This window comes from Simplicispira piscis, assembly GCF_054783455.1.
The window spans coordinates 1-86,220 of sequence record NZ_BAAGQN010000001.1 but is presented as its reverse complement, the minus strand read 5'-3'; the positions used below and the strand labels follow the sequence as shown (position 1 = coordinate 86,220).

At 63.8% G+C, this 86,220-nt stretch carries 73 protein-coding genes and 1 pseudogene; 42 read left to right on the top strand and 32 right to left on the bottom strand.

The genetic code is table 11. The features are described 5' to 3' along the window. From ACYVOC_RS00370 to ACYVOC_RS00360, 3 genes are all read right to left on the bottom strand, one after another. The coding region (locus ACYVOC_RS00370; protein ID WP_461160503.1) for a ferric reductase-like transmembrane domain-containing protein at nucleotides 1-833 on the bottom strand (833 nt) is incomplete at its 3' end. A gap of 126 nt (nucleotides 834-959) precedes the next feature. Further along, nucleotides 960-1,370 carry a DUF4431 domain-containing protein gene (locus ACYVOC_RS00365; RefSeq protein ID WP_461160502.1) on the bottom strand — a complete coding sequence of 137 codons (411 nt, stop codon included), beginning with the start codon at nucleotides 1,368-1,370 and terminating at the stop codon, nucleotides 960-962. A 170-nt stretch (nucleotides 1,371-1,540) separates the two neighbouring features. Continuing rightward, nucleotides 1,541-1,672: a hypothetical protein gene (locus ACYVOC_RS00360; protein WP_461160501.1), complete on the bottom strand. Its 132-nt coding sequence runs from the start codon at nucleotides 1,670-1,672 to the stop codon at nucleotides 1,541-1,543. A 35-nt stretch (nucleotides 1,673-1,707) separates the two neighbouring features. On the opposite strand from ACYVOC_RS00360, the gene ACYVOC_RS00355 reads away from it, so the two are divergent. From ACYVOC_RS00355 to ACYVOC_RS00345, 3 genes are read left to right on the top strand one after another with little or no spacing between them, the layout of a single operon-like run. After that, nucleotides 1,708-2,079, top strand: coding sequence for a PepSY domain-containing protein (locus tag ACYVOC_RS00355; protein ID WP_461160500.1), 372 nt, complete (start codon nucleotides 1,708-1,710; stop codon nucleotides 2,077-2,079). After that, nucleotides 2,060-2,731, top strand: coding sequence for a response regulator transcription factor (locus ACYVOC_RS00350; RefSeq protein ID WP_116005441.1), 672 nt, complete (start codon nucleotides 2,060-2,062; stop codon nucleotides 2,729-2,731). Before ACYVOC_RS00355 ends, ACYVOC_RS00350 begins: the two co-directional genes overlap by 20 nt. Before the next feature lie 47 nt (nucleotides 2,732-2,778). Beyond that, on the top strand, nucleotides 2,779-4,122 hold the full coding sequence (locus tag ACYVOC_RS00345; protein ID WP_461160566.1) for a sensor histidine kinase: 1,344 nt from the start codon (nucleotides 2,779-2,781) through the stop codon (nucleotides 4,120-4,122). 199 nt (nucleotides 4,123-4,321) lie between these two features. On the opposite strand, the gene ACYVOC_RS00340 is transcribed toward ACYVOC_RS00345, so the two are convergent. Next, nucleotides 4,322-5,215 (bottom strand): alpha/beta hydrolase fold domain-containing protein, encoded by an 894-nt coding sequence (locus ACYVOC_RS00340; protein WP_461160499.1) that lies wholly within the window; start codon nucleotides 5,213-5,215, stop codon nucleotides 4,322-4,324. A gap of 100 nt (nucleotides 5,216-5,315) precedes the next feature. Here ACYVOC_RS00340 and ACYVOC_RS00335 point away from each other — a divergent pair, with 100 nt between their 5' ends. Next, nucleotides 5,316-5,819 (top strand): GNAT family N-acetyltransferase, encoded by a 504-nt coding sequence (locus ACYVOC_RS00335; RefSeq protein WP_116005443.1) that lies wholly within the window; start codon nucleotides 5,316-5,318, stop codon nucleotides 5,817-5,819. On the opposite strand, the gene ACYVOC_RS00330 is transcribed toward ACYVOC_RS00335, so the two are convergent. Then, entirely contained in the window at nucleotides 5,820-6,431 is a 612-nt protein-coding gene (locus ACYVOC_RS00330) for a LysE family translocator (RefSeq protein ID WP_116005444.1), read from the bottom strand. It abuts the gene before it with no gap. Between the two features lie 69 nt (nucleotides 6,432-6,500). Here ACYVOC_RS00330 and ACYVOC_RS00325 point away from each other — a divergent pair, with 69 nt between their 5' ends. Continuing rightward, nucleotides 6,501-6,986 (top strand): NUDIX hydrolase, encoded by a 486-nt coding sequence (locus ACYVOC_RS00325; RefSeq protein WP_461160498.1) that lies wholly within the window; start codon nucleotides 6,501-6,503, stop codon nucleotides 6,984-6,986. A gap of 102 nt (nucleotides 6,987-7,088) precedes the next feature. Here ACYVOC_RS00325 and ACYVOC_RS00320 read toward each other — a convergent pair whose 3' ends face one another. Next, nucleotides 7,089-10,268, bottom strand: a complete 3,180-nt coding sequence (locus ACYVOC_RS00320; protein WP_461160497.1) for a DUF3427 domain-containing protein — start codon at nucleotides 10,266-10,268, stop codon at nucleotides 7,089-7,091. Between the two features lie 261 nt (nucleotides 10,269-10,529). Between ACYVOC_RS00320 and ACYVOC_RS00315 the strand changes: the two genes are divergently transcribed. Both ACYVOC_RS00315 and mnmA read left to right on the top strand, forming a co-directional pair. Beyond that, nucleotides 10,530-11,699 (top strand): IS4 family transposase, encoded by a 1,170-nt coding sequence (locus tag ACYVOC_RS00315; protein ID WP_461160496.1) that lies wholly within the window; start codon nucleotides 10,530-10,532, stop codon nucleotides 11,697-11,699. 150 nt (nucleotides 11,700-11,849) lie between these two features. Further along, complete coding sequence (gene mnmA, locus ACYVOC_RS00310; protein ID WP_199563007.1) at nucleotides 11,850-12,968, top strand: tRNA 2-thiouridine(34) synthase MnmA; 1,119 nt, start codon at nucleotides 11,850-11,852, stop codon at nucleotides 12,966-12,968. A gap of 254 nt (nucleotides 12,969-13,222) precedes the next feature. On the opposite strand, the gene ssb is transcribed toward mnmA, so the two are convergent. From ssb to ACYVOC_RS00295, 3 genes are all read right to left on the bottom strand, one after another. Next, entirely contained in the window at nucleotides 13,223-13,786 is a 564-nt protein-coding gene (gene ssb, locus ACYVOC_RS00305; RefSeq protein WP_116701320.1) for a single-stranded DNA-binding protein, read from the bottom strand. A gap of 139 nt (nucleotides 13,787-13,925) precedes the next feature. Beyond that, nucleotides 13,926-15,113, bottom strand: a complete 1,188-nt coding sequence (locus ACYVOC_RS00300; RefSeq protein ID WP_461160495.1) for an MFS transporter — start codon at nucleotides 15,111-15,113, stop codon at nucleotides 13,926-13,928. 357 nt (nucleotides 15,114-15,470) lie between these two features. Next, a complete protein-coding gene (locus ACYVOC_RS00295; RefSeq protein ID WP_461160494.1) occupies nucleotides 15,471-18,707 on the bottom strand; it encodes a fibronectin type III domain-containing protein in 3,237 nt (1,078 codons plus the stop codon). Between the two features lie 156 nt (nucleotides 18,708-18,863). On the opposite strand from ACYVOC_RS00295, the gene ACYVOC_RS00290 reads away from it, so the two are divergent. After that, entirely contained in the window at nucleotides 18,864-19,052 is a 189-nt protein-coding gene (locus ACYVOC_RS00290; protein WP_461160493.1) for a hypothetical protein, read from the top strand. Between the two features lie 346 nt (nucleotides 19,053-19,398). Beyond that, nucleotides 19,399-19,650, top strand: a pseudogene (locus ACYVOC_RS00285) (hypothetical protein); the annotation flags it as partial. A 163-nt stretch (nucleotides 19,651-19,813) separates the two neighbouring features. Here the strand turns inward: ACYVOC_RS00285 and ACYVOC_RS00280 are convergent. Next, the gene (locus ACYVOC_RS00280; protein WP_461160492.1) at nucleotides 19,814-22,252 is read right to left on the bottom strand and encodes an IPTL-CTERM sorting domain-containing protein; all 2,439 of its coding nucleotides are present in this window, start codon (nucleotides 22,250-22,252) and stop codon (nucleotides 19,814-19,816) included. A gap of 576 nt (nucleotides 22,253-22,828) precedes the next feature. Here ACYVOC_RS00280 and uvrA point away from each other — a divergent pair. The 5 genes from uvrA (at nucleotide 22,829) to ACYVOC_RS00255 (ending at nucleotide 29,932) form a co-directional block, all read left to right on the top strand. Next, the gene (gene uvrA, locus ACYVOC_RS00275) at nucleotides 22,829-25,879 is read left to right on the top strand and encodes an excinuclease ABC subunit UvrA (RefSeq protein WP_461160491.1); all 3,051 of its coding nucleotides are present in this window, start codon (nucleotides 22,829-22,831) and stop codon (nucleotides 25,877-25,879) included. 124 nt (nucleotides 25,880-26,003) lie between these two features. Further along, a complete protein-coding gene (locus tag ACYVOC_RS00270; protein WP_116005453.1) occupies nucleotides 26,004-26,444 on the top strand; it encodes an acyl-CoA thioesterase in 441 nt (146 codons plus the stop codon). Between the two features lie 9 nt (nucleotides 26,445-26,453). Next, nucleotides 26,454-27,383, top strand: a complete 930-nt coding sequence (locus ACYVOC_RS00265; RefSeq protein ID WP_233521185.1) for an EamA family transporter — start codon at nucleotides 26,454-26,456, stop codon at nucleotides 27,381-27,383. A gap of 52 nt (nucleotides 27,384-27,435) precedes the next feature. Beyond that, a complete protein-coding gene (locus tag ACYVOC_RS00260; protein ID WP_461160490.1) occupies nucleotides 27,436-28,818 on the top strand; it encodes a D-serine ammonia-lyase in 1,383 nt (460 codons plus the stop codon). Continuing rightward, nucleotides 28,805-29,932 (top strand): NAD(P)/FAD-dependent oxidoreductase, encoded by a 1,128-nt coding sequence (locus ACYVOC_RS00255; RefSeq protein ID WP_461160489.1) that lies wholly within the window; start codon nucleotides 28,805-28,807, stop codon nucleotides 29,930-29,932. Before ACYVOC_RS00260 ends, ACYVOC_RS00255 begins: the two co-directional genes overlap by 14 nt. Before the next feature lie 100 nt (nucleotides 29,933-30,032). On the opposite strand, the gene pyrF is transcribed toward ACYVOC_RS00255, so the two are convergent. Genes pyrF through metX form a run of 3 tightly spaced genes read right to left on the bottom strand, consistent with a single transcriptional unit; the run spans nucleotide 30,033 to nucleotide 32,635 of the window. Continuing rightward, nucleotides 30,033-30,863, bottom strand: coding sequence for an orotidine-5'-phosphate decarboxylase (gene pyrF / locus ACYVOC_RS00250; RefSeq protein WP_461160488.1), 831 nt, complete (start codon nucleotides 30,861-30,863; stop codon nucleotides 30,033-30,035). 9 nt (nucleotides 30,864-30,872) lie between these two features. After that, nucleotides 30,873-31,460, bottom strand: a complete 588-nt coding sequence (gene metW / locus ACYVOC_RS00245) for a methionine biosynthesis protein MetW (RefSeq protein WP_116005458.1) — start codon at nucleotides 31,458-31,460, stop codon at nucleotides 30,873-30,875. After that, entirely contained in the window at nucleotides 31,457-32,635 is a 1,179-nt protein-coding gene (gene metX, locus ACYVOC_RS00240) for a homoserine O-succinyltransferase MetX (protein ID WP_461160487.1), read from the bottom strand. Before metX ends, metW begins: the two co-directional genes overlap by 4 nt. A 381-nt stretch (nucleotides 32,636-33,016) precedes the next feature. Here metX and ACYVOC_RS00235 point away from each other — a divergent pair, with 381 nt between their 5' ends. Continuing rightward, complete coding sequence (locus tag ACYVOC_RS00235) at nucleotides 33,017-33,409, top strand: RNA recognition motif domain-containing protein (RefSeq protein WP_461160486.1); 393 nt, start codon at nucleotides 33,017-33,019, stop codon at nucleotides 33,407-33,409. Between the two features lie 257 nt (nucleotides 33,410-33,666). Further along, nucleotides 33,667-34,197, top strand: coding sequence for an RNA recognition motif domain-containing protein (locus ACYVOC_RS00230; protein ID WP_461160485.1), 531 nt, complete (start codon nucleotides 33,667-33,669; stop codon nucleotides 34,195-34,197). Nucleotides 34,198-34,251: 54 nt separating this feature from the next. Here ACYVOC_RS00230 and ACYVOC_RS00225 read toward each other — a convergent pair whose 3' ends face one another. From ACYVOC_RS00225 to ACYVOC_RS00210, 4 genes are read right to left on the bottom strand one after another with little or no spacing between them, the layout of a single operon-like run. After that, the gene (locus ACYVOC_RS00225; RefSeq protein WP_461160484.1) at nucleotides 34,252-35,034 is read right to left on the bottom strand and encodes an SDR family oxidoreductase; all 783 of its coding nucleotides are present in this window, start codon (nucleotides 35,032-35,034) and stop codon (nucleotides 34,252-34,254) included. Nucleotides 35,035-35,054: 20 nt separating this feature from the next. Beyond that, nucleotides 35,055-35,666, bottom strand: a complete 612-nt coding sequence (gene lptC, locus ACYVOC_RS00220) for an LPS export ABC transporter periplasmic protein LptC (protein WP_116005463.1) — start codon at nucleotides 35,664-35,666, stop codon at nucleotides 35,055-35,057. Continuing rightward, a complete protein-coding gene (locus ACYVOC_RS00215) occupies nucleotides 35,663-36,211 on the bottom strand; it encodes a KdsC family phosphatase (protein WP_461160483.1) in 549 nt (182 codons plus the stop codon). Before ACYVOC_RS00215 ends, lptC begins: the two co-directional genes overlap by 4 nt. After that, nucleotides 36,208-37,209 (bottom strand): KpsF/GutQ family sugar-phosphate isomerase, encoded by a 1,002-nt coding sequence (locus ACYVOC_RS00210; RefSeq protein WP_461160482.1) that lies wholly within the window; start codon nucleotides 37,207-37,209, stop codon nucleotides 36,208-36,210. Before ACYVOC_RS00210 ends, ACYVOC_RS00215 begins: the two co-directional genes overlap by 4 nt. A gap of 50 nt (nucleotides 37,210-37,259) precedes the next feature. Here ACYVOC_RS00210 and ACYVOC_RS00205 point away from each other — a divergent pair, with 50 nt between their 5' ends. After that, entirely contained in the window at nucleotides 37,260-39,245 is a 1,986-nt protein-coding gene (locus ACYVOC_RS00205) for a monovalent cation:proton antiporter family protein (RefSeq protein ID WP_116005466.1), read from the top strand. Nucleotides 39,246-39,265: 20 nt separating this feature from the next. Here the strand turns inward: ACYVOC_RS00205 and ACYVOC_RS00200 are convergent, their stop codons facing one another. Then, nucleotides 39,266-42,322 carry an EAL domain-containing protein gene (locus ACYVOC_RS00200; protein ID WP_461160481.1) on the bottom strand — a complete coding sequence of 1,019 codons (3,057 nt, stop codon included), beginning with the start codon at nucleotides 42,320-42,322 and terminating at the stop codon, nucleotides 39,266-39,268. A gap of 228 nt (nucleotides 42,323-42,550) precedes the next feature. On the opposite strand from ACYVOC_RS00200, the gene ACYVOC_RS00195 reads away from it, so the two are divergent. Beyond that, on the top strand, nucleotides 42,551-43,105 hold the full coding sequence (locus tag ACYVOC_RS00195) for an adenine phosphoribosyltransferase (protein WP_461160480.1): 555 nt from the start codon (nucleotides 42,551-42,553) through the stop codon (nucleotides 43,103-43,105). Between the two features lie 21 nt (nucleotides 43,106-43,126). Here the strand turns inward: ACYVOC_RS00195 and ACYVOC_RS00190 are convergent, their stop codons facing one another. From ACYVOC_RS00190 to rpmH, 7 genes are all read right to left on the bottom strand, one after another. Continuing rightward, nucleotides 43,127-43,954, bottom strand: coding sequence for a hypothetical protein (locus ACYVOC_RS00190; RefSeq protein ID WP_461160479.1), 828 nt, complete (start codon nucleotides 43,952-43,954; stop codon nucleotides 43,127-43,129). A 108-nt stretch (nucleotides 43,955-44,062) separates the two neighbouring features. After that, nucleotides 44,063-44,554, bottom strand: a complete 492-nt coding sequence (locus ACYVOC_RS00185) for a Crp/Fnr family transcriptional regulator (RefSeq protein WP_116005470.1) — start codon at nucleotides 44,552-44,554, stop codon at nucleotides 44,063-44,065. An 84-nt stretch (nucleotides 44,555-44,638) separates the two neighbouring features. Continuing rightward, nucleotides 44,639-46,045: a tRNA uridine-5-carboxymethylaminomethyl(34) synthesis GTPase MnmE gene (mnmE, locus tag ACYVOC_RS00180; RefSeq protein ID WP_116005471.1), complete on the bottom strand. Its 1,407-nt coding sequence runs from the start codon at nucleotides 46,043-46,045 to the stop codon at nucleotides 44,639-44,641. 147 nt (nucleotides 46,046-46,192) lie between these two features. Continuing rightward, a complete protein-coding gene (gene yidC / locus ACYVOC_RS00175; protein ID WP_461160478.1) occupies nucleotides 46,193-47,896 on the bottom strand; it encodes a membrane protein insertase YidC in 1,704 nt (567 codons plus the stop codon). After that, nucleotides 47,893-48,186, bottom strand: coding sequence for a membrane protein insertion efficiency factor YidD (gene yidD, locus ACYVOC_RS00170; protein ID WP_116005473.1), 294 nt, complete (start codon nucleotides 48,184-48,186; stop codon nucleotides 47,893-47,895). Before yidD ends, yidC begins: the two co-directional genes overlap by 4 nt. Further along, the gene (locus ACYVOC_RS00165) at nucleotides 48,183-48,608 is read right to left on the bottom strand and encodes a ribonuclease P protein component (RefSeq protein WP_461160477.1); all 426 of its coding nucleotides are present in this window, start codon (nucleotides 48,606-48,608) and stop codon (nucleotides 48,183-48,185) included. The genes yidD and ACYVOC_RS00165 overlap by 4 nt, the downstream gene beginning before the upstream one ends. A gap of 62 nt (nucleotides 48,609-48,670) precedes the next feature. After that, complete coding sequence (rpmH, locus tag ACYVOC_RS00160; protein ID WP_005798102.1) at nucleotides 48,671-48,805, bottom strand: 50S ribosomal protein L34; 135 nt, start codon at nucleotides 48,803-48,805, stop codon at nucleotides 48,671-48,673. Nucleotides 48,806-49,064: 259 nt separating this feature from the next. Here rpmH and dnaA point away from each other — a divergent pair, with 259 nt between their 5' ends. The 11 genes from dnaA to yedF all read left to right on the top strand — a co-directional run bounded on the left by dnaA (nucleotide 49,065) and on the right by yedF (nucleotide 65,240). Beyond that, nucleotides 49,065-50,486, top strand: coding sequence for a chromosomal replication initiator protein DnaA (dnaA, locus tag ACYVOC_RS00155; RefSeq protein WP_461160476.1), 1,422 nt, complete (start codon nucleotides 49,065-49,067; stop codon nucleotides 50,484-50,486). 131 nt (nucleotides 50,487-50,617) lie between these two features. Then, nucleotides 50,618-51,724: a DNA polymerase III subunit beta gene (gene dnaN / locus ACYVOC_RS00150; RefSeq protein ID WP_116005476.1), complete on the top strand. Its 1,107-nt coding sequence runs from the start codon at nucleotides 50,618-50,620 to the stop codon at nucleotides 51,722-51,724. A gap of 150 nt (nucleotides 51,725-51,874) precedes the next feature. Next, nucleotides 51,875-54,445, top strand: a complete 2,571-nt coding sequence (gyrB, locus tag ACYVOC_RS00145) for a DNA topoisomerase (ATP-hydrolyzing) subunit B (protein ID WP_461160565.1) — start codon at nucleotides 51,875-51,877, stop codon at nucleotides 54,443-54,445. 293 nt (nucleotides 54,446-54,738) lie between these two features. Further along, nucleotides 54,739-55,761, top strand: coding sequence for a type IV toxin-antitoxin system AbiEi family antitoxin (locus ACYVOC_RS00140; protein WP_158550316.1), 1,023 nt, complete (start codon nucleotides 54,739-54,741; stop codon nucleotides 55,759-55,761). Then, the gene (locus tag ACYVOC_RS00135) at nucleotides 55,742-56,614 is read left to right on the top strand and encodes a nucleotidyl transferase AbiEii/AbiGii toxin family protein (RefSeq protein WP_116005479.1); all 873 of its coding nucleotides are present in this window, start codon (nucleotides 55,742-55,744) and stop codon (nucleotides 56,612-56,614) included. The genes ACYVOC_RS00140 and ACYVOC_RS00135 overlap by 20 nt, the downstream gene beginning before the upstream one ends. A gap of 112 nt (nucleotides 56,615-56,726) precedes the next feature. After that, nucleotides 56,727-58,223, top strand: coding sequence for a DUF3375 domain-containing protein (locus ACYVOC_RS00130; RefSeq protein ID WP_116005480.1), 1,497 nt, complete (start codon nucleotides 56,727-56,729; stop codon nucleotides 58,221-58,223). Beyond that, nucleotides 58,223-58,972, top strand: a complete 750-nt coding sequence (locus ACYVOC_RS00125; protein ID WP_199563009.1) for a DUF4194 domain-containing protein — start codon at nucleotides 58,223-58,225, stop codon at nucleotides 58,970-58,972. Before ACYVOC_RS00130 ends, ACYVOC_RS00125 begins: the two co-directional genes overlap by 1 nt. Further along, on the top strand, nucleotides 58,969-62,325 hold the full coding sequence (locus tag ACYVOC_RS00120) for an ATP-binding protein (RefSeq protein ID WP_461160475.1): 3,357 nt from the start codon (nucleotides 58,969-58,971) through the stop codon (nucleotides 62,323-62,325). Before ACYVOC_RS00125 ends, ACYVOC_RS00120 begins: the two co-directional genes overlap by 4 nt. Continuing rightward, nucleotides 62,322-63,512, top strand: coding sequence for a Wadjet anti-phage system protein JetD domain-containing protein (locus ACYVOC_RS00115; protein WP_461160474.1), 1,191 nt, complete (start codon nucleotides 62,322-62,324; stop codon nucleotides 63,510-63,512). The genes ACYVOC_RS00120 and ACYVOC_RS00115 overlap by 4 nt, the downstream gene beginning before the upstream one ends. A gap of 258 nt (nucleotides 63,513-63,770) precedes the next feature. Next, the gene (yedE, locus tag ACYVOC_RS00110) at nucleotides 63,771-64,991 is read left to right on the top strand and encodes a selenium metabolism membrane protein YedE/FdhT (RefSeq protein ID WP_461160473.1); all 1,221 of its coding nucleotides are present in this window, start codon (nucleotides 63,771-63,773) and stop codon (nucleotides 64,989-64,991) included. 9 nt (nucleotides 64,992-65,000) lie between these two features. Beyond that, on the top strand, nucleotides 65,001-65,240 hold the full coding sequence (gene yedF, locus ACYVOC_RS00105) for a sulfurtransferase-like selenium metabolism protein YedF (RefSeq protein ID WP_461160472.1): 240 nt from the start codon (nucleotides 65,001-65,003) through the stop codon (nucleotides 65,238-65,240). A gap of 165 nt (nucleotides 65,241-65,405) precedes the next feature. On the opposite strand, the gene ACYVOC_RS00100 is transcribed toward yedF, so the two are convergent. The 3 genes from ACYVOC_RS00100 to ACYVOC_RS00090 form a co-directional block, all read right to left on the bottom strand. After that, on the bottom strand, nucleotides 65,406-66,350 hold the full coding sequence (locus tag ACYVOC_RS00100; protein WP_461160471.1) for an HDOD domain-containing protein: 945 nt from the start codon (nucleotides 66,348-66,350) through the stop codon (nucleotides 65,406-65,408). 197 nt (nucleotides 66,351-66,547) lie between these two features. Next, nucleotides 66,548-66,856, bottom strand: coding sequence for an acylphosphatase (locus ACYVOC_RS00095; RefSeq protein WP_116005487.1), 309 nt, complete (start codon nucleotides 66,854-66,856; stop codon nucleotides 66,548-66,550). Then, on the bottom strand, nucleotides 66,853-67,068 hold the full coding sequence (locus tag ACYVOC_RS00090; RefSeq protein WP_116005488.1) for a heavy-metal-associated domain-containing protein: 216 nt from the start codon (nucleotides 67,066-67,068) through the stop codon (nucleotides 66,853-66,855). Before ACYVOC_RS00090 ends, ACYVOC_RS00095 begins: the two co-directional genes overlap by 4 nt. A 50-nt stretch (nucleotides 67,069-67,118) precedes the next feature. Between ACYVOC_RS00090 and ACYVOC_RS00085 the strand changes: the two genes are divergently transcribed. From ACYVOC_RS00085 to ACYVOC_RS00070, 4 genes are all read left to right on the top strand, one after another. Next, complete coding sequence (locus ACYVOC_RS00085) at nucleotides 67,119-67,511, top strand: nucleotide pyrophosphohydrolase (protein WP_370453678.1); 393 nt, start codon at nucleotides 67,119-67,121, stop codon at nucleotides 67,509-67,511. A gap of 279 nt (nucleotides 67,512-67,790) precedes the next feature. Further along, on the top strand, nucleotides 67,791-69,167 hold the full coding sequence (locus tag ACYVOC_RS00080) for a homoserine dehydrogenase (RefSeq protein WP_116005490.1): 1,377 nt from the start codon (nucleotides 67,791-67,793) through the stop codon (nucleotides 69,165-69,167). 174 nt (nucleotides 69,168-69,341) lie between these two features. Beyond that, entirely contained in the window at nucleotides 69,342-71,252 is a 1,911-nt protein-coding gene (locus tag ACYVOC_RS00075; RefSeq protein ID WP_461160470.1) for a B12-binding domain-containing radical SAM protein, read from the top strand. A 64-nt stretch (nucleotides 71,253-71,316) separates the two neighbouring features. After that, complete coding sequence (locus ACYVOC_RS00070; protein ID WP_461160469.1) at nucleotides 71,317-72,585, top strand: lytic murein transglycosylase; 1,269 nt, start codon at nucleotides 71,317-71,319, stop codon at nucleotides 72,583-72,585. 28 nt (nucleotides 72,586-72,613) lie between these two features. Here the strand turns inward: ACYVOC_RS00070 and ACYVOC_RS00065 are convergent, their stop codons facing one another. Genes ACYVOC_RS00065 through ACYVOC_RS00055 form a run of 3 tightly spaced genes read right to left on the bottom strand, consistent with a single transcriptional unit; the run spans nucleotide 72,614 to nucleotide 73,498 of the window. Further along, nucleotides 72,614-72,931 carry a hypothetical protein gene (locus tag ACYVOC_RS00065; RefSeq protein ID WP_461160468.1) on the bottom strand — a complete coding sequence of 106 codons (318 nt, stop codon included), beginning with the start codon at nucleotides 72,929-72,931 and terminating at the stop codon, nucleotides 72,614-72,616. Between the two features lie 30 nt (nucleotides 72,932-72,961). Then, on the bottom strand, nucleotides 72,962-73,153 hold the full coding sequence (locus ACYVOC_RS00060; RefSeq protein ID WP_461160467.1) for a hypothetical protein: 192 nt from the start codon (nucleotides 73,151-73,153) through the stop codon (nucleotides 72,962-72,964). Nucleotides 73,154-73,159: 6 nt separating this feature from the next. Then, the gene (locus ACYVOC_RS00055) at nucleotides 73,160-73,498 is read right to left on the bottom strand and encodes a BRO family protein (RefSeq protein WP_461160466.1); all 339 of its coding nucleotides are present in this window, start codon (nucleotides 73,496-73,498) and stop codon (nucleotides 73,160-73,162) included. A 311-nt stretch (nucleotides 73,499-73,809) separates the two neighbouring features. On the opposite strand from ACYVOC_RS00055, the gene dinG reads away from it, so the two are divergent. Continuing rightward, the gene (gene dinG, locus ACYVOC_RS00050) at nucleotides 73,810-75,999 is read left to right on the top strand and encodes an ATP-dependent DNA helicase DinG (protein WP_461160465.1); all 2,190 of its coding nucleotides are present in this window, start codon (nucleotides 73,810-73,812) and stop codon (nucleotides 75,997-75,999) included. A 101-nt stretch (nucleotides 76,000-76,100) separates the two neighbouring features. On the opposite strand, the gene ACYVOC_RS00045 is transcribed toward dinG, so the two are convergent. Continuing rightward, nucleotides 76,101-76,784, bottom strand: coding sequence for a TetR family transcriptional regulator (locus ACYVOC_RS00045; protein ID WP_461160464.1), 684 nt, complete (start codon nucleotides 76,782-76,784; stop codon nucleotides 76,101-76,103). A 149-nt stretch (nucleotides 76,785-76,933) separates the two neighbouring features. Here ACYVOC_RS00045 and ACYVOC_RS00040 point away from each other — a divergent pair, with 149 nt between their 5' ends. The 8 genes from ACYVOC_RS00040 to ACYVOC_RS00005 all read left to right on the top strand — a co-directional run bounded on the left by ACYVOC_RS00040 (nucleotide 76,934) and on the right by ACYVOC_RS00005 (nucleotide 86,135). Next, nucleotides 76,934-78,175 carry a branched-chain amino acid ABC transporter substrate-binding protein gene (locus tag ACYVOC_RS00040; RefSeq protein WP_461160463.1) on the top strand — a complete coding sequence of 414 codons (1,242 nt, stop codon included), beginning with the start codon at nucleotides 76,934-76,936 and terminating at the stop codon, nucleotides 78,173-78,175. A 2-nt stretch (nucleotides 78,176-78,177) separates the two neighbouring features. Beyond that, nucleotides 78,178-78,972, top strand: a complete 795-nt coding sequence (locus ACYVOC_RS00035) for an SDR family NAD(P)-dependent oxidoreductase (protein WP_461160462.1) — start codon at nucleotides 78,178-78,180, stop codon at nucleotides 78,970-78,972. A 15-nt stretch (nucleotides 78,973-78,987) separates the two neighbouring features. Then, the gene (locus ACYVOC_RS00030; protein WP_461160461.1) at nucleotides 78,988-79,788 is read left to right on the top strand and encodes an SDR family NAD(P)-dependent oxidoreductase; all 801 of its coding nucleotides are present in this window, start codon (nucleotides 78,988-78,990) and stop codon (nucleotides 79,786-79,788) included. Nucleotides 79,789-79,830: 42 nt separating this feature from the next. Beyond that, nucleotides 79,831-81,510: a class I adenylate-forming enzyme family protein gene (locus ACYVOC_RS00025; RefSeq protein WP_461160460.1), complete on the top strand. Its 1,680-nt coding sequence runs from the start codon at nucleotides 79,831-79,833 to the stop codon at nucleotides 81,508-81,510. A gap of 4 nt (nucleotides 81,511-81,514) precedes the next feature. After that, the gene (locus tag ACYVOC_RS00020) at nucleotides 81,515-82,759 is read left to right on the top strand and encodes an acetyl-CoA acetyltransferase (protein ID WP_461160459.1); all 1,245 of its coding nucleotides are present in this window, start codon (nucleotides 81,515-81,517) and stop codon (nucleotides 82,757-82,759) included. A gap of 66 nt (nucleotides 82,760-82,825) precedes the next feature. Then, complete coding sequence (locus tag ACYVOC_RS00015) at nucleotides 82,826-83,182, top strand: zinc ribbon domain-containing protein YjdM (protein WP_116005500.1); 357 nt, start codon at nucleotides 82,826-82,828, stop codon at nucleotides 83,180-83,182. Nucleotides 83,183-83,371: 189 nt separating this feature from the next. Next, nucleotides 83,372-84,349: a LysR family transcriptional regulator gene (locus tag ACYVOC_RS00010; protein WP_116005501.1), complete on the top strand. Its 978-nt coding sequence runs from the start codon at nucleotides 83,372-83,374 to the stop codon at nucleotides 84,347-84,349. 112 nt (nucleotides 84,350-84,461) lie between these two features. Continuing rightward, the gene (locus ACYVOC_RS00005; protein WP_116005502.1) at nucleotides 84,462-86,135 is read left to right on the top strand and encodes an OFA family MFS transporter; all 1,674 of its coding nucleotides are present in this window, start codon (nucleotides 84,462-84,464) and stop codon (nucleotides 86,133-86,135) included. Nucleotides 86,136-86,220 lie beyond the last annotated feature (85 nt).

Sequence of the window (86,220 nt, the reverse complement as noted above, 5' to 3'; positions counted from 1 at the left end):
GTGAAAGGGTGGGCACCTTCGGCAGCATCAAAACGCACGAAGACGAACTGCCCCGCGCGGTGCCCGCGCCAGCTGGGCGGCATGGCGCAAATGACCTCGACCGGCGCACCCGTGGGCGTATCGCCCAGCACGGTGACTGCCTGGATGCGCGCCGCATGGTTGCGCGAGCGCCCCACCCAGCCCGCCAGCGACCACACGGCGGCCAGGCTGCCCAGTGCCAGCAGCGAGCCCATCAGCAAGCCCAGCGGCAGCGCCCAGAACGTGAGCGGCATCAGCGCCACGGCATGGAACACCAGCGCGAGGAACAGCACCGGCATGGCACGGTGCAGGAGGCGCCAGTGTTTATAGGGCAGCAGGCGTGCAATCAGCGTGAGCGCCACCATGGCCAGCAACAGGTAGAAGGCCCACTCGCCCAGGTCCTTGGCAAAACCGCGGGTATCCGTCAACCAGGGCAGCACGGCCTCGCGCGCGGGCCTGCCGGCACGGCCCCACAAGGCCTTGATCCAGCCACTCGACTCCTTGGCGCCCCAGTGGGCGATGGCGGTGAGGGCGGCGGCGATACCCGTCCATTTGTGCAGGCGGTAGACCTGGTCCATGCCGCCCATCACCCGGTCCAGCAGCGGCAGGCGCAGGGCGAGCAGCATGACCAGCGCCATCAGGCTGATGCTCCACAGCCCACTCAGGTACATCGCGTGCTGGCGCAACTGCCACCAGCCCAGGGCGACGCCTTGCGCATCGACCAGGGGCGAGACACCCAGGTCGGCCGGTGCGACGGCCATCCATGCCAGGGTAATGCCCAGCAACCAGATTCCCAGTACAACTTTGATACGCATGAGGAAGTCCTTTTTTCTCGTTCAGAGCCATTGTGAAAAATCTGCCTTGAACGAATGCTGAAAGGCGCATTCATCTTCCGTTCATCGTCCAAAAATGAAACTCCACACGCTGAGAGTCGGTAATTTCTAATTCGATATTTCAGCGATTTTTTTTACCGAAAACTGAAGGGCCGTGTGCGCATCGGAAACAAATGAATGCATTAGAACACCATTGACAGCGACACGCTTACCGTTGTATTGATTAAAATCAACACCATTCAAAGAGAAGAGTGTCATTTCCACCTGATTCTCCTCTGCATCTTCATAAGAATTTTTTCCAGCCGCCATGCAAATAGGCCGGTCCAATTTCAAGAATGCATGCTTTTCTTGTGGGTTGCGGTGAGTACCCGCCCCTTTTGGAAGATCCGCTGGCGCCTTGAGTAAAATTTCTCCTTGCAGATGAATTTCTGCATAATCATAATTATTACAGCTACCGAAAGCACTCATAGAAAATGTAAAAATAAAAGCAAATGATAATTTCGGCAGTGGATTTTTCATCTTTAATCAATATCAATTCATACACAAAGAAAAACATCAATACCAATGCGCTTGCATGCGCGAACGGGGCATAAACAGCTATTGATAATATAAAACATTACTTTTAATTGATTTTGTTGTGTAAACAGAAATTCGCCAGACACCGCCCCATACATACTCATGCCACAACGTCAACCGCGACGGGTGATGCCCAGCAGCCAGATTCCCAGTACAACTTTGATACGCATGAGGAAGCCCTTCTTTTCTCGCTCAAAACCATTGTGGAGAATTGCGCTTGAACGAATACTGAAAGGCATATTCATCTTCCGTTCATCGCCTCCGGGGTAAAAAACCACCTATGTCCTCGTGCACTGCGCTCACCCTTCGTCGGCTCGCCCTGCCCTGCGTAGCGCTGTGCCTGCTCGGCGCGAGCCCCTTGCTGCGCGCCGATGACCACGACCATGGCTCCCACGAGCTGGCACGCCAGGCGCTGGAACAAGGCCGGGTGCTGCCCCTGCGCACCGTGCTCGAAAAAATCGAACGCGACTACCAAGGACAGGCACTGAAGGTGGAATTCGAGCAGGACGACGGTCGCTTCCTCTATAAAATTCGCCTGCTGCAAAGCGATGGCCGCATGGTCAAGCTCAAGGTCGATGCCGTCGATGGCAAGGTGCTCGACAGCAAGCGCAAGGAACACGAAAAGGACAGGAATGCGCATCCTCGTCGTTGAAGATGAACCCACGCTGTGCCACCAACTGGTGCAGGCCGTCGCCGCGGCAGGGCACACGGTCGAGAGCGCCAGCGACGGTGTCACCGCGCACTATTTGGGCGACGTGGAAGACTTCGACGCCGTGGTGCTAGACCTGGGCCTGCCCGCGCTCGACGGCCTGTCGGTGCTGCGCCGCTGGCGTGCGGCGGGACGCACCATGCCGGTGCTCATCCTCACCGCGCGCAGCGCCTGGCATGAAAAAGTGGCGGGCATGGATGCGGGCGCGGACGACTACCTGGCCAAGCCCTTTCACATGGAGGAGCTGCTAGCGCGCCTGCGCGCCCTGCTGCGCCGCCTGGGCGAACACACCAGCGCGCAATGGCAATGCGGGGCCATCCTGCTCGACACGCGCCAGGCCCGCGTGCTGGTCGACGGCCTGCCCCTGCAACTGACCAGCCATGAGTTCAAGCTGCTGTCGCTGCTCATGCAGCGCAAGGGCGAAGTGCTCTCGCGCACCGAATTGTCCGAACACATCTACCCGCACGACAGCGACCGCGACTCCAACACCATTGAAGTCTTCGTCGGCCGCCTGCGCAAGAAGCTGCCCGCCGGCAGCATCGAAACCGTGCGTGGCCTGGGCTACCGGTTGATCGACGCGGGCCACGCGGCGTGAGAACGGGGTCGCTGCGCCTGCGCCTGCTGGCGGGCACGCTGGCCTGGATGCTGCTGGCCATTGCCCTGGTGGGCTGGGGCCTGCGCACCTTGTTCCAGGACCATGTCACACAACAATTGCAGGCCCAACTGGTGATGCAGCTCGACCATTTGAGTGCTTCGGTCGATTGGGAGCCACCCGGCCGCGTCAGCGTGAGCACCATGGCTGCCGATCCGCGCCTGGCGCAGCCCTTGTCGGGCCTGTACTGGCAGATTGACCGGCAGGGCACTGCGCCCCAGGCGGGCGTAGCACGCTCGCGCTCGCTGTGGGACCAGGTGCTGCGTTTGCCCGACGCACCAAAGTCCTATCCTGCCAGTGGCTACAGCGTCTTGCCGCTACGTGACGCCCAGGGCCACGCCTTGCTGGCCGTGGCGCGCACCCTGCAACTGCCCGAGGACGATGCGCCCCCGCTGCGCCTGGTGGTGGCGGGCGACAAGGCACTATTGGCCGAGCCCTTGCAGCGCTTCACCCAGATGCTGCTGATGGCGCTGGGCATGCTGGCGCTGGGCCTGGCCTTGGCCATCGCCATGCAATTGCAGCTGGCGCTGCGGCCGCTCAAGCTTTTGCGCGCGCGCCTGGCGAGCGTGCGCAGCGGCGCCGCCGGGCAGCTGGAAGGCAGTTTTCCGAACGAACTACAACCGCTGGTCAACGAGTTCAACCACGTACTGCGCGAGAACGCAGACATGGTGCAGCGCGCCCGCACCCAGGCCGGCAACCTGGCCCACGCGGTGCACACGCCGCTGTCCATCCTGGCCAATGCCGCTGACCGAGAAAGCAGCCCGCTGGCACTGCTCGTGCAGGAGCAGGTGGCGACGGCGCGCCGCCAGGTGGACTACCACCTGGCCCGTGCACGCGCTGCCGCTGCCGTGCGCGCCACAGGGCTGCGCACACCCGTATTGCCGCCGCTGCAGGCACTGCTGCGCACCATGCAGCGCCTGCATGCCGAGCGCCATCTGTCGTTTGAACTTGCACCCGAGGCGCAGGACGGCGCCTTTCGCGGAGAAGAGCAGGACCTGTACGAACTGCTGGGCAATTTGATCGACAACGCCGGCAAGTCGGCGCACCAGCGCGTGGTGGTCGATGTGCAGTTGTCGCAGGGCCAGTTGTGCTTCACCGTTGATGACGACGGCCCCGGCATTCCCGAGGCGCAGCGCGAGCACATGTTCCAGCGCGGCGTGCAGCTCGACGAGCAGCGCCCTGGCTCCGGCCTGGGTCTGGACATCGTGCGCGCGCTGGCCGAGACCTACGGCGGCAGCGTGCAGGCCCAGGCATCGCCCCTGGGTGGCGCACGCCTGCGCCTGTGCCTGCCCCTGGCCGATGGAGAGGAAGGCAGCCAACGCCGATCCGTCTAGATATTTGGATAAAAATAGGCTCCAAGGCAATACTGGAAAGCGCTGCAAGCTATTTATTAAATAGCACTTCTCCGCCAGCGCCAGACCTAGGAGTCTGTCGGACTTGGAGCGTCGAAAGCGAGAATTGGCCCCGGCGAGGACAGTTTTTGCCGGATTTGCAGCCGACGATTTTCAAGTCCGACAGGCTCCTAGAAAGCGCTTACTGTGCCAGCCGCCGCGCAATGGCCGCACGGGCGGCGCGCGCTTCAGGTACCGGCAGCAGCGGCCAGACATGGACCAGGCCCTCGCCGCGGTGCAGTTCCAGCGCGCCACCGGCCTGCTGCACCCGCTCTGCAAAGGAGAGCGCGTCATGGCCCAGCAGGTCGCGCGTGGCGACGAACACAGTCATGGGCGGCAGGCCCGCCACATCGCCCCAGGCGGGGCTCACGGCGGGGTGATCCAGCGGCAACGCGCCCGCATAAAGGCGACCCGCCTCGCGCACGCCCGCCAACGCCAGCATGGGGTCACGCCGTGCCGTGTGCACCGCTGCCGGGTGGGGCACAGCCACGTCCACCCAGGGCGTGATCAGCACCATTTGCGCTGCGGGCGGCTGCCTCGCGTCCCGCAGGTTTTGGGCCAGCGCCAAGGCCAGACCGCCGCCCGCCGAATCGCCCATGAGGTGGATCGCCTCCGGGGCATGCTGCGTGGCCAGTTGCGCATGCACCGCATGCACCCAGGCCAAGGTATCGGTGCAGGTGGACTCGGGCGCCAGCGGGTACAGCGGCACGGTGACCTCGCAACCCGTCGTGCGCACCAGCCACGCCAGAAATCCCCAGTGCTGCGGCGTGATGGGCCGCACATAGCCACCGCCATGCAGGTAGAGCACCGGGCGCGGCGCCTGCACCGGCCGGGCAGGTGCCAGCGTGAACACCGGATGGCCCGCCAGCTCTTGCCGCCCGACGCTCAGCGCAGCGCCGGGCGCGGGTGGCGCGGCAGGCCCGGTGCGGCGCACCTGTGCAATGCCCCGCTGCAGGCTCTTGGCCGAGGCATAGATACGACGGCGGCGCATGGCGCGCAGCAGCAGAACGAGGGCGTGGTGGCCAAGGCTGGGCATGAATCACAGGGCAAGTCACGGGAGCAAGGCCCGCATGCAGACAGCGTAAGCACAATCGGGGAAGATGTCACCCGCCGAAACCCGCGCAGCCACACCAAGAATGACCGCCGTCCCCCGCCCCCTCACCGCTCAAGACCTGCCAGGCCTGCTGGCAGTACAGCGCGCCTGCTACGGCGATGCTTACATCGAAAGCGCTGCGGTTTACGCACGCCGCCTGGCGAGCCCGGCCCAATGCTCGTTGGTGATCGAGCACGCGGGCTGCATCGGTGCCTATCTTGCCGCCTACGACTCACTTGAGGGCAAGGTCACACCGCTGCACGGCGACTTCGAGGCCGCAGACCCACCCGACACGCTGTACCTGCACGACATGGCCGTGCTGCCCGCGCTGGCCGGGCAGGGCTTGGCAAGGGCGCTGCTGGCGCCGTTGTGGCGCGGCGCGGTCACGCGGGGCCTCACACGCTCGGCGCTGGTGGCAGTGCAGGGATCACGAGGTTATTGGGAACGCCACGGCTATGCCGTGCACGCTCTGCGCAACGCACTGCAGCGCCAGCACCTGGCCGCCTATGGCGAAGGTGCGGTGTACATGCTGCGCACGCTGGCTTGATCAGCGCGTCATCGGCAACGCCACACCCATGGCCGCAAAGGCGCCGCCGCAGACGCGGTTGAAGCGCTTGCCATAGCGCTCCAGCTTGGGGCGAATGCGGTGCGCCATGCGGGCGAGCAAATACTCCACCACGCACTCAATGGCGGCAAACGTGCCCGCCATCACCGCAAACTGCAGCCACAGGCTGCGCGCCGGGTCGAGAAACTGGGGCAAGAAAGCGCCATAGAACAGCAGCGCCTTGGGGTTGGACACCGCTGCAAACAGCCCCTGGCGAAACAGCTGGCTGCGGCGCGGAAACGGCGCGTCTGCGCTGGGCTTGAGTTGCAACGGTGGCGCGCGCCACAGCTGGATACCCAGCCATACCAGGTAGGCGCCACCCACCCACTTGAGCACCAGCAGTGCGCTGGCCGAGGTCTGCAACAGCGCCCCGATCCCCAGCATTGACAACGCAATCACCGCCACAAAACCCAGGGCGCCGCCTGCCACCGTCCAGAGCGTGCGGCGATGGCCGTGCAACGCGCCATTGGTCAGCGCCAGCAAACTGTTGGGGCCGGGCGTGAGCGAAAGACCCACGGCCGCCACGAGATAGATCAACCAGGTATGCCAGGCCATGGAACCCCCTTGCGGTTAAAAAAATGCGGGCCACGGGGCCGCGAACGATGGTTCACGATAATACGCGCCATGCCAAACCGCTGGAAACCCAACGTCACCGTGGCGGCCCTCATCGAACACGAAGGGCGATTCCTTCTTGTGGAAGAGGAAACCACCGATGGCCTCAAGCTGAACAACCCCGCAGGCCATCTGGACCCGGGCGAATCCCCCATGCAGGCCTGCGCCCGCGAGGTGCTGGAAGAAACTGCCCACGACTTTGTGCCTACGGCGCTGGTCGGTGTCTACCTCAACCGGTTCACCAAAACCCGTACCGGCGACGACCTGACCTACATGCGCTTTGCCTTTGCCGGCACGCTGGGCACGCACCACGACTGGCGTGCGCTGGACTCGGGCATCGTGCGCACATTGTGGATGACACCCGAAGAAATCCGCGCCTGCCCCGAACGCCACCGCAGCCCGCTGGTGCTGCACTGCCTGGACGACTACCTGGCAGGCCAGCGCTTTCCGCTGGGCCTGGTGCACACGGATGCCAGCGTGACCAGCCCGGCCGACTGATGACCATGCGGACTGAGGCGCCAGCATCGCCTCCTGCGGAATAGAAGCGAAGACATCCAGGCAATTCGCCAAACCCAGAAGCTCATTGGTGTCGTGCAAGCGCTAGATCCCGCGCAACACACTGAACTCTCGGAACAGTCGCGCCGGCAAGGGTATTTGAAGTTTCCAGACGATACTCATGGGGCGGTTGCCTTCGGTCGACTCCAGCGTCACAGGGCCGCAGGCGCGGTAGGCTTTGCCCTTGCGCGGCCTCACAAAGAGTTGGAACTGCCACCCATTGATCGCGCTTTCGAGGTAGCGCCTGCCGCCCGGCGTATCAGGGCCGACGCTGTTCTGGCTTTGCCAATGAAAGCGCTCGGCACTGATCGCATAGTCGTGGTACGCGATGCGGTCGTGGTATCCCTCGCTCTTGTCGAGCGTGACAAACAGCAGCTCGGTTTTACGGCTGAGCAACGACAAGACACCGGCTTGGAATGGTACGCGGCGCGATGCCGTCAACCACTCCACCGCCGTGAGGATTTCGCGCACACCATAGGCGGCGTGCAGGCACAAAGGTGTGTCTTCAAGACCAGGCACCGGATGCGCGCCCAAGGTGCTGCGGGCCTGCAGCAGCGCAGACAATTCCACCAACTCGGCAGCAATGGAAGGGTGCCGTACCACGCGCGCCATAAACGCCTCGTGCCCGGCGGCCTGGTCATGCCGCCCGTCAATCTGGTAGGCCAGCATCTGCACACCCAAGGCGTCCTCTGTCTGGAGCGCCTGTGAGTTCTTCTGGGCCGCACCCACTGCGGCCATCACGTCGAGTCGATGTGGATCGTCTACATGCAGCAGGTCGCCAAAGCGGCGGCTGAAGTAGTCCTCTTCAGGACCTGGCTCTGCAACCATCAATCCAGCATCGCGTTTCAGTGCCGTCCAGCCGCTACGACCTTGGCCTGTACTGGCGCGATAGACATCCTCCAGCTCCAGGGCCTGGTCGTGAAGGAAGTCTTTCAACTGCACAACCGATCGGCCTCGCAGTGCCGCATAGGTTTGTAGCTCGGTTTTCAGGCGTCGCCAGTTCTGCGAAATCAAGGCCCGCAAGCCTTGCAACACCTGCTCCCGCGTTTGGCGTTGCAAGTGGATATGACAGCCGGGCGGCAAACTGCCAAAGCCGTTCTCCACACCGTCCGTCAGTTCGCGACGCGACAAGCCGGTCAGGCTTGACAAAAGGCGGTCGAACCGAAACTCGGCGCGGTGCTGCCCCACAAAGTCGAGCACCAGGCAGCTTTCCTTGCCGGGCGACAGACGCAGACCACGACCGATTTGCTGCTGGAACAACACGGGGCTTTGCGTGGGCCGCAGCAACAACAGGGTGTCCACCATCGGCAGATCAATGCCTTCGTTGTAAAGATCGACCGTTACCAGCGCGCACAACTCGCCTTGCGCCAAGCGTTGTGGCGCTCTGCGTCGCTCTTCGCTTGGGGTCGTGCCGACCACACAGGCAGCGGGTAAACCGGCGCGGTTGAGCCAATCGGTCATGAATTCAGCGTGCGCCACCGACACACAGAAAACAATGGCCCGCGAATGCTTGACATCAGACACCAGGCGGCGCCATTCGTTGATGACCAACCGGGCACGCACATCGTTTCCCGTGACCAAGTTGTCCACGGCATCGCGTTCCCCCGGTCGATCCCAGGGCACCTCAGAGAAGTCCGTGGCGTCGTCGCAGGCGTAGTACTCAAACGGCGCCAGCAATTGCAGGTCCAGCGCGTGCCACAGCCGCAGTTCAACCGCCGGACTGCCATCCGGCCGCGCGTCGAAATACTGTGCGATGGGTTGGCCGTCGCTGCGCTCGGGCGTAGCCGTCAGCCCAAGCAACACGCTAGGTCGAACGGCTTTGGTGAAAGCGTCAAACCGATCAGCCGCCAGACGGTGGCATTCATCCACCACCACCGTGTGCCAGTGGTCGGCACCGACGGTGGCCACCAGGTCGCGGCTGGTCAGGCTGTCGATGGTGGCAAACAGATGGTCCCAGCGTTCGGGTTGGTGGCCGCCGGTGAGCAAATCACCAAACTCAGGGTCGCGCAGCACCTCGCGGTAGGTGCGCAGGGCCTGGCGCAGGATTTCCTCGCGGTGTGCCACAAACAAAAGGCGCGGGCGCCCACCTTTGCTGCGGCAAGTATTGCGGTAGTCGAACGCGGCCACCACCGTCTTGCCGGTGCCAGTGGCCGCCACCAAGAGGTTTCGAGCGCGGCCGTGGGCGCGCTCGGTGGTCAACTGCTCCAGCATCTCCTGCTGATAGGTTTTGGGCTGGAGATCAAAGAAGCTGATCGTGGTTGCGGGCTCTCCGCCAAACGACTCACGGCCGAGCGCAGCTGCCAGGGCCTGCCGGTGTTCAACGTTATCCGGGTCGTAGCGCTGGAACTCGCTGTCGGCCCACAGCGTCTCGAAGTGGGCCACGGCGCGGGCAAACAGCGCCTCTTGGGCGCGCTGGGTCAGTTTGACGGTCCACTCCAGCCCGCCCGTCAGTGCGGCGCCCGACAGGTTCGCACTGCCAACATACGCCGAACCGAAGCCGGTCTTGCGCTGAAACAGCCAGGCCTTGGCATGCAAACGAGTGCGTCGGCCATCCAGCGACACGCGCACTTCGCAGCCCGGCAGGCGCGCGAGCTCGTCCAGCGCACGCGCCTCCGTCGCCCCCGTATAGGTGGTGGTGAGGATGCGCAGCCGCGTCTTTGCTCGCCCCTGTCCTTGGTGCTGAGCTCCCACGGCCGTAACTTGCTGCAAAACATCCTGCAGCTTGCGTACGCCAGACACAGTGATGAAACTGACCAGAATGTCCACCTGGTCGCTGGATGCCAGCTCACGGCGAATTTCCTGCAGCAACGAAGGCGAACCCTTGCCCGCGGTAAAGAGCCAAGGCACCGCCAGACCAATCTCCGGCGACGCAGGAAACTGTTGATCGCGCTGAACCGCTCGGAGAACCCGCATTGGAGACACCACCAAATCAATGACATCCGCTGAGGGGCCGGTGCCCACCGCGCCATCGCCCTCGGCCAGCCGCTGGCGCAGCATCACCAGCAGCCCGTTGACCAGCTCCAGTTGCGCCTTGACTTTGTCGGCGCCATCGCCGGACACGCCATCGAGCAGGGCTGCGAGCTGCCGCGTGATGGCGTCAGTCAGAAACTCGGCCGCTCCACCCTTCAACGCCGACACATCTGCCCGCGACGGATCAAGCTCCGCGAGAGATCGGGCCAGACCCTCGGTTAACAACAAGTCGTACAGACCATCGGGCAATGCCATCGTCGTCCTTGGTATGAATTCGGTGGCCTCGATTGTCCTGGCAAGACGCCCATTGCGAGCTGATGGGGAGGATTTCAGCCCGTACGATCTGCCGTCGCTGAACTGTCGGTGAACATCACTGCTGTCCGGTTAAATCATATGCGCCGAGCCGAAGATCAAGCATTGGCGCGGCTTGCAGGCCGATTTTGTTTGGTGCCGACTTGAACTTCGCTGGACTAAAACCGCGTACTTTCCCGGGATTGGCTTTCCCGAGGAGTGCGCATGTATGTTGGCAAGACCCTGTTCGCCCAGGTCATGGAGTTCGTGCCCTGGATCAGTTTTTCCCGCATCGTCCATCGCTACCAAGGCAATGCCGGGGTTCGCACGCTGTCGTGCGCCGAGCAGTTTCGTGCCATGGCGTTCGCGCAACTGACCTGGCGCGAGAGCCTGCGCGACATCGAAGTCAGCCTCTCGGCCAACGCCACCAAGCTGTATGCGATGGGTTTTCGTTCGGCCGTCAAGCGCTCTACGCTGGCCGATGCCAACGAGTCGCGCGACTGGCGCATTTGGGCCGATCTGGCGGCGCTGCTCATCCGGCGGGCACGCAAACTCTATGTCGATCAAGCGCTTGCCCTCGATCTGGACAGCACCGTCTATGCGCTCGATTCGAGCACCATCGATTTGTGCCTGAGTCTGTTCGACTGGGCGCCATTTCGCTCGACCAAGGCCGCCATCAAGTTGCATACCCTGCTGGATTTGCGGGGCGCTATCCCCGCGTTCATCCACATCAGCGATGGCAAGCTGCACGACGTGAACGTGCTGGATATGCTGACTTTCGAGGCGGGCGCGTTCTACGTGATGGATCGGGGTTATCTGGACTTCGCAAGGCTGTATCGCCTGCATCAGGCCGGGGCGTTCTTTGTCACTCGGGCCAAATCGAATTTCAACGCCCGGCGCGTGTACTCGGCACCTTGCGATCGCTCCGAAGGGGTGATCTGCGATCAACGTGTTGCGCTGGGTGGCTTTTATGCCGCGCACGACTACCCCGAGCATATGCGCCGCATCCGTTTCAAAGACCCCGACTCGGGCAAGACGCTGGTCTTCTTGACCAACAACACCGCTCTGCCAGCCCTGACGATCTGCGCCTTGTACAAGCAACGCTGGCAGGTCGAGCTGTTCTTCAAGTGGATCAAGCAGCACCTGCGCATCAAGAAATTCATCGGCACCAGCGAGAACGCCGTCAAAACACAGATCTGGTGCGCTGTGGCCACCTACGTGCTGATCGCCATCGTCAAGAAGGAGCTTCACCTGGATGCCTCGCTCTACACATGTCTACAGATTTTGTCGGTCTCGGTTTTCGAGAAAACCGAGATTTCATGCGCCTTGCAGCTCGGTGAGCTACCGATCAAGTCTGATGGCGATGCTAACCAATTGATTTTGTTTGATTTTTAACCGGACAGTAGTGGGTGAACATGAGAAAAGGTCTACCGGGAGAAATTTACATAAAAACAACCTCTAAGCCATTACCAGAAAGCGCCAACAGCTATATTTACGATAGCACACTAAACACTGCGGTGCGGCGATAGCCGGATAATCAGCCCCATGAGCAAGCACAGAATCGTGGTAGGTCTGAGCGGAGGCGTCGATTCGGCCGTCACTGCCCATCTTTTGAAGCAACAGGGCCACGAAGTGGTCGGCATCTTCATGAAGAACTGGGAAGATGACGACGACAGCGAGTACTGCTCGTCCAACGTCGATTTCGTCGATGCGGCCGCCGTGGCCGATGTGATCGGCATCGAGATCGAGCACGTCAACTTCGCCGCCGAGTACAAAGACCGCGTGTTTGCCGAGTTCCTGCGCGAATACCAGGCCGGGCGCACGCCCAACCCCGATGTGCTGTGCAACGCCGAGATCAAGTTCAAGGCTTTCCTGGACCATGCCATGCGCCTGGGGGCCGAGAAGATCGCCACGGGCCACTACGCGCGCGTGCGCCAAAACACACAGTCCGGCCTGTTTGAATTGCTCAAGGGCCTGGACCCGGGCAAGGACCAGAGCTACTTTCTGCACCGCTTGACGCAGGCGCAGCTGGCAAAAACGCTGTTCCCCGTTGGCGAGTTGCACAAGACCGAGGTGCGCCGCATCGCGGCCGAGATCCACTTGCCGAATGCCAAAAAGAAGGACTCCACCGGCATCTGCTTCATTGGCGAGCGGCCGTTCCGCGAGTTCTTGAACCGCTATATCAGCCACGCGCCCGGCCCCATCCAGGACGAGCGGGGCCGCACGCTGGGCCGGCATGTGGGCCTGTCGTTCTACACCCTGGGCCAGCGCCAGGGACTGGGCATTGGCGGTGTGAAGGAAAAGGGCGCACAGCGCGGGGCGGGCGACCACGCGCCCTGGTTCGTGGCGCGCAAGGAGCTAGCGAGCAATACTTTGCGCGTGGTGCAGGGGCACGACCACCCCTGGCTACTGTCGCACCAGTTGGTGGCACAGGACGTGAGCTGGTGCGCAGGCCACGCGCCCGCGCCGGGCCCGTATGCCGCCAAGACGCGCTACCGCCAGCACGATGCCGCCTGCACGCTGACAGCGGTGCCCGACGGTTTCGCGCTCAGCTTCCCTGAAGCTCAATGGGCGGTGACACCGGGGCAGAGCGCTGTGCTGTACGACGGCGATGTGTGCCTGGGCGGCGGGGTGATCCAGACCGTTACCGTGCTGGCGCCCTGAACGCGGCCACGGATTTCCACCTCCACGATGGGCGTGGGTTTCTTGAAATCCACATGCAGTGAGCCGGTCACGAAGCGGCGGCGGCGGCGGCCGTGCTGTGGCAATCGATCAGCGAGGCCATCGACTCACCGTTTCAATTTAATAGTTTGCTTCTTCTTTCCGTGCATCACAAAAATGTTTGTTGCTAACGAAAAAGGCCCGCGCCTCCTTTGAAGCGCGGGCCTTCTATCCACAGAAAATTCTGTTTTTCTAACTCAGAACGGAATATCGTCATCCATATCGTCAAAACCTGAGGCGGCTCGCGGTGCCTGGGCAACGGGGGCAGGCGCAGGACGCTGCGGCGCAGGGGCTGCCGGACGCTGGGGTGGGGGAGGTGCAGCGCGGCGGGGAGCCTGTTCAAAGCCACCGCTCGGGTCGCCGCCGTAGCCACCATCATCGTAGCCACCCCCTTGCTGGCCACCGCCGCCTTGTCCGCCCATGCCCTGGCGGCTGCCCAGCATTTGCATCTGGTCTGCGCGAATTTCGGTGCTGAACTTTTCCACACCGGCCTGGTCGGTCCACTTGCGGGTGCGCAGGCTTCCTTCCACATACACCTGCGAGCCCTTGCGCAGGTATTGGCCCACGATTTCGGCGAGGCGGCCGTTGAACACCACGCGGTGCCACTCGGTCGCTTCGCGCATTTCGCCGCTCTGCTTGTCCTTCCACTTGTCGGTGGTGGCAATGGTGACGTTGGCCACCTGGTCGCCACTGGGGAAGGTACGGATTTCAGGATCGCGGCCCAGGTTGCCGACGATGATGACTTTGTTCACGGATGCCATGGTGTGGGGCCTGTAGAGAATGAAGAAAAAGAAACGGCACTACGGCCAGTGCGAAAACGAGGGTTCAAGCGCGCAATTGTGCCCCATCCGGCCTCGGCCAGGGTTGCTGACAGCGCGCATTACCGTGTTGAAAAAGCGATCAATGTCCGCCGTTGCCCTGCCGGGGGACGGGATGCAGCCCCCAACCGAGCACCAGCCACAAAACGCACAGTCCCGCTGTCACCGCAAACAACGTGGGCACACCAGACCACTTGACCAGTGCGCCGCCCAAGGCACCGCCCGCAAACAGGCCCAGTGACTGCAAGGTGTTGTAGGTGCCCAGGGCCGCGCCACGTACCTGGGGCGGCGCCATGCGCGAGACCAGGCTGGGCTGGCTGGCCTCCAGCGCATTGAAGCCGCAAAAGAAGACGAACAGCAGCAGCGCCAGCAGCCACAACGTGGGTGTGCCGCCGCTGGCCGACAGCAACCACAGCCCGCCTTGCACCACCAGGATGAGCGCCATGGCGCCCAGCAGCGCGGCGCGCAGGTGGCCGCGCCGCTCCAGCGCAAACAGCCCGCCCATGGCGACGAAGGACAACACCACCGCCGGCAGATACACCTGCCAGTGGTCGGCGCGACCCAGGCCCGCCTGTACCAGCATGGCGGGCACGGCCACCCACATCGAGAGCTGCACCGTGTGCAGGGTAAAAACGCCCAGGTTCAAGCGCAGCAAGTCGGGGTTCCTGAAGACCTCGGCCAGGCTGCCGCGCGGCCCCTGTCCGGCGTGGCCTGTCTCGGGCGGCACCCACCACACCACCACGGCAATACCGGCCAGCGCCAGCGCACAGGTCAGGCCAAACAGGCCCGCCAGGCCGACCTTCGCCGTCAGCAAGGGCGCGGCCACCAGGGCCACGGCAAACATCAGGCCGATGCTGCCGCCCACCAGCGCCATGGCCTTGGTGCGCACACCGTCGCGTGTCTGGTCCGCCAGCAAGGCGGTGACGGCGGCCGAGACCGCGCCAGCCCCTTGTATCGCCCGGCCTGCAAGCAGGCCGGTGACGCTATCGGCCAAGGCCGCCAGCAGACTGCCCGCGGCAAAAACCAGCAAACCGGCCACGATGATGCGTTTACGCCCAAACCGGTCGGACGCCATGCCCAACGGCAGCTGCAGCACCGCCTGCGTAAGGCCGTAAATGCCCATGGCCAAGCCCACCAGCGCCGGGTCATCCCCACCGGGGTATTTGCGCGCCTCAAGAGCGAACACGGGGAGCACCAGAAACAGGCCCAGCATGCGCAGCGCAAAGATCAGCGCCAGGCTGATGCTGGAGCGGCGCTCCAGCGCGGTCATGCGTGTGCTGGGGGGTGTGGGCCGCGTTGCAGTAGCGGCTGACTGGGAAGAATAATCTGGCACGGTGTGCGCTGAGGTCCGATGAAGCAAAACCGGGATTTTCGCCCATTGGCCGTCGAGGTGCCGACATGGCTGCAAACTTGGCGCCAGCCTGTGCCCCGCTCCAAGCGCTGGGCTATGCACACCATCCGGCGCACGCCCCGGGTCTGCACCAAGCACGAGGAAACTCGCGATGCTCCGCAGCGCGAGACGTCCCACCCGTTACATTTAAGGCAAAAACTGCTTCTAACGCCTTCTGGATAAGCGCCAGCAGCTATTGTTTTAGGAGTTTTGTGGTCATCACACAGGGGCCACCCCTCATCCCTTCATGAGGCCCCGCTGTCTGCGCCAGCCCAAGAACCCCAGCATGGCCGACAGCAGCCCCAGCGCCCACGGCGCATCCACGGGAATGGCCACCGCGCCGCCCCCGACAGGGCCCGCTGCCAACGCAAAGGGGTCGCTGATACGGCCCGGGGTTGCATCAGAGTCCCCCGCGCCGTTGTCCGTGATGGTGTAGGTCACCGTCAGGCGATCAGCGCTGAGCGTGGCGCTACCCAGTTGGAACCAGGTGGATGCCGCCACCACGCCACCAACGGCAGGGGTGGCGGGGCCGTACTTCCAGAACTGGATGCCTGCAGGCAGCGGTTGGGAATAGGTGATCGTCATCGTCACCGAACCGGTGCAGCCCGTGGACTGGAAGGCGTACTCCCCATACGGCATGGTCACGCCTGCTGGGGCGGGATTGGACAATCCGGAAAAACCGCTGGTGGCGGCCAGCGTGCAAGCGGGCCCAACACCAGAAAGATTTGCCGTCGCAGCACCCGCCATGCCCGGAGGCGTACCCGTCACCGTGAGCAGGCGGGGCGTTACCGCGTTGGATGCGGCCGATGGCGCGCCCGTACCGACAGCGTTTTTCGCCTTCACTGTAAACGTATACGTCGTGCCGTTGGTGAGGCCCGTAAAGGTAACCGGCGAGGCGGTGCCCGTGGCCGTCGCGCCCCCAGGGCTGGCGGTAACGGTGTATCCGGTGATCGCGCTTCCACCCGTGAAGGCCGGAGGGGTGAATGCCACAGTGGCCTGCGCATTCGCAGCGCTCGCCGTGCCGATGGTCGGCGCGCCCGGCGCCACGGCATTCACGGTGAAAGTGCGGGTCACCTGGGTCGCAGGCAAATAGGAGCCATTGCCGGCTTGGTCGGCGTTGATGGTGCAACTGCCCGCCGTCACAAAGCTCAGCAGGCCGCCGCTGGTGATGGTGCACACGCTGGTGGTGGACGAGGTGAAGGTCGGCGTCAACCCTGAATCGGAGGTGGCGGTCAGCGTGGGCGTCGTACCGAAGTTCTGCGCGCTGGGGTTGGCGAAGGTGATGGTCTGCGTGGCCTTGGGCGTGATGCTGTTCGAGGCCGCCGAGGCGCCACCGGTGAGGGGCACAGCATTGGTCGCTGTCACCGTGAAGGTGTATGCCTGCCCATTGGTCAGCCCCGTCACGACAATCGGGGAGCTAGCCCCGTGCACAGGGGGTACATCGGGCGGGTTGACCGTCACGGTATAGCTGGTAATCGCTGAGCCACCGTTATTCGATGGGGCCACAAACGCAATGCTTGCCTGGGTGTCGCCTGCGATCGCCGTGCCGATAGTCGGCGCGCCCGGCGCCACGGGATTCACGGTGAAAGTGTGGCTCACCTGAGGGGCAGGCAGAAAGGAGGTATCGCCCGCCTGGTCCGCATTGATGGTGCAGTTGCCCGCGGCAACAAAGGTCAGGGTAATTCCACTGACAGTACACACTCCGGTCGTTGAAGAGGTGAAGGTCACAACATACCCAGCCCCTGCCGACGAACTGGCGGCCAGTGTGGGCGAAGTCCCAAAGTTCTGCGCCCCGGGATTGCCGAAGGTGATGGTCTGCGGCGCCGCAGGTATCACCGAGTTGGAGGCAGCCGATGCTGCGCCTGCGCCCGCACTGTTGGTTGCAGTGACGGTGAATGTGTAGGAAGTGCCGTTGGACAGACCTGTCACGGTAATGGGTGAACCCGAACCGGTGCCGGTAGCCCCCAACGGGTTCGAGGTCACGGTGTAACCGCCAGCAAGGATCGGAGTGCCGCCAGTGGAGGTCGGCGCGGTGAAGGTGACTGTGGCCTGGGTATCGCCCGCAGTTGCTGTGCCTATGGTGGGTGCGCCGGGCACGACGGCGTTCACGGTGAAGGTTTGGGTCACCGTGGTGGCCGCATTCCATACGGTGTTGCCGACCTGGTCGGCATCAATCGTGCAGCTGCCTGCAGTCACAAAGGTCAGTGCGCCGCCGCTGGTGATGGTGCAAACGCCGGGGGTAGACGATGTGAAGGTGGGCGCCAGGCTGGAGGTGGCCGAGGCCGTGGACGAGAAGTTGGGCGTGGTGCCGAAGTTCTGCGCGCCCGGGTTTGGGAAAGTGATGGTCTGGTTGCCCTTGGGCGTGGCGGCATTGGATGCCCCGGACGCCCCGCTGGTACCGACGGCATTGGAGGCCGTCACCGTGAAGGTGTAGGACGTGCCGTTGGTCAACCCGGTCACGGTCGCGGTGCAGGCCGTCGGCCCCGCGCAACTGCCGAAGGCCCCGCCCGGGTTGGCCGTGGCGGTGTAGGCGCTGATAGCCGAGCCACCATTGCTGCCCGGTGCGGTAAAGGTCACGCTCACTTGTCCATCGCCTGCAGTGGCCGTGCCTATGGTGGGGGCGCTGGGCGCCGTGGGCATCGCTACGGTGTGGGCCGTGCCGCTGGTGTAGGCGGCTGGGCCTGCATTACCCACGCCGTCCGCGATATTGGTCCCTGCTTTTAAGTCAAGGCGCAAAGTGCCATTGCCGGTAATGCCGCTTACCGTCACATTCACGCTGGTCCCCGATGAAGCGGAAACGTTGGAGATAGTGCCCGCCGCTGACCCGGTAGCCGTTAATTGAAAATCATCGGGAGAGATGTTGTTGACCGAAGTGTTGAAGGCAACAACAAAATCTATGCTGGTGGCTGTGTTGGCCGGCGAGCCGCTTAAGGTTATCGACGTAACTGCCGGGGGTAAATCGTCGACCAAGGTAATGGTGAATGCCTCTTCATAAAATGCAGCGCTGTTGTCGGTGGTGCGAATACGAACGCTATAGAGGCCGGCAGCCAGATTCGATGCATTGTTTGCGCGAAGTGACGATCCGCTGATATTGAAACTGGCGTTATCGACACTGCCTGCTCCAGCCACCAGGGTGTAGGTGTGCGTGTTTCCCACATCGGCATCGGTGGAACTCAGCGCCCCCACCACGGCGTTGACGCCGCCGCTCTGGTTGACGCTGGTGTTGGTCAGTGCAATGTCGGTTGGCGGGGTGTTGGCGACCGTGGACGTGAAAGTGAAAATGACGGTGCCGTTATCGTTTTGGGGACTGGGCGGTAAGAGAAAGGTGATTGTCTTGCCGCTTGCCGATGCTGAGTAGTTCGCTGCATTCGCGGCTGTTCCACCAGTTAGTGTGACGCTGGTGATCTGGCCGAGGTTTCCGCCACTGAAAACGGCCTCGAACTGGGGAACAGACCACTCATTGCCGAAATTCATAGTGAGTGTGACCGTCGAGGCTACCGGGTCAACATCAAACAACTTGATCCCGTCGCCACCGCTCAGGTCATGCTCTACGCCTGAGCCTACCGCTACAGGAGATATGACAGGCGAGCCGCTCACCGTGATTTCAACCTGAGTACCCACTGTGCTTGCGTGCAGACCAAAGCTCGCCAAGCTGGCAAGGCAACCCAGGAAAAGCGTAACGGCCCAGCGGCGCATGAAGGTGAGCAAGTGTTTGATCTGATGCACTTGCATTGGGCTGGGCGTAGGCTGCATGAGGAAGTCCATTTCAAAAACGAAAGCTTTCAGCGCTTTTTGCAAAAGGGGCTGAGAAAAATCTGATGCATAACGACGACCAAGCGTGGCTATGCATGTACGGGGTTGAACATCGGTAGGTCATGCAGCCGCTCGCGTTGTGCGCGGGTGACGGAAAACGGTTGTGCGTGTAGGTTCGCGGCAACAGGGGGCAGGCTTTGCGACATGGATGGGAGGCCAATTGTTACGGCGTAGCTTTTTTGCTATAAAAATAGTAGCTGCCAACGCTTTTCTGGTCTTGGTTTTTTGCCATAAATTGCCATGATCGACCGCGCATCCTAGAGGAATTGGGATAATTTGTGAATTACTGAAATTGGTGAATTTGACGCGCGGTCAAAGCGCCCAAAGGCAAGAAAGCGGGGACTCACCTGTCATCTTTTTGCGCCCCGCCGAAGGCGCCTACCTCGCCCGCGCCCTGCGCGAGCAACGCATCAGCATCCGGGGCGCGCGCACGCACAACCTCAAGAACATCGACCTCGACATCCCGCGCAACCAGCTGGTGGTAATCACCGGGCTGCTGGGCTCGGGCAAGTCGAGCATGGCGTTCGACGCCCTGTATGCCGAGGGCCAGCGGCGCTATGCCGAGAGCCTGCCGGCCTATGCGCGGCAGTGTGTGGCGCCGCTCTGTCATGTGGTGCGCGATGGCCCGCCTGCCTTTGCCCTGGGGCACAGGAGGCGCAGCTTTGTTTTCAAACGGCTGGAGTTCTAATGGAAAAATGCCACCAGCGGTTACTAAAAAAGCGCTGGTAGCTATTAAAATCATAGTATTCTTACCTGAAATACTGCACTTACCCCTGCACCGCACGCTGCCTGCGCCAAGCCAGCCCCCCCATCAGGGCCGACAGCAGAGCCAAGGCCCAGGGGGCGTCCACAGGGATGGACGTGACCGGGCCGCCCGGCCCGGCGGCGAAGATGACCGGGGCAATCGGGTCGGCAATGCGCCCCGGGGCGGGGTCCGAATCGCCTACGCCGCCGTCGGCCACGGTGTAGCTCACGGTCTGGCGGTTGTTGCTCAGGACCAATGGACCCGTCCATTCAAACCATTCGCGGGTGCTGGCGCCCGCTGTCTTGGGGCCATATTTCATGAATTTCACGTTCAACGGCAGGGGCTGTGGGTAGTTCAGTGTGATGGTCACGGCGGTGCTGCAACCCGTGGCCAGGTACTCGAACGTGCCATAGCTCAACAGTGCGCCGGGCGGCAGCTTTGAGGTGAACTGGGCACTTGCGAGCCTGCAGTTGGGGTCGGCTACCGGGTCTGTGGTTGCCGCCGTGGCCGAGGCATTGCCACCGGTCACCGTGCCGGTGACGGTGGTGGCTGGTGTAATGCTGTTGGAGGCAAGCGACGGCAAGCCCGGGCCCGCTGCGTTGGTCGCGGTAACGGTGAAGGTGTAGGCCGTCCCGTTGGTCAGGCCGGACACGATGACTGGTGAGCCGGCCCCAGTGCCGGTCAACCCCCCTGGACTGGAGGTGACGGTATAGCCGGTGATGGGCGCGCCGCCGGTGAAGGGTGGGGCCGCAAAGGCAATGGTGGCCTGGGTGTCGCCAGCGATGGCGGTGACAGCCGTGGGAGCGGCAAGCCCGCCTGCAGGACCCACCTTGACCGCGATGGACGAGATTGCGCTGGTGTTGGCGCCGTCCGACACGGTGAACGTGATGGTTCTGGTGGAGAAGCCCCCCACAGGAACCGAGGGATCAGCGCCTGAACGAAAACTGAGCGTGCGAAGCACGGCCTGGTAGTCCGCTAATGATGCGGTACCCGTCAGCGTAAGGACTCCGGTGCCCGCGTTGTAAGACGCCGTGATGCCGGGTGCCGTCTGGACAGTCAGCAGATCGGTGCTGACAAAGCCCTGGCTGATCGACACCGTTGCCGAGGTCAAATTGGTGCTATCGGCATCAAACACCTGCAATTGCGGGTCGAGAATACTGGCGCCGCCGTTGAAGGCCGCCGTTGTCTGGGCCACAGACAACCGAACCACAGGAGTGGGCAAGGCAAACGCCACCAGCGAATTCGCCACTTGCCCGGCCACGTATAGATGGCTGCTGGAGGGATCTGTGGCCATGCCTGATGGCGAAGACATATTCGTCAGGCCATTCACTCCGTTGATGGCAACGGCGTTGAATGTCAGCAGCCCTGTCGCTGGATCGCGGTCAAACGCCGTGACAGAGCTTGAACTGATCGCACTGGCGTAAACATACTTACCATCTGGGCTGATGGCCAAACTGCGTACTCCCTGCAAATTAGAAACTCCACCCACTCCATGGGTCACTTTGTCGATGTAAGTTAATCTGCCGTCAGTGCGATCCACTCTGAATATGGCAATGGACGATTCGCCTTGACCGCTCACATAAAGATAATCGCCATCCGGGGTAATTTTGACTGACGAAGCAGCCTGCAAGCCATCGACGCCTGCCACGTTATCGACATAAACAGCCTGCTGCGTCAGTGCCCCTGTTGCCGTATCGCGACTGAATAAGGAAATTGCATTGTCTATTGTCGACGTGACATAGACAAACTGCCCATTCGCACTGAATGCGATGTTTTTGATCGGACTGCCTGTCGGACTGAACACCTGCCCCAAGGCATGCCCATTCGTGTTGTCAGCATAATCTGCCACACGTGCAATTGCGCCGGTATTCATGTCCCGACTGAATGCCACCAAGCCACTGGGACTGCCTCCCACGCCATAAACAGTTTTGCTGTCAGGGCTCACACTCACAGAAACAAACCCCCCGGTTGGGGAGCCCGACGCGGAGCCGACCGAGGTCAATGCACCTGTTGCAATATCTCGTGAAAACGCGTATACCACGCTCCCTGTAGGTGAGGCGGCATATACGCTTTTGTTGTCCGGGCTGACATCTACGGAAAAAGCAGCGGAAACTCCCGTGTTAGTTGACCTGTATGTCAATCTTCCAGTTGCCGGGTCGCGCTCAAAAACACTCAGCGCAGACGCTTGATAAGAGGCGGTATAAACAAATTTACCATCGGCACTTACTGCGACATCGCTGATGCCCAACAGACCTGTCACGCCATTGACATTGTTTGTATACGTTTCAACATGATTGATTGCACTGGCAGAAACCGATGTCGCAAGCATGGAACATATCGCCAACACCAGGCAGGAAACGATCTGAGATAGGTGAGCGCACATAAATTTGTGCCATTTTTCGAAATAAAACCATGTCATCTCATTACTCCCGTTCGATATTTTTTTGTGTTGCAGCGGCATGACTCATGAAAGGTTTGGGCAGTTCTTCAAAAATCTTTCATGACCGCCGTCATCTTGCCGCCGCCAGGACGAAGTAGTGCTCAGCACTCCAGCGCGGGTATGGTCTTGGCGCCATGCGCCAAGACAGTGCTTTGCCGGTAGGTGCGGCGTTTCAGGGAATGCAAGACATGCTTCCAGCGCATTGGTCTGCCTGGGTTTCTGGCATCAGCCAGGCTGGTCAGGTCCCCAACAGGCCCAGCATGGCCATGCAGTTGCTCGCGTTGTGCGCGCGTGACACAGAGCGGCTGTGCATGGAAATGGGGGGCAACAGGGGAAGGGCTTTGCGGCATGTGGTGGAGGCAAAATTTTTACGGCACTGCTTCTGCCGCTATAAAAACAGAAGCGATATGCGCCCTGTCAACATTGATTTTGGTCAAGAAAACACTCGATAAGTGTGCATACTAAGGGAATTGAAAATATTTGTGTACCAAGTAACTGCGGTGTACTCGGGTTTGTGCTCAGTGCAGAGTGCGCAAGGTCTCAGTGAGCGTTGGCGTTGACCTATCATGGTGGGTTCGACTTTTTCAAGCTTGGCCGATGCCGTCTTCCGACAACTCTCCCGAAAAACCTCCCTCGGAGCACGAAGGCCGCAATTTGGCCCGCGCCCTGCGCGAGCAGCGCATCAGCATCCGGGGCGCGCGCACGCACAACCTCAAAAACATTGACCTCGACATCCCGCGCAACCAGCTCGTCGTCATCACCGGGCTGTCGGGCTCGGGCAAATCCAGCCTGGCGTTCGACACGCTGTATGCCGAAGGCCAACGCCGCTATGTGGAAAGCCTGTCGGTCTATGCGCGGCAGTTTCTCGGGCGGCTCGATAAGCCCGATGTGGACCTGATTGAAGGCCTGTCACCGGCGATTTCCATCGAGCAAAAGGCCACCAGCCACAACCCACGCTCCACCGTCGGTACGGTCACCGAGATCCACGACTACCTGCGCCTGCTGTTCGCCCGTGCAGGCACGCCCTACTGCCCTGACCACGACCTTGCGCTGGCCTCGCAGACGGTGAGCCAGATGGTGGACGCCGTGCTGGCCCTGCCCGAGGACACAAAGCTGATGATCCTGGGCCCGCTGGCCCGCGAGAAGAAGGGCGAGTTCACCGAACTGTTCGCCGAGATGCAGGCCAAGGGGTATGTGCGTTTTCGGGTCGATGGCCAGATTTACGAGCACAGCAACCTGCCCGCGCTCAAAAAGACCGAAAAACACAACATCGATGTGGTGATCGACCGTGTCAAGGTGCGGCCCGACCTGCAGCAGCGCCTGGCCGAGAGTTTTGAAGCGGCCCTGCGCGCGGGCGGCCAGGACGCCGGTGGCCGCGTGCTGGCGCTGGAGATGGACACCGGCGTGGAACACCTGTTCAGCGCCAAATTTACCTGCCCGGTGTGCAGCTATGCCCTGGGCGAGCTCGAACCCCGCCTGTTCTCCTTCAACTCGCCCATGGGCGCCTGCCCGTCTTGCGACGGGCTGGGCCAGCGCGAGGTGTTCGATGCGGCGCGCGTGGTAGCCTTCCCCAGCCTGAGTTTGGCCAGCGGCGCCATCAAGGGCTGGGACCGGCGCAACGGCTACTACTTCGCCATGCTCGAAAGCCTGGCGCGGCACTACGACTTCGATGTCGAAGCGCCCTTTGAATCACTCCCCGCCCCGGTGCAGCATGCCGTGCTGCACGGCTCGGGCGAGGAAGACATCGCCTTTAACTACATCCTCGACAGCGGTGCCTCCAAGGGCAAGTCCGTGGTCAAGAAGCACCCCTTCGAAGGCATCCTGCCCAACATGACGCGGCGCTACCGCGAGACCGACTCGACCGTGGTGCGCGAAGACCTGGCCCGCTACCGCAGCACCCAGCCCTGCCTTGATTGCCAGGGCGCCCGCCTGCGCCGCGAAGCGCGCCATGTGCGCGTAGGCGAAGGCGCCCAGTCCCGTGCGCTTTACGAGGTCAGCCACGCCACGTTGAACGAGGCGCACGCCTGGTTCGCCAGCCTGCAGCTCACCGGCGCCAAGGCCGGGATTGCCGACAAAGTGGTGCGCGAGATCGCCACGCGCCTGCAGTTTTTGAACGACGTGGGCCTGAATTATTTGAGCCTGGACCGCAGTGCCGAAACGCTCTCGGGGGGCGAGGCGCAGCGCATTCGTCTTGCGTCGCAAATCGGCTCTGGCCTGACGGGCGTGATGTATGTGCTGGACGAGCCCAGCATCGGCCTGCACCAGCGCGACAACGACCGCCTGATCGGCACGCTCAAACACCTGCGCGACATTGGCAACAGCGTGATCGTGGTCGAGCACGACGAAGACATGATGCGCGCGGCCGACCAGATCATCGACATGGGTCCCGGCGCCGGGGTGCATGGTGGGCGCGTGATGGCGCAGGGCGATTTTGATGCCGTGCGCAACCACCCCGACTCCCTCACCGGCCAGTACCTTGCGGGCACGCGCAGCATTCCGGTGCCACGCCGGCGCACCGCCTGGCTGCCGGTGGTGGCCGCCACCGCGCCGGTCGCCCGGGCAGAAGGCAAGTCGCGCTTTCCGGTCACCGAAGCCAGCCGCAAGCGCGCCGAACGCATGGCCGCACACGAGGCGCGCCAGGGCGACCTGCAGGCGCTGCGCGTGGTGGGCGCCACGGGCCACAGCCTGCAAAACGTGAGCGTGGACTTCCCCGTGGGGCTGCTCACCTGCGTGACGGGCGTTTCCGGCTCGGGCAAGAGCACGCTGGTCAACGACACGCTGTACGCCGCCGTGGCGCGCCAGCTGTACCGCGCGCATGACGAACCCGCCGCGCACGAAGCCATCGAGGGCATCGAGTATTTCGACAAGGTCATCAACGTCGATCAGAGCCCCATTGGCCGCACGCCGCGCAGCAACCCCGCCACCTACACCGGCCTGTTCACGCCGATCCGCGAGCTGATGGCCGAGGTGAACACCGCCAAGGAACGCGGTTACGGCCCCGGGCGTTTCAGTTTCAACGTCGCCGGTGGACGCTGCGAGGCCTGCCAGGGCGACGGCGTGGTGAAGGTGGAGATGCACTTCCTGCCCGACGTGTATGTGCCCTGCGACATCTGCCACGGCCAGCGCTACAACCGCGAAACGCTCGAAGTGCAGTGGAAGGGCAAGAACATTGCGCAGATTCTGGAGCTGACGGTGGAAGACGCGCACGCCTTCTTCAAGGACGTGCCGACGATTGCGCGCAAGCTGCAGACGCTGCTCGATGTGGGCCTGAGCTATATCCGCCTGGGCCAGAGCGCCACGACCCTCTCGGGCGGCGAGGCGCAGCGCGTCAAATTGGCGCAAGAGCTTTCCAAGCGCGATACCGGCCGCACCCTCTACATCCTGGACGAGCCCACCACCGGCCTGCACTTTGCCGACATCGACCTGCTGCTCAAGGTGCTGCACCAGCTGCGCGATGCGGGCAACACCATCGTCGTCATCGAGCACAACCTGGACGTTATCAAGACCGCCGACTGGATCATCGACATGGGCCCCGAAGGCGGCGCCGGGGGCGGCACCGTGGTGGCCCAGGGCACGCCGGAGGATGTGGCGGCGAATCCGGCCAGCCACACCGGCCAGTATTTGCGGCGGTATTTGAGTTTGGATTGAAAATGGGCTCTAGCGCTTGTGGAACAAGCGCTAGTTGCTCTCTTTTTCATACAAACAACGTACGCTTATGATTGCCCCCCATAATGGGGCCAACGCCGCTTTTCGGCCCACCCGAGGACAGCCCATGCACTCCATCACACTGCGCTTCATGGCATCACACAACGACGGCATCCATGCCTCGGGCAAGGTCAGCGGGGGCACCGTGCTGCGCTGGGTGGACGATGCCGGCCTGGCCTGCGCCATGGGCTGGGCCAAGGGCCCTTGCGTGACGGCCCTGGTCAGCGGAGCACAGTTTGCCCACCCCGTGCTGGTGGGCGACCTGGTGGAGGTGCTGGCCAAGGTGGCCTACACAGGCACCACCAGCATGGGCATTGCAGTGGAGGTGTACCGTTGCGCGCTGCCGGGCAGCCCGATGCAGCAAGTGTTGCGCTGCTCCACCGTCTACGTGGCGGTGGATGCCGAAGACCGCCCGCGCCCCGTGGACAGCTGGAGCCCGGAAACCCCCGGTGACATGGCGCTGGCCGAGCATGTGCGCGCCCACATCAACACCGTGCGCACGAGTTAACCCGCGCCCATGCCGCAATCGACCCGCCCCATGGGCGCCATGGACCTTTTCAGCGCCCTGGCCGTGGTGGTGATCTGGGGACTGAACTTCATCGCCATGAAGTGGGGCTTGCTCCACTTCACGCCGTTCCAGCTGGGCGCCGTGCGCTATGCGTTTGCCGCGCTGCCCATGGTGCTGCTGGTGCGTGCGCCGCGCCTGCACTGGCGCTGGGTGTTGCTGTTCGGGCTGTTCCAGGGGGTAGGGCAGTTCAGCTTTGGGTTCTTTGCCCTCAAGCTGGGCATGACGGCGGCGCTGGCCAGCGTACTGATGCAGACGCAGGTGTTCTTCACCGCCCTGTTCGCCTTTGCCGCGCTGCGCGAAACCCCCAACCGCCCGCTGCTGCTGGGCATGGGGCTGGCCGCCATCGGCTTGGCGTGCTTCGGCATGAACTTCGTGGGCCCGCAGACCGGCGGCGCGGGCGGTGCCACGCTGATCGGCATCGTGCTCACCTTGTGCGCGGCGGCGTCGTGGTCGGTGTCCAACATCATTTCGCGCCTGGCGCTCAAGGCCGCGCCGGGGTATGACCCGCTGTCCTTCGTTGTCTGGAGCAGCCTGGTGCCCATACTGCCGTTTGCAGCCCTCTCGGCCCTGACGGACGCTAACGCCAGCCAGTGGCTGCACCTGCAGACCTGGGCCGCACTGCCCGCGGTGGCCTGGGGCTCGGTCGCTTACCTGGGCTGGGCCGCCACCATCGTCGGCTACGGCCTGTGGACCCGGCTGCTCACGCGCTACCCGGCCAACCGCGTGGCGCCGTTCAGCCTGGGGGTGCCGGTGGTCGGCCTGGCCTCGGGTCTGCTGGTACTGGGCGAGGTGGTGACGGCCTGGCAATGGGCGGGCACGGCCTGCGTAGTGGCTGCGCTGGGCTGCGTGGCACTGGGGCCGCGGTTTGGTATGAAATAGCGTTGTAACGCTTATAAGTATTACGCAAACAGCTATCAAAAATAAAGCACACATGACCTCACTTCTTCCACCCGTTGCCTCCAGCCTGCAAGACCGCCTGCGCGCCGCGCAGCCTTGCCTGTGGACCCATTCGGGCCGCAGCGCCGCAGTGGAGGCGCAACTATCGGTGGGCACGGCGATGGTGGGCGTACAAGACATACAGGCCGCCAGCCAACGCTTTGCACGTTGCGCCGGACTTTTGGCCACACTGTTCCCCGAGCTGCAAGCCAGCGGCGGCGTGATCGAGTCGCCCTTGGTTCCCACACCCGCCCTGGGCCGCGCCCTGGGGTTGGCCCCGCAGGCCGGTGCCCTGTGGGTCAAGTGCGACCACAGCCTGCCGGTGGCCGGCTCCATCAAGGCGCGCGGCGGCATCCACGAGGTGCTGGAGTTTGCCGAAGGGTTGGCACTGCAGCACGGCCTGCTGGCGCCGGGGGACGATTGCAACGCCCTGGCAACGCCCGCCGCACGCGCCCTTTTTGCCCGCTACCAGGTGGCCGTGGGCTCCACGGGCAACCTGGGGCTGTCCATCGGCGTGGCGGCGTCCAGCCTGGGCTTTCGCGCGGCAGTGCACATGTCTGCCGACGCCAAGGAATGGAAAAAGGAGCGCCTGCGCCGGCGCGGCGTCGAAGTGGTGGAGCACACGGGTGACTACGAAAAAGCCGTGGCCGCAGGACGCGCCCAGGCCGCAACCGACCCGTTCTGCCACTTTGTGGACGACGAGCGCTCGCTCTCGTTGCTGCGCGGCTACAGCGCTGCGGCCCCGGCGCTGCAGGCACAACTGGCCCAGGCCGGTGTGCGGGTGGATGCCACGCACCCGCTGTTCGTCTACCTGCCCTGCGGCGTGGGCGGCGCACCGGCGGGCATTACCATGGGCCTGCGCCAGCTGTTCGGGCCGCATGTGCACTGCTTCTTTGCCGAGCCGGTGCAGTCGCCCTGTTTTCTGGTGCAAATGCTGACCGGGCCGCACGACCACCCCTCGGTTTACGACTGGGGCCTGACCAACCAGACCGAAGCCGATGGCCTGGCCGTGCCCCGGGCCTCGCTGCTGGCCGCGCTGCTGATGCAGCCGCTGCTCTCGGGCATCTACACCGTGCAGGACGCCACCTTGTTCCAGCACCTGGCGCTGGCGCACGACACCGCCGGGCTGCGCATCGAACCCTCGGCGGCCGCAGGGTTCTCGGGCCCCGGCATGCTGACCGGCACTGCCGAAGGCCGCGCCTGGCTGCAGGCACAAAACCTTGCACCCCACATGGCGCAGGCCACCCACCTCGCGTGGACCACGGGCGGGCTGTTGGTGCCCGATTCGGAATACGCTTTGTTTCTGCAACGCGGGCGCGCGCCGTCACCAGCGGCCAGCATCCCACCACCCCAGGAGGCTCCCCATGGAAACGCTTGACTTCGCCATCATCGGCGCCGGCATGGCCGGGGCCAGCGTCGCCTGGCAGCTGGCTGGCCAGGCCAGCGTGCTGCTGCTGGAACGCGAGTCGCAACCCGGTTACCACACCACGGGCCGATCGGCTGCGCTGTTCATGGAGACCTATGGCACACCGCAGATACGGGCGCTGACCCGCGCCAGCCGCACCTTTTTTGAACAGCCTCCCCCCGGCTTTTGCGACAGCCCCATCCTCTCGCCGCGCGGTGTACTGTTTGTGGCGGCGCCCGATCAGCTGGACCAGTTGGAGAACACCTGGCGGGAACTGCACGAGCACTCCCCCAGCCTGCAGCGCCTGAGCCCCGCCGAACTGGTGGAGCGCGCACCCTGCCTGCGCCTGGAGGCGCTGGGCGGTGGCCTCGCCGAATCCGGCGCGGCCGACATGGATGTACACGGCCTGCACCAGGGCTACCTGCGCGGCCTGCGCCAGCGGGGCGGCACGGTGCGCACCAACGCCGAAGTGGTGGCGTTGTCGCGCGCGGACGGGCTGTGGACAGTCACCCTGGCCGACGGCAGCCGCGTGCAGGCGCGCACCGTGGTCAACGCCGCCGGAGCCTGGGCCGACGTGGTGGGCCAGATGGCGGGGGCCGCACCCATTGGCCTCACGCCCTGCCGCCGCACGGCCTTCACCTTTCCCGCACCCGACGGCCTGGATCTGCCCTCGCTGCCCGCCATCATTGCCGTGGACGAGAGCTTCTACATCAAGCCCGACGCGCGCCAGCTGCTGGGCTCTCCGGCCAACGCCGACCCCATGCACCCGCACGATGTGGCGCCTGAGGAAATTGACGTGGCCACGGGCATCTGGCACATCGAGCAGATGACCACGTTCCAGATCCGCAGGCCGTCGCACACCTGGGCGGGGCTGCGCTCCTTCGTGCCCGACGGCGACATGGTGATCGGCTGGGACGGCCAGGTCGAAGGCCTGTTCTGGCTGGCAGCGCAGGGGGGCTACGGCATCCAGAGCGCGCCGGGCTACGCGCTGCTGGCGCGCAATCTGGCCCTGGGCGAGCCCCTGGACGCCGCGCTCACCGCGCAGGGCGTGGAAGCAGCGGCGCTATCGCCCCGGCGTTTGCGCTAGAAAAACGAGAGCTGCTTGCGCTGGATGGCATTGGGTTTCAGCATCAAATCACCCTGAAATCCAACCACTGCGAACGCTGGCCGCTCCTTTTTTTGAAGATTCAAGGCAGAGGAATCGCGGCCTGCAGCAGATTGCGCGTGCGCTGCGCCTCGTGCCGCGCGGCGCTGGCGAAGTCCGCGCCACTGCTGGCGTAGAGGATGGCACGCGAGGAGTTGACGATGATCGGACCATCCTGCCGCCAGCCCGCACGCACCGTGGCGGCGGCGTCGCCCCCCTGGGCGCCCACGCCGGGAATGAGCAGCGGCACCTGCGGCGCGATGGCGCGCACGCGCTCGATTTCGGCCGGGTAAGTGGCGCCCACCACCAGGCCCAGCTGGCCGTTCTTGTTCCACGGGCCTTGCGCCAGGCGCGCGATGTGCTCGTACAGCAGCGGCTGGCCGTCCACGCTGGCCAGGCGCTGGTTCTGGAAGTCGTCGCCGCCGGGGTTGGAGGTGCGGCACAGCAGGAAGGCGCCCTTGCCGGGGTAGCGCAGGTAGGGCTCGACCGAATCAAATCCCATGAAGGGCGAGAGCGTGACCGCATCAGCGCCATAGCGCTCGAACGCCTCGCGTGCGTACTGCTCGGCGGTCGAGCCGATGTCGCCGCGCTTGGCATCCAGGATCACGGGCACATGCGGCGCGTTGGCGCGCAGGTGCTGCATCAGGCGCTCGAGCTGGTCCTCGGCGCCGTGCGCGGCAAAGTAGGCAATCTGCGGCTTGAAGGCGCACACCAGGTCGGCCGTGGCGTCCACGATGGCGGCGCAGAAGTCGTAAATTTTGCGTGCGTCGCCCTGCATGCCTGCGGGAAAGCGCGTGGGTTCGGGGTCCAGCCCCACGCAGAGCATGGACTGGTTGCGTGCGGCCGCACCGCGCAGCATGTCAAGGAAGGTCATGGGGGGATTTTATGCAGAGCGCTCGAAGTGGAACACGGCCGTGCCCGCCCGCGCATTGGGCAGCCAGCGCACGGTTTCGCCTTCGTGCAGGCCGAAGGAGTCCAGGATGCGCAGCGCATTCTTGCTGGCCAGCACTTCAAAATCTTTGTACGTGCCGACGCGGATGTTGGGCGTGTCGTACCACTGGTAAGGCAGGCGGCGCGTGACCGGCATGCGCCCGCGCAGCACCGACAGGCGGTTGGGCCAGTGCGCAAAATTGGGGAACGCGACGATACCCGCGCGCCCCACGCGGGCGGTTTCGCGCAGCATGACCTCGGCGTTGCGCAGGTGGGGCAGGGTGTCGATCTGCAGCACCACGTCAAACGAGTTGTCCTCAAAAATGGCCAAACCTTCGTCCAGGTTGAGCTGGATGACGTTCACGCCCCGGCGTACGCAGGCGAGCACGTTGGCGTCGGCAATCTCCACGCCGTAGCCGCTGCAACTGCGCGTGCGCTGCAGGTAGTCGAGCATGGCGCCATCGCCGCAGCCCAGGTCGAGCACGCGGCTGCCTTCGGGCACCAGGCGCGCCAGCGCCTCCATGGTGGCTTTCTCGGTCATGCCAGCTCCTTTGCAATGCGGTCGAAATAGGCGCCAACGACGCCCAGGTAGCGCGCATCGTCGAGCAGAAAGGCGTCGTGTCCGTGGGGCGCGTCGATCTCGGCATAAGTCACGCTGCGCCGGTTGTCGAGCAGGGCCTTGACGATCTCGCGCGAGCGTTGGGGCGAGAAGCGCCAATCGGTGCTGAAGCTCACCAGCAGAAAATGGGCCGTGGCGCGCGCCAGCGCCTGGGTGAGGTCGCCACCAAAACCGCGGGCCGGGTCAAAGTAGTCGAGCGCGCGCGTGATCAGCAGATAGGTGTTGGCGTCGAAGTAGTCGCTGAACTTGTCGCCCTGGTAGCGCAGGTAGCTCTCAATTTGGAATTCAATATCCTGGGTGCTGTAGTGGTAGTCGCGCAGCAGCGTGGCCGGGTCGTCGGACGGCGCTGCCTGGCCTGCCAGCAGCTCGGGCGGCCTGAGGCTGCGGCCAAACTTTTCGTTCATCACGTCGTCGCTCAGGTAGGTGATGTGGCCGATCATGCGGGCAATGCGCAGGCCGCGTTTGGGAATGGCGCCGTGGCGGTAATAGTGGCCGCCATGGAAATCGGGGTCGGTCACGATGGCGCGGCGTGCCACCTCGTTGAAGGCAATGTTCTCGGCTGTGAGGTTGGGCGCGCTGGCCACCACCACCGCGTGGCGCACCCGCTCGGGGTACTGCAGCGTCCAGGACAACGCCTGCATGCCGCCCAGGCTACCGCCCAGCACAGCGGCCAGTTGCACGATGCCCAGCCGATCGAGCAGCCGCGCCTGGGCATCCACCCAGTCTTCCACCGTGACGACCGGAAAGTCGGCGCCATACACCTGGCCGGTATCCGGGTTCTCGTGCATGGGGCCGGTGGAGCCAAAACACGAGCCCAGGTTGTTTACACCGATGACGAAGAAGCGGTGGGTGTCCACCGGCTTGCCCGGGCCGATCATGTTGTCCCACCAGCCTTCACTTTTTTCCTGGCCTTCGTACACACCAGCCACATGGTGCGAGGCATTGAGCGCATGGCACACCAGCACGGCGTTCGAGCGCTGGGCATTGAGCGTGCCGTAAGTTTCAAAAGCGAGCGTGTAGCCCCGGATCGACGCACCGCTTTGCAGCGCCAGTGCGTCGGGGAAATGCATGAATTGGGGGACGGCAATCATTGGCATAAAAAAACCCGGTAACGCTAAAAACGGTACCGGGCGGCATGTCGGACGGTCTTTAGCTGAATTTATAAAGCGCCCGCAAGCTGTGGCAAATCGGCGCGTCGGGCAACTATAGCAAAGCTGGGGTGATCCCCACAGCGGCTGTGGGCACCTCCTGGGATGCGCGTGTTCTGCAACGCCCGGGGCCTGGGCTGAAGATTTTTGAAAATAAATATGCGGCCGCCAGGGGAATTGATTGATAATGGAACGGTTTTCTCGCCGGTAAATCCGGTTGGGACAACAGTGAGTCAGCGGTGAATGGTCAGTTTCGCGTCTTTGAAGTCGTCACAGGTTTGTTGATTGCGTCGGACTCCATCGCGTTTTTTGTTTTTTCAGGAGTCCTTCATGGGCAACAAACTTTACGTGGGCAACCTGCCCTACACTTTCCGCGACAACGATCTGGAGCAAACCTTCAGCCAATACGGCTCGGTTTCCAGCGCCAAGGTCATGATGGAGCGCGACACCGGCCGCTCCAAGGGCTTCGGTTTTGTCGAAATGGGCAGCGATGCTGAAGCCCAGGCCGCCATTGCTGGCGTGCATGGTCAAAACTTCGGCGGCCGTGACCTCGTGGTCAACGAAGCCCGTCCCATGGAGCCACGCGCTCCCCGCAGCGGCGGCTTCGGCGGCGGTGGTGGTGGCGGCTACGGTGGTGGTGGCGGCGGTGGCGGCTACGGTGGCGGTGGCCGCAGTGGTGGCGGCGGCGGTGGTGGCTACGGCGGTGGCCGTAGCAGCTACTAAGCACAGCCATTGGGGGCTCTATGCCTCCATGCTGAACAAAGGAGCCTCCGGGCTCCTTTTTTTGTGTCTTGTTGTGACACAGATCGTAAAAACCCTTGCTATGTGCCCAATACCAGGGGCCATAATGCGCCAGCGGGAATGGCCCGAATCTGGTTTGCGGTGATCCTTCTGTTGTACGCATAGAGCGTCGTCGAGATAAGCTGGTTGCGTTTCCGGGACTCCATCGCTTTTTCTTTGTGTTTTTGAGGAGTCCCTCGATGGGCAACAAACTGTATGTAGGCAATCTGCCATACGGCGTACGCGACAACGACCTGGAACAGGCCTTCAGCGCCTTTGGCCGCGTCACCAGCGCCAAGGTCATGATGGAGCGCGACACCGGCCGTTCCAAGGGTTTTGGTTTTGTCGAAATGGGCAGCGATGCCGAGGCCCAGGCAGCCATCAACGGCATGAATGGCCAGCCGCTTGGCGGCCGTGCCATCGTGGTGAATGAGGCCCGTCCCATGGAGCCCCGCCCACCCCGTTCAGGCGGTTTCGGTGGCGGCGGTGGTTATGGCGGCGGCGGTGGCTACGGTGGTGGTGGTCGCAGTGGCGGCGGGGGTTACGGCGGTGGCGGCCGTGAAGGCGGCGGTGGCTACGGTGGTGGTGGCCGCGAAAACGACGGTGGTTATGGCGGCGGCGGCCGCAGCGAAGGCGGATTTCGCAGCCCTTACGGTTCTGGCCCCCGTGGCGGCAGCGGTGGTGGCCGAGGCAATGGCGGCGGTTACGGCGGTGGCGGAAACAGCTACTGAGCCAGCGCTTTGCGCCACAGCAGAAAAGCTCCTTTTCGGGAGCTTTTTTCGTATTCAGCCGCCTTCCGCCTCCCGGTGCTTGCGTGGCCGACCGCTCAACAAGCGATCAAACAGCGGATTGGGCAGCAAGCGCAGTACTTTGGCAACCACACCCATCTGCCAGGGTATGACGCGGTAACTCGCACCTGCCTGGATGGCTGCAAAGGCCTTTTCGGCAAAGTCTTCGGGGCGCATGAGAAACGGCATGGCGTAGCGGTTCTTGCGCGTCAGCGGGGTATCGATATAGCCGGGGCAGATCGTGGAGACGCCTACACCGGCACCGCGCAGTTCTCCGCGCAGGCTTTCGCAGTAACTAATGATCGCAGCCTTGCTGGCGCAATAGGCGCCATGACCAGGCAGGCCCCGGATACCTGCCACGCTGCCCACCCCCACCAGCCGGCCACTGCCGCGCTGCACCATGGCGTGGATGAAGGGCTGGAACGTGGCGGCAGCGCCCACGGTATTCGTGGCAAATACGCGCGCCATGGCGTCCAGGTCAGCGCGCTCGGCGGTGTCCACACCCACGCTGATGCCGGCATTGGCGATCACCACATCGGGCACGCCCTGGCGCTGCATGCAGGCTTCGCCGGCGGCCACGATGCTATCGATATGCGAGACGTCTGCGCTGTAAATTTGATAGCTGCTTGCGCTTATTCCACAAGCCTCAGCCCATGATTTGATCTCTTGGGTACGGCGTGCCACCAGGGCCAGGCGCCAACCCGCACGGTGGTATCTGGCCGCGAGCGCCTGGCCAATACCGCTGGATGCACCGGTGATGAAAACAAGCGGTGGGGTCATGGGGGCTCCGGGCAGGACGCTCATCGCACGGCAGAATATTCCCCCCGAACACGGCCGCGCAATTGCAGCACCTGTTCGAGGTTGTCGTATTCCATGCTGTCGGCAGTAAAGCGGTTGTTGCCGCGCGTGAGGATGACCGGCTGGTCCGAGCGTACGCGCTCGAGCTGCGGCCAGGCATGCAGAAAATTGCCTCTGAACTCCAGACGCGGCTGGGCGGCGCCCCGGGTGGGCTGCAACGGTTCACGAACCACGATGGCATTGCCGCGAAGCTGGACTTCAGAGCCGTCCGCATTGCTCAAAGCGTGGTCGGCAGTGCCATTGATCAGATGCCCGGCCGCCGTTACCGAACGCAGGCGCACGGCGTCAATTTCCAGCGTGTCGGTATCGGGGTAATGGCGCGCCACAGCACCTCGGACTTCATTTTGCAGGCGACCGTCGGCCGCGAAGCTCTTGACCGAGAAGTCCTTCATCAGGTAGTCGGGCTCGTGCCGCTCCACCTTGTCAACGCGGGGCAGGGACACCGGGGGCGCGTTGCGTACCAGCCACCAGGTACCCAGCGCCAGCAGGCCCATCAGCAGCACTGGCAGGTAGATCGACATCCGGTCCCAAGCGTGGCGCAGACCTCCCATCATGTGCAATACGACTCCAGCAAAGCGGCATAGCGGCCGCTGGCCATGAGCAACAGGTCGCAGAACTCGCGCGCTGCGCCGTCCCCGCCCCGCGCTTGCGTGACATGGTGGACACTGGCCAGCACCTCGGCCTGGGCGTTGGCGGGAGCGCAGGCGAAGGCGCAGCGGCGCATCATGGGCAGGTCGGGCCAGTCGTCGCCCATGGCGGCGGCTTGCCTCCAGTCCAACCCCAACGCGGCCAAGATATGCTCGGCAGCGGGGCGTTTGTCTTCCGTGCCGAAAACAGCGTGCTCCACGCCCAGCGCACGCAGCCGCACACGCAGAGGCTCGGAGTCCCGGCCCGTGATCACCGCTGGCACGATACCCGCCTTTTGCAAGAGCTTGAGGCCATGGCCGTCCAGGGTGTTGAAGCGTTTGAGGGTTTCGCCCGATTCGCTGAAATACAGCCCGCCATCGGTAAGCACACCATCGACATCGAAGAAGGCCACGCGCACATCCTGCGCAGCCAGCAGCAGTTCTGGGGGAAATTGCAGTACGGGCAAGGTCATATCACCTTCGCACGCATCAAATCGCCAATGTGCACGATGCCCTGAAGCCTGCTCTCGGCATCAATGACCAGCACGCTGGTGATGCCATGGGTTTCCATCAACTCGGCGGCCTCCACCGCCAGCGCGCCAGGGACGATGCTGCGCGGGCTGGGGTGCATGACCTGCTGCGCGGTGGCGCTGCGCAGGTCGGCGCCGGCCTCGATGCGGCGGCGCAGATCACCGTCGGTGAAGATGCCCAGCACCCTGCCTTGTGCATCGACCACGGCCGAAGCGCCCAGACCCTTGGCGCTCATCTCGCGCATCAAAACACTAAAAACCGCCTCGGGCGGCACTTGCGGCACCTGGGTACCGGTACGCATCACATCGCTGACGTGGGTCAGCAGCTTGCGGCCCAGCGCACCGCCAGGGTGCGAACGGGCGAAGTCTTCGGCACGAAAACCGCGCGCATCCAGCAAAGCCACGGCCAGTGCATCGCCCAGGGCCAGTTGCGCCGTGGTACTGGTCGTCGGCGCCAGGTTCAGGGGGCAGGCCTCGCGCTCGACACTGCAGTCCAGCACCTGGTTGGCATGCTGCGCCAGCGAGGACTCCAGGTTGCCAGTGATGGCAATCAGGGGCACGCCCAGGCGGTGCAGCACGGGCAGGATGGCGGTGAGCTCAGCACTCTCGCCGCTGTTGGAGATGGCCAACACAAGATCCTGCGCCGTGACCATGCCCAGATCGCCGTGGCTGGCTTCGGCAGGGTGCACAAACAAGGCCGGGGTACCGGTCGAGGCCAGTGTGGCGGCGATCTTGCGCCCCACATGACCGCTCTTGCCCATGCCCATGACGACCACACGGCCCTGGAGGCGCAGCATGGTCTCCACTGCACGCGCAAAACGGTAATCCACGCGCTGGCCCAGCGCACGCAAGGCAGCCGCCTCAATGTCAAAGGTTTCCCGGGCCAGGCGCAGGGCCTGGTCGGCATCAAATGGGCGGGGGACGCCGGTGGCAGCGAGCATGGGCCTGATTCTATCGGTCGGCGCCGAAAAACCTCGGATAGCATCGGTACATGTCTTCTCTTGCCCTGACCTTGCTGTACCTGCTGGCCGCAGTGCTGGGCGTGGTCGTCTGCCGCAGCCTCAAGCTGCCGCCGATGCTGGGCTACCTCGCAGCGGGCGTGCTCATCGGGCCGAATGCGCTGGCGCTGGCACAAAATTCTGAAAGCGTGCGCCACCTGGGCGAGTTCGGCGTGGTGTTCCTGATGTTCGCCATCGGACTGGAATTCAGCCTGCCCAAGCTGCGCGCCATGCGGCAGCAGGTTTTTGGCCTGGGCCTGCTGCAGGTGGTACTGACCATGGCCGTGGCCTTTGGCGGCACGCTGGCCCTGGCGGCCTTGCTGGGCGGCGTCTGGGACGTGGGCTGGCAGACAGCCCTGGCACTGGCGGGCACGATGGCCATGAGCAGCACGGCCATCGTAGGCAAGCTCATGGCCGAACGCGCCGAGATCGAGAGCGACCATGGACGGCAGATCATGGGCATTTTGCTGTTCCAGGACCTGGCCGTGGTGCCGCTGCTGGTGCTGGTCCCTGCCCTGGGGTCGTCTCCCGACCGGCTATTGGAGGCCTTGGGTTTGGCACTGATCAAGGCAACCGTTCTGGTGGGCCTGCTGCTGACGGGCGGACAAAAACTGATGCGCTGGTGGCTCACCCTGGTGGCGCGGCGCAAAAGCGATGAACTGTTCATGCTCAACCTGCTGCTCATCACCCTGGGCCTTGCCTGGCTGACCGAGATGGCGGGGCTGAGCCTGGCCTTGGGCGCCTTCATCGCCGGGGTGCTGGTATCGGAAACCGAATACCGCCACCAGGTGGGCACAGACATCCGGCCCTTCCACGATGTGCTCTTGGGGCTGTTCTTCATCACCATCGGGATGCTGCTGGACTGGCATATTCTTTTGGAGCAGTGGGCGCTGGTGCTGGGCCTGCTGGTGGTGCCCTTGCTGCTCAAACTGGGCATCATTTTGCTGCTGGCACGCGCCATGGGGGCTACCACCGGCGTCGCCCTGCGCACGGGGCTGTACCTGGCGCAGGCAGGTGAATTCGGTTTTGTGCTGCTGTCGCTCACACAGCAAAACGGTCTGGTGCGTCCTGCGCTGATGAACCCCATTCTGGCGGCCATGGTGCTGTCCATGCTGGCCACGCCCTTCCTCATCCTCTACAGCAACCGCATCGTGATGAAGCTGGTGGCCAGCGACTGGCTGCAGCAGTCGCTGCAGATGACCACCATTGCCCGCAAGTCCATCGACACCAGCAGCCACATCATCATTTGCGGTTTTGGCCGTTGCGGCCAGAACCTGGCCCGCATGCTGGAAAAAGAAGGCATTGCCTACATGGCGCTGGACCTGGACCCCGACCGCGTGCGCCAGGCCGCAGCAGCAGGGCACTCGGTGGTGTATGGCGACGCCTCGCGCCTGCAAGCGCTGATGGCCGCGGGCCTGGTGCGGGCCAGCGCCGTCGCGATCACTTACCTCGACATCCAGTCTTCCTTGAAAGTACTGGCCAACACCCGCGCCCATGCTCCCCAGGTGCCGGTGGTGGTGCGCACGCAGGATGACAGGCATCTGGACAAGCTGCGCACGGCCGGCGCCACCGAAGTAGTGCCCGAAGCCATCGAAGGCTCGCTCATGCTGGCCAGCCATGCACTGGCCCTGGTGGGTGTGCCCATGCGCCGTGTGCTGCGCCTCGTGCGGGACCAGCGCGATGAGCGCTACAACCTGTTGCGCGGCTACTTCCATGGTGCCGACGACGACACCGTGGCCGAACGCGACCAAGAGCGCATGGCCACGCTCACTCTGCCGCCCGGTGCGCAGACACTGGGCAAACCCTTGGGGGATTTGGCTTTGCACGCCATGGGTGTGAGCGTGGTGAATTTGCGCCATGGCAACGGCCGCATGTCGGCCATCCAGGATGACACCGTGCTGGCCGAAGGCGACACACTGGTGTTATCCGGGCGCCCTGCCGCATTGGTACTGGCCGAAGACCGCCTGTTGCGCGGGTAAAGGACCGCAGCAGGACCATATCAGCCTGGCACCATGTCCTGCGCCGGGCCGGGTCGACCGAACAGATAGCCCTGGAACCGCTGGCAGCCGTTGCGCAGCAGAAACTTGCGTTGGCACTGGGTTTCCACGCCTTCGGCCACCACTTCCAGACCCAGGCTGTGCGCCAGTGCAATCACCGTACAGGCGATGGCTGCATCGTTGGGGTCGGTCAACACGTCGCGGATAAAGCTCTGGTCGATCTTGATCTGGTCCAGCGGCAGGCGTTTGAGGTAGCTGAGAGACGAATACCCCGTCCCAAAATCGTCCAGCGAGAAGCCCACCCCCTGATTGCGCAGCTGGTCCATTTTGGTGATGCTGTCTTCCACGTCGTTCAGCAGCAGGCTTTCCGTCAACTCCAGCTTGAGCAGGCCCGGGTCGGCGCCCGTCTGCCGCAGAATGCCCAGCACCTGTTGGACATAGTCGGGATGGCGAAACTCACGCACACTCGCATTCACCGAAACACTCCACTGGCTGGTGGCCGGATGGGTGCTCCAGTGCGCCAGTTGCTCGCAGGCAGACTGCAGCACCTGGCGTCCGAGGGGCAGGATCAGCCCGGTGTTTTCTGCCAATGCGATGAACTCACTGGGGAACACCATGCCCCGCTGCGGATGCATCCAGCGCACGAGCGCCTCGGCCCCCAGCACCTTTCCGTGCGCATCCACGAGTGGCTGGTAATGCAGCAGGAATTCTCCGCGCTGCAAACCCTGGCGCACATCGGCTTCCAATGCAGAACGCGCCGCAGCTGACGACTGCATGGCTGGGTCAAAAAAGCACATCGTGTTACGCCCCTGCGCCTTGGCTTGGTACATAGCCAGGTCAGCGCGCTGAAGCAGTTCTTGCGCGGAGTGCTGGGTGCTGTGGAACATGGCGATACCGATACTGGGCGTACTGTGCATCTCACCACCCCGGAGGTCATAGGCCTGGTTGAGTGCCACCAGAATCTGCTGCGCCACGGTTTCCGCTTCGACTGCAGCATCGCCTTCCTTGCCGTGCAGGCCTTGCAGCACCACCACGAATTCATCGCCTCCCAGCCGGGCCACGGTGTCCGTCGTGCGCACGCAGCGGGCCAGGCGCTCGCCTGCCTGCGCGAGCAGCCGGTCGCCCCAGTCGTGGCCCAGGGTGTCATTGACACTCTTGAAGTTGTCCAGATCAAGAAACAGCAGCGCTCCGTGGGCCGCACTGCGTTCACATGCCGCCGCAGCACGCTGCAGGCGTTCGAGCAGCAGGCGCCGGTTGGGCAGGCCGGTCAACTCATCATAGAACGCCAGCCGCTCAATTTCGGCCTCGGTGCGTTTGCGTTCGGTGATGTCACGGGCCAGGCCACGGTAGCCCGCGAATCGGCCTTCACGATCAAAGATAGGCTCCCCGCTGATCGACAGCCACTGCGGGTTATCGTCGTCATCGAGACGCTGCATCTCGAAGTCGTGGAACACTTCCCGCGCCTCCAGCTGGGCGCGGTGGATGCGCCACTGCGCTTCACTGACGTGGGCATGGGGAAGCTCCCAGCGGGTCAAGCCCAGGTGCTTCTGGTCTGGCATACCGCCCTGCACACGCCCTTGCAGCCGGACAAAGCGCAGTTCGGCATCCTGCTCCCAGTACCAGTCGGAGGACAGCTGGGTCAGACTGCGCCAACGCGCCTCGCTCTGGCGCACAGTCTCCTGGGCTGCCATGTAATCTGATACGTCGGTAAACGTGCGCACCAAACCGCCGTCGGGCAACATGTGTGTGCGTACTTCGAGGTAGCGGCCGGCCGGGGTGCGCCGTACATACATGGCACACAAGCCACGCTGCGTTTCACGCGGCGTCTCTGCCGCAAGATCGAAGGGGGCCCTGGCTGCAGCCAGGCCGTCGATTTCAAAAAAACTCTCTTGAAAATCACCCCGGTCCCGCTGCAGGCGTGCCAAGTCGTCGAGGTGCGGCTTGCCCTGGAGGAGTTCATCGGGCAAATTGAGCAATTCCAGGAAGCGTTCGTTGTAGATACAGACGCGGCCCTCCGGGTCCACATGGCAAATACCCTGCGCCACGCTGGCCAAGGTCAGCTCGAGCAGATGTGTCTTTTCTTCTAACGCGGCACTGGCTTGGGCCAACCGCGCCTCGACGTCTTTACGGGCTCTGTCGGCGCGTCGGGCCATTTCGAGTTGGCCTACGCTGCTGAGCAAGGGCTGCAGGAAGTCGATATCGTCGCTGCAATAGCCCCCGACCCGGTTGGCCACACCCACCATGGCGACCAACTGACCCCCAGCATGGATCGGCAGGCCCATGAAGGCCGTCAAAGGGGGATGCCCGGCGGGCAAGCCGCCGGAGCGCGGATCGGACTCCGGATGGTTGCTGATCAGGGGTTCGCCGCTGATCAGCGCAGTCCCAATGAGCGAATGCGGTTGATCAAACACCATCCCCTGCTCGGCCACTTGCGCGTAGCGCTGGCGCGAAAAATCATCCCAGCTGATGTCGCTGATAGCATGCACCCGAAGGCACGGAGTGCTGCCCGGCCGACTCTCGACCTGCCCCACCATGCCAAAAGCACTGTCGGTCAGCGCCAGCACTTCCTGCAACAAAACTTCAAAGGTGCTCCGGGGCGGGGCGCTGGCAATGAAAAGCTCCTGCGCTCGCGCAATCGCTTGCAAAAGCCGGTGCTGGCGGGCCTGCCCAGCCGACAACGCATGGCGGTCGGCGCTGCGCGCCAAGGCTTTGTCCATCTGGGCAGACAAAGTGAGAAGGTATTGCTGCGCTGCATCCTGCACCACGAAATCAGCAAATCCATGCCGCAAGGCCAGCGCCGCATGCGCCTCCTCGCCCTCGGGGATGAGGATTAAGGCCGGCGTGTCCTGCACGACGGCCAGGACATCGTAGGCCGACCCATCGGCCAGGCGCCGCGCCGTCAGCAACACATCAATGGGTTCGTGCAGAAGCAAGGCCCGGGCTTGCACCACCGTCCTGGCCCGCACCAGATGCCAGTTTTGCAAAGGTGCCCCCAACGCCAGAACCATAGCCTGGGCGCGGGCATCATTGCTTTCGATCAGCAGAACTGTGACGGGCATGGTCTGCTTTCAAGCGCGGTGCGTGCAGTCTGGCTGCGCCGCTGAGGGAAAGAGGGTGGCTTGATTATGCGAGCCCGGCTCCGTTCCTGCACGATTTTTCACATTGGCAGGACGGGTCGGTACTGTGTCCGGCACGGTGCCGACACAGAATCGGGATGATTACACTTGCCCGGTGCCCTAGCGCTCGTTCTTTCGCAGTGCAGCGCCCGCAGCCTCTACAGGATTCCTATGCAAGCCCTCAGCGTTAACGATTTTCTTCGCCAGCATATTCGAACTGTTCCCGACTGGCCCGCTCCAGGCGTGCAGTTCCGCGACATCACTCCCCTGTTGCAGGATCCCAAGGTGTTCCGCGTGCTGATTGATGCTTTCGTACACCGCTATATGGACAAGGCGGTTCGCCCCGATGTCGTTGCCGGGCTGGATGCGCGTGGTTTTATTCTTGGCGCGGTGGTGGCGTATGAACTCAACGTCGGCTTTATACCGATTCGCAAAAAGGGCAAGTTGCCATTCACCACAGTCGCTGAGACTTACGAACTGGAATACGGCAGCGCGACGGTCGAACTGCACACCGATGCCGTACGCAAGGGCGACCGCGTGCTGCTCATCGACGATTTGATCGCCACCGGGGGGACCATGATGGCGGGCAAGAAGTTGCTGGAGAAACTAGGCGCCGAGGTCATGGAAGGTGCCGCCATTGTCGATTTGCCCGAACTGGGCGGCTCCGCACGCCTGCGTGACAGCGGTTTATCGCTGTTCACGTTGGTCGATTTCGCTGGCCACTGAGTCGCGCCGGAGCGCGATCGCTTATAGATCGCCGTACTGGGTTCCGCTGAGATCCTGTTGCCGGGAATCACTTTCGGGCATTTCAGTATCGGCAAAATCATTGTGCAGCAGAGGTGAAGAGCGCATGGGGCCCGAACGCACGGGCACACCTGGAGCCGCCGTTGCTGCGGGCCGCCCGGCGGAAGCCAGTGCCTGCTTGAAGGCAGCCACTTCATCGGCCTCGATCGGGTCAAAGCGCGCTGGCTCTGCGCGAGGCGTTGGAACAACCGCCGCAGGCGCCGCGGGTATCGCGGCACGCGCCACTGGCGCGGCTGGAGCCACCGCTGGGCTGCGGGCCGGGACCGCTGCCGGTGGTCTGGGTTGTGCGGCAACCGGCGCGCGGGCCGACGCCACGCCTTGCATAGGCACCCCCACTGCTACGTGGTCGTTCAAACGCCAATAGACGGCGTTGACTGCGATGTCGTATCGCGTCTTGGCCGTCTGTGCGATCAAGGCCTCGATCTCGCTCAATCGGGCGGTATCACCACCGTATTCGCGTGTCAGATCCATCATCACCAGGAACTGGCGGCCCCGCTGATCCAGAGAAAGCACCTTGAATTTATAGCTGGCCGAAAGAACGGCTGCGCGTACCATGGCATCACGCACCACCGCATACAACAGTTCGCGCCGCTCCATGCGCTCGTTCTTGCGGTTGGCGGCATGTTCGGCGGGCACCGCTTGCGCGACAGGCCTGCCGTCACGCCCCGGCACCATCGGCACCGTGGCATCGGCGTTAAGCAGACCCGATGGCTCGGCCATGCGGGACTGGGCCGATGCGGGCTTGCGCGTGAACCAACTGAACAAGGACATGGTTTTCTTTCTTCGGTGAGCGCGGGAAATTTGCAAACGAGTGTAACTTGCGTCCTTGGTCCTGTGAGTTCGCTACCGCACTCGATTGGTTACGTCACCCTCCGTATGTCAGGTTGCTGCAACGCGGCGACGGCGATTCGCCAGGCGTTTGGCCATCACCCCCCCCACAGCCATCACCAAACTGAGGGCAATGGCGGGCTGGCGGTTGCTCAGTTCGCTAAACCGCAAGGCCGTCAGCGCCCACAACTTGCAGGCTGTGGCAGCCTGGACCGTGGCGCTGCGCGGACGCATCGAAAAGAAGGCCCCCTCGCCCACGACCGAACCGGCGGGCACGATGGCCATGCGCACCCGGGATTTTTCGTCCTCAAAGTGCACGCTCAGACTGCCGCTTTCGACCAGGTAGAGGGTTCGGTCCGCAGCACCCTGGTTGAACAATAGCTGGCCCGCAGCCAAACTGTGGGGCTGCAGGTAAGGCGACAGGGCCTCCCATTGTTCGCTTTTGAGGGGGTTGGTCAGGCTGTCTTCGGCACTGGCCTGCGCAATGGCATTGACGAGTCCTTGAAGGTCTAATCTGGTCGGAGTAGGGATAGCTGCATTCATGATTCTGATGAAGCTATCCGTATTACGGGCCGCACACAAGCATTGTTTACCCCTGCTTACACAATCAGCAGAGGAACAACCGCCCTATTTGCCGATACAGAAACTGGAGAAGATGACCCCGAGCAAATCATCGGACGTGAACTCGCCCGTGATCTCGCCCAGGGAATTTTGCGCCAGGCGCAGTTCCTCGGCCAGCAGATCGAGCGCGGGTTCTCGTGCGTCCAGCTGCCCGGCTGCCGTTTCGAGATGCGCCTGCACGGCCTGCAGGGCTTGCACATGGCGAGCACGGGCGATGTAGACCCCCTCGGCCGACGACTGCCAACCTGCCACGGCCAGCAGGGCCTGTCGCAAGTCCTCCAGCCCCGTCCCCGTGCGCGCAGACACGCGAACACCCGATGCATCGGTGGCAACGCCGCTGCAATCGGTCTTGTTCCAGACATTGATGACGGGTACCGAGCCGGGCAACCTCGCGGCCATGGCCCGGGCAATGGCATCGTCGGCCAACTGGTAGTCGGGCAGGTTGCAGCGCGTAAGGTCGTGCAGAAAAAGCACCGCATCGGCACCTGCGATTTCGTTCCAGGCACGGGCGATACCGATGCGCTCCACCTCGTCCTGGCTTTCGCGCAGTCCAGCGGTGTCGATCACATGCAGCGGCACACCCTCGATCTGGATGGTTTGCTGCACCGTGTCGCGGGTCGTGCCGGCAATCGGGGTGACGATCGCCAGCTCGGCCCCGGCCAGCGCATTGAGCAGCGAGCTTTTGCCGGCGTTGGGCTGGCCCGCGATCACCACCTTGATACCTTCGCGGAGCAAAGCTCCTTGCCGGGCACGCTGCTGAATCTGCTGCAAGATATGCTCTAATTTTGAGAGCTGCCCGCGCGCGTCTGCCTTGCGCAAGAAGTCGATTTCTTCTTCAGGAAAATCCAGTGTGGCCTCGACCAGCATGCGCAGGTGAATCAGTGCATCGCGCAGCGCATGGATTTCCTGCGAGAAGGCCCCCGAGAGCGAGCGGCTGGCACTGCGGGCTGCGGCAGACGTCGAGGCATCGATCAGGTCGGCGATGGCCTCGGCCTGCGCCAGATCGATCTTGTCGTTGAGAAAGGCCCGTTCGGTGAACTCGCCCGGCTGGGCCACGCGCAGGCCAGGCAGAAGGGGCTGACCCGTAACGGGGTGCGCCTGGGCCGCGGCTTCCAGACAGCGGGCCAGCAGCAGCTGCAGCACCACCGGGCCACCATGGGCCTGCAGTTCCAGCACATCCTCGCCGGTATAGGAGTGGGGTGCCGGGAAATACAGGCCCAGGCCCTGGTCGATCGGCTGGCCTGCGGCGTCGCGGAAGGGCAGGTAGGTGGCCTCGCGCGGCTGCAAGCTGCGCCCGCAAAGCACCTCGACCAGTGCCGCGAGCCCCTTGCCCGAAATACGCACGATGCCCACGCCACCGCGCCCAGGGGCGGTGGCAATGGCGGCGATAGGATCGTGATGGCGGGGCAGCATTGCGGACAATGGTAAGGGTACGACGCCAGAAACTGGCGCGACCCAGGCGCGAGACACCGCGCAAGGGCCGCCCCGCCGCGCCGGTGTCGTCCCCCTTCCCGCGCGCAGCGCGAGAGAAAGGGGGAAGCGGCGCAGACGCTCAGGGGGTTACTTGAATTTCGGCAGGTTGAACTGCGGCGGCACGCCCATGCGGGTGTTGATGATCCACTGCTGGGCGATGGACAACAGGTTGTTCGTCAACCAGTACAGCACCAGGCCGGCCGGGAAGAAGAAGAACATCACGCTGAACATCAGCGGCATCAGCCACATCATCTTGGCCTGCATCGGATCGGGCGGCGCGGGGTTCAGGGCCGTCTGGAGCAAGGTGCTGAGTGTCATCAGCACGGGCAGGATGAAGAACGGATCGGGGGCCGACAGGTCATGGATCCAACCCACCCACGGAGCGTTGCGCATCTCCACGCTGGAGAGCAGCACCCAGTAGAGGGCAATGAACACCGGAATCTGGATCATGATGGGGAAGCAACCGCCCATGGGGTTGACCTTCTCCTCGCGGTAGATGCGCATCATCTCCTGCTGCATCTGCTGCGGCTTGTCCTTGAGGCGCTCGCGCATCTCGGTGATCTTGGGGTTGATGGCCTTCATCTTGGCCATGCTGGCGTACGCCTTGGCGTTGAGCCAATAGAACATGATCTTGAGCAGCAGCACCAGGCCGACGATGGACCAACCCCAGTTGCCCAGGATCTTGTGCAGCTGGTCCAGCAACCAGTACAGAGGCTTGGACAAAATGGTGAGCCAACCATAATCCTTGACCAATTCCAGCCCTGGGGCCAGTTTTTCCATGGAGGTCTCGACCTGTGGGCCGACGAACAGGCGCGCGTCCAGCGTCTTGCTGGCGCCCGGTGCAATGCTGTCAAGCGCAGCGATCATGCCCACCGAGTACAGGTTGCTATCGACCTTGCGCGCGAAATTTTCACGTTTCTGGCCTTCGGGCAGCAGCCAGGCCGATGCGAAGTAGTGCTGCACCATAGCGACATAGCCACTGCTGCTTTCCTTCTCGAACTCAGCCTTGTTTTCTTCGATGGCCTTGAATTCGATCTTCTGGTATTTCTTTTCCTGGGTGAACACCGCAGGGCCCGTGAAGGTGGAATAGAACGACGATTCTCCAGGCGGCTTGTTGCCGTCGCGCACCAGCTGCAGGTACAACTTGGGCTCTACAGGGGCCGTGCCGGTGTTGACAACTTCATGCCGCACCGCGATGTCGTAGGCGCCGCGCTTGACCGTCCAGGTCTTCACGAGCTTGACGCCGCCGAGGTCGGGCGACTCGAAACGCACGCTCAGCTCTTGCGCTCCGTCCTTGAGCTCACGCTCGCCCGGAACCACATGCATCACCGTCTTGTGCGTAGGAAATCCCCCGCCGATCAGACCCGTTTGGGCCATATAGACGCGCTGGGCGCTGTCGTCGAGCAGAACAAAATGCTTGCTGCGATCGACCAGGTCGACGTGCTGAAGCAGCTCGGCGTGGATAAGCGAACCGCCTTCGCTGTCAAAGCGCAGTTGCAGCACATCGGTGGTGACCTCAACTGGCTCACGGCGCACTGGAGCGGCAGCAACCGGTGCGGCTTCGCCGGGCACGGCAGCGGCACCGGTCTGCACGGCTGTGGTGGCTGGAACAGAGGCTGCACCGCTTGCTGGCAGCGAGGCACCATTTTCAGCCGCAGGCGCGTTGGCCGTCACTGCCGGCCCTGGGAAGAAAAGCGCTTTGTGCCCGTTGTGCACCTGCCATTTGTCCCAGAGCAGGACCATGGAAAAGCCAAATATCACCCACAGGATGGTGCGCCGGATGTCGTTCATGGAGACTTCTTTGGTGAGGATGTAGAGGAGGCCGGTGCAATCAACCGGGAAAACAACCGTGTGGCGCGTGGCGCCTCCTGCGGCACCGGATCATGGCCCCCGTCACACCAGGGGTGGCAGCGCGCCAATCGGCCCAGCGTCAACCAGGCCCCCGCTGCTGCGCCATGCTGCTGCAGAGCCTGCAGCGAATACGCCGAACAGGTGGGCTCGAACCGACACGCCGAGCCCAGCCAGGGGCTGAGCAACAGCCGGTAGCCCTTGACCAGCATGACCAACAAACGCTGCATCATGCTGGCGCCTGCCCGGAAGGAGAGGGGCGCGCGGCCGCACGCTCGAATAGTTGGAGAAGTTCAGTCCGCACCGCTTGTTTGAGCACACAGGAACTGGCGCTGAAAAACTGCTTGCGGTCAAATGTGGCACGCAAGCGCACTACATGTGCATCGGGCGGCAGTTGCGGCTCCAAGGCCGCCGCTACGGCATAGATTTGCCGTTTGATGGCATTGCGCGTAACGGCTCGGCGGGCCCAGCGCTTGGGTACCATGGCCCCCAGCCAAACACCGGACACCCCAAACAAGGGGGGCGTACCCGGCGCAAGCGGTACACACGCAGACGCGCCCAGCACCAGACGGTGCAGGGCAAAGTGGGTGGTACGGGCCACAGTTTCACCGGCCATGGTGGCCTGGAATTGCGGGCGCGTTTTCAGCCGTTGCATGAATACGCCCCCGCTGGAGCCTGGTGGCGCAAACCGGAATGCGATCCGAGACCTGCAGGGCCTCAGACGGCCAGGCGCTTGCGGCCCTTGGCACGGCGGGCGTTGATGACGGCGCGACCACCACGGGTCTTCATGCGCACCAGGAAACCGTGGGTACGGGCGCGGCGCGTCTTGGAGGGTTGGTAAGTGCGTTTCATGGGAGTTCCTAGAGGTTTTCAGGGTAAAACGCGCCTTCTTCAAAACGGCGCGCACAATCTCATTGCCCTGAACACATTCAGGGAAACCGAAAATTATCGCAGGCTTATTCGATTGAAGCAATGCCGTCCAGCGAATTATCCCTTCAACCCACCCCCGTTTACCCCTGGATCTGCGCCCGCAACGTTGTGGATAACTCCTTGATAAGCTACAATCCGCAGCCTTTAACCGTTCCCTCTATCCACAACAAGAACCCCTGAAATGACAGAGGAACGCAACAGCGCACCCCCCCCCTCCCACAGTAACGACGCAGGCCAAGCCTTGTGGCAGGCCTGCACAGAGCAGCTCTCTCAAGATCTGCCAGCACAGCAGTACAACACCTGGATCAAACCCCTGACCGCCCAGGTGGCGGAGGACTTTTCCAGGGTCACGCTTTTTGTCCCCAACCGTTTCACGCTGGACTGGATCCGGGCACAGTACGCAGGCCGCATTGCCGCCGTGCTGGAGGCTTTGTACGGCCAGTCTGTCACACTGGAGTTAGCGCTCGCTCAGCGTGCAGCGCCCGTCAGGTCATATGCACAATCCAGTCAGCAATCCAGCGCCCCGCCCCAAGAGCCAGCGTCTGCAGCGCCCCCGGCCGACGATGGAAACCGGGGCCCACTGCGCAATCGATTGAACCCTGGGCTCACCTTTGACACCCTGGTGGAGGGCACGGCCAACCGCATGGCGCGGGCAGCTGCCATGCACGTGGCCAGCATGCCGGGGCACCTCTACAACCCGCTTTTCATCTACGGCGGCGTCGGTTTGGGCAAGACCCACCTGGTCCACGCAGTCGGCAACAAGCTGCTGGCCGACCAGCCGGATGCCAAAGTTCTCTACATCCATGCTGAACAATTTGTTTCGGATGTGGTTAAAGCCTACCAGCGCAAAACTTTTGATGAATTCAAGGAGCGCTACCACTCGCTCGATTTGCTGCTGATCGACGATGTGCAGTTCTTCGCCAACAAGGACCGCACGCAAGAAGAGTTCTTCAATGCCTTCGAAGCGCTGCTGGCCAAAAAAAGCCACATCGTGATGACCAGCGACACCTATCCCAAGGGTCTGGCCGACATCCACGAACGCCTGGTCTCGCGCTTTGATTCGGGCCTGACGGTGGCCATCGAGCCGCCCGAGCTGGAAATGCGCGTCGCGATCCTGATCAACAAGGCGCGCGCCGAAAACGTCGATATGCCCGAAGAGGTAGCGTTTTTCGTCGCCAAGAACGTGCGCTCGAACGTGCGCGAGCTCGAAGGTGCGCTGCGCAAGATCCTGGCGTATTCGCGCTTCAACCAGAAGGAAATCTCCATCCAGCTGGCCCGCGAAGCCCTGCGCGACCTGCTGTCCATCCAGAACCGGCAGATCAGCGTAGAGAACATCCAGAAGACGGTCGCCGACTATTACAAGATCAAGGTCGCCGACATGTACAGCAAGAAGCGCCCGGCCAGCATTGCTCGCCCGCGCCAGATTGCCATGTACCTGGCCAAGGAACTGACACAAAAGAGCCTGCCCGAGATTGGCGAGCTGTTTGGCGGGCGCGACCACACCACCGTGCTGCACGCTGTGCGCAAGATGGCCGCCGAGCGCCAGCAGCTGACCGAGTTGAACCAGCAATTGCACGTGCTGGAACAGACCCTTAAGGGCTGACCCCTTGCAGGTGGTGCAGTTACCGATGAGGAACGCCCCTGCAAAAGGGCAAAATGGCAAGTTGCGCAGCCGGGAGAGGCAATACCCATGCCGCTGTGCGCACACCATTCCAAAAAACACAAGAGGTTGACATGATCGTCCTGAAGGCAACACAAGACAAGGTACTCGCAGTTCTGCAATCCGTGGCGGGCATCGTGGAACGCCGGCACACACTGCCTATCCTGGCCAACGTGCTGATCCGCAAGACAGGCAATGCACTGCAACTGACCACCAGCGACCTTGAAGTGCAAATCCGCACCACGGCGGAACTGGGGGGAGACACGGGCGACTTCACCACCACGGTCAACGCCCGCAAGATCATTGACGTGCTACGCACCATGCCGGCCGACCAGACGGTGAGCCTGGAGACCAGCCAGGACAAGCTCATCCTCAAGGGAGGCAAGAGCCGCTTCACGCTGCAAACCCTGGCGGCCGAAGACTTTCCGCTGGTGCAAGAGGCCGCCAACTTTGGCCCCGCATTCAGCGTGCCGCAAAAAACACTCAAGCAGCTGCTGGGCCAAGTGGCCTTTGCCATGGCGGTGCAGGACATCCGCTATTACCTCAACGGCATCCTGTTCGTGGCCGAGGGCAACACGCTCTCGCTCGTGGCCACCGACGGCCACCGACTCGCATTTGCCAGAGCCACGCTGGATGTCGAAGTGCCCAAGCAGGAGGTCATCCTGCCACGCAAGACCGTGATTGAACTGCAACGCCTGCTCAGCGATGCCGACGGCGCGCTGGAAATGCGCTTTGCAGGCAACCAGGCCAAATTCAGCTTTGGCGCGCTGGAGTTTGTCACCAAGCTGGTGGAGGGCAAGTTCCCCGATTACAACCGCGTGATCCCCCAGAACCACAGCAACAGCATCACACTGGGCCGTGCGCCGCTGCTGGCCAGCCTGCAGCGTACGGCCATCATGACCAGCGACAAGTTCAAGGGCGTGCGCCTGAACCTCGAACCCGGCACCCTGCGCGTGGCCAGCAACAACGCCGAGCAGGAAGAGGCCGTGGACGAGCTCGACATCGACTATGGCGGCGACGCCATCGAGATCGGCTTCAACGTCACCTACCTCATCGACGCGCTGGCCAGCATGCAGCAAGAAATGGTGAAGATTTCACTGGCCGATGGCAATAGCTCGGCGCTGCTGACACTGCCCGACACCGACAACTTCAAGTACGTCGTCATGCCCATGCGCATTTGACGATTACTATTAATTTAATAGCTTATAGCGCCCGTATTCATTGCGTTAGAGCCATTTTATCTCTATTTATATTTCTGGAAACAACCCCGTTTCCCCCGACAGCCAAGGCCGACCATGACCGCTGAGAACCACCTGCCCGAATCCGAAGATCTGGGCAACGGCGCCCCCGAGGCGCACAAGATCGATGCCCATCAGGCAGGCGCCAGCGAAGGCTACGGCGAGGGCGCCATCACCATCCTCGAAGGCCTGGAAGCCGTGCGCAAACGCCCCGGCATGTACATCGGCGACACGTCGGACGGCACCGGCCTGCACCACCTCGTTTTTGAGGTGGTCGACAACTCCATCGACGAAGCCTTGGCCGGCCACTGCGACGACATCGTGGTCACCATCCATTCAGACAACTCCATCAGCGTGACCGACAACGGCCGTGGCATTCCCACGGGCGTGAAGATGGACGACAAACACGAACCCAAACGCAGCGCCTCAGAAATCGCTTTGACCGAGCTGCACGCCGGTGGCAAGTTCAACCAGAACAGCTACAAGGTCTCGGGCGGTCTACACGGTGTGGGTGTGTCGTGCGTGAATGCCTTGTCCAAAATGCTGCGTCTCACGGTGCGCCGCGAAGGCAAAGTGCACACGCTGGAGTTCAGCCGTGGCTTCGTGCAGAACCGGATTGTCGAGACGGTGGACGGCGTCGAAATTTCGCCCATGAAGATCACCGGCGATACGGAGAAGCGCGGCACCGAGGTGCACTTCCTGCCCGACACCGAAATCTTCAAGGAAAACAATGATTTCCACTACGAGATCCTGGCCAAGCGCCTGCGCGAACTCTCGTTCCTGAACAACGGTGTGCGCATTCGCCTCAAGGACGAGCGCACCGGCAAGGAAGACGACTTCTCCGGCGCTGGTGGCGTGCGCGGCTTCGTCGAGTTCATCAACAAGGGCAAGACGGTGTTGCACCCCAACTCGTTTTATGCCGCGGGTCAGCGCCCCGCCGAAACCTATGGCGGTATTGCCGGCACGCACATTGGCGTGGAAGTGGCCATGCAGTGGAACAGCGGCTACAGCGAGCAGGTGCTCTGCTTCACCAACAATATTCCGCAGCGTGACGGCGGCACCCACCTGACCGGTCTGCGCGCCGCGATGACCCGCGTCATCAACAAGTACATCGACGAAAACGACTTTGCCAAGAAGGCCAAGGTGGAAGTGACCGGCGACGACATGCGCGAAGGCCTGTGCTGCGTGCTGAGTGTGAAGGTGCCCGAGCCCAAGTTCAGCAGCCAGACCAAGGACAAGCTCGTGTCGAGCGAAGTGCGCGCGCCGGTGGAAGACATCGTGGGCAAACTGCTCAGCGACTACCTGCAAGAGCGCCCCGCCGACGCAAAAATCATCTGCGGCAAGATTGTCGAAGCGGCCCGCGCCCGCGAAGCCGCCCGCAAAGCCCGTGAAATGACACGCCGCAAAGGCGTACTCGACGGCATGGGCCTGCCCGGCAAGCTGGCCGACTGCCAGGAGAAAGACCCGGCGATGTGCGAGATCTACATCGTCGAGGGCGACTCCGCCGGGGGCTCGGCCAAGCAGGGCCGCGACCGTAAGTTCCAGGCCATCCTGCCGCTGCGCGGCAAGATCCTGAACGTGGAAAAGGCGCGCTACGAAAAGCTGCTGACCAGCAATGAAATCCTCACGCTGATCACCGCCCTGGGCACCGGCATCGGCAAGGCCGGCGGCAGCACCGGCAACGACGACTTCGACGTCGCCAAGCTGCGCTACCACCGCATCATCATCATGACCGACGCCGACGTGGACGGCGCGCACATCCGCACCCTGCTGCTCACTTTCTTCTACCGCCAAATGCCCGAGCTGGTCGAGCGCGGCCACATCTACATCGCCCAGCCGCCGCTCTACAAGGTCAAGGCCGGCAAAGAAGAGCTGTACCTCAAGGACGCCCCGGCGCTCGACAGCTTCCTGCTGCGCATCGCCCTCAAGGACGCCAGCGTAACCACCGGCGGCGCCAACGCGCAAACCCTGGCGGGCGAGACCCTGGCCGAACTGGCGCGCAAGCACCAGGTGGCGGAACAGGTCATTGCGCGCCTCTCGGGCTTCATGGACTTCGAGGCCCTGCGCGCCGTGGCCGACGGCGTGGCGCTGAACCTCGAAACCATGCAGGATGCAGAAACCAGCGCCGCACTGCTACAGACCCGGCTGCGCGAACTCTCCGCCACCGGCATCCCCGCCGAAGTGGCTGCCGAGTTCGACGCCCGCACCGACAAGCCCCTGCTGCGCATCAGCCGCCGCCACCACGGCAACGTCAAGAGCAGCGTCATCACGCAGGACTTCGTCAACGGCGCCGACTACGCCGCCCTGGCCGAAGCCGCCAACACGTTCCGTGGCCTGCTGGGCGAAGGCTCACGGGTGCTGCGCGGCGAAGGCGAGCGCCAGAAGGAAGAAAAGGTCACCGACTTCCGCCAGGCCATGGCATGGCTCATCTCTGAAGCCGAACGCACCACCAGCCGCCAACGCTACAAGGGGCTGGGCGAAATGAACCCAGCGCAACTCTGGGAAACCACTATGGACCCCAACGTCCGCCGCCTGCTGCGCGTGCAAATCGACGATGCGATTGAAGCCGACCGGGTGTTCACGATGCTCATGGGCGACGAAGTAGAGCCGCGCCGAGAATTTATTGAGAAAAATGCGCTGCGGGCGGGCAATATTGACGTTTGATCTGCCAAATAACAGAAAAAGTGCAAACTTTGCAAAATTAAGGCAAAAGCATTGCCCGAGAAAATGAAAAGGCGCTCAATCTGAGCGCTTTTTCATTTGGAAAAATATGTGCGGGCCGAGTAACTTCGGGAACCTAAACAGATCAACCGCTGGTATATCCCAGACATGCTACGCGCTGGCTTACTGGAACGAATGGGTGGCCGGAAAGTTTTATAGACCTTTCTTGGATGAGTTTCTGTGGAGCATTCGTTCATTTATCATTCGCGTTCATTCGCAATGAACATGGCATACAAATGAACAACAGCGGCATTCTCACCAAGGCGATTGAGGCCACAAGCCCCCCTCTGAACTGGGAGGTTCTTGAAGAAGAGGCTCTTTCATCACCGGGCGATGCGGATGCGATCCTGGCACTACGCCTTAAGGAAGGCCCAGCTCACCGGTTCGCGGTGGAAGTAAAAACCGTTGTGCGTATTGAAACCCTGAGAGCACAGGTGGCCCGTAGTTCAACAATCTCTCGTCACCCGAGTTGGCTTGTTGTTGTTCCTTACATGTCGAAGAAAAATGCCGCCCTTTGCCAAGAGGCCGGGTTGAACTTCATAGACACCGCAGGAAACGCCTTCATCGACGTTCCCGGTTGTTATGTCTTTATCACGGGCAAGCAAAGGTCTGAACAAGAGCCCGTTGGATCTGGCCATGAGGTCATGGGGTCTGCAAGCGCCTTGCGGGTCATCTTCACTTTGCTGACTGAACCCAACATGCCGGAAAGCCCGCTACGCGACATTGCGACAAAGGCGGGGGTCTCACTTGGCTCCGCAGCAAAGGCTATGGAAGGCCTTCGACGCCTGGGCCACTTGAGCCCCGGCGACACCAAAAGCCGCAGACTTCTCGCCGTTGACACCCTGCGAACGGAGTGGGCTCGCAATTACCCCATCGCACTGCGCAACAAGCTCATGCCTCAACGGTACACACCGAAAAATGGAGGGTGGTGGAAGGATGCCAAGCTGCAGCCGGAAGAAGCGGCTTGGGGGGGCGAGGTGGCCGCCGCGCTCAAAACCTCCTATCTCCAGCCCGAGCTGGCCACCATCTACTGCTGGAAGGACCGAGGAAGGCTGTTGATGCAGCATCGCCTGCGGCCCGATCCCAACGGCACGGTTGAAATCCTCGACGCCTTCTGGACACCTCCCAGTTCCAGCGCTGAGCCCATCGCACCTTTGCTGCTGATCTACGCGGACCTCATGACCAGCCTGGATGGCCGCAATCGCGAGGTGGCAAGCCTGCTGAGAAAAGAGATCTTCGATGCTGAAACGGCTTCCTGACCGCGACATAGACCCTGCCCTGCGCGCGATCCTGGAACAGGCGCGCAGCGCCACCGAAGCTCTGGAAATCCCGCTCTTTGTGGGCGGCGCCATGGCTCGTGACATCACCTTGACCCACGTCTTCGGGCAAGAGGTGAAACGCGCAACACGCGACGTGGACCTCGGGCTCTACCTTGACGGCTGGGACCGCTTTCAGCGCCTGAAGAATGCGCTGGTTCTCACGGGCTTGTTCCACGCTGTGGATGGCAAGCCCCACCGGCTGCACTATGGATCTCCAAAAGGCATCCCTCTGGATCTGATCCTGTTTGGCCGGATAGAGCACCCTGCGGGCGAGATTGCGTGGCCACCAGGCAATGACGTGGTGCTCAACGTAGCAGGCTTCGAGGACGCGTTTCGTAGTGCGCTGGTGGTAGACCTCGGTGGGGGGCTGGTCATCAAGACATGTGCACTTCCGTCACTGGCTGTGCTCAAACTCATTGCATGGCAGGACCGTCGGAAATTTTCCAACAAAGACGCCACCGATCTGTTGTTCATCGCACAGAACTACACCGCCGCTGACAACATGGATCGGCTCTACGAAAGGGAGTCGAAGCTGATGGAAGCCGCCGACTACAACCCTGAATTGGCAGGTGCCTACTTGCTTGGCAAGGATGCCGCTTTGCAGTCGGGAAACGACACAGCGGCTATCGCCAAAGCCATCCTTGAAAACGAGGTGCTGCAAAAGGAGCTGATCGACCAGATCGTCCGCGCGAAAGCGGTATCGCACAGCCGCGAAGACGAGCAGAGGTATACCCAGTATCTGAAAGGTTTCAGCACGAGCTTCCTCAAGCAGCTGGGTGAGCTCGGTCAGTAACGGGTACACGCGACTCGGCATCGGTCATGTGATTTGCCATCGTGTATGTCCTCCCGCTCAAAAAGTGTTGAATACTTGGCGCAAGCCATTGGAACATCTCCGGCTTCGCCCCATGTCCACCCTCAACCAGCAGCGCACCCACCAATACATCGCCGCCCGCCAGCAGCACCCGGCGTGGCTGCTGCTGGCCTCGCGGAGGGCGCCGCTGGTGCTCAGTTGCCTCGATGCACTGTTCGAGCACCAGCGCGATGGTGTGCCATTCGATGCTGCCGTGCAGGCGCTGGCGGACATGCTGGCGGTGCACGCGAATGAGGTGGACTTTGAAATCGACAGCACCGACACCCTGAGCCAGGCCCGCCGCGAGGTGCGCGAGTGGATACGGCGCGGGCTGGTAGTGGAGCGCGAGGGGCGGGTGTTTGAGACCGATGCGCTCAAGACGGCGCTGCGCTTCATCGCGCAGCTCGACGGGCGCATGATGACCTCCACCGCGTCGCGCCTGGCCGTGGTGCAGCGCGAGATTGACAACCTGGCCGCCGCGCTCAACCCCGACCCGCAAAGCCGCACCGAGCATTTGCAGCGCCGCATGGCGGACCTGCAGCAACAGCTTGACGACGTGCAGGCGGGCCGCATCACTGCGCTGACGGCGGAGCAGGCCGTGGAAGGCATTCGCGAGGTGTATGCGCTGTCGGTCAGTCTGCGGGCGGACTTTCGGCGGGTGGAGGATTCGTGGCGCGAGGCCGACCGTGCGCTGCGCGAGGCCATCATCAGTGCTCGCCACCACCGGGGCGCGGTGATGGACCAGCTGCTGGACGGCCACGCCAACTTGCTCAACACGCAAGAGGGCCGCGTGTTCGACAGCTTTCACCAACAGCTGTCCAACCAAACCGAGCTGACCGAGATGCGCCAGCGCATCCGCCAGATCCTGGCGCACCCGGCAACAGACCATGCGCTCGATGGCCTGCAGCGCAGCACGCTGCACCTGCTGGTGCAGCAGCTCATCAAAGAGGCCAAGGTGGTGCAGGCCGTGCGCGCGCGCAGCGAGCGCGAGGTCAGCCAGTTCATGAAAACCGGCCAGGCGGCCGAGAACCAGCGTGTGGGCCAGTTGCTCAACGACGTGCTGGAGCAGGCCCTGCGCATTGACTGGCAGCGCCAGGCCGTGCGCCGCCAGAGCGCACCGCTACCGCCGCTGGGCGTGGCGCTGGGCGGCGTGCCATTGGTGGAGCGCCTGCGCGCCAAGTCGCTGGACGGCGGCGAGCAGGCCGCGCTGCTGCTGACCACCGAATACGCCGACCTGGGCCAAATGGACGGCGAGTTCTGGCAGGCGTTTGAAGGGCTGGACCGTGACGCGCTGGTGCAGCGCACCTTGCAAACGCTGGCGGACCGGGGCCAACCGATGACCTTGGCCGAGCTGGCCGCCGCGCTGCCCCCGGGCGAGCACGACCTGGAGACCTTTGCGCTGTGGCTGGCCATGGCGCGCGAGGCGGGGGTGGAGCTGCAGCCGGGCGAAGAGCAGATCGACACACAGGATGGCGATCAGCATTGGCGCTTCACGGTGCCGCAGGTCGCGCTGGATGGCGCGCAACTGGCGCACAGGGAATGGGAGCTGTGATGGCGCAAGGACAAGAGCCAGATATTTTTGACCGCATGGCCGCGCAGGCGGTGGACCAACAGGCTCCACCGCCACTATCAAAAGAGGAGCTGCCCGCGCTTGCTGAAAGCCCGCCTGCAGCACAAAACCCTTCAAAAACCCCGCCCAACGTGCGCCAGGCGCTACAGTTTTTGCTAGCGCATGGCTGGCTGGAATCGGCAGCCAAACCCAAGCTGTTCGGCCTGATCGCCGCGCAAACCACGCTGCTCGATGCCCTGCTGGAGCCCCTGGACTTGCGCGTGGTGGTGGACGATGTGCGCGGCCTGGCCTTTTTGGCCGTGGTGCCCGACTACGCGGGCGACGACGCCGACGAAAGCGAGCAGGACGACTGGACGCACCCGCTGATGAAGCGCCAGCGGCTGACGCTGGAGCAGTCGCTGCTGCTGGCGATTTTGCGGCGCGAGTTTTTGCAGCGCGAGCAAGAAAGCGGCACTGGCGCGGTGGTGCGCATCACCGTAGACAGCCTGCTGCCGCAGCTCGAAACCTACCTCGGGGCCACCGGCAGCGACATGCAAGAGCGCAAGCGCCTGGGCCAGTTGCTGGAGAACCTGCGCACGCACGGCATGGTGACCGAGGTGGATGCGCAAGACTGCATCACCATCCGCCCCATGATCGTGCACCTGCTCAACCCCGAGAACCTGCAAACGCTGCTGCTGCGCCTGCGCGAAGTGGCCGAAGGCGGCGCAGGCCAGGTGGAGGGCACGCCATGAGCGCTGACGCCTCCTTCATCCTGCAAGAGCTGCACCTGTACAACTGGGGCGCGTTCGCGGGCCGCCACCAGGTGGCGATTGACCCCGGCAACACCGCCATCATCGGCCCCACGGGCAGCGGCAAGACCACGCTGGTCGATGCGCTGATGACGCTGCTGTGCGCCAGCCCGCGCTACAACCTGGCCTCCACCGGCGGGCACGAGAGCGACCGCGACCTGGTGAGCTATGTGCGCGGCGCCAGCGGCCAGGGCAACGACAGCGGCGACCACATTGCGCGGGCCGGGCGCTGCGCCACCGGCGTGGCTGCGCGGCTGGTGCGCGAGGGCGCGGCGGGGCAGGAATCCGTCTGGCTGGGCGCACTGCTGTGGTTTGACGGCAGCAGCCAATCCGCCGCCGACATGCAAAAGCGCTGGTTCTTTGCACAAGGCGAGGGCCACAGCCTGGACCTGTGGCTGGAAGAGCAGCACAGCGGCGGCGCCAAGGCACTGACGCGCCTGGCCAAGGACAGCGACGGCCTGCAGATGTTCAGCAGCAAGGCGCCCTACCTGGCCAAGCTGCACAGCTTTTTTGAAGTGGGGCCCAATGCCTTCACGCTGCTCAACCGCGCAGCGGGCCTCAAGCAGCTCAACAGCATTGACGAGATCTTCCGCGAGCTGGTGCTGGACGACCACTCGGCCTTTGACGACGCGCAAAAGGTGGTCGATGGCTTTGCCGAGCTGGCCTCCATCCACGCCGACCTGGAGCTGGCGAACGCGCAGTATGTGTCGCTGCTGCCGCTGCGCGACCTGGCCGCGCGCGAGCAGCAGCAGGCCCAGCACCTGGCGCACTTGCAGGCACTGCAGCAGCAACTGCCCCCCTGGTTTGCCGCGCAGGGCGTGCAATGGTGGGGCCAGCGCGTGGCGCAGCTGCAGGCGCAGATCGCGGCGCGGGGGGATGCCCTGCAGGCCGCGCAAGCGCAGGTTCACCACGCCCGCCAGCGCGAGCAGGACTTGCACGGCCTGTACCTGCAAGCGGGCGGCGCCAACATCGACGTGCTGCGCGAGAACATTGAGCATGCACGCAAGGAGCTGGCGCGCATCCAGGGCCAGCTGGCGCAATACCAAACGGTGGTGCGCAACCTGGGGCTGGGCGAGCACGCGGGCGCGGACGACCTGGGCCACCACCAGGCCCAGGCACAAGCGGCGATGGAACAGATCGACGCCCGCCAGGCCGAACTGCAAGCCAGCGCCGAACACGCCATCGCCCAGGCCCACAACGCCCATACCCGCCTGAGCGAGACCCAGGCCGAATACGACGCCGTGCGCCAGCGCCCCGGCTCCAACCTGCCGATGGAGTTCCAGCGCTTTCGCACCGAGCTGGCCGAGCATCTGGGCTTGCCCGAAACCGACCTGCCCTTTGCCGCCGAGCTGGTGGAGGTGCGCAAGGCAGAACAGGCGTGGCGCGGCACGATTGAACGCGCGCTGGGCAGCCACCGCCTGCGCATTTTGGTGCCCCACGCGGCCATGCACGCCGCGCTGCAATGGGTGAACCAGCGGCACAACCGGTTGCATGTGCGCCTGCTGGAAGTGCGCGATGCCACGCCTGCCGCGTTCCTAGCCGACGGCTTTGCGCGCAAGCTCAACCTGAAACCCGCCGCCCCCACCGCGCACCTGAACACCCTGCGCCAGCTGCTGCACGGCCTGGACCGCCACTGCGTGCCCGATGTGGAAACCCTGGAGCGCACGCCCCACGCCATGACGGTGCAGGGGCTGATGTCCAGCCAATCCGGCCACTTCGACAAGCAAGACCAAAAACGGCTGGACCAGGACTGGATGACGGGGTTTGACAACCGCGACCGGCTCGCGCATTTGCTACAACAAAAGGAGCTGCTCGCGCTTGACTATCAGGCGCTGGAGGCCAAAAAGACCCAAATCCTGGCCACCCAACGCCAGGCACAGGAGCAGCGCCAGCTGTGGGCGGCCCTGCAAGCGCTGCGCCGCGACGACCTGGACACTGCGGCTGCCGAGGCGCAGTTGCAGCACAAAGCGCAGCAACTGCAGGCGCTGCTGCACCCCGAATCGGACACCGCACAGGCCCAGCAGCGCTGGGAGGCCGCGCAGGCCGACACGCGCACGGCAGAGGAACAACTGCGCCATTTGCAAACGGCGCAGACGCAGGACGACACCTTGCGGGCCGCCGCACAGAAGCGGCACGGCGCGTACCAGGCGCGCAGCGTGGATGCACTCGGGGTGGACGAAGGCTTGGCCGCAGACTTTGCGGCGGCGTTGGCCCGCACCGGCCACCGCCTGCCCCCGCTCGATGGCGACAACCTCGAAGCGCAAGAGCGCGATGCCAGCGCCACCGTGCAAGCCAAAACCGCTGAGGCCAGCAAAAAGCTGAACACCCTGCACACCGACATCGTGCGCCAAATGGGCAAGGCCAAGGCCGAAGACCGGGGCGCACTGGCCGACCATGCGCAAGAGGTGGACGCGCTGCCCCACTACCTGCAGCGCCTGCAGGTGCTGGAGGAAGAAGCCCTGCCGCACAAGCGCCAGCGGTTTCAGGAATACCTCAACAACACCTCGCAACAGGGCGTGGACACCTTGCTCAACGGCATCGCCGCACAGGTGGCCGACATTGAAGAGCGCATTGCCCAGCTCAACGACACGCTGCAGCGCGTGGACTTTCAGCCCGGCCGCTACCTGCAGCTGGAGCCGCGTGCCGTCGTCCACCAAAGCCTGCAAGAGCTCAACCGCGCACAGGCTCAGTTGCGCACCGAAAGCCTGCGCGACGATGGCGGCCAAAGCCACTACCGGGCGCTGCGAGCCATCGTGGAGATGCTGCAAACCCACGCCAGCAACCGCCGCAGCAAGGCCGCGCAGGCGCTGCTGGACGCCCGCTACCGCCTGCAGTTTGCCGTGCTGGTGCTGGACCGCAGCAGCGGCCAGATGCTGGAGCGGCGCACCGGATCGCAAGGCGGCAGCGGGGGCGAGAAGGAGATCATCGCCAGCTACGTGCTCACCGCGTCGCTGAGCTACGCGCTGTGCCCGGGCGGTGCCAGCCGCCCGGTGTTTGGCACCATCGTGCTGGACGAGGCCTTCTCCAAAAGCTCGCAGGCCGTGGCGGCGCGCATCATTCAGGCGCTGCGCGAGTTTGGCCTGCACGCGCTGTTCGTCACCCCCAACAAGGAAGTGCGCCTGCTGCGCAACCACACGCGCAGCGCCGTGGTGGTGCACCGGCGCGGCGCGCAGGCCACGCTGGCGTCGCTGCGCTGGGAGGAGATTGACGCATTCAGAAAAGCACCCCCTGGGTCGCCTGCGGCGCCGGTTTCAACGGTGGCGGGCGATGCGCTGGACGATGCATCACCGGCATGAAATCACCCCAAACCCTGGCGGCCAAACTGGCCCAGCAATGGCACAAGCGCCAGCTTTTGGGCGGTAGCGCGGCATGGCCGCTGACACTTTCCATCGGCCAACCCGACTCCGCCGTCTTCATCCGTGACGCCGCCGCACTGCGCAGCCATCTGCAGCAGTGGCGCGCGGTGGAGCAGCACGGCCTGGGCAACGTGGGCAACGTGCAATGGCAAGAGCGGCGCTACCGTGGCAGCAGCGACGCCATCGCCGTGCCCACGCACTGGCAGCTGGCCAAGCCCTCGCAGTGCGTGGCGGCCATCGGCCATTTCAAGGTGCCGGGGCACGCACAGGTCAAAAGCGACTATGCCCGGCTCAGCGCCCTCATTGCGGGGGTAGAGCGCCCCGGCTTTCAGCGCCTGCTGGTGCGCCGCCTGGTGCAGTGGCGCGACACGCCCACCGAAGCCGTTATCGCCGCCGCACGCATGGCGCTGCAACTGGAGCCCGGCTGCGCCCAAGGCAAACCCCTGCGCGCCTTGGCCGTGCAGGGCAACGACAGCAAGTTCTGCGAGCGCCACGCCAGCCTGCTCACCGCCCTGCTGGACGAGCGCTTTGACGGCGAGGCCAGCCGCCAGGGGCTGGTCGGCTTTTTGGGCGCGCTGCCCGAGGACGACCACTGGCTGCTCATCGCCCCGCTGGCCCCTGGCCTGCTGCCCTTTGCCCGCCAGCGCGTGCGCGCCAGCGAGCTGCTGACCACACCGCTGCCCGCCCGCCGCATCTTGCTGGTCGAGAACGAATGCAGCCTGCACCAGTTGCCGCAACCCGTGCCGGACACCATCGCCGTGCTGGGCGCGGGCTTGAACCTGGGCTGGCTCGCAGCGCCCTGGCTGCAGGGGCGCAGCGTGGCCTACTGGGGTGACCTGGACACCTGGGGGCTGCACATGCTCGCCATCGCGCGTGGCCATGTGCCGCAACTGCGGGCGCTGCTGATGGACGCAGCCACCTTCAACGCCCACCAGCCACTGGCCGTGGCCGAGCCGGTGCACGCGCCCGCATCCGCCTGTGGCGCGTTGGGGCCCGATGACGCAGCGCTGGACAGTCACCTGCGCGCGCAGGACAAAGGGCGGCTGGAGCAGGAGTTTTTGCCCACAGACGCCGTACACCTCGCCGTGCGCGCCTGGATGGATGAAGATAGCCACGTCTTCACCTGAATCCAAAACTGCAAAATAGTGCCTTCACAATGACGTCGGGAAAAAATCGTTCTTATTTCTGCCCTTCTTGGCTCTGCCAAGGTTGCCTTCGACCATCATCAGCCCATTCAAACGCAAGCCTGAAAAGACCAATGACCAAGAGTTTCTGGCTGTAGCACACACGCTTTGCCACAAAGGCTCCGTCACGGAGCCTTTGTTGTTTTCATCTTCTGCCCGCGCTCCCGCGCAACCCTTTTTCTTTCTGAAAGCCAACCCATCGTGACCTGGCAAGAATTCAAACAACAGTACCTTGTGCGCTTCTGGTCGCCTGTTCCAGCCGTGATTGCGGCCGGCGTGCTCTCGGCCTATTACTTTGGCCTGACCGGTACCTTCTGGGCCGTCACGGGCGAGTTCACGCGATGGGGTGGGCATGCACTGCAGTTTGCGGGCGTGGACCTGTCGAACTGGGGGTACTTCAAGATCATCGGCCTGCAAGGCACGCCACTGACACGCATCGACGGGGTGATGATCATCGGCATGTTTGTCGGCTGCTTTTCGGCGGCGCTGTGGGCCAATAACGTCAAGCTGCGCCACCCCACGCACCGCATCCGGGTGTTCCAGGCGCTGGCGGGCGGCATCATTGCGGGCTTTGGCGCGCGCCTGGCCATGGGCTGCAATCTCGCGGCGTTCTTCACGGGCATTCCGCAGTTTTCGCTGCACGCCTGGTTTTTTGCCATTGCCACAGCCATCGGCTCGCTGGCCGGGGCCAAGGTCAGTCTGCTGCCCGCCTTTCGCATCCCCGTGAAGCTGCAGAAGGTGTCGGCACCGCAGCCGCTGTCGGCGCACCAGGCGCAAGCCAAAAAACGGTTTCGCATCGGCATGGCGCTGTTTCTGGGCTTCATGGTCTGGGCTGTGGCCAAGATGTTCGATGCGCCCAAGCTGGGCATTGCGGCCCTGTTTGGCCTGGCCTTTGGCCTGATCATCGAACGCGCCCAGGTGTGTTTCACCTCGGCGTTTCGTGATCTGTGGATCACCGGGCGCACGCAGATGGCCAAGGCCATCATCGCCGGCATGGCCGTGAGCACCATTGGCGTGTACAGCTATGTGCAACTGGGGCTGGACCCGAAGATTTTCTGGGCCGGCCCGAACGCCGTCATCGGCGGGCTGCTGTTTGGCTTTGGCATCGTGCTGGCCGGTGGCTGCGAAACCGGCTGGATGTACCGCGCGGTCGAAGGCCAGGTGCACTACTGGTGGGTAGGCCTGGGCAATGTCATCGGCTCGACGCTGCTGGCGCTGGTGTGGGACGACCTGGCGCCCGCCATTGCCGTCAACTACGACAAAATCAACCTGCTCAAGAGCCTGGGCCCGCAGGGCGGCCTGATCGCCACCTATGTGATGCTCGGCCTGTCGTTGGCGTTGGTCATCTGGTGGGAAAAGCACTTTTTTGCCCAAAAGGCACGCCAGAACGCCGCGCCCGCGAAACGGCAAAACGCCCTCTGAAAGACACCCATGAGCACCAGCCCCTACGTTCCCGACTTTCGCCTCGACATGATCGGCGAGCCCTGTCCCTACCCAGCCGTCGCCACGCTCGAAGCCATGCCCCAGCTCGCGCCCAGCCAAATTCTGGAGGTGGTCTCAGACTGCCCGCAGTCGATCAACAACATTCCGATCGACGCCAAAAACCACGGCTACGAAGTGCTGGAGGTCCAGCAGGATGGGCCCACCATCCGTTATCTGATTCGCCGCTAAAACACATTCCCACCACGAAATTCCCGGGCAGAGCACAGTGATCATCGGCGATGGGGCGCAGCCATAACCTGCTCCCCATCAACCGTACCCGCCTGAACTGGGTGGCGTCCGGCAAGAGCAGGGGCGCCAGTCGCTACCGATGCCTGGCATCGTTTGGCACGCCCATCAGCCCAAGGCCAGTTCTTCCAGACAGGGTTGCTGCGCCTGCCGCAGCAAATGTGCCAGCGGATGGAGGGCAGCCGCCAGGCCGTTGCGCCGGGCGTCCAGCGCCAGCGCGGTAAACCCGGCAGTGATGTCCCAGCGCTGTGCCGCCTGGCCAAACAGGCGCTGCGCCTCCTCCGCCAGTGCGGCGCCGAAGGCTTGTGACGGAGGTACCGCTATATGCAGGCCTGCGCGGTCGATGATGCTGAAGGCGATGGTCCAGCCGGTGCCGTGCATCAGGCCCGCCAGATACGCATCGAAAACGGCCTGGCCTGCGCGGCCGGACAGGATCGCGGTGTGCCGCGCCAGCGCTTCCGAGTAGTCCCCAATGCGCTTGCCCGCACGCGCGCTGAGCGGACCGGGCACGGCCTGGAAAATCGGCTTGAGCACCACACGGGCGATCACCGTCTGCAGGCCCTGCAGGCCAATCCGTTCGATGGCCTGCTCCAGATTGGCCACGCTGCCCTGCGCCCGATAGTGCGAGCTACTGGCCAGGCGCATGACTTCTGCCGCCAGCACCGCGTCCTTGCCAATGCGCTCGGCAATCGCTGCCGTCGGCAGTTCTGTCTGGCGCACCAGGGCGATCAGCTGGGGAATCAGCGCCGCAGCGCGCGGTAGCAGGTTATCCGTGAGCTCGGGTTTTGCCAGTGTTTTGGCAATCGCATCCAGCGCGCTGCGCTCGATAGGCGTCATTGGCGTGTCGGTCAATGCCTCGCAGCCCAACAGCCAGGGCAAAACCTGTTGCGTATCTGATCTCTGTGCGTCTTCCAGCGGTTTCTCGTCCACGGGCTCGATGCGAGCCGATGTCGCGATCGGCGCTGCCGCGCCGGGCTTTTGCGCAGCATTACCGCGTCCAGGCATCAGCCATGACAACCAGCTCATGTCAAACCCATCGCGTCGAATCGGCATACAGGCGGCGGAACCAGGCAATCAATCGACATGGAGAGTGCTTTCGTCATGGCGCGGGCAGCGCCAAACCTCATATTGTTACATTGCCACGGTCTTTTCTGGCCACTTGCTGCGGATGTGCAGGGCGGTCATGGCGGTGGATCGAAGCAAGTGTCTGGGCGCCAGCACCGGCAGGGCGCAGAGCCGGCAAGGTCGTGTTACTGCGTCTCGCTCTGCACAAAGCCTGTGCCTTGGGTACCATCCCACGCAGCGTCCGATACGTTCACGGCATCGACGCGGGCCAGCGTGGGGCCCCGATCGGCCCAGTCGATCAGGCTCTGCACGGCGGACGGCGCGCCGTGCGCCAGGGCCTCCACACTGCCGTCGTGCCGGTTGCGCACCCAGCCCACCAGGCCCAGACGGCGGGCCTCCTGCACCGTGTGCCACCGGTAGCCCACGCCCTGCACATGGCCAGTGATGCGCAGGCGGCGGGTGATGGCAACGGTGTCGTCGTTCTTATCGGTCATGCGGCCGTCACCTGGGCTTCGTAACCCGCATCCTGCAACGCTGCGGCGATGTCCTCGGGTGAAATCATGGCCGTGTGGCTGACCTTGGCTGTCTGTGCGCCCAGATCCACATCGGCCCCGCTGACGCAGGGCAGATCTTGCAATTCAAACATGACGGCATCGGCATCCTGCCGCGTGCGCAGGGCTGGGAGATGAAAGGTGGTTTCAGGCATGGTGGGACCATGATGCGCATCCACCGGCTTGGCTGCAAGTGGCCTCGTCCATGCCCCTCGCTACAGTCGGGGGCATGACAGACCTGCGCTCTACGCACGACCCCCTTCAAACCCTGGCCCGCCAGTTGCAACAGTTTGCCGACGCCCGCGACTGGGGCCCGTTCCATGCACCCAAGAACCTGGCCTCGGCGCTCACCGTCGAGGCCGGTGAATTGCTGGAGCATTTTCAGTGGCTCACCGAGGACCAGAGCCGCCAGCTCACGCCCAACCAGAAGCAGGCCGTGGCCCATGAGATGGCCGATGTACTGCTGTACCTGGTGCAGCTTTCGACGGCTTTGGACATCAACCTGGTGGACGCGGCCCAGGCCAAGATGGCTCTCAACGCACAAAAGTATCCGGTAGAGCAAGCCCGGGGGCACAGCCGCAAATACGATGCGTTGTGAGCATGCACGAATCGCTCTCCTGTACACTGGCGCCCTCATGCCGTACCACGCCATCCCCACCGCAACCGCCTCCGTCCCTATGGGCGGCAAGGTGCTGCGCGCCTGCGCGCGGGCGATGGGTGCACGAATGATTACCACCATGACCACCGCGGCCCCCTGAGCACGCGCAGGTGGCCGTTTCGGCAGCCACCTGGTGATCGCTCTCTTCTCCCCCGCAGATGAATGAAACCCAGCTCTGGCAGCTGGGTTTTTTGTTTTGTCTGTCGTTTGGAGAAACCTATGTACCGCGATCCCGTTCAGTCCTTTGCCACCCCCGTACACAACGCTGCGACTGTCGCCCGCCCACTGCGCGTCGGCATGATTGGCATCGGCACCGTGGGTGCGGGCACCTTCCGCGTGCTGGCGCGCAACCAGGCCGCCATTGCGGGCCGCGCCGGGCGAGGCATTGAGGTGATGGTCGTTTCTGCGCGCAACCTGTCCCGGGCCGCCGCAGTGGTGGGCCCCGGCGTCACGCTGACGGATGACCCTCTGCAGGTCGCCACCCACCCGGACGTGGATGTGGTGGTGGAAGTGGCGGGCGGCACTGGCCCTGCGCGGGAATGGGTGCTGGCGGCCATTGGCGCGGGCAAGCATGTGGTGACGGCGAACAAAGCGCTGCTGGCCGAGCATGGCACCGAGATTTTTGCTGCCGCGCGCCAGCATGGCGTGGTGGTGGCGTACGAGGGTGCCGTAGCGGTCAGCATCCCCATCGTCAAGGCGCTGCGCGAGGGCCTGGCGGCCAACCACATCGAGTGGGTGGCAGGCATCATCAACGGCACCACCAACTTCATCTTGAGCAAAATGCGCGACGAAGGCGTGGACTTTGCGCAGGCGCTGGCCCAGGCGCAGGCACTGGGCTATGCCGAGGCCGACCCGACGTTTGACATCGAGGGCATCGACGCAGCGCACAAGATCACGCTGCTGGCGGCCAATGCATTTGGTATGCCGGTGCGTTTTGGCGACGTGCAGGTGCAAGGCATCACCACGCTGCAAGGGCTGGATGTGGCCTGCGCGGAGCAGATGGGCTACCGCATCAAGCTCTTGGGAGTGGCGCGGCGCCGCACCGAAGGTGTTGAGCTGCGCGTGCAGCCCGCCCTCGTACCCGCCACACACCTGATGGCGCAGGTGAATGGCTCGATGAACGCCATCATGGTCCAGGGCGATGCGGCCGGTGTGACGATGTACTACGGCGCAGGGGCCGGGTCGGAGCAAACCGCCTCGGCCGTGATTGCCGACCTGGTGGATGTCGCCCGGCTGGACGGCACCCACACAGCGCAGCAGGTGCCGCACCTGGGTTTTCATGCCTACGCCGTGAATGAGCAACTGGCCGTGTTGCCGCGCGCCGCGGTGCACTCGCGCCACTACCTTCGTGTGCCGGTGCACAGCGCCCTGCAGATCGAGGCCGTGGGCGCCTGGTTGGCCGCGCAGCAAGTGCCGGTGCTGCAACTGGCGCTTGCGCAAAACAAGGCCCTGCCCCCAGGCAGTGGCCCGCAGGTGCTTGTATTGACCGATGCCGTGGCACAGGCCACCATGGACCTGGCCGTGCATGCACTGGCCGCACACCCGGCGGTGGCTGGGCCGGTAATGGCGCTGCGGGTGGAAATGCTAGAAGGGTAATACGCAGGGGTGGTGTGCCGAACGGGCAGCGGGGTGCCCCCGGCAATGCCTTCGTCACGGGGCCGACAACCCCCAAGACGCCGCAGGCAGGCGAGGGATAAAGGTCCGGCGGGATAATCGGGCCCTTCCACGATCCCTTCGAGGCGGCACCGCATCGCCCTGTCCGCCCCCACCATGCCCGCCCCACCGCTTCGCGTCCTGTCCGTCATCCCTCCGATGACGCAGCTGAACACGCCGTACCCGTCCACCGCCTACCTCACCGGTTTTCTGCGTTCGCGCGGCGTGGCGGCAGAGCAAGAAGACCTGGCGCTGGCGCTGGTGCTGCAACTGCTCTCGCCCGAGGGGCTGCGCGGCGTAGCGGCCAAGGTCGATGCGATACCGCACAAAAAGCAAAGCCCCGCCGTGCAAAGCTTTGCCGCGCAGCAAGGCCGGTATCTGGCCACCATCGGCCCCGCCATTGCCTTTTTGCAGGGGCGCGACAGCACGCTGGCACACCGCATTACAGGTCGCCACTTCTTGCCCGAGGGCCCGCGCTTTGCCACGCTCGATGTGTATGTCGACGACGAAGGCGGCGACCCTCTGGGCTGGGCTTTTGGCGCCCTGGGCCTGCACGACAAGGCCAAGCACCTGGCCACGCTGTACCTGAACGACCTGGCCGACGTGCTGCGCGACGCGGTGGACGAGCGGTTTGAATTTGTGCGCTACGCCGAGTCGCTGGCGGGCAGCCAGCCCACGTTCGAGCCCCTGGCCAACGCGCTCGCCGCCCCACCCACGCTGGTGGACGAGATGCTGCGCACCCTCACCCTTGACGCCATGGCGCGCCATGCGCCCGATGTGGTGTTGCTGTCGGTGCCTTTTCCGGGATCGGTGTATGCGGCGTTTCGCATTGCGCAGGCCATCAAGGCACACCATCCCCAGGTCGTCACGGTGCTGGGCGGCGGTTTTGTCAACACCGAACTGCGCGAGCTGGCCGAGCCGCGCGTGTTTGACTACTTTGATTACGTCACACTGGACGCTGGCGAGCGCCCGCTGCTGGCGCTGCTCGAACATGTGCGCGGCGAACGCGGCCGCCAGCGCCTCGTGCGTACCTTTGTGCGGGGCGACGCAGGCCAGGTGCAGTACATCAACATGATGGAGGCCGATATCGCCTTTGCCGAGGTGGGCACGCCCACCTGGGACGGCCTGCCGCTGGACCGGTATCTGTCACTGCTGGACATGCTCAACCCCATGCACCGGCTGTGGAGCGACGGGCGCTGGAACAAGCTCACGGTGGCGCAGGGCTGCTACTGGAAGAAGTGCAGCTTTTGTGACGTGAGCCTGGACTACATCAGCCGCTACGAGGGCGCCAGCGCCGAAGTGCTGGCCGACCGCATCGAGCAGATCGTACGCGAGACGGGGCAGACGGGCTTTCACTTCGTGGACGAGGCTGCACCACCCAAGGCGCTCAAAACCCTGGCCACCGAGCTGATTGCGCGCAACGCGGGCATCAGCTGGTGGGGTAATGTGCGGTTTGAAAAAACCTTCACCCCCGACCTGGCCGAGCTGATGGCCGACAGCGGCTGCATTGCCATCTCGGGCGGGCTGGAAGTGGCGTCAGACCGGCTGCTGCAACTCATGAAAAAAGGCGTTTCGGTGGACCAGGTAGCGCGTGTGACGCGCGCCTTCACCGATGCGGGCATTTTGGTGCACGCCTACCTGATGTATGGGTTTCCGACGCAGACGGTGCAGGACACCGTGGACGCGCTCGAATACGTGCGCCAGCTGTTTGCCAACGGCTGCATCCAGAGCGGATTTTTTCACCGCTTTGCCTGCACCGTGCATTCCCCCGTGGGCCAGAACCCGGCGGAGTATGGCGTGCAACTGGCCCCCCTGCCGCCGGGCGATTTTGCCAAGAACGACGTGGCCTTCATCGACCCCACGGGCGTGGACCACGACGCCCTGGGCAGCGCGCTCAAGAAGGCCATCTACAACTACATGCACGGCATCGGGCTCGAAGAGGACGTGCGCAGCTGGTTCCCCTTCAAGGTGCCCAAGACCACGGTGCAGCGCCACCGGATTGAGCGGGCGCTGCGCGAGCGCGGCTGAGGCAGGGCCACGGCTGCGGTCAGGAACGCTTGATCGCCTTCCGCAAGCGTCGAAAATGGCTGGAATGCACACACACGCCCTTCACTTGCCGCACGCGCCCCGTTGGCTTGCGCCCGCCTTGCTGACCCTCGCCGTTCTGGGCGGTTGTGCCTCTGCGCCTCCAGGCGATCCGTCCGCCCCGGCGGTCCCTGCGCCGGTCGCTGTTGTCGCGCCGCCCGCCACGCCCTTTGCCCGCTGGGTCGCTAATTTCAGCGCATCAGCCCGCGCTGCGGGCATCACCGAGGCCACGCTCCACCAGGCCTTTGAAAATGTTCGTCTCATCCCGCATGTCATCGACTCCGACCAGGCCCAGCCCGAGTTCACCCGCACTGTCTGGGCCTACCTCGACAGCGCCGTCTCGCCCCAGCGCGTCGACCGTGGCCAGACCCGGCTGAACAAGCTGCCGCGGGAAGTAGACGCCGTGCCTGCGCGCTACGGTGTCCCGCTGGAAATTGTGGTCGCCATCTGGGGCATGGAGAGCAACTACGGCAGCTTTACAGGCGACATCCCCACCATCGACGCCTTGGCCACGCTGGGCTTTGAAGGACGGCGCGAAGCCTGGGCGCGCAGCCAGTTGCTGGCCGCACTGCAGATCTTGCAGCGCGGTGACATTGCCCGGGCCGACATGCTGGGCTCCTGGGCCGGAGCCATGGGGCAAACCCAGTTTTTGCCCTCCAACTTTCTGGCCTACGCCGTCGACGCCGATGGCGATGGCCGGCGCGACATCTGGGGCAGCCTGCCTGATGTCATCGCCTCCACCGCCAACTTCCTGGCGCGCTCCGGTTGGCAGCGCGGCCAGCCCTGGGGCCTGGAGGTGCGTTTGCCCACCGGCTTTGACTACGCCCGGGCCGATGCCGATCTGCAGCAAACCGCCACCGCCTGGGCCGCCGAAGGCGTGCAAACCATGGACGGCACACCCCTGCCTCCCTTGACCGACAGCACCCTCTTTCTACCGGCTGGCGCACGCGGGCCCGCCTTCCTGGTGGGGCCCAACTTTCGCACCCTCTTGCGCTACAACAACTCCACCAGCTATGCCCTGGGCGTGGGCCTGCTCGCCCAGCGACTGGCCGGCGGCGCGGCCGTGCAAACCCCGTGGCCCCGCGATCTGCAAGCCCTGACCCGCAGCCAGTTGCTGGCCCTGCAAACCGCCTTGAATGCCCGTGGTTTTGACAGCGGCACACCCGACGGCGTCATGGGCCCCGCCACACGCAGCGGCGTTCGCGCCTACCAGCGCAGCCTGAACCTGCCTGCCGACGGATATCCGACGCTGGAGCTGCTAGAGCGGTTGCAGTGAGGCCCAGGTGTGGAGTGCGACACACGTGTTATGGCTTCTTGGGTGCTTTGACAGCCTTGGCGGCTTTGATCACCTTCACGGGTTGTGCCGCACTTTCAACCGGGGGTGCAACCGGTGACAGGTAATTGGCCCCTGTCACTACCGGTTTTCCTGTCTTGCCTTCCAACTGGTTGCGCGCTTGGCGGGCTATACGCCCACCGGTTTGGGCGGCGAACTTGTTTTGCGCCATACCGGTGGCCTCTGCGCTCTCGGCGATCTGGCGGGTGGACAGCTCGGCCAGGGCAGTGAAAATCAACTCGGCCTCACTCATGTGGTCGCGCAGGTTGTGGCTTTTTAGGCCTTTCATTTCCTTGTGCTGCGCAACGCTCACGCCCGCCTATTCCTGGTGAATGATGTTGGTGAGGATGGCAAATTCGCTGCCCGGCTTGATGGCGTGCACGCTCCAGTAGTCGGTGAGCTTGTTGCGGGTTTCCTGGCCCGTCATGCGCTGCTGGATCCACTTGTCGCTGCGGCCGTGCTGTTGCCAGGTCTGGCCGAGCGACAGGGCCGGGTCGGCCATCTCCTGCATGCGCTCCTAGCCTACCTTGGCGAGCCAGAGTTTGATGGACTCAGCCTTGGGGCTGGGGACGGATTGGACGATGCGCAGCAGCGTTTCAGCGGTGGCAACGTCGGTCAGGTAGTTCTTGCCGTCAGCGGCAGGCAATTTCAGTCGGTGACAGCTTGTCACCGACTCACTGCCCTCTTTGGCAAGACGCCCTCTGAGCTGGTTCCCGTATTTCCGCGCCGTCTGGTAGTCAGCCTGCTGTGTCAGCACCTGCACCACGTCAATCACCGAGAACCACCACGTCTCAGTGCTCTCGTCAAACACGCGGCGGATGGACTGGCCGTCGAACTGGGTGGGCAGGATTTTCATATCAGACACCCTGAGAGGGAAGGATGCGGGCCGAAGCGCCAATCATGGGGGTGGGCACACTACCCAAACTTGGCATAATACTGTTTATATTAACAGTATTAATCAGCCTCACGACGCCTTCACAGACATGCTCAGGCGGTATGGGTACACGCGGCATCACCAGCGGTGACACCATGCAACCATTGCCACTCTACAGCCATATAACTATAAAATTTATAGCTTCCAGTGCTTACACATAAAGCGCTAGCAGCTTTTTTAAACACAAACCACCACAGTATCCCAGCGCCCCTGTGTGCCACACTCCCTCCCCTATGTCTTCCACAGAGTGGGCCCAGGCGGCCCTGCAGGCGTTTGATGCGGTGGTCCAGTCCACCGAGGGTTTCCGTGGCCGCGCGGGGCAGCGCAGCATGGCGGAGCAGGTGGCGCATACCTTCAGCCAGGCGCAGCTGGGCAAAGTGGACGAAGAAGACGGCGAACCCACGCGCGCCATTGCCGTCATCCAGGCGGGCACGGGCGTGGGCAAGTCGCTGGCCTACTGCGCACCCGCCATTGCCATTGCCCTGGCACGCGGCACGCGGGTGCTGATCTCCACCGCCACGGTGGCGCTGCAAGAACAACTGGTGAACAAGGACCTGCCTGCTCTGGCGGCGCAGATGGAGCAGCCCTTCAAGTTCGCGCTGGCCAAGGGGCGCGGGCGCTATGTGTGCAAGCTCAAGCTCGAACGCCTGGCCGGCACTGGCGAAGCCGACGGTGACGCGGAAGACGACGACCTGTTCCCCGAGGAGGCCGCCAGCGCACGGCCCCGGCGCTCGCACCAGGAGACCGAAGCGCGCATGCATTTCTACGCCAGCATGGCGCAAACCCTGGCCCAGGGCGCCTGGGACGGCGACCGCGATAGCCTGGAAACCCCGCCCGAGCCCGAGGCCTGGAGCCCCGTGGCGGCGGAAGGGGCCTCGTGCACCGGGCGGCATTGCCCCGTCTTCAGCCAGTGTGTGTATTACGACCGGCGCAAGGATTTGGTGGGTGCGCAGGTCATCGTGGCCAACCATGACTTACTGCTCTCGTCGCTGGGCGCGCGGGTGCTGCCCGAACTGGACAACTGCCTGTTGGTGCTGGACGAAGCCCACCACCTGCCCGCCACCGCCCTGCAACAATTTGCTTGCAGCGCCAACCTCAGCCGCCTGGCCTGGATCGACCGGCTGGCCAGCCGCGCACTGCGCATCGGCACACTGGTGGAAGTGACCGAAGTGGCCGACATCCCCCGCCACTCCAGCGCATTGCGCCAGACCCTGCAAGACCTCGAGCGTCTGGTGATGGATCTGTATGGCCCGGCGCTGCGCAGCCAGCCCTCAGCCTGGGGCCCGGCGCGGGTGCGCGTGCCGCGCGGCGTGCTGCCCGAGGCGCTGATCGAGCCGCTAGGCCAGCTGGCGCACCATGCCAACGGTTTTCTGGAATGCCTGCGTGCCATCTCCAAGGCGCTGCGCGCCGAGATGCGTGATAAGCCCGACGAGGCGCGGCGCCTGTCACAGCTGTATGCGCAGATCGGCATGCTGGCGCCACGGCTCGAAGAGGTACACGCCACGGCACAGCTGCTTGCGCAAGAGGCCCCGGAAGACGCCACACCCAGCTTTGTCCCACCCGCCAAATGGTTCACGCTGGAGGTGGATGGCGATTTCATTCTGGTGCGCGCACACGCCAGCCCTGTCCTTCCCGGCAGCACGCTGCGCAGCCATTTGTGGAGCAGCGTGCGCGGCGCCGTGCTGACCTCGGCCACGCTGACGAGCTGCGGGCAGTTCGACTTTTTCCTGCGCGAATCGGGCCTGCACGGTGACGAAGCCGCCACCACGCTGGAAGTGGCCAGCCCCTTCAACTACGCAGCCCAGGGCACCTTGATTGCCGCCGAAACCCACGCCGACCCAAAGAACGCCGCCGAGTTCACCACCGAAATGGTCGACGCCCTGCTCAACGACCTGGTGCATGTGCATTACGGCGCGCTCGTACTGTTCACCTCGCGTGAGCAAATGCGCCAGGCCGTCGACGCGCTGGCCACCCACATGCGCAGCCGGGTGCTGGTGCAAAACCAGCTCCCGCGGTCCCAACTGCTGGCGCGCCACCGCGAGCGCGTGGCAGACGGCGAACCTTCCATCATTTTTGGCATGCAGTCTTTCGGCGAGGGGCTGGACCTTCCCGGGCGGCTGTGCGAATCGGTGTTCATCACCAAACTGCCCTTTGCCCCGCCCGACGACCCCGTAGGCGAAGCCCGCGCCGAGTGGCTGCGCGCCGTGGGGCGCGACCCCTTCAGCGAGCTGGTGGTGCCCGCCACCGCCATCCGCCTGGCGCAATGGGTGGGCCGTGCCATTCGCACCGAAGAAGACCAGGCGCATGTGTATTGCTACGACAAACGCCTCACGCGCACCAGCTACGGCCAGCGGCTGCTCAAGGGGCTGCCGCCGTTTGCGCTGGAGCGGCGGCAGGCCGGGGTTGCAAACGCGGCAGGCTGAGCCGCCAGGCTTGCCTTTCGATCGCTTTCAACCTCTGGAAGGAGGGCGAAGCACTCTCAAAATGCCGCATTTTTGGAACCGCTTTTAACCGCAGCGACCGATCAACGAGCCGAGTGGCACGGCTGTAGGCACTGGATCGTGTGCTCGGCAAATGCCTGTGCGATGGCATCACTGCTGCTCGGCCCATTGTCTGAAAACCAGCGGTTGATGTTATTGATGGCGCCCATGAAATAGAACACAGCGAGCTTGGGGTCGCAACGCTCGATAGCACCTTCGTCCATGGCGCGCACGATGAGCTGGCGCAGTTGCTGGTCGATCACGCGGCGACGCTGCTGGATCAGCTCGTTGTGCTCGTGTGTCATGGAGTAGTACTCGGTCAGCACCACGCAGGTGCCCAGCTCGCTCGTGATCTTGCCGATATAGAGCGCAACGAAAGCGCGCAGGATATCCAAAGTCTCACGCTGCTGCATGGCTTCGGCCAGCGCCTGCTCGGCCATCTCGACGGCCATGCGGTGGCATTCATACAGGATCTCGTGCTTGTTCTGCACATAGCGGTACAGCGCGGGCTTGGTCACTGCCAAGGCGGCGGCGATGTCGTCGAGCGTGGTGTTGTGAAAGCCTTTGTCTCCAAACACACGTCCGGCGGCAAGGATCAGCGCGCGCTTGCGAAGTGCACGCGGGTCGGGCGCACTCGCCAGGGCGTTGTTCCAACGGGCTGCGCCTGCGGGTTTCGCAGCGGCCTGTGTAGAAGCAGGGAGAGTGGTCGGTTTGCTGGTCTTTTTCATGGGAAACAAGGTCCGGTGTCGCGCAAGCGTCTACGCCACGCTTGACCATTGGAAGGCAGAGTTTTAGCATTCATTTTTAGTTACTGTAGAGTAACTGAAGATTACCGAAAATTATTGTCCGATTTCCGGGCGACCATAGGAAACCTTTCATGCGCACTTTCAAAACCACCTTCGTGGCGGCGGCCCTCGGCTGCACCGCGCTGATTGCCTCGGCACAGCAACCGCCGATCCGCATTGCACACATCGACACGTTTTCCGGGCCCACGGCGTCCACGGGCGTCACGGTGTCCAAGACGCTGCTCTACGCGGTGCAGCTCATCAACGAGCGTGGCGGGGTGCTGGGACGCAAGCTGGAGGTAGTCCCGCTGGACAATGCCGGCGACTCCAACAAGGCCGTGGCCATGCTCACCAGCACGGTGGACCAGAAGATCAACTTCATGGTGCAGGCCGGCAACTCGGGCATTGCAGGTGCATTGCTCGCGGCGGTGGACAAGCACAACCAGCGCAATCCGGACTCGCGCGTTCTCTATCTCAACTACGGCTCGGCCCTGCCAGAGCTGACCGAGGCACGCTGCAGCTTCTGGATGTTTCGCTTTGAGGCGCACCAGACCATGAAGATGCACGCCATTGCCGACTATGTGAAGAACACACCGGCCATCCAAAAGGTCTACCTGCTCAACCAGGACTACAGCTTTGGCCACGAGGTCAGCAAGGACGCCAAGGCCATCATCGGCAAGGTCCGTCCGGATGTGCAGTTCGTGGGCGATGACTTTCATCCCTTCGGCAAGATCAAGGATTTCTCTCCCTACATCCTGAAGATCAAGCAGTCGGGTGCCGACACGGTGCTGACCGGCAACTGGGGCAACGACCTGGCCCTGCTTGTGCGCGCCAGCAAGGAAGCCGGCCTCAAGGCCAAGTACATCAGCTACTACGGCGGCCTGTTTGGCATGCCCACCGCCATTGGCCAGGCCGGCGAAGACTCCGTATTGCAGATTTCCTCCTGGCACCCCAACGTGCCGGTCGAAGACAAGACGCCCGGTCTGGAAAAGTACGAACGCGACTTCAAGGCCAAGTACGGCGAAGACCTGTACTACACCTCCATCCTGGTGCAGATGGACATGCTGGCGCGCGCCATCGAAAAGGTCGGCAGCGTCGACGACATCGTGCCGATTGCCAAGGCGCTGGAAGGCATGGAGTACGACTCGCCGTTCGGCAAGATCAAAATACGCAAGGACGACCACCAGGCCACGCACCCGCTATACATCAGCCAGCTCGTCAAGGGTGTGAAGTACGACGCCGAAGGCCTGGGACTTGGCTGGAAGACCGTGGCCAAGGTGCCCGCTGCAGTCACCGAGACGCCCGTGGCCTGCAAGATGAACCGTCCAGGCTGACCATGGCGCTTTCGTCCGCACCCCTGACGGGCCGGCTCAGCAACCGTGTCGCCGTGGTCACCGGCGGCGCCTCGGGGCTGGGCGCGGCCACGGCCTTGGCGCTGCGCAATGCGGGTGCCCGCGTGGTCCTGCTCGACCGGGACACACAAGCGGTGCAAGCCACCGCCCAGGCTCTGGGCGTGGCGGGCTACACCGCCGACGTGGCGCAGGACGAGGCCATGGAAGCGGCGTTCGCGCAGCTGCGCACCGAGCAGGGCCCCGTTTCCATTCTGGTGAACTGCGCCGGCGTGGCCCACCCCGGTAGCGTCGTGCGCAAGGGTCAGGCCATGCCCTTGGCTGAATTCGAGCGCGTGGTCGAGATCAACCTGCTGGGCACCATCAACGCCGTACGCTGTGCGGTGCCGCAGATGATCGAAGCGCGCTCGGGCCCCACAGCCGAGGCGGGCGTGATCATCCACACGGCGTCGATTGCCGCTTTTGATGGACAGGTGGGGCAGGCGGCGTATGCGGCCTCCAAAGGGGGCTGTGCCGGGATGGTGCTGCCGCTGGCGCGTGAGCTGGGGGATTACGGCATCCGCGTGATGGGCATTGCGCCCGGCGTATTCGAGACACCGATGACATTGAACCTTGCCCCCGCTTCGCGTGCAGTGGTTTTTTCGGCCGTGCCGCCTTTTCCCCAAAGGCCAGGGCAGGCCGACGAATTTGCCGCACTTGTACTCGTCATCATCGACAACCCCATGCTCAACGGCGAGGTCATTCGCCTGGACGGCGGGTTGCGCATGCCTGCGCGACTGTAAACAGAGAACCCGCACATGCAGATTCAAGGAAGCATTGCCGTAGTGACCGGCGCCGCCTCGGGCCTGGGCCGGGCCACGGCGGCCATGCTGCACGCGCAAGGTGCGCGCGTTGCCGGTATCGACCTGGCAGGCGCGCAGCTCGATGAACTCGCCCAATGGCCGGACACCCTGGCGCTGGCGGGCGATGTGGCCAGCGCCGCCGACATGGAAGCCGCGTTTGCCCGCATCCACAGCACCTGGGGCGTGCCCGCCATTCTGGTGAACTGCGCCGGAGTGCTCGGGCCCGCGCGCGTGTTCCAGCACGACAAGGCCACGGGCCGCATCGTGCCGCGCCCGATGGCGCTGTTTCGCCGCGTTGTGGCCATCAACCTCACAGGCACATTCAACACCATCCGCCTGTTTGCGCAGGGCCTTGCGCAGGCCGGGCCTGCCAGTGATGGAGTTGAGCGCGGCGTGGTCGTCAACACCGCCTCGGTGGCGGCCTACGAAGCCCTTTCGGCCCAGGCCGCTTACGGCGCCTCCAAAGCCGGTGTGGCCAGCATGACGCTGCCGCTGGCACGTGAACTGGCGCGCTGGGGTATCCGCGTGGTGGCGCTGGCGCCGGGCACCTTCGAGACCGGGATGTACGACGTGATCCCTGACCACACCCGGCGCACGCTGATCAGCGACGTTCCGTTTCCCAACCGGCCAGGCCGCCCCGACGAGTTCGCCCACATGGCACGGGCCGTGATCGAGAACCAGATGATGAACGGCTCGGTGGTGCGCATCGACGGCGCGGTGCGTATGCGCGAACCAGTCTCCGAAGCGCACCGCTGACCGCCCCTTCTTTCCTTGCCGAACCGGCCCTGCTGCATGCCTATGACCCCCGCTTTCGCACCCCCCGATCCGCAGCGCATCGAAGCGCTGTACGGCGACCGCCTCGTGCCTTGTTATGCCAACCGACCGATCAACCTCGACGCCATGCTGCGCAGCAGCGTCGCCCGGCGTGGCGATGCCCCGGCGCTGGAAGAGGGCGGCCGCCAGCTGAACTACCGCGAACTTGATGTCGCCGTGAACCGTGTCGCCACCGGCCTGCAAGCGCTAGGCATAGGCCCTGGCGAGCGGGTGGCCCTGTTCATGGGCAACCGGCTGGAATACACCGTGCTGCTGTTTGGCATCTGGCGCCTGGGTGCGATTGCCGTGCCCATCGGCGTGCGCCAAAGCGCAGCCGAACTGGACTACATGCTCAACCAGTGCGGCGCCGCCGCGCTGGTGACAGAGTCGTCGCTGGCCGGGCGCCTGCCGCCACGCACCGCCTTGCCCAGCCTGCGCTGCATCGTCCATTGCGAGGAAGACGGCCACCCCTGGCCTGCCACGGCTGCCGCAGACGCGCGGCCCGCCACCACCTACGAAGCCTTGCTCACGGCGGGCAACGACACGCCCCTGCCCGCAGAGTTTGGTGACCAGCAACCGGCCTGCATCATGTACACCTCAGGCACCACCGGGCACCCCAAAGGTGCGGTGCTGTCGCACCTGGGGTTTGCGCACACCGCGCGGCATTACCAGCGGCGCTTTGCCTACCAGAGCGACGAGCGCATGCTGCTGGTCATTCCGGGCAGCCACATCTCGGGGTTGCTCGCAGTGGTGGTGGTGACCATGCTGGTCGGCGGCTGCCTGGTGAGCCTGCGCGAGTTCCGCTGCGCCGAAGTGCTGGACACCCTGCAAGCGCAGCGCATCACCGCCACGGTGATGGTGCCGGCCATGTACAACCTGATCGTGCGCGAACCCGACTTGGCACAGCGCGATCTTTCAGCGTGGCGGGTGGGGCATTTCGGCGGCGCTGCCATGCCCGAAGTCACCATCCAGCGCCTGGCCGAGCTGCTGCCGCAATTGGAGCTGTACAACGGCTTCGGCGCCACCGAAACCACCTCTGCCGTGGCGCTGACCGAGCGCGGCGATGCGGCTGCCCATCCCGATTCGGTGGGCACGCTGGTGCCCTGCGTGGACATCCGCATCCTGGACACAGAAGGCCGCGAAGTGCCCACAGGCGAGGCCGGAGAGCTGTGGATCCGCAGCCCCGGCAACGCCATCGGCTACTGGGACAACCCCGAGGCCACGCGCGCCGCTTTTGTGGGCGGCTACTGGCGCTCGGGCGATATCGGCAGCGTGGACGCCCAGGGTTTCGTGCGGGTGTTCGACCGCATCAAGGACATGATCAACCGCGGCGGCTTCAAGGTGTATTGCGTCGAGCTGGAGAACGTCATCCAGCGCTACCCCGGCGTGGTGGAGGTGGCCGCCGTGGCCAGCCCCTGCCCGGTACTGGGCGAGCGGGTGCACATCTTCGTATACGCAAGCAGCCCGGTCGATCTTGAGCCGCTGCGCGCCTTCTGCCGCCAGCATGTGGCCGACTACAAACTGCCCGACTACCTCACGGTCAGCCCCACACCGCTGCCCCGCAATCTCAACGGCAAGCTCGTCAAGGCACCCCTGCGTGAGCAGGCCATCGCCCTGGCCCCAACCCTTCAGGCCACCCAAGGCCCCGCTCCCCAGAAAGGATGATTCCATGAACCAACCCATTTACGTACTGGGCGGCTCCCAGACCGACTTCGCCATGAACGCCGCCCGCCAGGGACTGGGCCTGTTCGAGCTGATGCGCGATGCCGTCACCGGCGCGCTCGAAGATGCGGGCCTGGAGGCCAGCGACATCGAAGCCGGCCATGTGGGCAACTTCGTCGGCGAACTGTTCACGGGCCAGGGCCAGCTGGGCGGTATGTTCGAGGCCATCGACCCCGGCTTTCACGGCATGCCCGCGGGCCGCCACGAGGCCGCATGCGCCTCGGGCAGCATTGCCTTGCTGGCGGCCAGCGCCGAGATCGAGGCCGACCGCTACGACTGCGTGCTGGTCACCGGCGTGGAACTTGAACGCAATGTGCCCGGCGCGCTGGCGGCCCAGCACCTGGGCGCCGCGACCTGGGTCGGCGCCGAGGCGCAAGAGGCGAAATACCCCTGGCCCTACATGTTCCACCTGGTGGGCCAGGAGTACGAGCGGCGCTATGGCCTGCGCTATGAGCACCTGGCGGGCATTGCCGAAATCAACATCACCAATGCCCGCCGCAACCCGCTGGCGCAAACCCGCAACTGGGAATTCACGCCCGAGAGCTTCACCGCCGACGACACCGCCAACCCGGTGATCGAGGGCATGATCCGCCGCCAGGACTGCGGACAGGTCACCGACGGCGCGGCCGCCGTCATCCTCGCTTCGCCAGCGTTTGCGGCCCGCTGGGCACAGCAGCACGGGTGCGATCTGGCCGACGTGCCCCGCATCATCGGCTGGGGCCACCGCACGGCCCACCTGCAGCTCGCCGCCAAGCTGCAGCGCAGCGCCCATGACCCTTACGTGTTTCCGCATGTGCGCACCGCCATCCAGGACGCCTTTCGCCGCGCGCAGATTGCGGACGTGTTTGCCCTGGACGGCATCGAAACCCACGACTGCTTCACCACCACCGAGTACATGGCCATCGACCATTTCGGTATCACGCCGCCCGGCCAGAGCTGGCAGGCGGTGGAAAGCGGGCTCATCAGCGCTGATGGGGGCTTGCCCATCAACCCCAGCGGCGGCCTGATTGGCGCCGGCCACCCCGTGGGCGCCACGGGGGTGCGCATGGTGCTGGACGCAGCCCGGCAGGTGACGGGCCGGGCCGGACCGACGCAAGTCGAAGGCGCCAAGCGCTTTGGCACGCTCAACATTGGCGGCAGCGCCACCACCGTGGTGAGCTTTGTGCTCGAAGGCAGCGGCAGCGTGCGCTAGGAGCCGGTCGGGTCGATCAGGGGACAATAGGCGACGACTGACCACAGAAAAAAGAAGTAATCGTCCATGCCCCACAACACCCTTCCCGCCTGCCCGCAATGCGGCCAAGAGAACACCTACCCCGATGGAGAGAATTTCATCTGTCCGGACTGCGCGCATGAGTGGCCGCAGGCCGCAGCCAGCGGGGACGACGAAGCCACGGGCGATGGCGTGGTGCGGGATGCCAACGGCAACCCGCTGCAAGACGGCGACGCCGTGATCCTGGTGAAAGACCTCAAGGTCAAGGGCTCGTCATCCACGCTGAAAAAGGGCACCAAGATCAAGAGCATCCGCCTGGTCGATGGCGCCGACGGGCACAACGTGGACTGCAAGACCGATCTGGGCAGCATGCTGCTCAAGTCCGAGTTTTTGAAGAAAGCGTGACGCTTTTGTTTTGATAGCTGCCAGCGCTTATCCAGTAAGCGTTTGCGGCCATTTTCTCTATTTTCACCCCACAACACCGGTGCACCGGCCGGGCGGCCCGCCTGCAATGGTGTTGCAAGCCTGTGCAGGCACAATCGCCGCCCGATGCGCCTCTGCGAGGCGCCGTAGTGTGCAATGTGAGGTGTCTGCGTGAACCTGTTCGTTTCTTTCAAGTACCTGCTGGCGCTCGATGAACAGCGCCACTTTGGCCGTGCCGCGCTGGCCTGCCATGTGACGCAGCCTGCGTTGTCCAACGCGCTGCGTGCGCTCGAAGAAAGCCTGGGCGTGGCCATCGTCACGCGGGGACGCAGTTTTGCCGGGTTTACCACCGAAGGGGAGCGCGTGCTGGCCAGTGCCCGGCGCATGCTGCGCGAGCACGAGTTGCTGCAGCAAGAGCTGCAAAGCAGTGCAGATTCTCCCAGCGGGCAACTGCACATTGGCGCCGTACCCATGTGCATGCCGATTGCCGCGCGCTTTGTGGGCATGCTGCACGACCTGCACCCGGGCATCGTGTGCACGCTGCGCTCGATGAGTTCGTCCGAGCTGGAGTCGGGCCTGGAGAACATGGTGCTCGACATCGCCATGGGCTACCCCGAGCGCCTGGAGGGCACACGTGCACGCCTGCGTGTGGTGCAGCAGTACACCGAGCATTATTTTTTGCTGCGCCGCGCCCAGCAACCCTCGCCCACAGGCCTGCAAAAAGGCCCGTCCACCACCTGGGCGCAGGCGGCAGCATTGCCCCTGTGCCTGCTCACGGGCGAGATGCACAACCGCGCCATCGTGGACAGCGCTTTCCGCTGTGCGCAGGCGGTGCCGCGCCCCGCCATCGAGACCAACTCCATCCTCACGCTGGCGCTCGCCGTGGTGGCGGGCCGGGTCAGCAGCATCATGCCCGGCGCGCTGGTCGATGCGGTGCAAGGCTATGGCGAACTCGAAGCGCTGCCGCTGGTGGAGCCGTTCATCGAGGTGCCCATTGCGCTGATGGTGCACGACAGCAACCGCTTGTCGCGCACGCTGGAGGCCGCGCTGGACTTTGCACAAGGCCCGCAATGGCTGGCGCAGGCGGCGCTGCACGGCACCTTGTTCGGCACCTCGCACCCTCCCGCACCGCCCCCAGGTAAACCCTGATTTTTGCTTTGTATCGCTCCATCACGACAAAGAATTAGACCTGGCACGGCTGTTTGCTGACACTCCGCGGGGCGCCATAGAGCGCATTTGAACAACACCAAGGAGACAACACATGTCAGCTGTACTGGAGCCCATGGGGCAGCCAACCGGCGTAGCGGGTTGGCTGGAGAAGGAGAGAACCATTGCCGGGCCGGGCTTTAACCGCTGGCTGGTGCCACCGGCGGCGCTGGCCATCCACCTGTGCATTGGCATGGCCTACGGGTTCTCGGTGTTCTGGCTACCGCTCTCGCGCGCTTTGGGCGTCACGGCCGCGCAGACCTGCCCCAAGGACATGTCGCTGTTGGCCGAGCTGTTCACCACCACCTGCGACTGGCGTATCTCCAGCCTGGGCTGGATGTTCACGCTGTTCTTTGTGCTGCTGGGGTGCTCGGCCGCGCTGTGGGGCGGCTGGCTCGAGCGCGCCGGGCCGCGCAAGGCCGGTGTGGTATCAGCCCTGTGCTGGTGCGGCGGCCTGGTGATTTCGGCGCTGGGCATTTACACCCACCAGCTGTGGATGATGTGGCTGGGCTCGGGGGTGATTGGAGGCATTGGCCTGGGGCTGGGCTACATCTCGCCGGTGTCCACGCTCATCAAGTGGTTCCCGGACCGGCGCGGCATGGCGACCGGCATGGCCATCATGGGTTTCGGCGGCGGCGCGATGATCGGCTCGCCGCTGGCTGCCGAGCTGATGAAGCTGTTTGCCACCCCCACCAGCGTGGGCGTGGTCGAGACTTTTCTGGCCATGGCCGCGATCTACTTCGTCTTCATGATGGCCGGGGCCCTGGGCTACCGCGTGCCGCCCAGCAGTTGGAAGCCCACGGGCTGGACACCGCCCGCCGCGCTCAAGCACAACACCATGATCACGCAGGACCATGTGCATGTGAACAAGGTCTGGGGCATTCCGCAGTTCTGGCTGGTGTGGATGGCGCTGTGCATGAACGTGAGCGCCGGTATTGGCGTGATCGGCATGGCCAGCCCCATGCTGCAGGAAGTGTTTGGCGGCCACTTGATCGGGCTGGACAAGGCCTTTGGCGATCTGGACAAGGGCCAGCTCGGTGCCATCGCCGCCATTGCGGCCGGGTTTACCGCGCTGCTGTCGCTGTTCAACATTGGCGGGCGCTTTGTGTGGGCCAGCGCATCCGACCGGCTGGGGCGCAAGACGACGTATTCGGTGTTCTTCATCCTGGGTGGCCTGCTGTATTTCAGCATTCCGGCCAGCGCGGCGGCGGGCAGCCAGCTGCTGTTTGTGGGGGCGGTCTGCGTCATCCTGAGCATGTATGGCGGTAGTTTTTCTACCGTGCCCGCCTACCTGGCCGACCTGTTTGGCACGCAGATGGTGGGCGCCATCCATGGCCGCCTGCTCACGGCCTGGGCCACGGCCGGCATCATCGGCCCGGTGGTGGTGAACTACATGCGCGAGTACCAGATCGGCCTGGGCCTGCCGCGTGCGCAGGTCTACAACCAGACCATGTACATCCTGATCGGCTTCCTGGTCATCGGGCTGGTGTGCAACCTGCTGATCCGCCCGCTCAACCCCAAATGGTTCATGGGCCCCGAGGAGCTGGCCCACGAAAAACACCTGGCGCATGACCGCGCCTTGGCCAATGAAGTGGGCAGCGGCCCAGGCCTGGGCGGGGGCGGTCAAACCCCCACCGCCGCCGTGGCGTTGGCCTGGATGGCGGTGGGGATACCCCTGGCTTGGGGTATCTGGCGTACGCTGGAGAGCGCCACCAAGTTTTTCCACTGAGCTGCCGCTTTGTAGTTCAAATTTGCTTGATTAGCAATGAGTCTCAGGCAGGGTCTTGACGATGCTGGGCAGGCGAGCAATACTG

Bases quoted from the DNA above. Each gene is read 5' to 3' on its own strand.
- ACYVOC_RS00365 (WP_461160502.1), bottom strand. From the start codon at position 1,370: ATGAAAAATCCACTGCCGAAATTATCATTTGCTTTTATTTTTACATTT.
- ACYVOC_RS00360 (WP_461160501.1), bottom strand. From the start codon at position 1,672: ATGAATATGCCTTTCAGTATTCGTTCAAGCGCAATTCTCCACAATGGT.
- ACYVOC_RS00355 (WP_461160500.1), top strand. From the start codon at position 1,708: ATGTCCTCGTGCACTGCGCTCACCCTTCGTCGGCTCGCCCTGCCCTGC.
- ACYVOC_RS00350 (WP_116005441.1), top strand. From the start codon at position 2,060: ATGCGCATCCTCGTCGTTGAAGATGAACCCACGCTGTGCCACCAACTG.
- ACYVOC_RS00345 (WP_461160566.1), top strand. From the start codon at position 2,779: ATGCTGCTGGCCATTGCCCTGGTGGGCTGGGGCCTGCGCACCTTGTTC.
- ACYVOC_RS00340 (WP_461160499.1), bottom strand. From the start codon at position 5,215: ATGCCCAGCCTTGGCCACCACGCCCTCGTTCTGCTGCTGCGCGCCATG.
- ACYVOC_RS00335 (WP_116005443.1), top strand. From the start codon at position 5,316: ATGACCGCCGTCCCCCGCCCCCTCACCGCTCAAGACCTGCCAGGCCTG.
- ACYVOC_RS00330 (WP_116005444.1), bottom strand. From the start codon at position 6,431: ATGGCCTGGCATACCTGGTTGATCTATCTCGTGGCGGCCGTGGGTCTT.
- ACYVOC_RS00325 (WP_461160498.1), top strand. From the start codon at position 6,501: ATGCCAAACCGCTGGAAACCCAACGTCACCGTGGCGGCCCTCATCGAA.
- ACYVOC_RS00320 (WP_461160497.1), bottom strand. From the start codon at position 10,268: ATGGCATTGCCCGATGGTCTGTACGACTTGTTGTTAACCGAGGGTCTG.
- ACYVOC_RS00315 (WP_461160496.1), top strand. From the start codon at position 10,530: ATGTATGTTGGCAAGACCCTGTTCGCCCAGGTCATGGAGTTCGTGCCC.
- mnmA (WP_199563007.1), top strand. From the start codon at position 11,850: ATGAGCAAGCACAGAATCGTGGTAGGTCTGAGCGGAGGCGTCGATTCG.
- ssb (WP_116701320.1), bottom strand. From the start codon at position 13,786: ATGGCATCCGTGAACAAAGTCATCATCGTCGGCAACCTGGGCCGCGAT.
- ACYVOC_RS00300 (WP_461160495.1), bottom strand. From the start codon at position 15,113: ATGACCGCGCTGGAGCGCCGCTCCAGCATCAGCCTGGCGCTGATCTTT.
- ACYVOC_RS00295 (WP_461160494.1), bottom strand. From the start codon at position 18,707: ATGAATTTCGGCAATGAGTGGTCTGTTCCCCAGTTCGAGGCCGTTTTC.
- ACYVOC_RS00280 (WP_461160492.1), bottom strand. From the start codon at position 22,252: ATGCCGCTGCAACACAAAAAAATATCGAACGGGAGTAATGAGATGACA.
- uvrA (WP_461160491.1), top strand. From the start codon at position 22,829: ATGCCGTCTTCCGACAACTCTCCCGAAAAACCTCCCTCGGAGCACGAA.
- ACYVOC_RS00270 (WP_116005453.1), top strand. From the start codon at position 26,004: ATGCACTCCATCACACTGCGCTTCATGGCATCACACAACGACGGCATC.
- ACYVOC_RS00265 (WP_233521185.1), top strand. From the start codon at position 26,454: ATGCCGCAATCGACCCGCCCCATGGGCGCCATGGACCTTTTCAGCGCC.
- ACYVOC_RS00260 (WP_461160490.1), top strand. From the start codon at position 27,436: ATGACCTCACTTCTTCCACCCGTTGCCTCCAGCCTGCAAGACCGCCTG.
- ACYVOC_RS00255 (WP_461160489.1), top strand. From the start codon at position 28,805: ATGGAAACGCTTGACTTCGCCATCATCGGCGCCGGCATGGCCGGGGCC.
- pyrF (WP_461160488.1), bottom strand. From the start codon at position 30,863: ATGACCTTCCTTGACATGCTGCGCGGTGCGGCCGCACGCAACCAGTCC.
- metW (WP_116005458.1), bottom strand. From the start codon at position 31,460: ATGACCGAGAAAGCCACCATGGAGGCGCTGGCGCGCCTGGTGCCCGAA.
- metX (WP_461160487.1), bottom strand. From the start codon at position 32,635: ATGCCAATGATTGCCGTCCCCCAATTCATGCATTTCCCCGACGCACTG.
- ACYVOC_RS00235 (WP_461160486.1), top strand. From the start codon at position 33,017: ATGGGCAACAAACTTTACGTGGGCAACCTGCCCTACACTTTCCGCGAC.
- ACYVOC_RS00230 (WP_461160485.1), top strand. From the start codon at position 33,667: ATGGGCAACAAACTGTATGTAGGCAATCTGCCATACGGCGTACGCGAC.
- ACYVOC_RS00225 (WP_461160484.1), bottom strand. From the start codon at position 35,034: ATGACCCCACCGCTTGTTTTCATCACCGGTGCATCCAGCGGTATTGGC.
- lptC (WP_116005463.1), bottom strand. From the start codon at position 35,666: ATGATGGGAGGTCTGCGCCACGCTTGGGACCGGATGTCGATCTACCTG.
- ACYVOC_RS00215 (WP_461160483.1), bottom strand. From the start codon at position 36,211: ATGACCTTGCCCGTACTGCAATTTCCCCCAGAACTGCTGCTGGCTGCG.
- ACYVOC_RS00210 (WP_461160482.1), bottom strand. From the start codon at position 37,209: ATGCTCGCTGCCACCGGCGTCCCCCGCCCATTTGATGCCGACCAGGCC.
- ACYVOC_RS00205 (WP_116005466.1), top strand. From the start codon at position 37,260: ATGTCTTCTCTTGCCCTGACCTTGCTGTACCTGCTGGCCGCAGTGCTG.
- ACYVOC_RS00200 (WP_461160481.1), bottom strand. From the start codon at position 42,322: ATGCCCGTCACAGTTCTGCTGATCGAAAGCAATGATGCCCGCGCCCAG.
- ACYVOC_RS00195 (WP_461160480.1), top strand. From the start codon at position 42,551: ATGCAAGCCCTCAGCGTTAACGATTTTCTTCGCCAGCATATTCGAACT.
- ACYVOC_RS00190 (WP_461160479.1), bottom strand. From the start codon at position 43,954: ATGTCCTTGTTCAGTTGGTTCACGCGCAAGCCCGCATCGGCCCAGTCC.
- ACYVOC_RS00185 (WP_116005470.1), bottom strand. From the start codon at position 44,554: ATGAATGCAGCTATCCCTACTCCGACCAGATTAGACCTTCAAGGACTC.
- mnmE (WP_116005471.1), bottom strand. From the start codon at position 46,045: ATGCTGCCCCGCCATCACGATCCTATCGCCGCCATTGCCACCGCCCCT.
- yidC (WP_461160478.1), bottom strand. From the start codon at position 47,896: ATGAACGACATCCGGCGCACCATCCTGTGGGTGATATTTGGCTTTTCC.
- yidD (WP_116005473.1), bottom strand. From the start codon at position 48,186: ATGATGCAGCGTTTGTTGGTCATGCTGGTCAAGGGCTACCGGCTGTTG.
- ACYVOC_RS00165 (WP_461160477.1), bottom strand. From the start codon at position 48,608: ATGCAACGGCTGAAAACGCGCCCGCAATTCCAGGCCACCATGGCCGGT.
- rpmH (WP_005798102.1), bottom strand. From the start codon at position 48,805: ATGAAACGCACTTACCAACCCTCCAAGACGCGCCGCGCCCGTACCCAC.
- dnaA (WP_461160476.1), top strand. From the start codon at position 49,065: ATGACAGAGGAACGCAACAGCGCACCCCCCCCCTCCCACAGTAACGAC.
- dnaN (WP_116005476.1), top strand. From the start codon at position 50,618: ATGATCGTCCTGAAGGCAACACAAGACAAGGTACTCGCAGTTCTGCAA.
- ACYVOC_RS00140 (WP_158550316.1), top strand. From the start codon at position 54,739: ATGAACAACAGCGGCATTCTCACCAAGGCGATTGAGGCCACAAGCCCC.
- ACYVOC_RS00135 (WP_116005479.1), top strand. From the start codon at position 55,742: ATGCTGAAACGGCTTCCTGACCGCGACATAGACCCTGCCCTGCGCGCG.
- ACYVOC_RS00130 (WP_116005480.1), top strand. From the start codon at position 56,727: ATGTCCACCCTCAACCAGCAGCGCACCCACCAATACATCGCCGCCCGC.
- ACYVOC_RS00125 (WP_199563009.1), top strand. From the start codon at position 58,223: ATGGCGCAAGGACAAGAGCCAGATATTTTTGACCGCATGGCCGCGCAG.
- ACYVOC_RS00120 (WP_461160475.1), top strand. From the start codon at position 58,969: ATGAGCGCTGACGCCTCCTTCATCCTGCAAGAGCTGCACCTGTACAAC.
- ACYVOC_RS00115 (WP_461160474.1), top strand. From the start codon at position 62,322: ATGAAATCACCCCAAACCCTGGCGGCCAAACTGGCCCAGCAATGGCAC.
- yedF (WP_461160472.1), top strand. From the start codon at position 65,001: ATGAGCACCAGCCCCTACGTTCCCGACTTTCGCCTCGACATGATCGGC.
- ACYVOC_RS00100 (WP_461160471.1), bottom strand. From the start codon at position 66,350: ATGCCGATTCGACGCGATGGGTTTGACATGAGCTGGTTGTCATGGCTG.
- ACYVOC_RS00095 (WP_116005487.1), bottom strand. From the start codon at position 66,856: ATGACCGATAAGAACGACGACACCGTTGCCATCACCCGCCGCCTGCGC.
- ACYVOC_RS00090 (WP_116005488.1), bottom strand. From the start codon at position 67,068: ATGCCTGAAACCACCTTTCATCTCCCAGCCCTGCGCACGCGGCAGGAT.
- ACYVOC_RS00085 (WP_370453678.1), top strand. From the start codon at position 67,119: ATGCCCCTCGCTACAGTCGGGGGCATGACAGACCTGCGCTCTACGCAC.
- ACYVOC_RS00080 (WP_116005490.1), top strand. From the start codon at position 67,791: ATGTACCGCGATCCCGTTCAGTCCTTTGCCACCCCCGTACACAACGCT.
- ACYVOC_RS00075 (WP_461160470.1), top strand. From the start codon at position 69,342: ATGCCCGCCCCACCGCTTCGCGTCCTGTCCGTCATCCCTCCGATGACG.
- ACYVOC_RS00070 (WP_461160469.1), top strand. From the start codon at position 71,317: ATGCACACACACGCCCTTCACTTGCCGCACGCGCCCCGTTGGCTTGCG.
- ACYVOC_RS00065 (WP_461160468.1), bottom strand. From the start codon at position 72,931: ATGAAAGGCCTAAAAAGCCACAACCTGCGCGACCACATGAGTGAGGCC.
- ACYVOC_RS00060 (WP_461160467.1), bottom strand. From the start codon at position 73,153: ATGCAGGAGATGGCCGACCCGGCCCTGTCGCTCGGCCAGACCTGGCAA.
- ACYVOC_RS00055 (WP_461160466.1), bottom strand. From the start codon at position 73,498: ATGAAAATCCTGCCCACCCAGTTCGACGGCCAGTCCATCCGCCGCGTG.
- dinG (WP_461160465.1), top strand. From the start codon at position 73,810: ATGTCTTCCACAGAGTGGGCCCAGGCGGCCCTGCAGGCGTTTGATGCG.
- ACYVOC_RS00045 (WP_461160464.1), bottom strand. From the start codon at position 76,784: ATGAAAAAGACCAGCAAACCGACCACTCTCCCTGCTTCTACACAGGCC.
- ACYVOC_RS00040 (WP_461160463.1), top strand. From the start codon at position 76,934: ATGCGCACTTTCAAAACCACCTTCGTGGCGGCGGCCCTCGGCTGCACC.
- ACYVOC_RS00035 (WP_461160462.1), top strand. From the start codon at position 78,178: ATGGCGCTTTCGTCCGCACCCCTGACGGGCCGGCTCAGCAACCGTGTC.
- ACYVOC_RS00030 (WP_461160461.1), top strand. From the start codon at position 78,988: ATGCAGATTCAAGGAAGCATTGCCGTAGTGACCGGCGCCGCCTCGGGC.
- ACYVOC_RS00025 (WP_461160460.1), top strand. From the start codon at position 79,831: ATGACCCCCGCTTTCGCACCCCCCGATCCGCAGCGCATCGAAGCGCTG.
- ACYVOC_RS00020 (WP_461160459.1), top strand. From the start codon at position 81,515: ATGAACCAACCCATTTACGTACTGGGCGGCTCCCAGACCGACTTCGCC.
- ACYVOC_RS00015 (WP_116005500.1), top strand. From the start codon at position 82,826: ATGCCCCACAACACCCTTCCCGCCTGCCCGCAATGCGGCCAAGAGAAC.
- ACYVOC_RS00005 (WP_116005502.1), top strand. From the start codon at position 84,462: ATGTCAGCTGTACTGGAGCCCATGGGGCAGCCAACCGGCGTAGCGGGT.